Source organism: Candidatus Limimorpha avicola (assembly GCF_056978975.1).
The window spans coordinates 1-93,603 of record NZ_DBMCYK010000009.1; the positions used below are offsets into that span (position 1 = coordinate 1).

Here is a 93,603-nt window from a genome sequence, read left to right on the forward strand (position 1 = left end):
CGGAAACAGATAAAAAACTGGTACAGATAGCAAATACCTTTTGCAGTGAAAATTTCATAAACACCAAAACAAAAAATTTTCTTGGCGATAATTCCGGCACAGGGTGATTATAAAGACAAGATGCATGAAATGTTGAAAAAAACAGGAAATGTATCCTGAATGTATCCATAAATCGAAGATATGTATCCTAAATGTATCCATAAATCAGAAACGTGTATCCTGAATGTATCCTGTCATATAAATCAAACAAGTTTAGTGTTGGCTGAAAAAATGAATAAAATTTAATGGATTTTTTAAATTGGTATTATCCGATAAAAATATGAGAAATAAGAATCAAGGTGCGAAATATCATAAATAAATTCAAGCCATTGGATTAACATTGCATTACTGTCGGATGTGTTATAATAAATCATTGAATATCAATATAGAAACATAAAACATCTTACTGTTTGGTTTATTGGAATGTAAATCTGATTTTTAAAGTATGAAAATGGAACTTATAAGTTTTATAAGTCTTAATGAAAAAACATCTTATTTTCTTGACATGATGTAAAAATTGTATTAAAATTGCAAAGAAGAATAAATACCGAATCGCACATGAAAACTAAACGGAAATACATTCTGTAAAGTCTCCGCAATAAAAATTGTGTCGCCGTTTGTGGAGACGGTGACAAACAATAAGTGAAGCAAAAAGGCAACACAATGAAAACCAAAACCGTTTCACTAAAAAACATAGTGAAGGATTGAGAAACGGAATGACAAATATGAAATTATTGAAACTAAACAAATTGAACAAAATAAGCGAAGAACAAAAAATACCGTAATGTGGTGGAGATAGTGTTAACCCTGGATATTATGTTTGTGGCTGTTGCCATGCAGATTAAGGAGTTTCTGTTTTTCTACCTTCAGTCGAATAAATAACATTCTTAATTATTTACATATATGAGAAACATATTAATATTAGCAATTATACTGTTATGTTCTATAACGACATTCAGCCAGGAATATGTAGATCCGGAATATAACAAAGTTTTGGATACAAGTCGTTATGTCATTACTTATGAAGCAATTATGACACAAGATTCATTAAACCCAGATGAAAAAGAATATGACAGGATTATTTTAGAAATAGGCAACAATCTTTCAAGGTCGTATAGTTATCGTCTTTTTCAATATGACTCTCTTTGCAAAACTTATTTTGACAAAGGGAGAAATGAATACCCATCTCCGAGACTTCTAATCCTGCCGGTTGATGTTTACAAGTATTTCTTTGAAAATAAGATGGTTGTATTGCACAGAACACCGTTAATAGGACCTATTATACAATATAGTGAAGAAAAAAATCTGTTCAAGTGGGAAATGACCGATGAAAAGAAAGATATAATAGGTTTTGTATGTACCAAAGCCATCTGTGAATTTCGAGGCAGGAACTGGACAGTCTGGTTTACAACGGAATTGCCTGTTTCGGACGGACCTTGGAAATTCAACGGACTTCCCGGACTTATTCTTAAAGCCGAAGATGATAAAGGGCATTATTCTTTTGTTTGCATTGGAATAAACAACACGAAAAGCCCAATAGTCATTATGGATAAATATACATACGAGAAAGAATCCCGTAAAACAGTTATGGAATTTGAGCAATTATATTATGAAGCTCAATATGATTATTTTAGAAAAATTAATCCGGGATACCCACTCATGAGAAAAAATCCTAAGACAAAATCATTTGAAGAAGTTGTAGATTCAGAAAAAGGTCCTTCGAGTCCTTATAACCCTATAGAATTGGAATAATTATGCGACACCAACAATATCTGAATGCACAACAGATAAAATCTGCACTTGCCAATTCTCCGCAACTTACTTTTGAAGTTGCGGATGCCAGCAGTCCCAGATGTGAATATTGTTCCTGCGGCAGAACGTTTATCGACTATATGGCAACATTATGGGATTCCATAAACAGTCATTGGTAGAAATAACTTTTTAAATTTCATTGAAAATTCTATGTAATGAAATCAAAACTGATCTAATTATGAAGAGGCAATTCTTTCTTATATTATCACTGTTTTTAGCATCAAACTGTTTCTCTCAGACACGTGTTTCAGGTATTGTAAAAAACGAAAAGGGAGACCCGGTCTTCAACGCATCCGTAATTCTGATGCGGAGCACTGACAGCCTTACCGTTGCATTTGCCTTTACCGATGATGAAGGGTTTTACGAAATATTTACCAAATCCGAAGCGGAGAAAATGTTGCTCTCTGTTTATGGATTCAATGTCAAAAAACAGACGAAACTAATCGACAATGTCAGTCAAACCGTTGATTTTGTGGTTAAAGAAGAAGCAATACTTTTACAGGAAGTCAGCATTAAGTCAGAAAAGATATGGGAAAACAACGACACCATTTCATATCTCGTTTCGGCATTCCGCGATACCACCGATGTCGTCATCGCCGACGTCCTGAAAAAGATGCCCGGCATTGAAGTGGATGATGACGGCAAGATAGAATACAAGGGGAAGCCCATATCCAAGTTTTATATAGAAAACATGGACATGCTACAGGGACGTTACAACTTAGCGACACAAAATATATCGGCAACCGACGTTGCTACGGTGCAAGTACTTGAAAATCACCAGCCTGTCAAGGCATTGAGCAATATCGATATTGCTGATGATGCGGCAATAAACATCAAGTTGAAGCCGGGCTCAAAAGGTACTTTCGCCCTTACAGCCGACGTTGGAGTGGGATACGACGAGAACCTTCTTTGGGACGGCAAACTCGCCGGCATGTACTTCGGAAAACGACAACAATATCTGTCAACACTAAATGCCAACAACAGCGGCTACCGTCTCACCGACAACCGGAATATCACGGTGAGGCCTTTTGCCTCCATAATAAAACCGTCCATGCCGACAATAAACGAGAGAAGCCGTACCTTCAACAACTCGTATGGTTTTACTTTCAATACTTTACAGAAAATGAAAAACGATGCCGAGTTGTCGGTGAATGCCCTTTACGGCGGAGATGAGATAAAGAAATCGAGTTTCTCGCAGACCACATATTTCGTTCCGCAATCTGATTCCATCAATCTGTCGGAAGACATGAACTCCATGGAAATGACGCATAACTTCGAGGCAGGAATCAACTATGTCCTAAATAAGGAAAAGGATTATTTGGGAATAAATTTCTTGGCGGCAGGCAGCAACGTCAACGACAGCAGCAATATAATGCGTGATTATTTGGTACGACAGAATCAATCGTATCAGGCTATAAGCACGAAATTGGATTTGCGTTGGGTGAGAAGAAACAGGAATGACTCCGGAAAAGGTATCGAAATAGAATCCAAGAACTCATACGGAACGTTGCCTTATTCTTCGGGAGCAAGACCCGGCTCATTTCCCGACATCCTCAATGACAGTGTGAATTACGCCCTTACAAATCAGGATATCAATCTTACTTCTCTCAAGAGTTACAATGTATTAAGGTTTCTGTCGCTTTTCGTCTGGAAAAGATTCACCTTATTCCCGACTGCAACTTTCAGTCTTGAACGTCAGAGACTTGGAAGCACGCTTGACCTCACCGACAACGGCGGAAACACTTTCACTCTTGAAGAACCGCAATACGGCAACGACATCCTTTGGCTGAAATTACAGCCGGCTATAGGACTTACTTTCGATTATAGGAGTCTCAGGATAAAAAGCCAGCTGTATATTCCGGTACAGTTGCGATACATAGATTTCATCGACGATCGAAATGACAACTCATACAACAACATTAAAGTCCTGTCACAACCTTCTTTCTCGTTCAAGTATAAGATGAATCACCGTTTCGATATTTCTGTCAACAGCTTCATATACAATTCGACGCCTTCACTTCAGACACTTTACTCCGGTTATATCTTACGGGATTACAGGACATTGGCGCGTTATGACAGCCGTCTTGCCGACACATGGGGTAATTCTTCATCGCTGAAACTCACTTATGACAACATCTTCAAATATTTGGTTTGTGACGCCTCTGTCAACTACAACCGATACAAAAATGAAGTGATGTATGCACAGAATTTCGAAGGCGATATGTTAATAATCAACGCGGTGGAGAAAGAAAGCACCGGCGACTATCTTTCATTTTCGCTTTATGCGGGAAAAGGCTTCGAATGGCATAATCTCAATATCAACGCGAAATGCTCGTATGGCTATGGAAGGACGCCTCAACTTGTTGAAGATAAGGTGGCTACATATTTTAACAGAGGATGGAATGCCAATGTCACGGCGTCTTTAAGAATCACCGAGCGTATCATCTTTTCCAACAAAGGCAGCTGGAGCAGGATGATATCTAAGTTGGAAGGACAGACCTCGAATCAGAAACCCATCATCAGCTTCATCGACCAGGCTAATATTGATTTCATTCTGCCGTTTGGCATTTCTGTCGGTTCTTCATTGGAATATTATCATACCTCCGGAATGGGGAGACGTCAGGATTTCGGGCTTCTCGACTGTAACATATCATACACCTATAAGAGAGTCAGATTCATACTCGATTGTCAAAATATTCTCAATACCAAGAATTTTGTTTATTCTTATTATTCGGATATTTACGGTTATTATTCCGAATATTCAATACGTCCGAGGTCAGTCATGCTGACGGCTAAATTTAAGGTTTTGTAAAAATTGTGCCATATTTTTGAAATTATTGTTTTTAATGCAGATAAAATCAGATATGATATAGTGATTATTCAATAAACTAACCTGAAACATTCAGAAAAGAACTATTTTATCATTGATTTCCGATATTATGTCTTGAAAATTAAATTTATATGTCAGTAAATCATGCAGAAGGTATATATTATGATTTTATATTGATAATCAATAATTTATTATAATTTTTCGGATTCAAAAGACGTATTATGATATTGGTGTTTAGATTATTATTTTTTTTATAGATACAATGGAACAATTTTTACCTGACAGCAATGATATAAATTGAGATGAAAGGTATGTAATGTGCTGGTTGTAACAAGAGTTTTTAACATCATTTGGTATAATTTTTGATAATTTGATTATAGAGAAACATAATAAATAAGCGTGGAACTGAATGAGAAGTAATAGAAAATGTAATAATGATATAATTTGACTGATGATATTAAGTATATTCCGACTAATAAAGGATGCACAAGTGATAATTCATGTTCTATGGTTTGGTATTATCCATATACATGCCTTTGCGAAGTTAATTTCGCAGAAGCTATCACTTAAATTCCCATAATTATAAATGAAAGATTTCATGAAATCACTAAATAATATTTGATATGTACAAAATCCTGATTATTATATGGTTATTCCTCATGCCTTTTAGCTGTCTTTTCGGGCAGGCCGGACAAAAGTGGATGATGAACGTTCTTGTTTGCGACTCTTTACAGAATCCCATCCCTGACGTGGGAATCTATGATACAAAAGACAATATCCGCGGTGTCACAAACCGCAACGGTTTGGCTCAGGTTTATACCAAACAGGGCGAGAGACTCTATTTCAGCCACTTGGCGTATAACAAACAGCCTTTTCGCGTGGACAAGCGGAAAATGGTTGACATTGAAGACATGAAGAATTTTATTGTGGTGACGCTTAAAGCCAAAACGATTTATCTGCCGGATGTGGAGATAGTTGTGAACGCACCACATTTGGCATACGAAAATAAGATGGTTTGGGTTGTTGACTATCAAGTGCGCGAGGACGGAATCTATATGTTGACTTGCAACGGCATGAGATCCAGACTATTGCATCTCGACTTGAATCAAGACACCATCTCATATAAGTCTGTTCCCGTGAAGTTTCAGGAATTGTTCCAAGATGCTTTCGGAAATATTCATCTATTAAGTCAGGACTCTGTATATCAGGTGTATTGCGATGGAAATGAGATGCAATTGCTTTACGGAAACTCTAAAGAGACGTTTGAACAAAAACTGAAGCCTGTGGTAGCCGCGACGGACAGCATCTTGGTGATGGAAGCCAGAAGATATTATGGACAGGAGATAATTTTTCAAGCTGTAAAGCGCGAGGGTGGACAAAAGTTTGTGCTTGCCGATATCAGCGGAAAAACATTGGAGATGGCTAAAAACTGGGATATGGACAATTATCGTGCATCGTTGATGTACGACCCCAATAATCAGCAGGGATATAATATATATAGAGTGGATGCGAGTGGACAAACGGTGAGTAAATTTGATGATATACAAAAACGACTGATGCTCCAAGATGCTTACAGCCCGTTGATTTCTGTCGGAGATGAATTGTATTTGTTTAATTTCTTGAATGACGTGCTTTGTGTGTTTGACCATAACGGACAATTCCAATGTAAATATGACATTGATTTTCATAAGCAAGGCGGCGGTGATAAAAAGATGACTTTCGGCAACTCATGGGATGAGAATTTGATTGTTGACCCGAAGGAAAAGAAAGTTTATGCGCAGTATATCTCAGGCGGCATCGTCACCTTGAAGGAAATCGACTTGAACAGCGGCAGGGTGAAACGTGAAACCCGTCTCACCGACCATAGTTTTCCACAAAACATCCAAGTGTTTGATGGTGAAGTGTATTATCTCTATTTGGACGAACGAAAAGTAGTTGACAGGGATAGAAGAAGCCTTTATAAAATGATGTTGGAATGAAAACTGTGGAAAAATAATATATTTGTAAAAAAGAAATGTTTGAAGCAATTTTTCAGATACATGAAATATTACTATTAAATAAAATATCATGTTCATGGTTGTGACGCCATATTTTTATTATAAGAATTGTCATATCTTAAGTGCATAAAAAAAACAGACTGCCCGCTTTAAACCGAGACAGTCTGAAAAATAAAATAATGTATGAAAAAAATATATATTTATTCTATTAAAATAAAATGTTTTCAGATATTTTAGTTCTTAACGATCTTCTTAACGATAATATTGTTATTGTTACTTATTATTTTGACAAAATATAATCCTTCGGGCAATGCATCAATATTGATGTCTCCCGACTGTTCTTTTCTCAGCACACACTGTCCTACGGCATTGAATATTTCTATATTTCTAATATTATTACCTTTAACAGTTAAAATATTGTGTGCCGGATTGGGATATATCTCACAATTTGCAATGTCATTTTCGTTTATGCTGAAATAATTCTGATTCAGCAATACTTCAACATTTTGTGTTCCTGCTGTCGATGTAATCATAATGTTGGTAGCAGTATAATTTTTGGCAGGTAATATTGCCATCACTTCAAGTTCCAATGAGCTGTTTTGTTCCAATGTAATAGGTAATACTGTCTCAATTGGTTGATTATTGCAAGTAATGGTGAGATATTCGCCCATTGTTTCAGCTATGTCGTTGATTGTAACAGTATTGTAAGTTTCATTGGTTATGGTTAACGGCAGTGTATTGGTGTTATCGAAAATAAGAGAGTTGGGAGACAATGTCAGTAACTCATTGGTATGTTCTTCCATTGTGAAATGATGAGGTTCCAAAGCTCCGAAACTCGGCTGTGTATAACGGTGTCCGGATTCATCTTTTCCGAATACATAATAATCTATCTCTGATAGTCCTTGATAACCTTTGATATATCCGGTATATTCATTAGTACCGGTTTGAGTCATCAAGGCAGTCTGATATGGATTGCCGTCGATGCTATAATAGACCAAGAGGGAGTCTTCTATGAGAGGTTGTCCGCTGTAGGCAATGAATTTGCTCACTATGGCTATGGAATCCTGCCATTCTTGTTCTCCAAACACCACATCTCTGTGGTCTATGAAGAGCATGTCGAAGTCAGCGACACCGCGTGTACGACAATGCAAGGCATCGGTATTTTCCCATGATATCATGTAATCGTCGTTGGTGAATCCAATAACCTCGTAGCCTGGCATAGCTTCGCGATAAACGGCAAGGGCATTCTCATTATAAGTGGTGTTGGAACCTATGGGAACCAATACTTTATTATTCAAGATGAGACTGTTTGTATAAGGGGCGACAGTATAATTGCCGGGTACATCGACACGATAGACATTATAAGGATAACCCCATGAGCAGTTGGTAGTTGCGAAATAGTTGGCTACCTCTTCGTAATCATCATAACGTGGGTCGCTTTCCGGCACTCTTGCTATGAGTATCTTGTCCGGTGCGAGGAATTTGCCCCAACAGTCTATGTGTTTTATATAGTCTCCCAATGGGTCAATGGTGATATGGTAAGGGTCTATTCCGAGAAAGTCTCTCATCAGTTCTCTCACTGTCGTCTCGTTGGAGTTTTCATCAATGACGAGGTCTGTAGAAGCGCCTACACCTCTTCCGTCCTGCATCATGTTACCTCCCGTATGATATACGTTCATGCCGAACAATTCCACTCCCCAATAATCTGCCATTACTTCAGGAATGAGGTTGTCGTTAGGTCTCGGACGGTCGTATGGGAAATCCACCACGGCAGCTTCAAGGTCGTTGAAGATATACCATGGTCCGAAGTCTCTGATCCAATAAGAATCGGTTGTGGCATTGACAAATATGCAGTTATCCATGTTGACATTGTTCGCCGCATATTCTGCTTCTGCCTGTGATTGATAATAATTCGATACTATTGTTATAACTTTGCAGTCTTCCGACATCTCAGCAACTACTTCATAAGGTATTCCCAATGGATATCTTATCATTACAGCCTGCATTGGCTCGAACTCTGCCGGAAATCTGACTTCCCCGGTAGGTGGTTCTGTACTTACAAAATTAAGATTCCTGTTCAAAGGAGTGTTCATCTCTTCTTCTGAAAGATAATGCAATTTGCGCCAATCAGGTTTCTTGTCATCTTGTGCCTTGATGAGATTTAAAAATATAAGATTGATAATCAATGCAAAAAATAGTGTTTTTTTCATAAATAAAAAATTTTCGATTTGCAAAAATACCATTTTGTTTGATATTTACGTTAATTGTGATAAAAAATTGTGAAGTTTATTGTGCCGTTTCAAAGACGTCATTGCATTTTTTGTAATAGCGTTTATGTTGATATGATTGAATAATTTGTAACTTTGCAAGGTTAAAAATAAATTCTGAATTTTTGTTTACCTATGGTTTTTAAAAGAATACTGTTGTTTTTTCTTGTGCTGTCGTTTGTATCATGTTCTACGATAACGGAATTTGTGAATAAAAGTAAGAATAATAATGTAGAAGTGAAAAATGAGGTGACGGAAGATGTCATTTCAGATGAAGTGTTTGTTGTTGATAATGATGCTTTCATTGACACCTTGGATTATGATGACTATTATGAGTCGCAATTGACAGAATATGATTTTGATACCATTGAAGATGTTAATGAAGACAGCATTATGGTGATGATACAGGAACGTTTCGATGCTGAAAATTCTGGCGAGGCTATTGTGGAAGATGCCGATGTTATGATGGATATGATGGATACTCTCAATATTATTCCATATTTTGTAAAAAACAGTGTCGTAACTGAGAATGCTTACGGTTATGCTCCGAATTTTGTACCCACTTTTCCGGACAGCGTATATGCCAAACGTATTGATTATCTGAGAAGTCAAACGACAATAGATTTGGTTTTCAACAAACATGTAAAATCTTTTATCAATGTATATGCGGTTACAAAGAGGGATAAGACGGAGAGGATACTTGGTCTTGCCGATGTTTATTTCCCATTATTTGAGGAGACGTTGGATAAATACAACATGCCGTTGGAGTTGAAATATCTTGCAGTGGTAGAATCTGCATTGAATCCCACTGCCGGTTCACATGCCGGTGCCAAAGGGTTATGGCAGTTTATGTATAGCACCGGCAAAGTATATGGCTTGAATGTCACTTCTTTAGTCGATGATCGTTTCGACCCTCTAAAAGCTACTGATGCCGCTTGTCGTCATCTGTCAGACCTATATAATATCTTCGATGACTGGTTTCTTGCTTTGGCAGCATATAACTCCGGAACCGGTAATGTCAACAAGGCTATACGCCGCGCCGGTGGCATTAAAAACTACTGGGCTATATGGCCTTATCTCCCTCGTGAGACTCGAGGTTATGTTCCTGCTTTCATTGCAGTTAACTATATCATGAATTATTATCTCGAGCATAATATAAGTCCTCTCGACCCCGGCATTATCAAAACAGGAATAGATACCGTTACAGTACATCAGCCTCTTGCTTTTGACCAGCTTAATGAAATGCTTTCTATCCCTATGGGCGATATTAAATTTTTCAACCCTCAGTATAAAGCCGGCATTATACCGGCTACTGACAAGAACCCATGTATCCTTGTCCTGCCGGTGAAATATGTGGGCGATTATATAGATAATGAGAAACAACTTTATGAGTTCAAAACGAAGAAAGGCATAGATAAAGAGAAACTGCAGGAGGAAATGAAGAAGATAAGCGACAGGAGTGTCCATGTAGTGAAATCTGGAGAAAATCTTGGCTCCATAGCAAGAAGATACCGTGTCAGCGTGAAACAACTGCAGTCGTGGAATAACCTCAAAGGCACTACCATTTATCCCGGACAGAAACTGATAGTTTATAGTTCCGGCGCTCCTATGGCACAGGCCGGTAATTCCTCGCCGGTGTCACGCTCTACTACTCAGAAAATCCATACCGTGAAATCAGGCGAAAACCTCTCTGTGATAGCCCATAAATATAAATGTACCGTTACCAATTTGAAAGACTGGAACAATCTTCGTTCCAATACCATCAAGGTGGGGCAGAAACTGAAAGTTTATCCGCCAGCCGACGAGAATTCTTACAGTTCGACAACAAGAAATGGCGACTATGTGATACATACTGTGAAATCGGGCGAGAACCTCTCCGTGATAGCACAGAAATACAAATGTTCTATATCCGAATTGAAAGATTGGAATGACCTTCGTTCCAATACAATTAAGGTGGGGCAGAAACTCAAGGTTTATTCTGTTGCAAAAAGTTCTTCGGAACCTTCAACTACACAAAGCGGAGGCTATGTCATTTATACAGTCAAAGCCGGTGATAATTTGTGGGATATTGCCAAGAAATTCGACGGCGTCACAGTCGAGGGTTTGAAAAAACTTAATGACTTGAACTCTAAGGGCAGTATCAAAGTAGGACAAAAATTGAAAATTAAAAAAGCAAAATAATAGTATTGTTGTTATTTTATAAATGTTGTTATATGAGAAGATTAGGATATATAATACTTATAATGGCGTCAGTGCTGTTGTCATCTTGTTCCGATGGGATGGGTGACAGATTGCCACGCTCAGTAGGCGGTACCTCCGAGGTGCTTTTTATCACACAGAATAAGGAGCAATGGGAGGGTGCCATGGGGCAGGCAGTTCGCGATTTCTTTGAAAAAGAACAATATGGTCTGCCGCAACCGGAAAAAAATTTCGATGTGGTAAACCTCGAAGTATCTGCTTTCTCCGAAATGTTTCAGAAACACCGCAACCTCATAGTCGGTGCCATAAATAAAGACCTCGACAAGGTTCTCGTAGAGACACAGGATGATTGGAAGTCGGCACCACAATTTGTGATGAGAATAACAGCTCCCGATGTGGATTCTTGGGTCAAGGTGTTCAATATGCAGGCTGAGACGTTGAAAGAAAAATTCGACGAGAATGAGAGAGAACGTTTTATGACTTTTTTCCGTCCCAATGTATCCCCTGCTAACGCAAAAGCTGTCAACAATGCTTTCGGCATCTCCATGCTCGTTCCGGATGGCTTCTTCGTTGCTGTCAATAAAGACAAGTTTATGTGGCTGAGAAGAGAGACTGACGACATGAGCATGGGTCTTCTTATTTATGAGACTCCATACAGGGATACTTCAGACCTTAATCCTCAACATCTCGTGGCAGTCCGTGACTCAGTAGTGAAGAAATATGTTCCCGGTCCTCTCGACGGTACTTATATGACTACAGACAAAAAATATGTTTATCCTGTTTTCGAGGTGCTTCCGGATTTTCCGGCAGGCTATGCCGTGGAAATGCGCGGCTTGTGGAATGTCGTTGGCGACTTCATGGGAGGCCCTTTTGTCTCTTATACCATAGTCAATCCTGAACAGGACAGACTCTTGACAATAGAAGGCTTTGTATATTATCCCAATAAGGAGAAACGCGATGAGTTGCGTAAGTTGGAAAGTGTTATCTACAGCGCCAGATATCCGGATTCCGAAGTCCTCGATGATTCTGATAAAACGGTTGATGCAGATGATTCTAATCCTGATGTCAAAGATGATGACTTGCAGTGATGTCATGGTATGTCAAGTTGATGCTTTCATGCAGATATAATATGATTGTGTTTTGTGATAAAAATGTTTTTTCTTTGTTCTTAAATAATGTGATATGGAATTTTCGGAACTGATAAAGATAAGACAGAGCGACCGTAAATATGAAACGCGTCCTGTTGATAAGGAGTTGGTCATGAAGTGTATCGAGGCAGCACGTCTTGCTCCTTCGGCATGTAACTCGCAACCGTGGAAGTTTGTCGTTGTCGATGACCCGGTTTTACTTAAAGAGATGGCTGATGCTGCACAAGGCATGGGTATGAATAAATTCTCCCATGAGGCGCCTGTCATCGTTGCCGTGGTGCTCGAAAAGATGAATCTGTCAGCAAGTATCGGAAGCGTGATAAAAGACAAAGAATACTCTTTGCTCGATGTTGGTATTGCAGTGGAACATTTTTGTCTTCAAGCTGCCGATCTGGGTCTTGGCACTTGTATCATGGGCTGGTTTAATGAGAAAAAAGTACGGAAAATGCTCGGCATAGGCAGGAAAAGAGTGCCTTTGCTTCTAACTCTTGGTTACCCTGCCTCAGAAACACGTAACAAGATAAGAAAACCTGTTGAGGAAATGTGTAGTTGGAATAAATATTGATATTATATAATTGATAGTCAATATTGAATTGTATATTTTGAGTTGTACAAAAAGACCTGACTCTATTGATAGGTTCGGGTCTTTTTGTATTGGTTTAATGTATTGTGAAGATTTTGTATCCTATATATACAGCCGCCATGCACAACACAAGACTTAATGCTGAATAAAGTATGGAATATGTCATGTTGCCGCTGTCGGCAAGTAGATAATTTTCATTGGCAAAACTCGAAAATGTGGTGAATCCTCCACAAAAGCCTATGGCAAGGAAAGCCCTCATCTCTTCGTTCATAAAAGAATAACGCATGCCTGCCCCACATATCAACCCTATTAATAAACATCCTATGATATTGACAATCATAGTGCCGGTCGGAAAAATGCTTGGGAAAAACCTATATATCTCCCTGCTTAATAGATATCTTGTTATTCCTCCCAAACAACTTCCGCCTCCTACCAACAAAATAGTCTTTATCATAACCTAAAAATTCATGTTTGCAGTAATCTTATAACTGAAATTGTCTCCTGTCTTGTCATATCCATACGGCCCAAAACGGTAATATACTCCAAATCCCAATTTTATAAAATTGACATTCAATATTTTATCTATAATAAGTCCGCTTTCGTAATATCCCTTATCCATACTTTTGAAGATATCGTCATTTATGCCTGTATCTTCAGTCATATCACCCCATCCTATATTGGCAGCTATCGCCAATTCCGGTTGGAATTTCTTTATCTTCATGAAATTTCCGAAGTTATGAGTAAAGAACAGCAATGCAAATCTGTTGCATAAAAATTCGTCGGGTCTCATGGTGGAAAAACTCTCCGGTGCCATGATGTTGAATCCCGCACTCGTTCCGGCAATGTCGTAGTATTCAAACAATGGTGCGATGCCCCATGTCATGCCGCCTTGTATCGTCAACTCCGTCTTTCCCAACACCTTCGATTGCCATTTGCCTCTGAATTGCAACTGTACCTTGTCATAGTTGTATTCACTGCCCATGAAGCCTTTCAGTCCTTTGCTGTACATCAGCCATATCTCCGGCGATGCCTTGCCTTTTGCCTTTAACTGTTTGTTGCTGAATATCAAAACTTCTCCAAAGGCTATCCTTAGTTTCATATCGAGTCTCGCAATACGATAGGTTTTATTTATGTCTGTATTGTCATTAATTAATGAATATCCGCACCTTATTCGCCGGTCTCCTACATTCATTTTGACAAATCCTTTCATAAAATGAGTGATATATGTGGAAAACTCCGCATTTATTCCCGTGTTTAATGTGGTACTTTTTACGAAATAATCTTTAAAAGTAAGATTGTTTAATATTGAGAAGTTGTCATAAAACCCATATTCGCCAAAAGTGTTGAATCTGTGGTCGAATCCCAAGGTGAGTTTTGTGTCGTAAATAGGGATGATGCTGACATGTCCGTTGACACCGTAATTCATCTCTTTGGCACCGAACCAGTATCCGAAGTATGTGTCTAAACCAGCAATCCTGCTCAATTTGTTATTTGTGCCAAAACCTAAACCCAAATAGAGATTGTTGATGATGTCGTATCTTATGACATTGTCCAGTTTTATATTGAAGACGCCGATTGGTATGGATTGATTTTCTATTAGATTCATGGAGGTGTTAAGGATAAGGTCGAGATTTATCCTGTTTGACGTTAACAATGAATCGACGAATGTATAAGTGTTGTTGACTCTTTCGTTGATACTGTCGTTACGGTACAAAGCCCAGAACTCCATATCTTTGTCTCCTGCATCGGGAGATAATGTTATATTGTTGAAATCGAATATCTTATCGCTTATCTCGTTGTTGACTTTTATATCTTTCAGATAACTTTTTCCTATACCTGTCATGAGGATGGTATCGGTTATTGTTTCTTTGGTGACAGAATCATAATTCTGGACGGGTTCTTTTAAGAAAATAATATTGGTATTCAGTTGTTTTGGAAACCAGATACTGTCAGATACACGTTCATAAAGTTGTTGTATCCTGATATCAGCGACTATGTCTGTTTTTATTGGCGAAGCCTTTACGTTGGCAATTGCCCATCCTTTGGAATGTGTCGTTATTATACCTTGTAATCCATTGATGTTGGCATTTTTGCGTGTCTTGAACGAAATTAGGAACACAGTGTCGTTGTCTGTTTCCGGAATTACAGACTCCAAATTAAAGAAATATTTTTTCTTGCTGTCTTTGCTGATGGGATTGAGATAGTCGGTGCCGAAAATGTTGATGTTGTCTTCATAAAATGTAAGACTTTGAATATTGTCAACAAGATAGAAATACATTGGATTGTTTAATCCTGAGATGGTATTAGCCTTGATGATTTTCTTGTTTTTGTTGGGTTTCTTGTGATACTGTTCCGATACCGTTTCCATTACCATTATGTCATTGTTTTTCACCAATTCTTTTATATCAGCAGATATTTTGCTTAAATCAGTGGTGTCTATGGTGATTATGATACGGTCGTACATGGTATAGGAATATGATTCAAGACTGTTGATGTTGTTGCGTTTTCTGTTTTTCACCATGTTGTCTATGATGCGATGCGCAGGATTGTCTTCGGCATAAACTACCACCTCGTCAAGTTCTATGTCCGAGGGAGTCAGTTTTATGACTTTGGTCATGTTGAGTTCTTCTTTTGTCAGAGTCAGTTTCTGATAACCGACAAAAGAAAGTGTAATGCTTTGAATGTCTATGCTATTGCTAATGACAAACTTGCCGTCAATATCGGTGGTCGTGCCCAACTTGCCGTCATCGTTGTATGTAATGTTGACGAATGCTAACGCTTGTTTGTTTTTGCTGTCGATTACCGTTCCCTCATATTGATTTTTTTGTGCATACACTATGTTGATGCATAAAATAAAAATGAGAATGATGATGCCTTTAAATATGTTCATTTTATTTTAGCTTGGGATTGTTGTTATGTCTGTTGCTGTCTCTTGAAGTCTTCTTCTCGAGATTTTTTTCAAGAGCTTCAGTTAGGTTTATGCCTGTCTGGTTGGCAAGACATATCAAGACGAAAAGCACATCAGCCAGCTCATCGGCAAGGTCATGGCTCTTGTCGGATTCCTTGAAAGACTGTTCCCCGTAAACTCTTGCCATTATCCTTGCCACTTCACCGACTTCCTCCATCAGTAAAGCAGTGTTTGTCAGCTCATTGAAATATCTTACTCCTATTGTCTTGATCCAATTATCGACAATTTCCTGTGCTTCTTTGATAGTCATAACAATTGCAATAATTATTTATGCAAAGGTACACAATTTTTATTTTTTGCATGAAATAATGGTTTTTTTATAGAATTTAAAAAAATCTTTGCATCATTGCAACATTTTTAAGACTTTTATAGTCTAATGGCTGAAAATGATAAAAATTAAATGTTAAACTTAAAAATTTTATAAAAATGGGAAATGTAGTAGAAATAATTAGTGTTATAGCTGTTTTTGGTCTCCCGGCATTTATTGTGGCTATAATAATGAAAGTTAAGAACAATAAAATCAAAGCTCAGGAGAAGGTGTTGCTGAAATCGATTGAAATGGGTCAGCCTGTGAATATCGATATGTTTCTTGATGAACAGAATAGAAAATATGAAAAAGGTGGTCTGAAATTGACACTCTTGAGGAAAATACAGTCAGGTATAGCATGTTTTCTGATAGGTCTTTTGTTGCTTGTTTTATGTCTGATCGGTAAAGTTTCATTCAATGAAACAATTATTTTCATGTTGTCCTTTGTGTTCCTTTCTTTAGGCGTGGCTTTTATAGTCTCGTTCTTTATTGGAAGAAAGATGATGGCAAAAGAATTGGCTGAGAATGAGTTGGATACAAAAGAATTGGCAGAGAAACCGGAATGATTTTAAGATAACTGTTAAGTGACAAAGCAACATTTCATAGAGTTGATTACTGCTGAGCAAGGGAGGCTGCGAAGGTTCCTTTGCTCACTGTGTAATGGTGATATGTACAGAGCTGATGACATAGCACAGGAGGCTTTGCTCAAAGCATATATCTCTTTCGAGAAATTCGAGGGCAGAGCGGATTTCTCGACATGGCTGTTCCGTATCGCCCTGAATTGCTTTTACGACGATTCCAAAAGAAAAACATTACAGCTGTCGGATTCGCAGAATTTGTGCGACAGTGATGGCGATAATACGTATAACAGTGATTATGCTTTTGAATATCAGGAATTGTATGAGGCTTTGTCTGACCTTTCATTGGATGAACGTACTGTCATACTTTTGTTTTATATGGAAGATAAATCGATAAAAGACATATCTTCTATTATGAATATGCCTTCCGGTACAGTGAGGTCCCATCTGTCACGAGGGAGAAACCACCTGAGAAAATTTCTCGATAAAAAATTGTGATTATGACGAAAGAAAAGAATATTAAGAAGTTCATGGAGAGAAACAAAATGCCTCTTCCGCAGGAAAAGCCTTTTATGGACGATTTGCTGAAACAAATGTCATTGCTGCCGGTGCCGTCTGCCTTCGATACGGAAAAAGAGCATAATATACGTTGTGTGAATGCTTTTTTGAAGTTGATGAAACGTAACGCTGTCTTCGATACAGTATCGTCGGTGTTGTTACCTGTTATAATAGTGTTGTTGATAGGAATGATGTTTTTGTGGGCACTGCCTTCACTCTGTTCCGCTGTCATCGGCACTTATTTGGAACCTGTATGCTTTTTTGTTGAGAAGTATAAAATTATAATAATATCGGCTTTTGTTTCAATAACTTTGACTGTCAAGATAATGAGGACTTATCTCCCATAGTCGCTTGTGTGGATAATACGATTTTGTTGAACATGTTTTCAATATGAAAACGGTATTTTTTGATATTGTGGCAGTATAATATTTTTGTCATTTTGCCGAAGTTGTTTCTTTAAGCTGTATTTTTGCAAAAAAATAAAAACGTGAAGAATACATTTCCACTTGTGGCAAAGACTATGGCAGGCTTGGAACAAGTCCTTGCTGAAGAATTGGCTCAGCTCGGTGCCGAAAATATCAATGTCCTCAACCGTGCGGTAAGTTTCGAAGGAGACAAGGAGCTTATGTATCGTGCCAATTATTGTCTTCGTACTGCTTTACGTATTTTGAAACCCGTCAGCAATTTTGTCGCACGCGATGAACAGATGTTGTACGACAAAATATTTTCTGTCAAATGGCATGAGATATTCGATATCAGTGACACTTTTGCCGTAGATGCAGTGGTGAGCGGTAAATATTTCACACATTCTCAATATGCGGCGTTGAAAGTGAAAGATGCTGTCGCTGACGAGTTCCGCAGCCGTTTAGGTGCACGTCCTTCTGTGGATGTGGAAAATCCCAATTTCCGTATCAACATACATATAGAAAATGACAAGGTGACGTTGTCATACGACAGTTCTGGCGAGTCCCTGCATAAGAGAGGCTACCGTAAGGCTGTTGACAAAGCTCCTGTCAACGAGGTGCTTGCTGCCGGTCTTGTGAAACTTACCGGCTGGAAATATGACTGTAATTTTATTGATTGTATGTGCGGCTCAGGCACTATCCCAATAGAGGCTGCCATGCAGGCTCTCGCCATCCCGGCAGGTTATTTCCGTAAAAACTTCGGATTTCAATATTGGTCTGACTTCGATGAGAAACTATGGGAAAAGGTACAGTGCGAGGAAAATGACAAGATTAGAGACTTCGACTATTGCATTTATGCCTCCGACCATTCTTCAAAGGCTGTCAGTATAGCACGCTCCAACATACAAAATGCTCATCTGTCGCATGATATTATCCTTTCCAAATGCGATATGCAGGACGTGATGCCGCCGGAGTCTCCGGGCATTATGATTATCAACCCTCCTTATGGAGAACGCCTTGAAGAAGATGACATAGTGTCTCTCTACCGTATGATAGGTGATACCCTGAAGAAAAACTTTGCCGGATATCAGGCTTGGATCATCAGCAGCGACAAACGCCTCCTCAAACTTGTTGGACTGAAACCTTCTAAGAAAATAGAGGTGTATAATGGTCCTCTCGAATGCCGCTTCGTCAAATTTGAAGTGTTTAAAGGTACTTATAAAGATATGAAATCTTCTCAGTGACGATATGATTTTTTTCTCTTGTCTGTTTTTCATGTTTATTGAAATATCTGTTTTTGTTGTCTTTTGAATTGTTGATGTCGGCTATATTTTGTTTATCAAAAAATTACGACAGACTCTATAAGTCTATGACTTTTGTCATGTTGTTTTCTTTAGCTTCTGAAGGAATTATCTTGAAATTGAAAGATGTCAATACTAAAAATATTGTAAATTTGTGACATGAAAATGGTTGTTTATATTATGAGAATACACAAATTTATAAGCATTATTTGTATTGTTTTGATTTTTTTGACTTCTTGCGATGTTAATAGAAACAGAAGAGCTTTTAAAGTAATGACAAACTTTGCCGATAATGATACGGTATGTTTGGATATGGACCTTGATGATGTTGTTACTAATGGCATCATATTGCCTTCGGTAAGCCAAAGTAAAGATGGTATTGCTTTTAGTTTCAAGGCGAAAAAAGGAGAATATTATAAAATTTATTATCAGAATGAAAGTTATAAGTTTCCTGAAGATACTTTATTGAGCAGGGAAAATTTTTATGGCAGTTGGGAAGATGCAAGTATAGGATTTAAAAGAGTTGAAACCGACGGCATAGTGTCTGACGTTTTCAGAATTGTCGGAAATCCTCGTGACGAGAAAAAATTCTATGGCGCTGATGTTTCAAAGAATCCTTTCAGCAAGGAAGCTGTTGACAATGTTATCATGGCAATCCGAAATACTCCCGATTGGTATGCTTCTATTGTGAATAAGGCTGAAAATAATGGCTATTCAATCGACAAACAATTATATCTCGATGCTATATGGATTATTAATGATAAAAAGAATGCAGGAGATCATAATAACAGATGGAAAAGAAATCCAAGGGTCGGTTGCTATTCTTTCATGCTCGTGGTTTGCAATGAAAATGCGTTGAAAAATATTCCTGAATACATACAGTTTATCGGCAAAACGGATGATGCCGGCGATTTTGTGAATCCTTACAGCTTTTTTGCAAATAACAGTTTGGAAGGCGTTGAAGTGTTGAAAAGTGATAAAGTATTGAAAACACGCGCTGTCATTACTCCGGAGAATGGCATATTTCTTAATGAATTGACGATGACTTCCGATAATTATTTTATTGATACGACAGACAAGAACTGCGGTACATCGGATGAATTGTACGACAACGCTCTGTTCGAGCAGTTTTTCAGCTATATCAGCCGGCAATATACTCTGAGAAATATTCCTGTCATACAAGATGTGGTTTCTGATATTGACCCTTATACACGTGCCGATTATGATGCAAACAAAACCAAATTCGACAGTACACAATTACAGTATAATTACCCCGTTACAAGTACTTGTCCGTGCACTACTGTCAGGTTTGATGAAAACGACAACAGCATTGTTTTGATAAATCCAGGTAATGAAGATATTGATAATCTTAAAAAAGAATCGACGGGTATTAGGACAAGAATAGGATTTACCTATGGTAAATATCGTGGTAAAATCAAGTTCCCGGTAATGTTGAACAACGAAAATATCTGGAATGGATTGACGTACGCATTTTGGTTGATTTATCAGGATAATCATTCATGGAATAACAGAAGGTCGAGTAAAAGCGGATATATTGATAAAGGGGACGAGTCGTCTAATCCTGTAAGAAAACCGGATAATTTTTATTCTGAGATAGATATTGAAATTGTCAAAGCTTCGAAATATTGGCCTAAACAATATTATTATCAAGATGCTGAACAAGATAAAAAATTCGAAGATGCGACATTGAATGACGATGTCATGTTTTGTTGCACCAATTGGGATTTGGCATGTAAGGACCCGGAACAGTTTATGACCGGTATAAATGAAATAACATACGATGACTGTAATTTTGAGGCAATGCGCTGGTATGAGAATTATAAGGCATTGACGATAAAGTCTCCTGTCAGTAATGATGTTTTTAAGGAAGATTATTATTACTATGAAATAGAATGGAAACCCAATGAAATCATTTGGCGTATTGGACCATCTCCCGATAAAATGAAAATGGTGGGTTATATGAACGATAAAAATACCAACATACCTAATAATCAGATGTTATGTATAGTTACTCAAGAATATCATTATTCCGAATGGTGGCCTCCTGTTGTTTTTGAACAAGGTCTGATACCTTACAATAAAAACGATATAGAAGGTAAGGTTTATGAGATAGTGGTAGAGTAGTTGCTGATAATCGGATTGAAAGATTATCGATAATTGAAGATGTCGTTTCAAGGCATATAACGTATTTTTTGATTGTTTTTAAGATTCGGTTTGTTTTTAATATGTCAAGATAATTTGCATGAATTGTCAATTATTTCCTGTTTCAGATTTATAAATTTCGCAAATGTCATTAATGGTATCTTCTATTGAAGTGAATTTAAAATCTGTTTGTTTTGTTAGTTTTTCCGAACTGTAATAATTATGGTTTGTTGCAGCCCTTGCTGTTTCTTTGGTGATGACGGGTTTCGTGCCGGTCATTTTGCCGTAAATACGGCATAGTCTCCATGCAATCTCGCTCATGAAGCGGGTGGTATGAATATAAGGTGCTTTCACGTTGAGATGTTTTGCCATCATTGCAAACAGTTCTTTGTAACATAGTGATGCACCGTTCAGGATATAACGTTGACCGCAAACATGGTCGAAATATTTTTCATGCATCAATAATGTCATGGCGCGTGCTACATCTTTTACATCTACAAAGCCATTGACTCCGTTAGTGTAAAATGGAAGTCCTTTTGCGACGGTATGGAATAATTCCGAACTCCCTGAATGCCACGATCCTGCACCTAAAATAACGGAGGGATTGACAATTACTGTCTGGAGTCCTCTTCTATAAGCATTCCATACTTCCATCTCGCCATAATATTTTGAAACTGAATAAATACTGTTGTTTTCTGATTCTTCCCACATACAGTCTTCATTTATCCGATTATCTTTGTCGGCCCTCCCTAACGATGCAATGGAACTTACATGACAGAACTGTTTTACACCGCAATGCAGAGCTGCATTTACCATATTGGCAGTGCCTTCGACATTAATTTTCATAAGACTGTTCTTGTCGTTTGGATCAAAAGATACAACGGCAGCACAATGATATACTTTGTCAACATCATGCATCGCCTTTTTAAGTATTGCTATATCCATAACATCGCCTTCAGTCCATTTGATGCGTTTGAATTGTTGCTCCCGGTAGTTGCGTCTGAACAAAACTTTTTTCAATAGAGAAAAATCTGAAAAACTCCTGCATAATGCTTTTATTTCAACATCAGAATCCTGCAATAGTTCTGCAATGAGATGAGAACCGAGTAAACCGGTGGCGCCACTTACTAAAATCATTTTTGTAAATTTTAAGAAAACGAAATTATAAAAAAAACACATAGATTGACATCTGATTTATTATTATTATCTTTGCAATGTAAATGGGGTATCAAAATGAAAAATCGTAATGTTTTAATGTCTTTGTTGGATGGTCTTCGTCAATGGGTTAAGATAAACTTTCTATTGTTTACAATGACTTTCATCTTGCGATTGTTGTTTTTTTTCGTTCTTCTTATTTCAAACAACATAGAATGGTCGTCTTTTCCAATAGTGCTGTCCGGCGTGTATTTCGACCTTTTTTTGGTGATGAGAGTTACGGCTCTGCTTGTATTGCCGTTTCTGCTGTTGCATCTCTTACTTCCTAAGACAGCTTATATTATTGGTGTTGCATTTATTACTGTTTATTGTATCTTGTATGGCGGTCTTATTGGATACTACAACAATGTGATGCTCCCGTTAGATGAGGTTTTCTTTGTTTTTAAAGCCGGAGAGATGATAGATATAATTGTTTCATCGGTAAAGTTTTCAATATTGTCATTGTTGGGAGTCCTTGTCATGATAGCATTGTATGTATTGCTCCTTGTTTTTTGGAAAAGAAAGGTATTCATCGGTAATAAGACAGCAATACCTTATATGATTGTTTCAATCGTTTTTTCAGTTGCTTTCAATTACAAATCATTGACTAATAACGATACTCCATATAAATCATATTCTGATTTTTGTTTGGCATCCAATCAAATGGTATATACGTTGAATGCTTTTGATAATTATTTCAAAAATAACGAATCTAATGCTTTTGACAAATATTTTAAAGGTAAAAAATCTGTTGGAAAAAATGATTTGCAGCAATATGACTTTTATGACAAGGAGATTTTAAAAACTGCTAAGGATTATCATTTATTGTTTCCTGAATTTACATACGTTGACAGTCTTTATCCGTTCATGCGTGTATTCGATGACAAGGATGTTCTTGGAAGTTTCTTCAATATGACATCAGACGGGTTGCCTCCGAATTTTGTATTTGTAATCGTTGAAGGTATGGGTCAAAATCTTACGGATTTCAATCCAAAGATGTCTTATACACCTTTCATCGACAGTCTTTCATCTTGTGGATTGTATTGGCATAATTGTTTGGCGTTGGCAGAGAGAACTTTTGGCGCGTTGCCTAATATATTTTCTTCTACACCATACGATAAAACCGGTTTTGCAAGACCTTGGTTTCCCATACCGGACCATAATTCCCTCTTGAAAGATATGTCGAAAAACGGTTATTCCATATCTTATTATTATGGTGGCAATGCGGCTTTCGACGGTCAGGACGAGTATTTGTTAAATAATGGTGTGTCTTATATCATGCGGCCGTTGGATGATGAACTCGATTATGAGAATAAGGAAACCATGCAGAAAAATAATGCATGGGGCTTGTACGACGGAGATATGTTTAAATTGGCTGTGAATCACAAGGATTCTGTTGGGACCACCCGACCTTATACCGATATATATTTGACATTGACGACACACGAGCCGTTTGATTTTAAAGGTATTGAAGAATATGAAAAACGTGTTTTGCAGATGCTTGACAGTAATACCGAAGTGCCCGATAAGGAAAGGAAAAGAATCATAGACAATAAGAATGTTTATGCATGTTTCCTTTATTTGGACGACTGTGTAAGAATGTTGTTCGATTATTATAAACGACTCCCAGATTTTGAGAATACTGTTTTTGTCATCTTGGGTGACCATAGAATGGGACGTTTGTATGTCAATGCCAGTGAATTGCTGAAATACAATGTGCCGTTAATCATTTATTCGCCTTTGTTGAAATCGCCAAAGACTTTCGGAGGTGTTGTCACTCACCATGATATTACACCTTCCATAAACTCATATTTGAAAAATAATTATGATTACAGGATAGATTCTTTGTGTCATTGGCTCGGTACTTCTTTTGATACTTCGGCTGTTTTTTCATCGAAAGTAAAAGTGCCTTTCATGAGAAATAATCGCGAAGTTATAGAATATATGTATAATGACTTGTTTGTTGTAAGAAACAGGTTGTTTAGAGTGGGTCCTGATATGTATCCGACAGAAATCAGCGATTCCACATTATTGAATAAAATGCTGAAATACTTGTCGGATTATAAGAAAATAGACCATTATGTCACACAAAACGACTACCTTGTACCAAAACCGTTTGATGAAATGGATAATGTCGTTTCTTATAATTTTGAAATGAATAAGCCGACTCCAACTGAAGACAACCAGTTGTTGTATGGTCTGAAATTGAATACGGAAGATAATACTTTAGAAGTGGAATTGCATGACAACGAATATCTTCATGTCTTTTCGTCAATAATATTCGACAAGGACTATCAGAAAATTTATATCGATATGGTATGTGAATATAAAATGATGGATAAATCTAAAGTTGACGACTTCATCATTATATTTAAAATGAATAAAGGTAATGATCTTCTTATGTACAAGGGATATAATGTTAATGAGTTGACTTCAGATATCATTGATGACAAGGATGGTTTCAAGCGTCTTCGTGTCAAAACGACATGCTTCTTCCCGAAACCTGTTACAAAAGATGCTGTGATGAAAATGTATCTGTTGTTGAAAGAAAAGGATGCGACAATGAAGATAAAATATTTGGATATCAATATCGATGCCTTGCCTGTTGAATAGTTTTTTATTTATAATGATTTCCAACCTTTTGTACAGGTAATAATATCATTGATTGTTTTGGTGTCTTGTTGTTGAATGATGTTGCAATTTACAGATATATCAAGAGAAAAATTCTTGAAACAAGTTGTTTTCTTGATATGAAAATACTCATGTTGAGTGACATAAATAAATCCCATGTGTTGGACTTTTAGTTAAAAAGATATATCTTTGCATGAAAATTTATATTTAAGTCGATGAATAAAGATTTTGTAGAAGAACTGCGCTGGCGTGGAATGCTGCATAGTATGACTCCCGGCACTGAAGAACAACTGAGAAAAGAACTCACAACTGCATATTTGGGTATAGATCCTACAGCGGATTCTTTGCATATAGGTCATTTATGCGGTATCATGATGTTAAAACATTTTCAACATGCCGGACATAAACCTCTTGCTTTACTTGGAGGTGCTACCGGTATGATAGGAGACCCTTCGGGAAAATCTGCCGAACGTAATCTGTTGAATGATGAGACTTTGAATCATAATCAGGCTTGCATAAAGAAACAACTTTCTAAATTCTTGGATTTTGAAAGCGATGCTCCTAACAAGGCTGAGTTGGTGAACAATTACGACTGGATGAAAGATTATTCTTTCCTTAATTTCATACGTGACATAGGAAAGCATATCACCGTCAACTATATGATGGCAAAAGACAGTGTCAAGAAACGTTTCAGCGGAGAGGGCGAAGGCATGTCATTTACCGAATTCAGTTATCAGCTCGTTCAAGGCTACGATTTCTTGTATTTGTATCAGCATAAGGGTTGTAAACTACAGATGGGCGGTTCCGACCAATGGGGCAATATCACCACAGGTACCGAATTGATTCGTCGTAAGTTGGGTGCTGATGAAACAGCCTATGCTCTTACCTGTCCTTTGATTACAAAGTCTGATGGTGGTAAGTTCGGAAAGACAGAGAAAGGAAATATTTGGCTTGACCCGAAAAAGACTTCACCCTATGCATTCTATCAGTTCTGGATGAATTGTACCGACGAAGATGCTGCAAAATATATCAAGATTTTTACTATGTTGAGTAAGGAAGAGGTTGATGCTTTGATTGAACGTCATGCTGCAGAACCTCATCTTCGTGAATTGCAGCGTACTCTCGCAAGAGAACTTACTTTGGTGGTCCATTCAAAAGAAGATTTGGAAATGGCTGAAGAAGCTACACAGATTCTTTTCGGAAAAGGAACTGCAGATGCACTTCGTAAATTCGATGAGGCAACGTTGCTGAGCATTTTTGAAGGTGTCCCCAACTCTAATTTCAGTAGAGATACTTTGACTGCCGGCGTCGGAATAATCGACTTCCTCGTTCAGACTGAGGTGTTCATTTCCAAGGGTGAAGCTCGCAAAATGTTGCAAGGCAATGGCGTTTCTGTAAATAAAGAAAAAGTTGATGAAAATAAAACCCTCGGTAATGAGGACTTGTTGAATGATAAATATATTCTTGTTCAGAAAGGCAAGAAAAACTATTATCTGATAATTGTGAAATAAATCGTTGTTCCAAAATGTTTTGGATACTGTTATTCATAACAATCTTGATACTTGTTGTGGCTTTTGCTGCAATCGGTATCAAGATTTTGCTGAAGAAAGACGGTAAATTCGAAAGACATTGCTGCCATTCCGAGGATTCTTGTATTTGCGGTGGTAAAGGGGGAGTACACTGCAAACGAAAACAATAGTAAAGAAATGTTAAGGGTATATGATAATAAAAAAATTTACTCGCGACGATACCAATGTCATAAAAGGTGTCGCGATTTTGAGTATTATTCTGCATAATTTATTACATTGGATCTCACCTTCACCCGGTGAAAATGAATTTGATTTCTACAGAGACAGGGTGAATAATTTTATTGATGGAATAATAAACTGTCCTTTGGAATCCATCAATCTTATAATCAGTTATTTCGGTCATTATGGCGTGCAACTGTTTGTTTTTGTCAGCGGAATGGGGTTGGCATATTCAATGTGTAAAAAGCCTCGTACATGGGGCAATTTCATGATAGACCGCATAAAAAAACTATATCCTTTGCTGTTAACCGGGATTCTGTTTTTTGTTTTGGCAAAAGTGTTGATTTATAATGTGCTGCTAAGCAGTTACGATAACAGGGAAATTGGTCTGAAACTGTTGTTCCTGCATACTCTTTTCCCTGATTCCGGATTGAGTGTCAATGGTCCATGGTGGTTTTTTGCTTTGATAATACAGCTTTATGTTCTTTTCCCTTTTATGTTCGAGCTTATCCGTAAATATAACCTTAAGGCTCTGATATTGTTGTGCTTGTTCTCATATACATGTATTTACCTTTCTCAATATGTTGTAAACATTAATAAAAATGTGTATTTGTTGCAAAATGCTCCGGGACATATACCTGAGTTTGCCTTGGGTATATGGTTCGCTCTGAATAAGGATAGGAAAGTCAATAATATATTTGGATTCTTGGCTGTTATTGTTTTTGTTTTAGGCAATTTCTACAAAATGTTTTTCCCTTTCACATTTCTTTCTTTTACATTTATGATGGTATGGTTGTTTAATTCAGCATTGAAAAATGAAAACAGAAATGGTGTTGTCAAGCGTTTGTTCATATATTATGGCTCTATTTCGATGGTCGTTTTTGCAATACATGGATGTTTCAGAACGCCTTTCGTTGAGCTTGCAAATAATTTGGGTACTTTTGACGGAAAACTTTTGTCAGCATTTTTGTTTGTTGTCCTAATTACGTTATTGTCACTTCCCGCAGAAAAGATTTATTATTATCTTGTATCTCTATTCGATAAAATACATTTATTTATATCGAAAAGATTTGATAAACTTGATGTTAATAAAAAAGAGCGTTTGACACGTTTTTTCTCGCGTGCTGTTCAGTTTATGATAGTGTTGTTTTTTGCTTGTTATTTTTTCGACTTGTTTTATGTGCCAAAACATATAAGAGAGTCGCAGATGATTTATGAGCGTTTTTCTGACATTGACAATTCTGTTGACGAATGTTTTACCAATGTGAAAGTCGATATTGACGGAAATAAATATTTGGCGGTTGATTCTGACAATACTTATGTTTCTCTCATGCCTAATATCAAGATATACAACTCGGGTAATATAGAATCGAAAATCTCTTTCGATATAAGAATAGATAATAATATTTCGGAAGAAAATTTACCTCTTGTTGTTTTTCAATGCAGTGATGTGGACTTCTGGAAAGGAGAAACATTGAATTTTGTGGAATCTGATATTCCGGGATGGAAACGTGTTGAAATTTCGACGTCCTTGATATTTAACCGCAGTATTAAGAATAAGATATTGAAAGTATATATCTGGAACAAGGACAATATTCCATTTGATTACGACAATATAGATGTGATTCTGCATTATTAATGCACAATCATTTTCTCAAATCCTTCAGTCTGAAAAGTCTGTAATTGATTTTCATCGTCAAGATATATGAACAAGGCTTCCACGTCTTCATTTTTTAACAATTCGGAAGCTTTCTCCATTCCGGCTATCATACATATTGAAGCGAGGCAGTCCGCCCATGCTGCATTGTCGGCTATTATTGTTGCGCTAAGCAGGTTGTGTTCCACAGGCTGTCCGGTACGAGGGTCTATGCTGTGAGAATATCTTACATTATCTTTCTCAATGTACTTGCGGTAACTCCCGGATGTTACCACCGCCTTGTCTTTTAGTTCTATTTTCATTTGTATCACGCGTTCAGCATTTTTGTCCGGTGCCGGTTTTTCTATGCCTATTTTCCATGTCTCTCCATTCGGTTTTACTCCTTTAGCTGTTATTTCTCCTCCTATATCGACAAGATAGTTGTTGATACCTTGGCTGTAAAGATATTCTCCTATTATGTCTGCAGTATAACCTTGTGCTACAGCGTTGAAGTCTAACGACATGTTCTCATTGTCTTTTATCACTCGTCCTTCTTCTATCCTTATTTTTCTGTAATCCACCAATTCTAAGATGGAATCTATCATCTTGTCTGTCAATGCTATTTCTTTTTTATAATGAAATCCCCATGCCGAGACAAGAGGCGCTATGGTGGCATCAAACAGTCCGTCGGAAAATTCTGCTGCCTTGACAGCCCAGTTGAAGTTGTCGATAAAAATCTTATCCACTATGACATCCTTGTTTTCATTGACTTTACGTATTATGGAGTTCTCTTGCCATAAAGAAACAGAGTTTTCCACATCTTTTAATATGGAATCTATTTCATCGCTGAAATCACGTTCATCGTAATATATCACTGAATAATAGCTGCCTTGTGTCACTCCGGTATATTGTTTGCGCTCCGGAGCATTGCATGATGTTAATATCATCATCATTATCAAGATAGAAACTGTTTTTTTCATCATTTTGCATTTGTTTTTCAAAATTATATACTTTTTTTGAAGATAATGCAGTTTTAATGTTGTTATATGATGGAAATTTTAAAATTTTTCTTCTTTTAACCTTTTTTTAGTATCTTTGAAAATAAAATATTATGTCTATGAAAAGAGTTATATTATTGTTAATCAATATTTTAGTATTTGGGATGTGTTCTTTTTCCATTGAATTGCCCACTTATTCCGATGTGAATTATAAAGATAATGTAAAGACTGTATTGCTGCATCCTAAAGGAGACGCTTTTGCCAAACCTGTGATATTTATTAATGATATGACTGAAGCGCTGCACCTCGAATTCGATATTCTCGACTCTGAAGCACCTTATTTATATTATACTTTAATTCACTGTTCCAATGATTGGAGACCTACCGATTTGCCAATGAATGACTATATTAACGGATTCCCGTACGATGATGTGGATAATTATTCTTTCTCCTTGAATACCATGGTGGATTATGTGCATTATGAACTTGATTTTCCAAATGCTAATATGATGCCCAAAATATCAGGCAACTATCTGCTCGTTGTTTATGGTGAAGATCAGAATCTTGAAAACATATATTTCACAAGACGTTTTATGGTTTCTGAAGAAATTGCTGTCATTAAAGCCAACATTCCGCGTTATCCTTACGACCTTAATCTTGGCACTAACAAACAGCAGGTTAATCTGCAGGTTTCTTATCCTTCTTTGTTTAATTCACGCGCCAATGAATATTCCAATGTCACCATACAGCAGAATGGCAGATGGGATAATGCTGTTATAGGTCTTAAACCTACATACGTCTATCCTGAATATCTATCCTATGAGAATAACAAACTTACCGTTTTCGAGTCGGGTAATCAGTTTCGTCATCTTAATACAAGTAACCTCAATAACCGTCCGGAACAGACAGAAAGCGTAAGGCAAGGTGATTATTATTATATTGTCACTTTGTATCCTGACAAGAAAAGAAATCATCACACTTATTTCGATGAAGAAGACTTGTTCGGTGGTAAATATATCTATCTCGAACGGGAAGATAAAAACCCTTCTGTTGAAGCCGACTATGTCATGGTCGATTTTACCCTTGACTGGTATCCTGTCATGACTGACAGAGATGTATATGTCATGGGCGCCATCACGGATTGGAACTTCAACGAATCGAATAAAATGACTTACGACTACAATAAGAAGTGTTATAAGTTGAGTCTTCTTTTGAAGCAAGGATTTTATGATTTTATTTATGCCGTTCGCGATAAAGGCGCAAAAGTCGCTGATGTCGGTACTGTGGCGGGCGACTTCTGGGAGACACAAAATGAATATACTATTTATGTGTATCTCTTCGACCCTATGCTTAATTATGATAAACTTATAGGTGTGACAGTGATACGTTCCCACTGATATATATGCCGGAAAGAAAAACATATTTTGCGGAGGTGTTATTGCCTCTTCCGGTACAGTCGTCATTTACATACAGGCTGCCGTTGGAACTTAACGAAAGTGTTAAGATAGGCATGCGTGTAGTTGTTCCTTTCGGAAAGAAAAAATTGCTTTCCGGAATAGTATTGTCTCTTACTGAAACGGTGCCTTCTTTGCCTGATGTGAAATATGTCATTGGAGTATTGGATGATGTTCCTGTCGTCAACAATTTGCAGTTGGGATTGTGGCGTTGGATATCAGATTATTATATATGTCATCTCGGAGAGGTCATGCAGGCTGCCCTCCCTTCTGCTCTAAAATTGTCAAGCGAATCGAAAATTTCACTTCATGGTGACTTCGTTCCGGATATCGATATGTTGAGCGATTCTGAATACCTTGTTACTGAGGCTCTTATGGTAAAAGAGACCATTACCGTCAATGATGTCGCCAAGATAGTGGGATATAAAAAGGTGATGCCTCTTATCAACTCTATGATTGATAAACACTTGATAGTGATGGTGGAAGAATTGACTCCCAAATTTAAGGCTCGGTTGGAAAACTTTGTGAGACTTTCTGACACCTATAATAATGAAACTGCCATGCAGGAATTGATGAACAGTCTCTCGAAACGTGCATATAAACAACTTGAGTTGCTTCTTGCTTTCTTTGCCTTGCATGGTTCCGTTGATGTTGAAGTGCGTGTCCCGGATTTACTTAAAAAAGCCGGTACTGCCCAAAGTGTGTTGAAAACCATGCTCGACAAGGGCATATTCGTTTCTCTCCAAAAAAGAGTGAGCCGTCTTAAAGATGCCGATGCATCAAGTGAAGTGTCGTCTATTTCATTGACGCCTCTCCAGCAAAAGGCTTTTGACGAGATACATCAAGGCTTCAATGATGATAAACCTGTCTTGCTTCATGGTGTTACCTCATCTGGAAAGACGGAGATATATATCAAAATCATTGATGAATGTTTGAGACAGGGTCGTCAGGTGCTTTATTTGCTTCCGGAAATAGCTCTGACTGAACATATTATCAACAGACTGAAGAAATATTTCGGCAATAAGGTGGGAGTTTATCATTCACGATACAATGAAAACGAAAGGGTGGAGATTTGGCATCAGGTGCTTGACTTTGAAAGTAAACATGATTCTAAATACCAGATTGTCATAGGCTCTCGTTCTGCTGTATTTTTACCGTTTTCCAACATAGGTGTAGTGATAGTCGATGAGGAACATGATTCTTCATTCAAGCAGACAGACCCGGCTCCGCGTTATTCGGCTCGCGACCTTGCTATCGTTTTGGCAAAGTTCCATCATGCTAAAGTGTTGCTTGGTTCTGCCACTCCTTCTTTTGAGAGTTATTATAATGCCATGATTGATAAATACAGACTTGTATCATTGTTGCAACGTTATGGAGGCATTGAGATGCCTGAAATACTTGTTGACGACATGCGTGAAGAGAAACGTAGGAAGACTGTAATGGCAAGCTTCGGTTCCATGCTTGTCTCTGCCATGCAAGATGCTGTAGCCAAAGACAAACAAGTTATTTTATTTCGTAACAGACGGGGTTTTTCGCCTCGTATGGAATGTACCGTCTGCGGTTATGTACCGCAGTGTGTTAACTGTGATGTCAGTCTTACCTATCATAAGCAGCAAAATATAATGAAATGTCATTATTGCGGCTATGTGATGGATGTACCGGCAGTTTGTCCTTCCTGTCACAGTTCCAATTTTGTCATGAAAGGATTGGGTACTGAAAAGATAGAAGAAGATCTGTCTTCTGTTTTGCCGGACATATCGGTGGCACGCCTCGACCTCGATACTACACGTTCCAAAAATGGCTCTCATAATATACTTGAGAAGTTTCGTGATAACGAGACTAAAGTGCTTGTCGGTACTCAAATGGTAACCAAGGGTCTCGATTTCGACAATGTTAAACTTGTTGGTGTGATAGATGCGGACAGTATGCTGTCTTATCCCGACTTCCGTGCTTTTGAACGTGCTTTTCAACTGATGGAACAGGTCTGTGGAAGGGCGGGACGTAAAGGCGACAGAGGTAAAATGATAATTCAAACATATCAGCCTACTCATCCCGTAATACTCGACTTGCTTAATCACGACTTTATATCGTTTTTTATGAAACAGATGCCGGTGCGAAAACAATTCAACTATCCACCTTTCAGTCGTCTTGTCTTGCTGAAACTGAAATATCATAAAATGGATGTACTTAATAACGCATCGGATATACTTGCTGAACGAATGAGGCATATTTCAGGTTGTGAGGTGATAGGTCCGGAGTATCCTGTAGTGCCTCGAATAAAAAATATGTTCATAAAACAACTGTTGATAAAAATTGAACGTAATGCCAATCTGTTGCAAATAAAAGAGTCGATAAAACAGGCTGTAAGAGAAATTGCAGAAGATCCTTCCGGTAAATTGAAATCAGTAAATATAGTTGTGGATGTTGACCCGGCTTGATGTTTTGGTACGATTTTTGTTATTTTAAAAGTGGTTTATAAAAATTTTTATAATTACACTTTACAGGCATTGCACAGTATTGTGCATTGCCTTTTGATAACGGGCTGAAAATATATATTATGACAAGAATTTTGAAAAACTTTGTACTTACATTATTCTTATTTCTTACCACCATGGCTTTTGCTGAGGGAACTTCTGTTCCTTGTATTACCGGAAAAGTTATTGACAATGATACAGGACAACCTCTTGAATATGCCACTGTTAGACTGTTTACACAAGATTTAGTCTTTGTGAGTGGAGTAATAACAGATATGAAAGGTTCTTTTTCCATACAGGCTCCTCAAGGTAATTATATTGTCACAATTCAGTTTATGGGTTATGAGACTTTGAATGTCAATGTTAAAGTCTCAGGAAATGAATCTGAAGTTCAATTAGGCAGATTGTTACTGCGTCCTGATGTCGAACTTCTTGAAGAAGTAGAGGTGATAGCTGAAAGAAGTACCATGTCCATGACATTGGATAAAAGAGTTTTCAATGTGGGAAAAGATGTCAGCAGTACTGCCGGCAATGCTATTGAGGTACTTGAAAATATTCCTTCTGTGACTGTGGATGTTGAAGGTAATGTCAGCCTTCGTGGCGATGACGGAGTGCAGATTCTTGTAGATGGAAAAGAGTCCGGTCTTGTCGGCGTCAGTACTCAGGATGCCCTTCGCAGTCTTCAGGCTGATATGATAGAACGTATCGAGGTCGTCACCAATCCATCAGTGCGTTACGATGCTGAGGGTACTGCCGGCATAATAAATATAGTGCTTAAAAAAGACAAACGTACCGGTTTTAACGGCAGTGTTGACTTGCGTGGTGGCTTCCCTTTTGAATGGGGAGAGAAAATGCCTGAACCTTTCCCGTTTCAGGCCGGCGTAGGTACCAGTCTCAACTATAGACTAAGACGCTTTAATTTCTTTCTTAATTATAATTACAATTATAGAGACGATATAAGCGACGGTTATACCGAAACGGAATATTTTAATGGAGAGTCTATTTATGACCCTGATATTCAAAACCATGCCGATGCTACTGAGATAACGAAACAGACTACTGAACGTATAAGACACAGAGAAGGACATACCGTAAGAGGTGGTCTCGACTATTATATCTCCGACAATGATATTCTTTCATTCAGTGCCATGTATCGTAAATCTAAAGGCAGCGATAATCCCATAGTGACTTATAGAGATTTCTTTCCGTTGGAAAACAGTGACATATATACGGTACGTGCTGAAGATAACTATAATACACGACCTATGCAGGAATATACTTTGAGTTATGATAAATATTTCATTACCAAAGAAAATTCACTCAAGGCCTCTATTCGTTATTTCACTACCGAAGAAAATGAATGGTCCGATATAGAAGATTCTCAGTACAACTCATTATTTGATTACGAGAACAACAATCCTTTTGAACATGTCTTTCAGACTACCGATTCTAAAGAGTTACAGAGAAATTTACAAGGTACTGTTGACTTCGTCTATCATTTGGGACCTAATATTATAGAAGCCGGTGCCAAATATACCAACCGCTTTATCAATAACATTATGGAAGTTACCGAGAATGACATGATACTTGATGAATATACCCATGATTTCGATTATAATCAACAGGTTGCTGCCTTATATGCCATTTATGGGAGAGAGTTGGGATTGTTTTCGCTTCAAGCAGGGGCACGTTTGGAATATACTTATCTCGGTACGGAATTTCATAATACGGGAGAGTCTCATGAACAGAAATATCTCAATCTGTTTCCGAGTGCACACATTAATTATAATATAACAGAGAATGACCAGATGCAGGTGAGTTATACTCGTCGTATCCGCCGCCCGGGTTACTTCATGATAGCACCGTTCAGATCCTTTAATGATGACCGTAACATTAGATTGGGCAATCCTGCCATACGTCCTGTCTTTACCGACAGTTACGAATTGTCATATATCAAATATTGGGAGAAAGGCAATTTCAATCTTACGGGATATTACCGTCACAGTGTTGACGTATTCCGTAATTTTACTTTCGTGGAAGGTGATGTGTCATATAGTCGTCCGGAAAACTTTGGTCTCAGCGATGATTATGGTCTCGAGGTGGTAGGGTCTTTACAACTGTTTAAATGGTGGAATCTTAACGGCAATCTCAACTTTTTCAAGTCCGTAACTGTTGGAGACTACAATGACCGTCATTATCTTACTGATTCCTATAATCTTGGAGGTCGTATAGTGAGCAAGTTCAGCATTAACAAGATATGTGACATGCAAATCACCGGTCATTACAGAAGTCCTCATGACGAACCTCTAGGTTATCGTGAAGCTAATTATTGGGCGGATTTTGCAGCTTCTCGCGATGTGCTCAAAGGTAAAGGCACTGTCACACTTAACATACGTGACGTATTCGGTAGCCGCCAGCATGGAGGATATTCCTGGGGTGATGACTTCTGGCAATATTCGGAAAACTCTTGGAGCAAGACTACAGTGACATTGAATTTCAATTATCGTATCAATCAACAGTCAAACAACAGGAAAAAGAACATGAACACTCCTTCAGATGATTCTTACGACAATATGGAATACAGTATGTAATTTTTTATTGATAATGACAATATTATCTGTGATTTAATGTTTATTGAAAGGAGAGTAGTAGTAATGAGAGATGTGAAAAAAATGCAAATATTTAATTATTTGATTAAAAAATAAAAAAAACAGAGTATTTTTGTAGAAGAAAATGATGAAATGTTTAAAAAAAATGTCTATTTTGATTTCATGATAAGAAAATTGTGTTATCTTTGCAGACAGAATTAATAGTTTAACTTAAATAATCAACAATGAAAAAAGTTTTATTACTTTCAGCAGCCTTATTTTTGGGCTTGAGTTCTTTTGCACAAATGAGAACTACAAACAAGGAAGTGCTTGTTGGCAAAGCTGACTTGCGCAAGGTTATGCAAGGTAAGGAAATTTCAGCTTCAGCTCCATACAATTTCCAAGCCACAACTCCTATGACTTCTACACTTAATAGATGGGGGAACATGGAAGAGTTTCAAACAATGACAACATCTTACGACTTACAATCCAATGGTTATACTGCTAATCGTTTGGTCCAGTGGGCAGATGGTTCAATAGCAGCAAGTGCTACATTGTCATTGACATACGATGCAACTGCTTCAGACCGTGGTACAGGTTATAATATCACTCTTGGTGGAGATTTCGGTAATTGGGGTCCGGAACCTACAGTGAGAGTAGAAAGTGAAAAAACAGGTTGGCCTTCAATGGCCCAATATGGTGCTAACGGTGAAATCGTTGTATCACATACCGGTAATGGTTTGGTTTACTACATTAGAGAGACAAAAGGCGAAGGTGAATGGGTAAGAGGTGAAGTCCCGAATCCAAACGTCGGAGCTTCGGCACAGTTGTTGACATGGGCAAGAGTTATCACTTCCGGTCCTAATAAAGACATTATCCATATAGTTGCGGCAGATCAAGATGATGCAACTTATGATTCATACATTTATTATGCAAGATCTGAAGATGGCGGTGCTACATGGGATGTTGGTTATTTCCCGGGAATGGAAGGTGACGAAGCCGGTGTTTACAGCGCAGATTATTATGCTCTTGCATCCAAGGGTGATATAGTGGCTTGCTTGTTTACTGGTTCAGTAACAGGTAATACCTATATCATGAAATCAGAAGATAATGGTCTCACGTGGGAAAAGAAAATGATTTGGGAAAACCCATATTATGGTTTTGATTGGGAAACAGATCCTCAGTCTATCTTTACTGATACCTTATATGCTCCTGAGACCGGTGCTTTGACAATAGATAATCAGGGTGTTGTTCATGTGGCTTTGTCAGCTAAGGAATTTATTCATGATGAATTAGGAACATCATATAGTTTCTATTATGGCATGGCTGTTGATGGTATTATGTATTGGAATGATACTCAAGGCGTTATGGAATCTCCTGATGGTAATCCTCACCATGTTTTCAGACTTTGGTGGCCAAGTGAAGAAAGTGGTTATATAGTACACGGTGATAATGAGAATTTGTTCTGTGGATGGCTCCCTGCTGATGAAACTGGTAGCTATAGTGCATGGTCAAATGATGCATTCTTCTATTCAGACTATTATGGATATTTTTGTGGCTGCTCAGCTCTTCCGGCAATAGCTGTTGATGACAATGGTAATCTTGCTGTCGCTTATTCGGCTCCTAATATGACTCGTCTCTCTGGTGATGGCTACTATTTCAGAAACGTTTATGTAAGTTATAAATCATGTGATGAAGATGTATGGATGCTTTATGAAGATAATCTTATGGAAGACTTCATGCACTCTTTGTCAGAAGGTATAGGTGTTGTTGCTATTCCTCAAGCTAAAAATTTAGGTGAATTCGTTTTCGGTTACATGGAAGACGATTTCCCGGGCTTTGCAGTTGGCAACTATGCTTCACAAGCTCAATTTACAGACAATAAATTGCAAGTTGTAAGATTGGTTTCTGAATATACAAGTGTTTCTGAAGAAACAATCAATCCTTTGACAAGTGTTTATCCTAACCCTGCAACAGAAGTTATCTACGTCAATTCGGCAATGAATACCGATGCTGTAGTAACGTTCCATAACATCGCAGGTCAGGTTGTTAAGACTGTAAACAAATCTTTGACAACAGGTGAAAACGGTATCAGCGTTAACGATTTGTCAACAGGTGTTTATTTCTGCACAATCAATGCTAACGGATATAGCAAAACAACTAAAGTTATTGTTAAATAAGAGATGATTTCTTATGAAGAATAAAGAGGCGGATTTTGGTCCGCCTTTTATTTTGTCATTAGTTGACAAAATAAAAAAACGTCTTTACAGACGTTTTTTTATTCGTTAATATAAATAAGATGTTTCCCCTGTTAACAGTTCATGCCTCCGCAACAGTTTATCACCTGTCCTGTTACATAACGCGACAAATCGCTTGCGAGGAACAAAGCTACATCTGCCACATCGTCTGGTGTGCCGCCTCTCTTCAACGGAATCTTCTTGATCCAATCCTCTCTTGTCGCCTCGCTGAGTTGAGCTGTCATGTCCGTTACAATGAATCCGGGAGCTATGCAGTTGGCTCTAATTCCTCTTGCACCCATCTCTTGCGCTATGGATTTTGCCAACCCAATGAGCCCGGCCTTGGATGCTGAGTAGTTGCATTGTCCGGCATTGCCTGATACTCCAACCACTGACGACATGTTGATGATACTGCCTCCACGCTGACGTGCCATGACAGGTACTACTGCATGTATGAAGTTGAACGCAGACTTGAGATTCACGTTGATGACGTCATCCCATTGTTTCTCAGTCATTCTCAACATCAGGCCATCTCTTGTGATACCTGCATTGTTGACCAATATGTCAATGCGTCCGAAATCTTTCACTATCTGATCTACTGTCTCGTTTACATTGGCAAAGTTGGAAGCATCGGAAAAATAGCCTTTTACTTTCACGCCTAATGCCTCAATCTCGGCAGCCGTGTTTTTGATATTCTCTTCGTTTAAATCAGTGAATGCAATGTTACATCCTTCCTGTGCAAAATGTATTGCAATGGTCTTGCCTATTCCTCTTGCAGCTCCGGTGATGAGAGCCGTTTTGTTTTCTAACAATAATTTCATTTTTGTATGTGTTATGTCAGTGTGCCGTTTAGGCACACTGACTGTTTTACATCTTGTAATTGTTTATTTTGTCTTCTCCTATGGTTTCTACCAATGTCAATCTCTTGGCAACTTCTGCTTTCGCCATAGTGATCATGTTCTCGCATGATGTCTTGAAACAACGGCAGCGATTAGTGTCTTGCAACAGCAGATAAGACATTATTATGTAACCTGCTGTTTCTACGGCATTACGTGCGTTAAAATCGAACAGTTCTGCCGGATAACCGGGTGTCGTCATGATGGATGTAAGCTTGACATACTGTTCTTTGATTGCTCTTATGTCTTCAAGCATAGGTTTCAGTTCATCGTCTAACGGCATATTGTCATATTCTTCCATACGTTTAAGATAACTGCCGTTGCCGACGAATCTGATGGCTGCCACTACCTGTAACTGCGATGTGCCCTCGTAAATGGATAAGATACGTGCATCACGGTAAAGACGCTCGCATTTGTATTCTTTCATGAATCCTGATCCGCCGTGAATCTGTATGCAGTCGTAAGCCACCTGGTTTGCATATTCGCTTGAAAACAGTTTCAGCATAGGTGTCAGCATGTCAGCATTGCGTTGTGCCGTCTTCATGTCTGTTCTTTCCTCTGCTGTCAGAGTCCTCTCTTTGGAGATAGCGTTATATATCTTGGATAGGTCAACGAATCTTGTCGTCTCATAAAGCAAAGAACGAGCACCGTCTATTTTGGCTCTCATGTTGGATAACATCTCATAAACCTGAGGGAAACAGATGATGGCTTTGCCGAACTGCTCTCTTTGTTTTGCGTAATCAAGAGCTTCGCGGTATGCTGCTTCTGCAAGACCCACCGATTGTGCTCCAACACCAAGACGTGCACCGTTCATCAACGACATGACGTATTTTATCAGACCGAGTTTGCGTTCGCCTACCAACTCAGCCGGAGCATTGGTGAATACCAACTCAGCTGTAGGAGAGCCCTTTATGCCGAGTTTGTTTTCTATACGTCTGATGGTGACAGCCTTGGAAGTCCTGTCATATAAAAAATATGACAATCCGCGGCCGTCGGTGGAGCCTTCTTCTGAACGTGCAAGGACGAGTTTTATGTCTGCATCACCATTGGTGATGAAACGTTTCACACCATTGAGATACCAGCGACCGTCTTGTTCGTTGTATGTGGCTTTTAGACGTACCGACTGTAAATCAGAGCCTGCATCAGGTTCGGTAAGATCCATGGAACATGTGGCACCTTCGCTGATTCTCGGGAGATATTTGTCTTTTAATTCATCAGACCCAAATTCATATATTGTCTCAGCACAGTCTTGCAGTCCCCAGATGTTGGCAAATCCGGCATCGGCACGCGATACTATCTCGGCAGCCATCACGTATGGTACGTAGGGGAAGTTAAGACCTTTGTATTTGCGAGGCAATGACATGCCATACAATCCGGCTTGTGTCATGGCTTCGTGATTTTTCTGTGTCCCTTCTGCATAGACTATTGCATTGTCTATGATATGAGGACCTTCATGGTCAACGGATTCTGCATTGGCTTCTAATACTTCACCTGCCAATTCTCCGACAATCTCCAATACTTTGTCGTAATTGTCAATAGCGTCTTCAAAGTCAATAGGAGCAAGGGGATCCTGTCCTGCTTCACTGTATCCTTGTTCTTTAAGCCCGACAATCTTTTCCATCAAGGGGTGTGTCAGGTAAAATCTCAGTTTTTCATTATCTTGATAAAAATTCATGTCTTATTATTTAATGTTGGACTTATAACATTTTATCATTTTAGGAATAACTTCCATCACATCACCTGTTATGGTGTAGTCTGCTATCTCGTTGATAGGAGCTTTAGGGTCGGTATTGATGGATATTATCATTGAAGACTGGTCCATTCCGACACGATGTTGTACTGCACCGGATATGCCGCATGCAATATACAGTTTTGGACGGACGGTAAGACCTGTCTGCCCTATCTGGCGCTCACCTTCTGCAAAACCGGCATCGACAGCAGCACGTGTGGCTCCCACTTCTGCCCCAATGACATCGGCGAATTCATGCAACAAGGCGAAATTTTCTTTGTTTTTCATGCCATAACCGCCTGCCACTATTATTGAAGCACCTTTTAGATTGACTTTCCGTGACTCGATCTGACGGTTGAGCATTTCTATGCAGAAGTCGTTGTCACTGATGTATTTTTCAGCATCGAGGTGACGCACTGTGCCGCGACGGTTGTCGTATGTCTCTTTCTTCATTACACCTTCACGTACTGTTGCCATCTGAGGCTTGCTTTCAGGTGATACTATGGTGGCGATGATGTTGCCTCCGAAAGCAGGTCTTATTTGATACAATATGTTATTGTATGTCTTTCCTGTCTTGGCGTCAGTATGATCTCCTATCATGAGTTCGGTACAGTCAGCTGTCAGACCGCAACGAAGATATGAAGCAATGCGAGGTGCGAGGTCTCTTCCTATGGATGTAGCTCCGAACAACACTATGTCAGGTTGTTCTTCTTCAATGACTTTACTCACTATGTCGAAGTGAGGCAATGTCTGGTAAAACTCTAACTTCTTATGATTTACAATGCTTACAATATCGGCACCATGGGCATATAACACGTCTTCTACGTCTTTTATTCCGTTGCCAATGGCAAGAGCTTCAACCTGGCACGACAGGGTGTCGGCAAGTTTTCTTGCCTTGGAGCACAACTCAAGACTGACTTCAGCTATCTGTTTCTCTTCCGATATTTCGCAATATACTAATATATGATTCATAACGATTATTTTTTCACTTTTTATCTTCCGTTGTCATATCATTATATCAACAATATTTATCCTATGATATGTGATTTTATCAATTCTTTCATCAGGTTGTCAATATCGTTTTCATTATCGGTGAGAGTGATATTTTCTTTCTTGGAAAGAACGACATTTTCTATGTTCTTGACTTTTGTAGGTGAGCCGGCGAAGCCAAGTCTTGATGGGTTGGCGTTGATATCGTCGGCTGTCCATTCTTGTATTTTGGTTCTGATATTGTCAGGAAGGCTGTTGATATCGAAATTTCTTTCTTTAGCTTCCGAAGGAGAGCAAGCCTTTTTGTTGGATATCACGCGTACGGCATTACGTGGGCGGCAGTCGGCAGCGTTGCCGTGAACTGTCAATAACAGAGGGAAATGACCTCTTACTGTCTCGCATCCGTTGTCGAGACGACGTTTCACCACTATGCTGTCTTCTGTCACTTCTTCGAGAGTCTCACAATAAGTTATCTGAGGCATGTTCAGTTTCTCTGCTGTTTGAGGACCCACCTGTGCGGTATCTCCGTCTATTGCCTGGCGTCCTGAAAACACAAGTTTTATATTGTCGAATTTCTTGAGAGCAGTAGCTAAAGCGTATGAAGTGGCGAGGGTGTCGGAACCGGCGAATTTTCTGTCGCTTATGACTATGCCGTCGTCGGCACCACGGTACAATGACTCGCGTATGATGTCAGCCGCTCTGGTAGGTCCCATTGTCACTACTGTCACTTTAGCCCCATGGATACGGTCTTTCACTTTCAAAGCCATTTCCAAAGCCTTGAGGTCGTCCGGGTTGAAGATGGTTGGAAGAGCAGATCTATTGATGGTGCCGTCTTCTTTCATGGCATCCTTCTCCACGTTACGGGTGTCGGGAACCTGTTTTGCCAATACTAATATTTGAAATTTACTTGTTGTCATATCTTGTATCTTTAATTAACGCAAATGACAAGTCGCCTTTTACACAAAGTTTTCCTTTGACAGACAACGTGGCACTGCAAAAATAAATGTTGGCTTTATGAGCATCCAATTTTGCCTCTATTTCCACTGTGTCACCGGGGACTACTGAATTTTTGAATTTCACGTTGTCTATACCCCTGTATAAAGGGATATTGCCAATGAGGTCGTCCAACATCAGTAAGGCGCATGACTGTGCCATCATCTCACATAATATCACCCCGGGCACTATTGGGTCGTCAGGGAAGTGTCCCATTAGGAAATATTCATCTCCTGTAACATGGTATTTGGCATGAGCCACTTTTTGTTCATCTATCTCTATCTCATCTACGAGAAGCATAGGTTCACGGTGAGGGAGATATTTTTTTAATTCTTCTTTTGTCATGATATTCAGATTTTTCTTAATGCTACACAAGAGTTATGTCCGCCAAAGCCTAAAGATTCGGAGACAGCAATTGTCAAGTCGGCTTTCACGGCTTTGTTGGGGGTATAGTCAAGGTCACATTCCGGGTCAGGTTCATTGAGAGATATTGTTGGAGGCACAATTCCATTTTGAATGGCAAGTGCTGAAGCAATAATCTCTACTGCGCCGGTGGCTCCGAGAAGATGTCCTGTCATTGATTTTGTTGAGCTTATATGAGCCTTACGTGCTGCTTCTTCGCCTAAGGCTATTTTCAGAGCCTTGGTCTCTGATGAGTCGTTGAGGGGAGTTCCTGTACCGTGAGCGTTAACATATAGCACATCGTTTTCGTTGTAACCGGCTTCATCCAATGCCATCTTGATAGCTCTGGCAGCCTGAGTACCTTCAGGATGCGGAGCTGTCACATGATGAGCATCACAAGTGTTTCCATAGCCGCAAATTTCTGCATATATTGTAGCGTTACGAGACTTGGCATGTTCGTATTCTTCAAGCAACACAATACCTGCGCCTTCAGCTATCACAAAGCCCTGACGACGTTTGTCGAAAGGCAATGATGCTTCTTTGGGGTCTTCGGCTTTAGACAATGCCTTGCAGTTTGCAAAACCGGCTATACTTAATTGGTTTATGGCACATTCCGAACCTCCTGCTATTATTGCATCTGCATAACCGTGTTTTATGGCTCTGTAAGCCTCTCCTATGGCATGTGTTCCTGTAGCACAGGCTGTCACTATAGGGAGACAGGGACCACAGGCGTTGTAATGTATGGCGATATTGCCGGCAGCCATGTTAGATATCATGGATGGTATCATGTATGGCGATACCCATTTGGGACCTTCTTCAAAACATTTTCTGGTCTCTTTCAAGGTAGTATCAAAACCACCTATGCCTGAACCAACATAAACACCAAGTCTTTCAGGGTCGATGAAATCTACATTGTTAAACATCGCCTGGTTGGCAGCTGCGAGGGCATATACTGAAAACATGTCATTACGGCGTATGAAACCAGGGTCTATACCATATTTTGAGGGGTCGAAATCTTTTACTTCACCACCTATTTTAATAGGAAGATTGTCGGTATTTATTCTTTTGATAAAGTCTATACCGCATATTCCATTGATGAGACTGTTCCAAAATGTCTCTATGTCGTTACCTACGGGCGAGATAACGCCCATTCCAGTTATAACAATTCTTCTGTTTTCCATAATACTTGATTTACCATTTCATTATACATGCACCTGAAACAAAACCTGCGCCGAAAGCGCTAAGAGCAAGAGTGTCACCTTTTTTAATGGCATGACTTCTGTTCAATTCATCGAGCAATATTGGCAAACTTGCTGACGAAGTGTTGCCATATTTTTGTATGTTCATTGGGAATTTTTCTTCCGGTTGGTTGAGAAATTCTATCAATGAATTGATAATACGAACATTAGCCTGATGAATGATGTAAGTATTTATGTCATCTGGTTTGATATTGTTCTTGTTGAAAAGAAATGTCAAGTCGTTGACAGCGGCATGAACGGCGAATTTAAAAACTTCTTTACCGCGCATTACTAATGGCAATGACTCGTTTGAGTTAAAAGGACTATATTGCAACTCATTTTTTTGATATAACTTGTCCCAATCACAAGCGGCTGACAATTTAGTATCTATTATATTATCTCCTTCTGTCAAAACTGCTGCACCTGCACCGTCACCGAACAGCACACAAGTAGAACGGTCGTTCCAGCCCACCATACGGGTAGGTTCTTCAGCACTTACTATGAGCACATTTTTTACTTTGCCGCATTTGTAATAAGCTTCCGCTATGTCTAATCCGTAGATAAAACCTACACAAGCACCGTTGACATCCATGCAAGGACATGTGGCTCCAATGGCTCCTTGTATGATACAACTGAGAGCAGGGGTTACAAATTCATTAACTACGTTGGAGCAAATTATCAAATCCAAATTTTTGGCATCGACACCGGCGTTGTCGAGAGCTTTTCTGGCTGCTTCAATAGCCAAATCTTCCAAGTGTTCGTCTGAAATGACATGTCTCTCTTTAATACCTGTTCTTGTGGTGATCCATGCATCGCTGGTATCGACAATTTCAGAGAGCATATCATTAGTTACGATTTTTGCCGGAATTGCACTACCGGTTCCAATAATTTTCATGCGTAATTTTATTTATTAAAAAATTTTTGCAAAGATACCATTTTTGATGCTCGAATTTTGTGTTTTGTGGTGAAATTCAGTATTAATGTGGTGAAATTCGAAAAAAATGGCAAAAATCAGGCTTTTTTGTGGTGAAATTGTTATTTTTGCAGAGGAAAACGAAAAGAATAATAGATGAAAAATAAACGTAAAAGTGCAAAAGTGCCGGCATGTCTTCTTAAGACCAATAATCTTGTCGTGAGTCTGGTGTTTTCTGTTCTGTTTGCCCTCGTGTTCCTTGTGGTTTATTCTCCATTTTCTGAGACATATTGGCTTAGTAATGTTTTTACTCGTAATTTTGCTTTTACTTTGTTGTTTGTCTCTGTGTCTATCATAATACTTGTGGGAAGTCGTGTAGGCATGTTTTTCCTCAGTAAAAGAATGCGTGGCATGAGGTGGACAGATTATGTACTGTGGCTTTTCGGCGAGATATTTCTTATTGCTCTGTATTATTCTCTTTTATCTCTTAAGATGGATGAATACGATTTGTTGTCTTATCTGAGATTGCTCGGTCGTAGCATTATAGTGGCTCTTCTTGCACTCGGTATCCCCTATGTGATGTCGGCTCTCTGGTTTATTTTGGTGGATACAAGAAGAATAGCCGGAGCTACACTTTCGAACAGTAATGTGTCGCGTAACATTATCAATTTCTTCGATAATAACGGTAATCTTAAACTTTCGGTATCTCTCGACAGTCTGTATTATATCAAGGCTGAGGACAATAATGTCATAGTTTATTTTTCCAAAAATGGAAGCATCAGTAACTTTTCCATTCGTTGTAAGTTGCAAAACATTGAATACGAGATGAAAAATACACCGGTGAAACGCTGTCACAGGGCTTATATTGTCAATACTTTGAAAGTTAAAGTGTTGCGTAGCGAAGCTGATAATTTCTATATAGATTTCGATATTGACGGTTTGGAATCTATTCCGGTGTCGCGTACTTATAGCAATAACATAGTGAGAGAATTTTCCGGAGTGTGATTATTGTTTGATAAATGTCACTGTCATCTTACCAATGTCGGTTTTGATGATACTTGTGATGATACCGTCGGACAAAGTGCCTAATATATTGTCAGGTAATGAATTGTCGTTGTCATATATAGTTATTATACCATGTTTATCGATGATATAATGATAGTTGCCATTCATTTTGTTAAGTTTTATATTGACGATGCTGTCGTTCAAGAATGACAGAGTACTTTGCTGTTCCTGTTCCCCGAACTGTTTTATCATGGACGGGGTGTTTTTCTTCTCGTCGAAATAAAAACTGATGTTATCAACGACCCACAGTCCTTTAATGCTGTTTTTTTCTGTACATGAAAACATGAGACAGTAAAAAACGATAGTCGGAATAATGACAGATAATTTAATGAATTTCGACATGTTGCATTAAAATAGGAATAGTTACGGCGCTGTATGTGACTGTCGCCGTAACTATTTTATAATTAGAATATTCCTGGTATTCTGAACCATTCTCTTGCCTCAGCACAAGTCGTCTCCACTTCTTCTATGGTTTTAGGGATAGGACGACCCAGGACGCGGTTGCCGTCTTCTGTTATCAGCAAGTCGTCTTCAATACGTATTCCGCCGAAGTCTTTATAGGTTTCTACCTTGTCGTAGTTGATGAAGTCTTTATGTTTGTTCTCAGCTTTCCAGATGTCGATGAGAGTAGGCACGAAATAAATGCCCGGTTCATCGGTGACTACGAATCCTGGTTTAAGAGTCTTGCCGCAGCGTAAGTTGCTGAATCCCTGTTTTGTAGAACGAGGAGTAGTGGCGTCGTAACCTACATTGTTCTCGCCTAATCCTTCCATGTCGTGTACATCCATGCCGAGCATGTGTCCTAAACCGTGAGGCATAAACAGATAATGTGCTCCTTCCATGAGTGCGTCATCGATATTGCCTTTCATCAGACCAATGTCCTTGAGTCCTTCTATTATGGTACGTGCAGCGAGGGTATGCATCACCATATATTCCATATAAGGACGGGTGTTGCGTATAACTTCCATATTGGCTTTCAAGACTATCTCGTAAATTTCTCGCTGACGTCTGTCGAACTTGCCACCTACCGGTATGGTACGGGTGAAGTCCGAAGCATAGTAATTGCCGGTTTCGGCACCTGCATCGACGACCAGCATTCTTCCCTCTTTCAGAATATTATGATGTCCATGGTTGTGCAAAGTTTGTCCGTCAATACTCACAATATTGGGAAATGACACCATGCCGCCTCTTGCTATGGCAATGCCTTCTATGGTACCCGATATCTCCTGTTCTATGACACCGGGTTTACACATCTTCATCGCTGTGGTATGCATGTAATACGCTGTCAATGCTGCCTGTTCCATCTCTTCTATCTCAATACTGCTCTTTACCTGGCGCAATTTGACAACTTCTTCAATAAGATGTTGACTTACATATTGTTGCACTCCATCGGTAGTAGTGTCGAACCAATGACTTAATTTGATGAGCATGTCGCCGCGATAAGGAGGCAATATGTGAATGTTGCGTTTTTTTTCTATTGCACTTTGAAGATACTCAGGAAATCTGTTAATGTCACGGGTATCGGTTATGTCTGTCATGGCGCCTTGTTCAGGCAGTGTGGGCAGTGGTCCGCACCAGATGATGTCGTCAATAGTCACTTCTTGGCCGAACAAAATCTCTTCTCCACTTTCAAAGTCTATGACACCTACAAGGTCAGGATGGTCTAACCCGAAGAAATACGAGAAATTGCTGTCTTGACGATAATGATATGTGTTGTCGGGATAATTCATCGACGCCTCGTCGTTGGCGACGAAAAATGCCAGACCTTTTGTCATGGCTTTTTTCAAAGCTGCCCTACGACCGGCATATACTTCTTTTTCGAACATAATATGTGTTTTTTAGTTTTTTAGTTTTTTAACAAATATATATTATAACGTTGATAACATTCATTTAGTGTAACTAAAAACAAGTTGACAACGAAATGATTTCAAATAGTTTTACGATTTCTGCTGAATATTTTTGTTCATAGCATATTCTATTTCATCTACTTCTATAGGAAGACCTTCGAATAGGTTGACAGGTTGTCCCGATGTCACGAGCATGTCATTTTCTATGCGAATACCGATGTTTTCTTCACGTATGTAGATTCCCGGCTCGCAGGTGAGTATCATGCCTTCTTTAAAAGTGATGCTCTTGTTGACATTGTCATGGACATCTATGCCAATGTGATGTGAAATGCCATGCATAAGATATTTAGTATATAAAGGTTTGTCAGGGTCTTGACGTTTTACGTCGTCTGTCGTAAAGAGTCCGAGACCTATCATTTCCTGTTCCATGAGTTTGTATGTCGTAGTGTTTATGTCGTTGATGGTGTTGCCTATAACATAAAGAGGTTCTATTTGTTTCATGACACGCAATACAGCATCGTAACACTGTTTCTGGCGTGGAGTGAAATGTCCGTTTACGGGTATGGTACGACTGAGGTCTGAAGAATAATGGTTGTATTCACAACCTATGTCAAAGAGTACCAAGTCGTTGTCATTCAAAATGCTGTTGTTGCTTGAATAATGGAGACAACAGCCGTTTTTACCACCTGCCACTATTGGAGCGAAAGCATGACCCGAAGCATTGTTGCTTTTGAAGACATATTCAATTTCGGCTTGTATCTGGTATTCGTATTTTCCCGGTCGTACCGTGTCGAGACAACGACGAAACGCTTGTCCGGTGATGTCACATGCATGACGCGTTATGTCAAGTTCTTCTTTTGACTTCACAAGACGGAGTCTGTTGAGAATAGGGGCAGAACGTTCTATGTTGTGAAGTGGATATCTTCTTTTTATGTCTTCAGCGAAGCGCTGTTGTTTGGTAGCTACATCACATTGATAACGTGGGTATTCGTAGCTGTTGAGATATATTTTGTCACAATTGAAGACTATATCGTTAAGCACGTCATAGAAACTGTCGCTGTAAAGCACTGTTTTGACTCCGGAAATCTTTGACGCCTCAGCAGTATCGAGCATCTCTCCCTGCCAGATGACTTTGTTTTCGTTATATGTCTCAATGAATAATATTTCTTTTCTGTCAGGGTTGGGACTGTCAGGATAAAGGATGAGGAAAGCATTTTCGTGTTTTATTCCTGTAAGATAAAAGAAATCAGACTGTTGACGGAATGGAAAGAATTGGTCTCCATTGCGTGGCATAGGTTCATTGGCGCAAAAAACAGCTATGGATTTGCTTGCCATGAAATCTGAAAATGATTTTCTGTTCTTAACAAAAAGGCTGTTTGGAATGTTATTAAAGTCCATAATCAAGAGTTTTATTAGCGTTTTTATGAAATAGAGATAAAATTGCTAAATTTGCACCAAAGTTAAGATTAATTTATGAATATATAATTCAAAATGTTGTAACAATGAATAAAAAAAAATCTTTATCGTCTGTGACAAAGAAACTTATCATGGCAATAACGGGAGGTCTATTGGTCTTTTTTCTGTTGTTTCATGGTGCAATGAATGTAGTTTCAATAATATCTCCCGATGGATATGAAATGATATGCGAGTTTCTCGGAGCCAACTGGTATGCACTTGTAGCTACTGTGATATTGGCATTCATGGTAGTTTTACATTTTGTGTATGCTTTTGTGCTTTCTTATCAAAACTGGCGTGCAAGAGGCAAGCAACGTTATGCTGTAGTGGGACGTCAGAACGATGTGTCGTGGGCGGCGAAAAACATGTTGGTGATAGGTGTTATCGTGCTATGCGGCATTGTATTGCATCTCATGAATTTCTGGTATGACATGCAATGGGCTGAGATACAAGGTAAAGCGCCTGCATCGGGCATGGAGAAAATACGCAGCATCTTTTCGGAATCTTACTATAGCATAATATATCTGATATGGCTCGCCGCTCTGTGGTTTCATCTGTCGCATGGCATTTCAAGTGTGATGCAGTCTATAGGATGGAACAACAATGTGTGGCAACGCAGGATAGATATAATTGGTAGAATATTGGCGGCATTGATAGTGTTGATGTTTGTGTCAGTAGTGGTTTATTATTGGTTAATATATTGATTATGAACATATTAGATTCAAAAATCCCTTTAGGAGACATAAGAGAGAAGTGGAATTCTTATAAAGCAGGGCAGCAACTTGTAAATCCTGCCAATAAGCGTAAACTTGACATCATTGTGATAGGTACCGGACTTGCCGGAGCATCAGCGGCTGCTTCGTTGGGTGAGATGGGGTTCAATGTAAAAGTGTTCTGCATACAGGACAGCCCTCGGCGTGCCCATAGTATTGCGGCACAGGGCGGTATCAATGCGGCAAAGAACTATCCCAATGACGGCGACAGTATCTGGCGATTGTTTTATGATACTATAAAAGGTGGCGATTACAGGGCACGCGAAGCTAATGTATATCGTCTTGCCGAGTTGAGCAATAATATCATTGACCAATGTGTGGCGCAGGGCGTTCCTTTTGCGCGTGAATACAGCGGCATGCTTGCCAATCGTTCTTTCGGAGGCGCTCAGGTGTCGCGTACTTTCTATGCTCGCGGGCAGACCGGACAACAGTTGTTGCTCGGTGCTTACGGAGCCTTGAGTAAAGAAGTGGCAAGAGGTACGGTGCAGATGTTTACACGGCGTGAGATGATGGACATTGTAATAGTTGATGGCAGAGCACGAGGTGTGATAGTGCGTAATTTGGTAACAGGTGCTTTGGAACGTTATTCGGCTCATGCCGTGGTGTTAGCGTCAGGAGGCTATGGCAATGTGTTCTTCTTGTCAACAAATGCCATGTCTTCCAATGGTTCTGCTATATGGCATGCTTATAAGAAAGGCGCTTTTATGGCAAACCCGTGTTTTACTCAGATTCATCCTACCTGCATACCTGTGCACGGGGACTATCAGTCTAAACTGACATTGATGAGCGAAAGCCTGCGTAACGATGGCCGTATCTGGACACCTAAGGATAAAGATGTGGCAGAACGGTTGCGTAAAGGCTTGATGAAGGCTTCCGATATTGCTGAAGAGGACAGAGACTATTACCTTGAACGCCGTTATCCGGCTTTCGGCAATCTGGTGCCTCGCGATGTGGCATCGAGGGCTGCCAAAGAGCGTTGTGACGATGGGTTCGGCGTCAACAATACGGGCAGAGCGGTGTTCCTCGACTTTAAAGAGGCTATACAAAGACTTGGCAAACATAATGTTGAGGAACGTTACGGCAATTTGTTCGAGATGTATGAACGTATTGTGGATGAAAACCCGTATGACACTCCGATGATGATATATCCTGCTGTCCATTATACTATGGGTGGCTTGTGGGTTGACTATGAGTTGCAGACTACGGTGAAAGGTCTGTTCGCCGCCGGTGAAGCCAATTTCTCCGACCATGGTGCTAATCGTCTTGGTGCCTCCGCATTGATGCAGGGCTTGTCGGACGGTTATTTCATATTGCCTTATACTCTTCAGAATTATCTTGCAGACCAGATAAGGGAACCTGTTGTTCCTGTTTCTGACAATGCTTTCGTTGAAACAGAAAAAGAGGTGCAAAGGCATATTGACAACCTGCTGAATGTCAATGGCAAGACAACAGTGGATACAATACATAAACATCTTGGTAATATCATGTGGGAATATGTTGGTATGGCAAGAGAGAAACAAGGATTGATGAAAGCTGTGGATATGATAAGAGACTTAAGAGCCGAGTTTTGGCATGATGTCAGGGTGCCGCGTCGTGACGGGATGAATAATGAGTTGGAAAAAGCATTGAGAGTGGCAGATTTCCTTGAAATGGGTGAGTTGATAGCTCGCGACGCATTGATGCGGGAGGAGTCGTGCGGAGGGCATTTTAGAATTGAATATCAGACTGCTGACGGAGAGGCGCTGCGTAATGACAAGGACTTTTCTTTTGTTGCAGCATACGAATATAAGGGGAATGACAATGCCCCTGTCTTGCATAAGGAGGAACTTGAATTCGAAAATGTGGAGGTGAAACAACGCAATTATAAATAATGTTGTTTTTAATGTAGTCAAGGAATAATATTAAATGATATCGTATGAATTTCAAATTGAAAATATGGAGACAAGCTGATGCAAAGAGTAAGGGTAAGTTCGTTGATTATGAGCTTAATGACGTTCCTGCTGAGGCTTCTTTTTTGGAGATGTTGGATATCCTCAACGAGACATTGGTGAGAAAAGGGGAAGACCCTGTATCGTTTGATCATGACTGCAGAGAGGGTATATGCGGAGCCTGCGGGTTGTATATCAACGGGCATCCTCATGGTAATTTCAAGAATACTACCACATGTCAGTTGCACATGCGTAAATTCCGCGATGGAGAGACTATAACGATAGAACCATGGCGTGCCAAACCTTTTCCTGTCATAAAAGATCTCATGGTGGATCGTTCTGCTTTGGATGCCATAATACAGGCAGGAGGCTTCGTGTCGTGTCATACAGGCGGTGTTCCTGATGCCAATGCCATTTTGGTCAACAAGAAAGATGCAGACCTCGCCATGGATGCCGCATCATGTATAGGTTGTGGTGCTTGTGTGGCGACATGTAAGAATGCCAGTGCAATGCTTTTCGTGTCGGCTAAGGTGTCGCAGTTCGCCTTGTTGCCTCAAGGACAGGTGGAGGCTCGGGAGAGAGTGCAAAAAATGGTGCGTAAGATGGATGAGCTTGGCTTCGGCAACTGTTCCAACACTTATGCCTGTCAGGCAGAATGTCCTAAGAGTATTTCGGTTACCAACATCGCCAGAATGAACAGACAGTATCTATCGGCAAGATTGGCTGACCCTCTTCATGAAGATTGACATCACAGTTTGTAACCAACGGTGAACATGAAACAATAACGGTGTGCCTTGGTGAGATCGCCGGTGTCCATGTCGGATAATGTGCGGTAAAATTCTTCGGTTATTGCATCAAGTTCGGCATCTGTTATGTCAAGGTCCTGAAGTTCTGGAATGCTGCTGCTGTATTGATTGACAATACTGTTTATGATATTTGTGATATAAGGTTTGAAATGAGTTGTCATTTCGTTTTGATGAATCTTCAATCCATTGCCATTGAATAATTTGGATAATCCGTAATAACCGCTGATGTCGAAGATCCAATGTTTTACCTCAATTGATAAACCTAATTGGGTGCCTATATGTATTTTATTGAGGTCGAAATCGACAGTCTCACGGCCTAAGATGTTGGCAAAAGAGCCTTTCAATGAGGTTTTGTGACTTGCAAAGATGTCTGCAGCAACACCTCCATGTAAACCAAATATAACTTCATCATTTGTAAATTGATAACCTAACATTAAAGGAATATTGATTGTGTTGATTTTCAATTCGGCATTCAAGGTACCTAATCCCAATTGATTTATCAAGACATTGCTTAAATATGGAGCCAGACCGGCATATTGTTGATATTCTGTCATTGCTTGATATATGGCATCGTTGACAATGATTTTGGCGTCTTTGAGATATACCGAGGTGTCTATTGAAGCATCTCCGCAAACAGTAGTGTAGTTGATACCTGCTTGTATGTACAATTTGTCAGTAAAATACTGTCTGTCAAACATACCGACAATGAAACTGTTTTTCAATCCGGCTTTGATAGATGCATCTTCGTAATCAAAATGATTGATAACATATCCGGCTTTAATTCCCAAAGTATTTCTTTTCGGCTGTTCTTGAGCCATGCCCGGTAAGATTGACGACACCAACAATGTCGTCAGTATGATTTTTTTTAATAGGTGTTTCATCACAGGTTCTGTTATAAAATAAGAATCCATTGTCTTCAGTGACAATGGATTCTATAGTATTTTAAGAAAAAATAAAAATTCTTATAAGAATTTAAAACCTAATGTCACAGTAAACATGTTTTGTCTTGTTTTATCTATCGGGACATTTATTGGATCGCCGGTTGCGATATTATAAAGATTGAAATCGTCGCCAATGACATTTGACAATCCTAAACTGTAATTGATATCCAAAGTAAGTCTCCATAAATCTACACCTACATTGAATGCTGCACCCAAAGTGGTGTTTTTTACTTTGACATTATTGGCATTCACGCTTTCCGGGATATCGTTTTCATTGAATTCAGTATCTTGTTTAAGGGTAAAATAAATGACAGGTCCTATGTTGCCTCTTACTTTTATCAGTTTGCCGTCGATTTGATAACCCAAGAAGATAGGTAATGACATGTTGGTTTGGTTCAATGTTATACTTGGATTAACGGCAATGCCGGATTGGCTAAAAGTAGGGTCCACGTCGAAATTGAAGACTTTACCTGATTTATAGAATAAAAATTCGGGTTGAATTATGAAATTACTGATAGTGACACGGGCAAAAACGCCTCCGATGAAATTGTTTTTGAAACCTTTTTGAATATCAGCTTTTTTGTATGATAAGGATTGTGTCTGGTAACCTATTTTAGGACCTAAACAGAAATCGAATTGTGCCATGGCAACGTTTACCGAGAACAACACGGCAAGTAATAAGACAAGTTTTTTCATGATTCTTCAATTTAAAATTTTTACAAAGATACATTTTTTTTCAATTAAACAATATTTTTTACTTATAATTTGTATTTTTGTGAATCATAATATTACGATATGAAAAAGACTATTTATTTAAGTTTGTTTTTTATTTTGTTGACTTTGAGCGTCAAGGCTCAATATAAGCCGTTTCAGTTCGGTTTGAAAGTTTCTCCTGGCTTCAGTTGGATTAAAACTGACATGAAAGGATTGGATGGGGTATCTAATGAATTCAACCTGAATTGGGGGTTTGCAGGTAATTTTTATTTTGTAGAGAATTACGGTATCAGTACGGGTTTCGATATTATTTCTGTCAAGGGAAGTTATTTGTTTGACAGTAATCCAATGGAAGAACCGAGTGACGGGGAATGGAGAAATGACATAAATCTGAAATATGTCCAGATACCTATAGGGTTGAAGATGAGGACATCCAAGGTGGGAGATTTTAGAATCTTTGGTGAAGTGGCTTATGGTCTTGGTTTTTTGCTCAGTGATAAGACTACAACGTACAAAGATGATGTTGAATATGTCAATGATGTGAAATACAAGAATATTCGTAATGCTTTGATAGTAAAGTTGGGTCTGGAACTTATAGTGCTTAAATCGAGTTGTGTCACAGCAGCAGTATCTCTTAATGATAACTTTACCAATATTGTTGACGGAGGTTCCCTTAACCATAATATCAAAGGTAGCAGTATTAATTTCGAAATAGGTTTTATGTTTTAATTGTTATTATATGAAAGTGACATTAGCGCAATTGGACTATGTTGTCGGAGACATAGAAGGCAATAAGGAAAAGATTATCGCTGTAGCACAACAGTCGGCAGGTTCTTCTCTCGTGGTTTTTGCCGAGATGGCATTATGCGGATGCCCATCATACGGATTGTTGCAATATGATTGGTTTATAGATAAATGTGAGAAGGCACTTGATGAGATAGCATCACGTTGTGACAATATTCCTATTCTTGTCGGAGCTCCCATACGTAATAATAGCGGTAAGGGCAAACCTTTGTTTAATGCTGCAGTGTATATGTTTCAAGGACAACGTAAAGTGTTTAAAAAGAAACAGTTGGGTATTTCTGACAGGTATGAGGCTGAGTATTTCGAACCTTCTGACGAGAATGATATTTTAAAGGTAGGTTGTCATAAGTTCGCAATTACCATAGGTGATGATATGTGTAATAATAGCGGTGACGATATCCTTATTAGCAACAGGGTGGATGAGCTTATGCCTCAACAGCCTGATCTTATTGTCAATATTGCTGCTGACAGGTTCATTTGCCAACATGCGGAACAACGTCGTAATGTTTTGAGACAGACTGTATTAAAATATGAACGACCATTGATATATGTCAATCAGGTTGGAGCTTCCACGGATTATATCTATGATGGAGGTTCTATGGTGTTTGGTTATAATGCATACGTGGTGGATAGCCTGCCATTTTTCGAGACTGTGGTGAAGAATGTCCCAATGGAGTTGCTTATCAGTATGAAACGCTCTGACAATCAGGAAATACCATCAAAGTACGAGTCTTTGTACAATGCTTTGATACTTGGCATTCGTGATTTCTTTCAAAAACAGGGTTTCAGTAAGGCAGTTTTGGGATTGTCAGGTGGCATAGACTCAGCCTTAGTGATGACATTGGCAGCAGCAGCTTTAGGTAATGAAAATGTTACAGCGATATTGTTGCCTTCCGAATTTTCCACAGGTCATTCTGTGAGTGATGCAGAAGCTCTCGCAAAGAATCTTGGTTCACCTTATTATATAATACCAATAAAAGATTCGTTTCATACATTACAGGATACGTTGAGTCCTGTATTCAAAGGTCTTCCTTTTGATGTCACAGAAGAGAATCTGCAGGCAAGGATTAGAGCTGTCATTTTAATGGCATATTCCAACAAATTTGGCAATATATTATTGAATACCAGTAACAAAAGCGAGGCGGCTGTAGGTTATGGGACTTTGTATGGTGATATGTGCGGCAGTTTGTCGGTGATAGGTGACGTTTACAAGACTGATGTTTTTGGATTGTCTCGCTGGATAAATCGCGAAAGTGAGATAATACCGTGGCATACTATAGAAAAGGTCCCTTCTGCTGAGCTTCGTCCCGACCAGAAAGATACGGACAGCCTTCCGGATTATCCTGTGTTAGATGCCATACTTTATCAATATGTGGAATGTTCTCAAAGTCCTGATGCCATTGTAGCACAAGGATTTGATTCAGCTTTGGTGAATAAGGTGATCAGACTTGTCAATGCCAATGAGTTTAAACGCAAACAGGTTGCTCCTATATTGTCAGTATCGTATAAGCCTTTTTCAAGACGGCTGATGCCAATAGGAAGATTCGTCGTCTAATGGAATTTGCTTTTGATAAAATCAAGGGTTTGACTTTTAGAGGTTCAACCTTTTTTATTATGTCACATTAACAAAAATGGTTTTGTATTTTAGTTTGATATTAAAAAAGCGTGCCAAAATATATTATTGACACGCTTTTTTTAACAAAACTGATTTTTATATCTTGTCAACGCTGATATCAGCAGCATTGGTATCGATAGTATCAGCAGCATTGCTGTTGTCACAGCTCTTACGGATATCCAATTCATTTATGAGGTTCTGAGCATTTGCCAATTTATCTATAACAAACAGGACATAACGTATATCAACATTTATGGTACGTTGGAGTCTTGGTTCGAAATTGACATCGCCGCTCATGGCTTCCCAGTTGCCGTCGAAGGCTAGGCCCAACAATTCGCCTTTGCCATTCATGATAGGGCTGCCGGAGTTGCCGCCGGTGATATCGTTAGTAGAAAGGAAACATACGACGAGTTCGCCATTCTTGTCAGCATAACGACCAAAGTCTTTGTTTTCGATAAGTTCAAGCAGTTTGGCAGGAGCGTCGAACTCATAGTCTCCTGGTATATATTTCTCAAGTATGCCGTTGGCAGTACAGATGTAGTCATAAGAGACAGCATCTGCAGGTTGATAATCTTTAACAGAGCCGTAACTCATCCTCAATGTAGAGTTGGCATCCGGATAAAGGTGTTTGTCAGGTTGTGTCTCGGCATAATATTCACGAAGTCCTTTTACGAAAAGATGGTTTGTCTCGCTTATAGCCAACATGGCTGTCTGGTAAGGAGCAATATTGGTCATGATTTGTTCCTGCAATGCCATGAAAGTTTGGAAAGCAAGGTCTTTTTCCAATTTCTTGACATTGGGTTTTTCGATGAAAGCTTTCATGGATTCAGGGGTTGTAAATATTGAAGTTTCCAATATGGCATTGGCGAAGTCTTCTGCATTGCCGTATTTCTTTTTCATTGTCATCATGAAAGCCGGGAGTTCTTCATCGCTGAATTTAGACATATAAAGTTTTATCATCTCAACCAAAGTCTTGTCTTCTAAAGGTTTATATGTTTCAGCGAACAACTCGTCAACATCTATTTCTTTCAGTGCTTCAGCAGCAGCGGCTTTTTCTTCTTTGGAACTTTCTTTGTCGGAAGCTACTTTATAATAATCATAAAATACTGTCGATAATCCTATGGCACCGACCTGACCTATGAAATTAGGATAATAAACGTTTTTGGAAATGCTGTTGAGTATATCGAACATCTCCTTTTGAGTGTCAAGTATTTCACCGTATTCTTCCACGCGTTTTGGATCTGCATTAACCCATTCCATGAAACTGTTTTCAAGCTCTGTCTTGGTTTCTGCAACTTTGTTTTTACGTAACATGGTGATTTGTCCGATGAAGTTTTTCCATGTGTTGGCAAGGCCTGCTTTGTCATCAGCATACATGATGTTTACTGCGGGATCTTTCTGCATAAACTCATCCATTATGTCGGTTTGCATCTTGAATACGTCAACGACTATTGGATAGAAAGTATCTACGTTATAATCGATGCCATAGGAAGACATATAACGCTCAGTAGTGCCCGGGAATCCCCAAATCATGGTAAAGTCATCAGGTTGGACGCCGTCAATGCTAATAGGGAGATAGTGTTTTGGCCGGAGCGGTTTGTTGTCGGGTGAATATGGAGCAGGATTACCATCAGCATCGGCATAAACGCGGAAAATGGAGAAATCGCCGGTGTGACGTGGCCACATCCAGTTGTCGGTATCACCGCCGAACTTGCCTATTGAAGAAGGAGGTGTGCCTACAAGACGTACATCTGTAAATGTTTGATATATAAATAAATAGTATTCATTGCCTTCGAAAAATCCTTTTACTACAGGATTATACTTGCCATCTTCAGAGGCAGCTTCTTCTATTTCAGCTATTTTTTCTCTGATGGCTTTGGAACGATCTGTAAAACTCATGGTATCACTTACAACACTGAGCACTTCATCGGTTACATCTTCCATTCTGATGAGGAATGATGCCGACATGCCTTCAGCAGGAAGTTCTTCACTATAGTCTTTTGCCCAAAAGCCTTCTGTGAGATAGTCATGTTCTACAGTACTGAGTTTTTGAATATAACCGTATCCGCAGTGATGGTTGGTGAATAAAAGACCGTTTTGTGAAACTATTTCGCCTGTGCAGAAGAAACCACGCGGTTTGTCACCTTCGGAAAGACCGGCAATGGCATCTTTTAAACTGCTGCTGTTGATACTGTAAAGCTCTTCAGGAGTCAACTGAAGACCCATTTTTTGCATGTCAACATAATTCAAACGTTCGACGAACATAGGAAGCCACATTCCTTCGTCAGCACGTACTTTGCCCATCATACATAAAACAAAAAGGGCAATTAATAATGATACTTTTCTCATTTTATTAGATTTAAATTTAACGTTAATATTTCTTTGATAAAGAATTTTGAACTCTATCACAAATTGCATACCGAAATGTTAATTTCTTCAATAAAAATTATAAAAAAATCACTTCTCAAGTGTGCAATGAATGGATTGGCAAAAATACAAAAAATATTATAAATGAATTAAAAAAGTGGTTTCTTATTTTTTTAACTTATAAATAATGGAAAACAATTGATTAAAAAATTCAACGGCTTTGTCGGATGATGTTTATCATGGTGGCAAAGCCGTCTCTTGTCAGATTATGTATTTTCTATATATAATGTGTGTCTTATTTTAAATATTGGGGTCCCATCTCATAATAAATATCTTTTGGAATACCCATAGAATTGACTTTGTCAAGATCTTGTTGTAGTGTAGGTTTGATGATACCGTCAGTGGCGATCCATTCCTTAACGAAATCATAGTTGCCATCGCCTTGTGCCACGAGTATCTCGCCGCCGAGTTTTTCTACTGCGAGTTTCATCTTGTCAAAATCTATGGAATACAATCCTTCGGCATTGCGTGTGAAAGCTCCTTCTCTCTCTAAGAAGTTAAATGTCAACATATTGGCTTTGCCGTGAGCTGATGCTGCGCCGAAACGCACCGAACGGAAGATACCAGCCATGAATGTGGTGTAGTTTTCAAGTAAAGTTGAGTTGTTGTATTCTCCCATCTCATACAGTTTAGTGACGAGGAACAGTCCGAGAATGTCGGCTTTGGCTTCTTCTATGGCAGAATATTGTTCTTTAAGAGCATGACGTACAGTGCCTTTGCCGTCTAAGGTGTTTTTGATGCCGAGTCCGTGGGCTACTTCATGGAACATCACATTGGCAAAGAATGCATCGAAATTGACATTGTCGCGTGACTCCGGTGTCATAAGCACATTGGAGATTGGAACCAATATCTTATCGAATTTGGCTTGCATGGCATTTTTCAACTGTAATTTGCGCGTGCCTTTTTGAAGTTGTACCTTTTCGTCATTGGGAAGGTTGATGGCAATGGTCTTGCTTCCCATATTACAGTCTCCTCCGTAGAATACCACGTCATAGACGGCGAGGTCAGCATCGCTGCCGGGTTTTTCTTTCTTGTATTCTTCTTTTACAGGAAGTTTGGTTTGAAGCTCAGGCAAGAGTTCAGCATAATGTGAGAGTTTGCTGCTCCAGTCCTGGTCTTTGATAAGAATGAATGCCTCATGAGCAGCCTTGTATCCGAACAGAGCATCTACATAGTTTTCTATAGGACCTACCACAAAATCGACATTATTGTTGCGAACATCCATCCAAGCCATGTCGCTTTCGAAATATTCGTCGGTGAGCAGTGCATCGGCTCTCAGTTTAAGATAATTGGCAAATTCTTTGTCGCCGGCGAGTTCTGAAGCCTTCATCAGCAGATCTGCAGCCGTTTTTATTTGTTCTGAGTAAGCATCGTGATACCAAACAGTCTGTAAGTTTCCGTTATTGTCACGTCGTATTAAGGTGTAAAGACTTGTCTTGTCAGGGTTATCCCATTCTTCGAATTCTTCTATCGTCATGTCGGAAGGATAGAAATTGGCACCTGCAGGCATTGCCCCGTATCCGTCGATGAAACTTTTAAGACCGTCGAGTTGATCCCATGGTCCGTAATTTATTTCAGCAAAGATACGAGCATCTGGGTCTGTGATGCTGTTGAGAAATTCTTCCTTGTCACCACCGAAGTTTTGTGTCCAGAAGATGTCATCCATAATCTTGCCTGCTTCAAAAAGATAATCGAGCATCTTCTTCTCGTTGTCACTCAGATGGCTTATGTCGGAGGTCAAGGTGACTTTGGCATACTGATTAGCCATTTCCGCATAGTTTTTTCCGTCTTTTTGGGTGTCTTGTGTCTGTTTTTTTTGTGGTTCTCCACAACTTGTAATAACTGCTGCCATTGTTATTACCATTGCTATGTTTAATAATTTCATAATGTATATTTAATTAGTTAAAAAATCAGAATAAAGATATCAGCCATAAAATATCATTATAGAATTGTTTGAAATACATGACAAACGCATCGATGACGTTTATGGGAACCTTTTGAACGCTTCCCATGGAATATAATATTATTGAGATGTTGAAAATCACGAAAGTTATGATAAATACCACGGAACGGAAAATGCCGCATGTTTTCAGGTCTGTCTGGTCGAATCTGGTGTCTTTTTTCCAAACTTTCAGATAAAACATGAGAGTAATACCGATGATAACATCAATTATAGGCAGACATTCGTCTTTTATCATCAGTCTTATTAACAATAGAATATATGTCAAATATGGTAAGGTGTAAGGTGCGAGATAAAACAGTATGTTGGGATTTTTTGTTCCGATTGTAACAAAACCGAGGTTTGATTCGTCGGGAGCCATGCTGTCTTTTGATTTGGCATGAAATTCATATATCCTTCGTCTCAGGAAAAGACCTCCAACGAGCATGTGCGCCCCTTCATGCGACATGGTTTGTAAAATATCGAGATTTTTTCTGAAAAACAGTCTTTCAACTATGAAATATAGTAACAGACCTGCTGCAAGGAAAATATAACCGAAATAATCACCGGTTTTGCAGGAATTGAATACAAATTGTCCGCAACGAAACACCTCGAATATTGCAATCAGAGCAGTTAAAGTAAAAAATATTGATGAGATGATTTTCCAAAATGACTTCATGCCTGTAGTTTTAGTTAAGACACATTAAATTTTTACGGGTGTAAAGATAATAAAAAAATGATTCGCAAAATAAATATTTCAAACAAACAGTTCTGCTGCTATGCCGTCGGCAAATAACATCCCACGGTTTGATAATATAAAGGTACTGTTTTTTTTCTTAACCATGCCTGTATCTAAATGTTTTTTTATGAGTCGTTCAAAATGTGAGGCATATTCGTTGCCGAAAGAGTTCCGTATCTGTTCAGTGTCGCAGCCGAAAAATGTTCGCAGTGATGTCATGACATATTCGTTGTATCTGTCGTTAAGTGAGAGAGATTCTTTCTCGATAATGCTGTTGCTGACACCTGCTGTTTTAATATATTGTTTGATATTGGAAACGTTCCACTGTCGAGATATGCCGTTATAGGAATGAGCAGCGGCTCCCAACCCGAGATAGTTGCCTCCGGTCCAATAGATACTGTTGTGTTTGGAGTAATGTCCCGGCATGGCGAAGTTGGATATCTCGTAATGTATGAATCCTTGTTGTTCAGTGCGTTGTGTCAATATCTCATAGTGACGTATGCTTTCATCTTCGTTGACGGCTTTGGCAGTGCCTTTAGCAATACTCTGTCCTAAAACAGTATTGTTTTCTATGGTGAGGGCGTATGCCGACAAATGCTTCATTCCTGTAGAGAAGAAAATGTCGAGGTTTTTATTCCATTTCTCATCTGTAAGAGTAGGAATGCCGTATATAAGGTCGAGGGTGCTTTTGGAAAATCCAATGGCATTGATGTCGTCGATTACTTGTAAAGCGTGCTGCGAGTTGTGACGCCGGCATAGATATTTTAAATCATCATCGAAGAAACTCTGTATTCCTATGCTAATGCGGTTGATACCTGCCTCTTTGAAGTCTTTCAATGATGTCCTGTCGATGGTATCGGGATTGGCTTCGAGGGTTATCTCAGGTTCGCTGTCAATGTTGTAATTATCTTTCAATAACTTTAATATAGAATCTATCTGTTTGGCAGTCAGTAGAGAAGGAGTGCCTCCGCCGAAATATATTGTATGCACTTCTTCATCACCTATATAGGTGCGTCTCGACAAGGCTTCTCTTTTCAATGCATCTATGTATTCACTGCATTGCCGTTGATCTACGGAAGAGAAAAAACTGCAATATGCGCATTTGCTTTTGCAAAAAGGAATATGTATATAGATACCGGCCATGTTGCAAATATATTACATTTTGCTTTATGTCAAGTAAAAGACAGCCGGTTTGGGTTTCCGGCCATCTTTCGGAGTAGTAATGATATGAAAAGGGTATCTAAAAAAATGAAAAAGAATTTTATTTTATTTTCATTGATATAAACCAAAAGTATAAAATAATGTTCAAAAAGAAATGTTATTTTTTAAGATATAACAACAATATTGTTAAGAATTATTGCGTAACTTCGTCTCGCCAAAGTTTAGTCCGATGGATAATGTCAACAGTTATAATTATAATCTTGAATTGGTGAGATTTTATGTTGAAAACACCGATAGGAACATCTTTCTTACCGGTAAGGCAGGCACCGGCAAAACTACATTTTTGAGGGATCTTGCCGCTACCACGTTTAAACGTATGGTGATACTTGCACCTACGGGTGTGGCAGCCATCAATGCGGGAGGTATGACCATTCATTCGTTTTTTCAGATGCCTTTTGGTCCACAAATACCTGATGATGTCAGAGTTATTGACAGTGCGGATGTTGTGATCCCTTTTGCATCACGCAACATAAAGAAGATAAGAAAACAGAAAATGAAGTTGATACGCAGCCTTGACCTTATAGTCATCGATGAGATAAGCATGGTACGTTCTGATTTGCTCGATGCCGTGGATTCGGTGTTACGCGGTCTTCGTCATTCCGACAAACCTTTTGGAGGCGTACAGATGTTGATGATAGGCGATATTCACCAGTTGGCACCGGTTGCCAAACAGGAAGAATGGGAGCTGTTGAAACCTTATTATAAATCGGTTTATTTTTTCGATAGTCATGTGCTGCAAAAGTCTTCATATATCAGCGTTGAACTTGACCATGTTTATCGACAGGCTGACAAAGACTTCGTGGATTTACTCAATAAGGTGAGAGACAACAGGTTGGACTCGACGGGGTTGGCAATGCTTAACAAATGCTATCGTCCGGATTTTAAACCTGACGAAGAGGATGGTTATGTCACTTTGATGACACATAACAGTCAGGTCGATGATTTCAATGAAGACAAAATGGCATCTTTGGATACAAAAAAGAAGATATTTCATGCTGATATTAATGGGAATTTTCCGGAAAACTCATATCCTACTAAAGATGTACTCGTATTGAAAGTCAATGCACAGGTCATGTTCGTGAAAAATGACCCGTCTGTGGAAAAAGCATATTATAATGGCAAAATAGGCAAGGTGATGGATTTTGATGATGATAATGGTACTGTCATGGTGAGATGTAAAGACGAGATAGTAAAGGTGACTCCGGTAAAATGGGAAAACGTGGAATATGTCGTGAACGAGAAAACTGGCGAGATAGAGGAGAATGTCTTGGGGTCATTCCAACAGATACCTTTGAAATTGGCGTGGGCTATTACTATTCACAAAAGCCAGGGGCTTACTTTTGACAAACTTGTCATAGATGCTTCAAGGGCTTTTGCTCATGGACAGATATATGTGGCATTGAGCCGTTGTACTTCATTAGAGGGTCTCGTACTTCGTTCCAAGTTGACAAGTAGAACGTTGACACCGGACTACAATATCAGTAGTTTTCTTTGCGATATGGAAAAGAAAAACCCGGATGAGAACCAGATGCAGTCCGACAAGGAGAGATATGAATATTCTATGTTGATAGAATTGTTTGATTTTAAAGAACTTGATGAAAGACTTGCCAAACTCTTCAATGTGGTGTTCGAGAATAAGAATATTTTTGACAGAAAAGTAATAGAAAAAGGCTTTGAACTGAAAAGTGTTATTTATAACAATGTAGTAACAGTGGCACAGAGATTCAAAAAACAGATAGATGTCATGGTGGCGCAGCAGTCGGATGTTGAGAATAATGCTGTGTTGCAAGGACGTATAATAAAAGGATGCGAATATTTTAAAAAATCCATTGCTGTATTGGAAGATATCAGGACACTCGCGTTGGATACTGAGAATGTCGCTGTTAATAATGATATTCAGGAAGCATTGGTGGCTTTGTCGGAGGTGGTGTTTGTAAAAAACAGATGTCTCGATATCGCCGGCAAGGGCTTTGACGTGAAAGACTATCTGCGAGTGCGCAACAAGGCGCACGTCGATTTCGTGTTCAATAAGAAAGACTTGAAACGTCAGGAATTAAAGATGTCAAAGGAGGACAGATTGCTGTATAACACTTTGATGGATTGGAGAAAAGAAAAAGCTGATGATAATAATGTGACTCAGGTACAGATTCTTCCTAAAAAAGTTATTGAAGAAATAGTGAGAAATAAACCGGTAAATAGGAGTGACCTTAAACGTATAGCAAAACTCGGACTGACGAAGATAAAGAAATTCGGTGCCGAGATTATCAATATGGTGTTGTCTTCTCAGGGCTTTGATGTTGTAGAAGATAAGAAAAAAGATATAGACTCTGATATTTTGACAGATACCGAGAATAAGACTAAAGAATTGTTTGACAGAGGTTTAACAATAGAAGATGTAAGCAGAGAAAGGGGTATATCGAAAACTACTGTAGAGAATCATATATGTAAGATTATTCAGAAAGGATGTATGGATGTCCGTTCTTTCGTTACTGATGATAAGATAAAACTGATGAAAGAGTATTTTGTCGAATGTCGGGACCCTTCTCTCAGTGCAGCACGTGACGTCCTTGGAGAAGATTACAGTTATTTTGAATTAAAAGCAGTGTTGGCGGCATTGCGTGCCGGAAAAATAATCGATTATTAAACAGCTTATACGTGTAAATAAGGATGTTTTTGATATTGTTACAAAAAGTGTGTCTGAAAACACCTGTCTTCGACTGGCTTGCGAGGTTTTGGCTCCCTCGAAAAATCGTGGTACACGGGCAAGTATAAAGGAGAATGGAATTGACAAACTTATAATATCGAGGATAGTTCTATTATACTATGAATGTTTGACATACATCTGACCAAAGAGAAATTTAAACATAGAAGATAGACCTCATCGAGGGATTGTAATATTTTTATTAGTAATAATGTTGTTAGTAATAACAATATTTACTATCTTTGCATCAGAATAATAATTGAAGATGATGGAGAATAAGCCTTTTATATTCGGTGTGGCAACTTCGGGGGATAACTTTACTGATCGGGAGAAAGAGACGGAGCGTTTGTTGTTGAACTTCCGTTATGGCGTAAACACAGTACTGATTTCACCCCGTCGATGGGGTAAGACCTCATTGGTACAGAAAGTGTGTCGTTTGGCACAATCTGACAAATTGAAAGTTGTGTATCTTGATATTTTCTCCTGTCGTAGTGAGCAGGATTTTTATGATGCGTTTGCTGTTGCTGTTCTCAAACAAACATCTTCGAAATTGGATGAGTGGCTTGAAAATGTCAAGTTGTTTCTTTCGCGAATCACCCCTAAAATATCGATGGGTATAGACCCGATGAAGGATTTCTCCATATCGCTTGAAATGAATCCCAAAAGCAACGACATCGATGAAATTCTGCATCTGCCCGAGAAAATAGCTCAAAAGAAAGGTTGCAGTATCGTTGTTTGCATTGATGAGTTCCAACAGATTGCAGAGTTCAAGGATTCCAAAACCTTTCAGAAGCGCTTGCGCTCGGTTTGGCAGTTGCAGAAATCCGTGTCCTATTGCCTTTTCGGAAGCAAGAAACATCTGATGAACGAACTGTTCGAGAAAAAGAGTTATCCGTTTTATAAATTCGGAGATACAATTTATCTGTCAAAAATCGGGACACGAGATTGGATAGAGTATATTTGCAGACGGTTTGAAGTTACCGGCAAACAAATCCCGGAAGAGTTGGCCGAGAAGATATGCCAAAGAGTGGATAATCATTCTTCGTATGTGCAGCAGTTGGCATGGTTAGTATGGGTTCATACGGATAAAGTTGCAACAGAGCAGGATTTCGAGGCAGCCTATCAGGATATCATCGACCAGAACACTCCGTTATTTGAAAAGCAGACCGAGAGTCTGACAACATATCAGATGAATTTTCTGCGAGCTGTTATAGATGGAGTTCACAGCGAGTTTACTACACAGGAGGTTCTGCATAAATATCAGCTCGGTTCGTCAGCCAATGTCAGTATTTTAAAACGGGCTTTGGTCAAAAAAGAACTTATAGAGATCGAGAAATGTCAGGTGGTGATTCCAGACCCTGTCATGGTAGTGTGGCTGAAACGGGAATTAGAAAGATAACAAAGAGGGAAACGTGAACTATATGACTAATAATACATTTCAAGCTGATATTCGCGAAAACGAAATTCTTGAACGGTCATCCGAGCTGCTCTCGATGCTGCTGATGGATCGAACTTTAAGTACGGAAGACTGTCAAGTCAATATATTTTGGGCGACAAACAATTATGCCGAATTAGGTGTCGGATATCAGTATGGAGATCAAATAACAATAAATGCTATTACGGGTAAAAATGGAGAAATAATCAAGCCTCGTGCCGTCAAAAGTCGTGAAATGCAGCAACAGCGCAGTCGTGAAATGGCCGAAGTTTTCACTCCGTCATGGATCTGCAACAAGCAAAACAATCTTATTGACAATGCTTGGTTTGGACGGGAAAATGTATTTAATAGAGAGGTGGATAATCCTGACGGTTCACATTCGTGGATTCCATCAGAGGGAAAAATAGTATTTCCTGAAAATAAAACGTGGCATGATTACGTCAAAGAGAATCGCCTTGAAATCACCTGTGGAGAGGCTCCCTATCTGGTGAGCCGATATGATTCCGTAACCGGAGAGCCGATACCGATAGAACGAAGGATAGGATTGCTCGATAGAAAATTACGTATTGTCGGGGAAAATACGGAGACCACAAGCGAATGGCTAAAAGCTGCCCAATCGGCATATATGAGTGTTTACGGTTATGAATGGCAGGGAGACAACCTCGTTCTTGCCCGGGAGGCTCTTTTATATACCTTCATTGACTATTACAAAGCAAAGTTTGGCAAAATGCCGCAACTCAATTCGTTGCAATATATTGCTTCCATCATTTCATGGAACATTTGGCAGATGGACGGTTTGAAAGGGGTGATCCCGGGAAGCTGCCATAGCGTGCAACAAACAGTCCGGAATCTGTTTGATTCGAGCGTAACGGTTCAAGAATGTGAAGGTTGCCGGAAAGGCAATATTCACAAACATAATGGCACCTATTGCAAGATTAAAGATTGGAGCAGCAATAAAACGCTGACTTTTGTCTCACTGTTAAAGAAAGGGAAATAGTATGGCAGACGCAAATCTAAAAATAGATACAACACTTTTCGATGGTTTGATCGTAGGGCGGGTCGAGCCGCATATCTATGCATTCTCGACAGAAACGGTACCCAACTACTTGAAAGTCGGCGATACGACACGAGGCGTACTAATACGTTTAGACGAGTGGAAAAAAATATTCCCGAATCTGGTGCAGCAGTACGAGCATTCGGCACAGATAGATGAAGAGACTATTTTCCGTGATTTTGCTGTCCATGCCTTTTTGGAGCAAGAAAAAGGCAGGACCCGGTTATTGCCGGAAACGTTTGATCTGCCTTATTATTCAAAGGAGTTCTTTGAAGGGGCAACAACCGCGGATCTGGAAGAGGCCATATCGGACATATATCAAAGTGCACGGGAGAAAAACGGCAAATATCAGTTTTATTCTCCTGATCGCTTACCTCAAACATTTACCTACGAACGAACGGATAACTATCCTCCCCGAGCCAATCAGCAGCAGGTCATTGACAACTTCAGAAATGCCGTGGCTGCCGGACGCAACAACCTGTTGCTGTATGCCGTAATGCGGTTCGGCAAGTCTTTCACGGCCATGTGCTGCGCCAAAGAGATGGATGCCAAAATTGTGGTTATCGTTTCCGCTAAAGGCGATGTCATGGAGGAGTGGAAAAAGACGGTTGAGAGCCATGTTTACTTTGCCGAGTATAAATTCCTGAACAGCAAATCATTGCTAAGTGATGAAAGGGCTGTTTCAAACACTCTTGCAGCCGGTGGCAAGGTCGCGATTTGCCTGACATTACAAGACCTGCAGGGAGACGAGATCAAGGCAAAGCATAAAGAGGTTTTTGAACATCAGATTGATCTGCTGATTATTGATGAAACACATTACGGCGTCCGTGGCGCTTCCTACGGAAAGGTCCTGCGACAATACAACCTCAGCAAATCACAGATTGAGAAAGAACTGCAAAGTGTCGATGGCTTTGAAACGCTCGATCAGGTTGACGAGGCTGTCAAAGTCTTGAATGCGAAAATTCGCATACATCTTTCCGGAACGCCATACCGAATTTTGATGAGCGATGAATTCAAAAAGGAGGACATTATTGCCTTTGTCCAGTTTACGGACATTATCGACGCACAGAAACAGTGGGATGACGAGCATCTCAAAGAGGATGACTGCAACGAATGGGATAATCCTTATTATGGTTTCCCACAGATGATTCGCTTTGCGTTCAATCCGAATGCCTCTTCCGTGAAAAAGATGGAGGAATTGCGTAAAAAAGGAATTACCTACGCATTTTCCGAGTTGTTCCGGCCTCGCTCGATGACGCCTAAAGCAAACGGCAGCCATCGGCAATTTTTACACGAACCGGAGATCCTGGATTTGCTGGAGGTAATCGACGGTACAAAAGAGGATGAGAATCTGCTCGGCTTTCTCGATTACGACAAAATCAAGGAGAGTAAGATGTGCCGTCATATTGTTGTCGTGCTGCCTTTCCGTGCCTCATGCGACGCTATGGCCGCATTGATTCAACGCGAAAAGGACCGATTCAAAAATCTGCAGTACTACGACGTTATCAACATAGCAGGCTTTGACGAAGAGCATAAATATACGACTACGGATATTGTCAAAGGGAAGATCAAGGCTTGTGAAGAGGAGGGGCGCAAAACTCTGACGTTGACTGTTAACCGGATGCTGACCGGAACAACCGTTCCGCAATGGGACACGATGCTTTATCTCAAGGGAACAGCATCTCCACAGGAATACGATCAGGCTATATTCCGTTTGCAGAATCAATACATTACCACCTTCAAAGGCGAAAGCGGAAGAACTATCAAATACAACATGAAGCCGCAGACATTGTTGGTGGATTTCGATCCGAATCGCATGTTCCGGTTGCAGGAGCTGAAATCACAGTTCTATAATGTCAATACGGAGGTTCAGGGTAATGCGAGTTTGAGAGACCGCATCGCAAAAGAGTTGGCGATATCTCCTATCATCGTACTGAATAAACATAAGCTGCAGGAAGCGACTCCGACCAATATTACGGATGCGGTTCGTGAATATTCCCGAAACCGCAGCGTATTAGACGAGGCATCGGATATCCCGACCGACAGCATTCTGTTGGAAGACGCTGAGATTCTCCATGTTCTGCGGGGGATTGCTCCTGTCGATGCAAAGGGAGGGTTTATGACTAAACCAACAAAAGGGAAGGGCGATGATCTTGATATGCCTGACGCACCCGATACGCCGGAAGGGGCGGAAAACAGAGATGCAGAACCGACCGATCAACCCAATCAACAACCCGATCGGCCGAATTCGGCAGAGGAAGACGATAAACTCGACAAACGGCTCGCCGCCTATTATGCACGCATTCTCTTCTTTGCCTTTCTGACGGATTCAACTGTCAAATCGTTGGAGGAGGTGATTGCCGCGATTCCGGAGACGACGGATAACCGGAGAATCGCCAACCATCTCGGTCTGGACAGAAGGGTTCTGGAGGTAATCCAGGAGAAGAGCAATCCGTTTATTTTGCATGATCTCGACTATAAGATTGAAAATACCAACGATCTGATCCGCGATGCAGCTCTTCTTCCCATGGAGCGGGTAGAGATTGCCATGCGCAGGTTCGGACGTTTGTCCGATTCAGAGATAGTTACCCCTGCGAAGGTCGCCGACGAGATGGTAGCTATCCTGCCTTTTGAAGAGTTGAACGAGAAGGCGGATGCCAAATTCCTCGATATCGCCTCCAAAGAGGGAGAGTTTTCCGTTGCGTTGTATCGAAGATTCGGCGAGAAGGTAAAGCCAAGGTTATATGCAATTGCGACCTCGACCTTGGCCTACGAATTTACGCGTAAGGTTTACACCCTGCTCGGGATGCCGGTTGAAAACATATATGCCGATTTTACTTCATTTGATTTGATTGGCAAAAATAATAATGAGATAATAAAGCAATTAACAGATATGAAATTTGATGTCGTCGTTGGTAATCCTCCGTATCAAAGAAACGACGGAGGAGGAATGGGATCGAGTGCGCCTGCTATTTATAACTATTTTGTTGATGCTGCGCTTACTTTATCTCCCAAGTATATTTGCATCATTACTCCCTCACGTTGGTTTACTGGCGGCCGAGGATTAGAGGAATTTAGGGATAAAATGCTTAATGATAAACATATTCGAATTTTGCACGACTATCCAAACGCTTCAGAATGTTTCCCCGGAGTTGAAATTAAAGGAGGTGTGAGCTATTTCTTAAGAAATAATGATGAAGAGGGTTTATGCAACATAGTAACGCATAATGGAAATGATATTGGCGCTGTAGAGCGTCCAATGCGTGAGCAAAATTCAGAGATATTTATAAGAGATAGTAAGGTAATTGATATTTTACGAAAAATACAAAGTTTCAATGAGCGTAGTTTTTCAGATATAATTAGTACAAATGATCCATTTGGTTATGATATTAGGGAAAATAATAGTTATAAGCGAGTGAAACCGAATTTTGTACTAACTCCGTTTGATGGGAGTATTAAATTTTATTATAATGGATGGCGTAAATATGGAGTTGGTTATATAAGACGAGAAACAGTCAGAAAAAATGTAGCGTGGATAGATGACTATAAAATATTAATACCTAAAGCTTGGGGCATTGGAGACTGTAAAGTAGATTGGATTACACCATTTATTGTAGAACCAGGCTCTTGTTGCACAGAGACATACCTGGTTATAGGTCCATATGATAGTAGGCAAATTGCAGAACATGTTGTTTCTTATATGCAAACAAAATTATTCCATCTATTAGTTTCTATTATTAAAATAACTCAAAATGCGATGCAAAAAGCTTATTCATTTGTTCCAATACAAGATTTCTCAAAATCATGGACAGATGCAGAGCTCTATGCGAAATATGGTTTAACGGCCGAAGAGATTGACTTTATTGAGTCCATGATTAAACCCATGGAATAATAACAGAGTGAAATATGTATAGTTTTTCATTGATGTCCTGTAATAAATTGTTATATGGAATTTATATAAAAGATTATCATTTTAGATAAATTACTTTGAAATCTGACAAATTATTATAAACAGTAGTGTTTCAAAAAGTGTGTAATTGAGATTCATATTTCGACTGCAAATTTATACATTTTTTTAATTTGTCAAATAATTGTCAGAGCAGATCGCGCATGCCTGCCGAAGCGGGCTGCTCTGACAATAACTTTTTATTCCTCCCATCTGAATTTCTTATCTTCCATCTTGAACAATGGTATCTTGTATTCATAACTTCTTCTCGTCATCGCCACATGTCCCAACAACAATATCGTTGATTCCGGATTAGGTAACGCACCTCTCATTTTCGTTGTCCTTTTATAATTCCTGTTTAGTCTCTCTATTCAATTGGTCGTGTATATCATACTTCTTATTTTATAATGATAATCCAAATATGTGAAATAATAAACATTCCTCTCATTGTTCATCTTATTACCAAAAACAGGATAATATTCTTTCCATTTCTTACAGAACTCTTTCCATCTTTCCATTCCTGCTGCTTTCGTATCATTTTATCATCGCAGCTGAATACTTCCTTGAGGTCCATTGTCATCTCTGCCTTGTGCTTGGATTCTTCCTCCTGGTCTCTCAGTAATCCTAATATTACAGGATAAGATATTGTCACAAAAAGTAGAGACGTCATATGATGGTGTCTTTAATATTTTTGTAGTAGTGAAATTTATAAAAAAACAAAACATGAATTTTTCACAGGATAAAGATAAAAATTTGCTTTTTTTCTCACAAAATTACTATCTTTGTAAAATAATCATTAAAATATTATTCGCAATGTTGAAACTAAACAGAATTCATCATGTCGCTATTATATGTTCCGATTACAGGCGCAGTTTGGATTTTTATACTCGGATACTTGGGTTGACTGTAATTGCGGAACACTACAGAGCGGAAAGAGACTCTTATAAATGTGACCTTGCACTTGGTGGCGATTATATCATAGAGTTGTTTTCATATTCTTCCTTACAGCCTTGCATTGAAAATCCTGAGACTGAGACAACCGGGTTGACTCATTTGGCTTTTGAGATTGATGACATGACATCGGCGATGGCAGAACTTGACCGACAGCGGATTCCTCATGAGGAGATACGTATAGACAAATATACCGGAAAGCATTTTGTGTTTTTCCATGACCCTGACGGAATGCCTGTTGAGTTGTATGAGAAATAAATTTGCTGTTAAATGTAAAAAATAAGAATATGCGGAAGAATTTCGGACAGAAAAGTTGGCTTTATCCAATGCCGGTGCTCATAGTAGCGGCATACGACGAGTCGGGTCGCCCTAATGCCATGAATGCAGCATGGGGTGGTATGTTTACAGATGAGACTATTGGCATCTGTATGGCAGAAGAACATAAGACTACACAAAATATATTGAAAACCAAAGCTTTTACAGTGAGTGTAGGTACTGTCGATACAATGGTGGCATGCGACTGTGTCGGTATGGTATCTGGAAATAAAGAACAGGATAAATTTGCTATTGCAGGCTTGCATGCAACGCATTCTGAAATTGTTAATGCCCCTATTATAGATGAGATGCCCATGACATTGGAGTGCGAATTATTGAGTTATGATCCGGAAAGTTGTCATTTGGTAGGAAAAATAGTAAATATTTCCGTTGATGAAAGTGTACTTACCGATGGCAAGATAGACCCGGCTAAGTTACGTCCTATAACATACGACCCTGTGAATCATGATTATATTGAGCTTGGTATAAGGGTGGGCAAGGCTTTTTCAGATGGTAAAAGGTTGTTGAAGAAATAATGTCATGTCTGAAAATTTAGTAATTGCTGATGGCAGCAAGGCAGAGAAATACGCGTTGCTTTACAAACAAATAGTTTCACTTTTGGCAGGCGAGTCCGATACTGTAGCCAATATGGCAAATGTGGCTGCCATGATACATGCCACTTTCGGGTTCTGGTGGACCGGTTTTTACAGAGTCATGGGAGGAGAGTTGGTATTGGGACCTTTTCAAGGACCTTTGGCATGCAGCCGGATACGTTATGGGAGTGGGGTGTGCGGCACTGCATGGAAAAAACAGCAGACACAGATAGTTCCCGATGTGGAACAGTTTCCGGGACATATTGCCTGTAGCACCGCCTCACGAAGCGAGATAGTAGTCCCGGTTTGGCATGGTGGACAGATAACCGCTGTGCTTGACATTGACAGTGAACATTTTAATACTTTCGATGACGAAGATCGGATATGGCTTGAAAAGATTGTAGCATTGCTCTGACGGTCAGCTGTAGTTTATTTAATAGTAAGAAAGATTACATGTTGTTAAAACATGGTGATATTGTTATAGAATTAGCAAATGTGACCAAAAAGGTTGACATATATATTTTAGTTGTAAATTTTATTTCTTGAAAAACTTTTGTTGAGTAGTAATGAAGAGAACCCGTACAGCAACATAGAACTGTACGGGTTGGGTAATTGAAAAGGTTGATTACAGAAAAAATCTAAGTGTATGGATTATTCTTCTTCTGATTTCAAGGTTTGGTCACCGCCCAAGGCGTGATATAAGTTGATAACACTTTGAATCATTTCAAATTTGTCTTGTGCCTGTGCTGTTTGAGCTGAGAGCAAAGATTGTTGAGCTGTTAGTACATCCAAATAGGTGGTTGAGGTATGTTCCATTAGTTTTTCAGTTTTATTGACGGCAGTGATTAGCGATGACACCTGATGTGAACGCCATTCGCTTTTAGCCAAGGCTGTTTGATATTGTGTAAGTGCATTATTTACCTCAGCACCTGCATTTAGTATAGTTTGTTGGAAAAACAGTTGTGCTTCTTCCTGTTGAGTTTTTGCAATTTTAACTTTATTGATGTTGGAACGGGCGTTTAAAACAGGCATAAAAAGCGAACCTGCGGCAGATAGTAATAAACCTGCCGGATTTGCCACTGTAGAGCCGAGACTGTTAGTCCATCCTGCTGAACCACTGAGGTTTAATGCAGGATATAGGGCAGCACGGGATATGTTGACGGCATAATAGGCTTGTATCAATGATTCTTCTGCATAACGTACATCAGGACGATTGGACAACAGGTTGACAGGAAGTCCTGTTTTAAGTTCTTGAGGAAATTCGGTATTTGATAAAGTGCCACGCTCTATTGCATGAGGCGTTTCGCATAACAGTGTGGACAAAGTGTTTTCGACTTCGTTGATGGAACGTTTTAAGTCTTCGGCACTTGCCTTTACTTCATAATAAGCGCCTTCCATTTGAGCTACTCCTACTTCATTGGCAAGACCGGCATTTTTCATAGAGCGCATGACCTTGACGCTTTTATAAAATTTGTCTGTTGTCTCCAATGCAATGCGCAATTGTTCGTCGAGCATGAGTAAGGTATAATATTGTGTAGCAATCTCGGCAATAAGATTTGTTTGAACGGTCTGACAATAATCCAAACTTTGACGAAAGGAAGAATGTGTCATGCGTTTCGTGTTAGTAAGTTTGCCGAACAGGTCTAATTCCCAACTTGCTGTGACAGGAACGCTATATGTCCATGTACCGGAAACAGATTTGAAAACATTGTTTCCGGCTTCTGGACTGAAATTGAATATTGGAAGATATGCCAAACGTGCTGTTTGTAAATTTGTTCGAGCAGCTTCTACACGGAGTTCGGCACTTTGTATGTCAGTGTTGTTGTCTAAGCCTTTTTGTATTAAAACTTGCAACAGAGGGTCGGTAAAAAGTTCTTTCCAGCACATTGCAACAATGGATGTTGTATCAACAGTATGATATTTTTCACCGAACAATGAGTCGGTAACCAAGTTATCTGGACGTTCATATTTACGGTATATGCCACAACTGCTTGTCAGCAGAAGTAAAGCATTAAGCGTTATTATTATCAGTTTGTTCATTATTTTCATTATTTAATCGTTTTAAATCCTTGATTTCAGCTTCAATGGCCAAGTTTGTTCTTTCGTGTTCCATTGGACGGAAGCGTTCTTCAATCCATTGGAATACAACAAATAATGCTGGAACGAGGAATAATAATACTAAAGTCCCGACGAGCATGCCGCCTACCGCACCGGTTCCCAATGATGAGTTTCCATTGGCACCGACACCATTAGAGAACATTAACGGTATCATACCGAAAATCATGGTTAATGCAGTCATAAGTATAGGACGTAAACGGACCTTTGCGGCGGCGATGGCGGCCTGTGTCAGGCTCATTCCGGCTTTGCGGTGTTTGGTGGCATATTCGGTAATCAGAATAGCCGTTTTTGCCAGTAACCCGATTAACATGATGATGCCTGTTTGCAGGTAAATGTTGTTGTCTAATTCAAATAGTTTGGCAAACAGAAAGCTGCCCATAAGTCCGCAGGGTACGGAAATAATGACAGCAATCGGGATAAATATACTTTCGTAGAATGCGCACAGAATCAAATAAACAAGTACAATACAAATGACAAATATGATAATGGAACGATTTGTTGTATTGTTTTCTTCACGTGTGATGCCGGAAAACTCAAAATCATATCCTCTTGGTAACGTTTGTTCTGCTACTTCATGAATGGCTTTTATGGCATCACCTGAAGAATATCCATCGGCAGCAGAACCGTTTATGGCAATAGATGAATACATGTTGAATCTGTTGAGAGATTGTGGCTCGTAAACTTTGGTAAGTGTCAAAAAATAGTTTAATGGTGCCATTTCTCCGTTGTTCATGCGTACATAGGTGTTTTCCAATGTTTCAGGACTTATCCTGTATTTGGGGTCGGCTTGTATGGTTACACGATAAACATGAGAAAAACGGTTAATGTTGGAAACGTATTGTCCTCCATAATAGCCTGATAATGTTGATAATACAGTGGCAGGAGATACTCCGGCTCGTTTGCATTTTGCAGCATCGACATCAACCATGTATTGTGGATATTCAGGATTGAATGATGTGTATGCTACTTCAATCTCAGGACGTTCATTTAAAGTATTAATGAAATTTTGAGTAATATCGAAAAATTCATTTATATCACCATCGTTTTTATCTTGCAAGTGCATCTCGAATCCATTTGTCATGCCATAGCCAGTAATGACAGGAGGAGCAACAGGCATGATTTGAGCGTCTTTTATGTCGGCAGTACGTTCCCTGATTTCTGTAATAAGGGCATTTATCTTGTCGGATTGATCTTTACGATAATTCCAGTTTTTCAGACTTAATACCATCATTCCAAATGAACTTCCATTACCTGCAACAGTACCTGCACCGCTGACGATAGAACTTAGTTTTATTTGTTCCATATCTTCTATACGTTTGCTTACTTCGTTCATGATATTATCGGTGTTTTGTAGCGAACTTCCCGGTTTTGCTGTTACATTGACCATTATGGTTCCCATATCTTCGTCCGGTACAAATCCTGTTTTGGTAGTTGTCATGAATACAATGAGTAAGGTGATGCAAATGGCAATAATACTCCACATCGCCCATTTTTTACGGATAAAAAACAAAACACCGTATTTATAGTGATTGACGACAGCATTGAAAGAAGTCGTAAATGTTTTTCTGAAGCGAGTGGAGAAGTTGTTTATTTCATTTCCATTTTCATCAATATAAGGCTTCATCAATATGGCGCATAAAGCCGGTGAAAGTGTCAATGCATTAATTGCGGATATTCCTACTGCTACAGCCATGGTGATTCCGAATTGAGTATAGAAAATACCGGAAGTACCACCCATCATGGATACCGGAATAAATACTGCCATGAATACTAATGTAGAAGTAATGATGGCACCGGTGATGCCGCCCATGGCGTCATTTGTTGCCTGATATGAAGACTTGAAACCGATGTCGAATCTTGCTTGAACAGCTTCCACAACTACAATGGCATTATCGACGACTGTACCTATTGCCAGTACAAGTGCGAATAGTGTTAAAAGGTTAATGGTAAAACCGGCTAATGCCATAAAAGCAAATGTACCTATTAATGATACAATAATGGAAATGGACGGTATAAGAGTCGCCCGTATGTCTTGAAGAAAGAAATACACTACCAAAACTACCAATATGAATGCTGCAACTAATGATTTGAATACTTCCGCCATGGATGCGTATAGAAAATCATTTACACTCATTAAAGTATCGATTTCTATGTCGTCCGGGAGGTCCTTTTTTACTTCTTCCAATAAGTCGTCAATGGTATTCACTACTTCTGTGGCATTGGAGCCTGCAGTTTGGAATATCATAAACTGAATGCCGGGATGTCCGTTTATTTTAGATTCATAGTCGTAAGATTCTAATCCCAATTCTATCTTGGCTACATCTTTCAGACGCAGTATTTCACCGTCCGGCAGAGCACTTATTACAATCTCTCCAAATTCTTCCGGTGTAAGCTTTCTGCCTCGGTATTTCATTGTGTATTCGTATGTGGAAGATGAATTTGCTCCGAATGAACCGGTCGCTGATTCAATATTTTGCTCTGATAGCACATTGGTAATATCATCCGGAATTAGATTGTGCTGAGCCATTGCGCTCGGATTGAGCCATATTCGCATACTATATTGATTGGAATGCAACAATACATCACCGACACCTTTAATACGTTTTAACTGAGGTTCCAGATTTATTTTCATATAATTGGCTAAAAATTTAGTGTCATAAGTCCCATTAGGACTGTGCAGGGATACAATTTTCAGCATGCTGTTTTGACGTTTTAATACTGTAACACCTATACGAGTTACTTCTGCCGGAAGAGAACCTGCAGCCTGAGAGATACGGTTTTGTACGTTTACTGTAGCCATGTCAGGATCTGTTCCTTGTCTGAAATAAACGTTTATACTTATTGAACCTGAATTAGTAGATGTGGATTGCATGTAGTCCATGTTTTCTACTCCGTTAATAGATTCTTCCAAAGGTGCAATCACTGATTTTTGTATGGTTTCGGCACTTGCACCCGGATAGGAGGTCCTTACCAAGACGGTAGGTGGTGCAATGTCGGGATATTGTTCAATAGGAAGGGTTAATATGCCTATGATACCTGCCAATAAAAGTAATACTGATATTACACTCGAAAGTATAGGTCTTTCTATGAAAACTTTTAGATTCATATATTATTCCTCCTTTGTTTCGATGACAGTACCATCCTGTAACAGACCTACACCTTCGGCAACAATGACGTCACCTTCGTTAAGACCTGAGGTTACTATGTAGTGTTCGGCGTCATTTGTCAGTAAGACGTTTATGTTGCATGATGTCGCTATGCCGTCAATAACTTTATATACAAATATCATATCTTGTATTTCAAAAGTAGTATTACAAGGAATGACAATGCTGTTTGGATAATTTTGAGTCAAAACGACATTGCCGGATGCACCGCTGTGAAGTAGTCCTCCATTATTTGGAAATACAGCACGTACTGACACGCTGCCGGTGCTGGGATCTATTACACCACTGATGGTTTCAATATGACCTTCATCATGGTATATCGAACCGTTGTTGAGTTGTAACTTTACTTTTGGGAGACTTGTCAATACTTCTTTCATGGAACCATGTTCACTGCATAATTCGAGCAGTTTGTTTTCTGATAAGGAGAAATATACATACATTTCGGAATTGTCCGATACTGTTGTCAGCGGTTTAGGAAGCGTTGGTGAAACAAGTGCACCTTCGCGATATGGCAATGTGCCTATAACACCGTCTGCCGGACTTAATACCATGGTATATGTCATATCGTTTTTTGCAGTGACTTCCTGAGCTTGGGCTTGAGCTAATTGTGCTTTTGCAGTGAGTAAGTCGTTTTTACTTGTTTGCAGGTCAAATTGAGAAATAACACTGTCTGCATGTAATGCTTGTTTACTTTCATAAACCAATTGTGCCGTGGCAACAGCGGCTTCTGCAGCTTTTACATTGGCTTCAGCCATTTGTAATGCCGCTTTAAACGGAACTTGATCAATGATAAATAATGATTCTCCTTTTTTAACGCTTTGTCCTTCTTTTACACAGACATTGGAAATGGTACCCGAGACTTGAGGATAAATATCAATGTCTTGACGCCCTTGGATGGAAGCCGGATAACTGCTTGATATTTCAGCATCAGTGGTTTTAATGGTGATGACTTTATAAACCGGATTGTCAACTTCCTCAGGCACTTGCTCGCAACTGAAATTAAGCAAAATGCATATCAATACAATAGATAATTTGATAACTTTTCTTTTCATATTTATATATTTTCTTTTCAAATCATACTCCCTTGTTTTGTAATCGCAAAATTATATGTTATGGATGACCCGTATTTTTTCATTATATGATGTATTATTTTCAAAATCGGAACAATTTTTGCAAATAAACTTTTGAAACATTAATGCCGTGTGTAAAAATAATTTATTATGAAAAACAGTCTTATCCTTGGTAATCAGTCGTTTATTATTAGAGATATGGGGTCGGAGATGAATCGGAATCAACCGATAAAACTTCGTGGAGGTGCCATTATGTTATGCAAAAGTGGTCATGCTGAACTGATAGTCAATACAAAAAAATATAATATAAGTACTGGTTCGGAAGCTGTTTTGATGAGTGGAAGTTTTGTCTCTATTAATAATAATACGGAAGATTTTTCATGCACTATATTTTATTTTTCACAGAAGATGTTTTTTCAAGCAAGTTCAAAAATAAAATCTTTTTTGTTTCATCATATTGTTAATGTTCCTGTTTATCATTATCCTCCTGATGCTGTAAAAAGCATGGAACATTATTTCGTATTAATAAAAAGAATGGCTGCTGATACAGCAAACCGTTACAGAGATGTTATTGTCATGTATTTCTTGCGTATCATATTGCTTGATATTTATGACAAGATACAACGTGATTTGAGAGTGGAAGAGCATAGCCGTGGACATACGCACATTCAAGAGATTTTTAATAAATTTATGGATTTACTGATAACGTTCGGGGTGGAACATCATGACGTGAAGTTTTATGCCGACAATTTGTGTATAACAACGCGTTATTTGACTTATATCACAACGGAAATTGCGAATAAAAATCCAAAACAAATCATAGATTCTCATGTAATTCAGGAAATAAAAATCATGCTTACCTTTTCAGACATGACATTGCAACAAATAGCAGATTATTTTCATTTCCCGGACCATTCTTATCTCGGGCGCTATTTTAAACATCATACTAAATATACATTATCCGGCTATAGAGCAAAAATAATGGAAATGTAGTGTCAAAAATATAGACGTATGTCTATTTGAAATATTTGTCTTATTATTTTTTGTTTATAATCAACGAATTGACGAAATACAAATAGTCATATCATTCAAAAACCGGAGCAAGATATTTGGTTAAGAAATAACCGCCTACTACTAACCATACGAACAGAAAAGCGGCAAGTAAAAACGGTTTTGAACCTGCCTGTTTGAATTTCTGGATATTGGTTTCTGTGCCGAGTGCAGTCATTGCCATGGTGAGCATGAAAGTGTCGATATATTCTATTACTCCATTCAGTGGAATCTCTTTTACGTTGTCGGCTTTGAAGAGATACTGCAGCAAAGTGTTCAATATGATGATGCCTATGAAGCCGAAAGCAAACCATGGGATGGTGATTTTTCTTTTTTCTTTGGATGTGTTGTTTCCGTTTTGTTTGTCTCTTTTCAACACGAATCCCATGACGACCAAAACAGGAGCGAGCATCATGACGCGTATCATTTTCGTAATTGTCGCCGTACCTGCTATGCCGAGAGTATCGGTAGGGTCCATGGCGTTACCCGCACCGGCAACATGCGCCACTTCATGCAACGTACTTCCCGTATATATTGCTATCTCAGTATTATTGAGAGCGTCCAACATGCCGGTACGGTACATGACTGGATACAAGAACATGGACAGTGTCCCGAAAATAACTACCGTTGATACGGCAATGGCAGTCTTGTAACTTTCGCATTTGACGACAGGCTCGGCTCCCAATACGGCTGCAGCACCGCAAATGGCACTTCCCGTCGCCGTCATCAGTGCAGTGTCTCTGTCCATTTTCAACATCCGTCCAAACCATATTCCTAAAAAGATGGTACCTACAACTATAATGGTATCTATTATTATGGCAGGAAGTCCTACTGCAATTACCTGTGTCAGAGTGAGCCTGAACCCATATAACACAATGCCGGCACGTAATATCTGTTTGGAGCAGAATTTGATACCCGGTACCCATGTCTCCGGCAACTTGTTGCGCAGACTGTTGGCATACAACATTCCCAAAATGATACCTATAATTAATGGACTTAATGAAAGGTGCTTTATGAATGGTACATCTGCTAAATAAAATGCTGCAAATGAAAATAATCCTATCAACAATATGCCGTGAACAGTATTGGCTCGATTCCCTTTTTCAAACATAATGGTTCGTTTTAATATTAAATAATAAAAAAATAACTTATTAAGCCTGTAATGTGTATTTATAAACAGACTTGATGTTTTTTGCAAAAGCAATGCTTCTGAAGTTAATAAGTGTTATGATAAAACTGTTTTCTTATTAACTGTTACATCAAAGAACTGTCGCTTTTATTATCAACTTCCATACGGTTTCGACCGAAATTTTAATTTCGGATTCAACCGGTATGATCTTGCTTTTTTGTGCGGCAAATATAATGATTCTTGAAATTGAAACAACAAAAAAATGATACGGCATGCTTTTTATCGACATTCTATTACTGTCACAATAACAATTAACGTTGTATAAAATGCTTATAATAAAGATGATGTTAATGTAAGGTGCGGAATTTTTAGTTTAAAAAAATTGTAAGTATTCGATGTTTGGGTATGAGCATTGAAATTCCGAATATCGATTTGTTTTTCATTTTTTAGGAGGAAATAAGTAGGCGGATGTAAATATTAAAATGTCATCGAACGTGTAATGTAAGTTACGAATGTTTTGTAAACGATAATGACATCTCATGCATTTAAGTAAAGCTATTATTGATTTTCAGAATTTTGCAATATTTATTATCAAAACAATGTCAATAAAAACAAACAAAAAACGCCTCATTATGACATGAAGCGTTTTTCTGTGGTACCACCAGGAATCGAACCGGGGACACAAGGATTTTCAGTCCTTTGCTCTACCAACTGAGCTATGGTACCATCCATTTTTGCGCTGCAAAGATACTCCTTTTTTTTAATACCACAACAAAAAAATAATTTTTTTTGTATTTTTGTAAAAGTTTCACTCATAATCAATAATTTTGCATCCAAATTTTTAAATTAAGGTTATGAGTGTTGTTTTAACCGTAGATATTGGGAATACAAGGGCTAAATATGCTGTGTTCGATGGTGAAAAAATAGATGATACCGGTGTTTTTGACCCTGAAGGTGATGATTTGGCGGTATTGTTATCGCATTATCCCTTTATTAAGCGAGGTATAATTTCATCGGTTGGGGGTCATGTTGAGGAATGCCTTTCTCAATGTGGTTCACTCGAAATGGTGGTTTTGTCCGACAAGACTCGCCTTCCATTCAAGATATCTCTTCCAAATACTTCCCAGATTGGTGCCGACCGTCTTGCAGCCATGGCATCTGCCGCTTATTTCAAACCTTCCAAAAATGTTCTTGTCATTGACATTGGCACCTGTATAACTTACGATATACTCACTGATGACGGTTTTTATTATCCCGGACCTATTTCTCCCGGGATTAACCTTAGGTTTAAGTCCATGCACGAACATACTCGATTGCTTCCTCTTTGCAGTCCTACCAACAACGAGAAACATCTCATTTGCAAGACGACGCAGGAGTGCCTCGAGGCAGGCGTTATGTTGGGCGTCCAATATGAAATGGAACTTTTTATTGATTCTTATTCCAACATTTTCAATAATTTAGATGTTTTTTTGATAGGTGGAGACAATATTTTCTTTGAAAACAAGTTAAAAAATTGCATCTTTGCAGAATCAAATTTTATCTTCCATGGTTTAAGATATATACTTGATTATAATGAAAATCAATAAGTTACATAAGACACCATTTTTATTGGTTATTATTTTGTCAATTAATTTGTCCGTTTTGGGTCAGGCAGACATCAGTTCACCTTACTCTCGTTTCGGCTTGGGTATGATAAGCGATAATCCGGCAAATACCATGATGAAAGGTATGGGAGGATTGAGTAATGCCATTTTGGGAGGCAATATCTTAAACCCTGCCAATCCGGCTTCTTATGCTTTTATCGACTCATTGACGTTCTTGCTTGATGCCGGTTTTTATATTAAGATGGCTTCTTACAGAACAATGGAGATGTCTGAAAATGGTTCTAATGCCTCATTTGATTATGCAAGTATGGGTTTCGGAGTGACGAAATGGTGGAAAATGGGCATAGGAATTGCTCCTTATAGCAGTAGGGATTATAATGTAGTAGTGGATCTTTATAATCCGGGTTCATATAGCATCAATTTTACTGGTGACGGTGGTCTTAATCAGGCATTTTTCGCCAATGGATTCAGAATTACAAAGAATATTTCTGTGGGTGCCAAAGTGTCTTATGTTTTTGGTACTCTGTCAACGGAAACCATGATATATTATCCTGATTCAACGTACATGTTGAACGGTCGTCGTACCATAGATATGAAGGTCAGTGACTTTAAGTTTGATTATGGCATTATTTTTGTATTGCCAATGAAAAATGAATATTCATTGACTTTGGGACTTAACTATACGCAGGAAGCGAAAATAAATGGGAAAAGAGATATCTTTATTCGTTCCATGTTCAATGGGTTTGGCAACAGCGTGGAAAATCCGATAGATACATTGAAATATAGAAAGGATGAAAAGGTAAGTTTTAAACTGCCGCAAGGCATAGGTGCCGGTGTAGTATTGAAAAAAGGTGAACGTTGGATGTTGGGTGTAGATTTCAACTGGGATAATTGGAAAGGTTTTGAGGTAAATGCTGAGAATGATTCTTTGCAGAATTCTTGGAATATTGCAGTAGGAGGTCAATATAAACCTGAAACCACCTCGTTGTCGGGTTTTTTAAGGAAAATGACTTATCGTGCCGGCTTCCATTATGACCGCACATATTTTAATATATATGATCAATCTATCGATAAATTCGGCTTTACAATAGGATTGGGCATACCTTTCCCGCGTTCGTTGACATCGTTTAATGTTGCCTTGGAGTTCGGTAAAATGGGAACTATTGAACATGATCTCATCAGAGAGAATTATTTCAATATCTCTATTGGAATGTCGATACACGACAGATGGTTTGTAAAAAGAAAATATAAGTAAAACATCAATCAATTATAAAAATGAAATTCAGACAAATTGTACTATTAGGTTTAGCGTTGTGCTTTTCAGCACCGGTATTTGCACAAGATGAACAGTGTAATACGGATTTCTCTTTGTATAGAGAAGCATTTAAACAATGGGAAAATTCAACTCCCAAATATGACAGGAACAATATCAGTCCTGTAATGTTGAACTCATGGAGAAACGTTTTTCTCAATTGTCCTACATTGCGTCAGACAACTTTCATCGATGGTGTCAAGATTGTGATTAATGCCCTTATTCTTCCTACTAAAGATAAAGAATTAAGAAATAAATATGTTGACACACTTATCATGGTCTATGACAAACGTGCGGAATATTTTCCAACGACAGACAATGGCGCCAGTCAGTTGGGTAACATATCCGGCCGTAAGGGTATAGACCTTATGTCAATAGCTCCGGACCGTTATGAAGATGCGTACAATGCTCTTAAAAAAGCAATAGAATTGGATGGAGAGAAAAGTAATCCGGCTTTTATCAATGCTTATTTCGGCAGTGTCATCAATATGGTGAAAAATGATAAGCTTACTGAAGATGTCATTCTCGATGAATATGGCAGATTAATGGACCTTGTAGATGCCAATATCAAGGTCTATACCGATATGGGTAATGAAAAACAGCTTAATAACTATAAAGCTACCAAAGCAGATCTCGATGCTGCTGTCCAGCCTTTCGCCAACTGCGAAGACCTTATACGAATCTATCAGGCCAAGTTTGATGCAGCTCCTAACGATGTGGATTTGTTGAACAAGATCGCTGCCATACTTGAGAAAAAAGGCTGTGATGATTCACAATTGTATCTCGATGTGGCTATCAATCTTCACAAAATGGACCCTTCACCGGCTTCTGCTTATTTTATAGGTAAAAGATATCTTACTGACAAGGAATATGCCAAGGCAAAACCTTATTTTCTCGAAGCAACAAAATCGGAAAATGTGGATTGGGCTGCCAATTCATACAAATATCTTGCCCAAATAATGCTTATAGACAAGAATTATTCTCAGGGCCGTGAATATGCCAAAAAAGCTATTGCATTGAACAAAGCTGACGGAGAACCTTATATCATAATAGGTAACCTATATGCTGCAAGTGCCAAGGAATGTGGTTCAGGCGACTTCTATTCAAAAGTGGCTTTCTGGGCCGCTGTTGACCAGTTTAACAAGGCAAAGAGTATAGACCCGTCTATCAAAAGCAAGGCTGATGAACTTATAACATTGTATTCCCATTATTTCCCGAATGTTGAGACGATATTCTTCAATGGTTTTGAAGAAGGTCAACAATATACTGTGGAATGTTGGATTAATGAGACAACAACCGTAAGAGCTGTCAAATAATTGAAGGGATTATTTAAAATATTATTGGTAATCAACATCATAGCTAATATTGTTATGATGTTGTTTTCTTGTGAAAATTCGTTGGAAAAAGTTAAACAATTCATCGATATTGATACAATATCAGGCGTTATGGCATACGATGTTACTGTTTTGAGAAGCGACTCCGGTATGGTTGTGGCATCGTTGAAGGCTCCTGTCTTGCACTCTATTGAAAATGACAGTTCTGTTTTGGAATTTCCTAAGGGTTTTTTTGCTGAAATATTGGATGATACTGTAGTGACAGCAACGATAAGTGCCGACTATGGCGTGAATCGTGAAAAAGAAGAAATGCTCATTGCAAAAGGCAATGTGGTGGTGAAAAATATGGAAACACAAGAAATCCTGAATACTGAGACTTTGTTATGGAATCAAAAGACAAAGAAGATAAGTACTAAAAATATGGTTAAAATAACCTCGCCTGACAGAGTGGTGTTTGGAGACAGTCTTACTGCAGATGAGGATTTTTCTAAAAGAGTTATTCACGGTATCAGGGCAACCATTGAATTTGAAGATGAATAATAATACAATATGGTATGGATGACAGACTTACAGTATTGATATCGTTGATGGCTTCGGCGTTGTTCTCAGGTATGGAGATAGCATTCTTGAGTACTAACAGATTGCAATTGGAACTTGATGTTAAAAAGAACAGTTTTTCAGCTGTCTTGATAAATAGATTCGTTAAACATCAGTCACAGTTTATCGGCTGTCTGCTCTTGGGCAATAATATTGCCAATGTTATTTATGGCATAGCGATGGCAAGAATCTTGAGTCCTCAGATAATAAATATATTGCCGGATGTTATTACTAACGAGTTCACTATTTTGCTTTGCCAGACCATACTTTCTACGCTTCTTGTTTTGATAGTGGGAGAGTTTATGCCAAAAATATTGTTCCGTATCAATCCAAATAAATTGATGGATGTATTTGCTTTGCCGGCAATGATATTGTACGTCATTTTATATCCTTTGATAGTTATTTACATCGGGATTTCGGAATTTATAATAAAATATGTTTTCCGCATAAAAATAAGGCCTGAGGATTATAAACTCAATACTGTTGACCTTAATGATTATATTAAGGAATATGCCAATACTGAAGAGAAAAACGAAGACATACAGCAGGGTATAGAATTGTTCCAGAGAGCTATGGATTTTCCCAATGTCAAGTTGAGAGAATGTATGGTGCCCCGTACTGATATTGAGGCAATACGTTCCGACGATTCCATAGAAACAATAATAGCGAAGTTTGAGGAGACAAAACATTCCAAACTTCTTGTCTATGAAAATAATATTGACAATATCATAGGTTATGTGCATATCAATGATATTTTTGTGTCTCGCAATGACTTGATGAAAAAATTACGTCATATTGAATTTTATCCTGAGACATATTCCGCACAGGAATTGCTGAAACATTTGTCACAAACGCGTCAAAGTATTGCTATTGTAGTCGATGAGTTCGGAGGCACCTCCGGAGTTATTACCATAGAAGACCTTGTGGAAGAAATATTCGGCGAGATAGAAGATGAATATGACGATGATGATATGACAGAAAAAACAATAAATGACAAAGACCATGTTTTTTCTGCAAGAATGGAAATAGATTACCTTAATAAAACATATAAATTCAACTTTCCCGAATCTGATGATTATGAAACATTGGCAGGTTATATTCTTCATTATCATGGGAGCATACCGGAAATAGGTGAGGAAATACGTATCGGCAACTATGTTTTTAAAATTACAAAGGCAACAGAAACGAAACTTGAGGAAATTGAAGTTAAGAATAATCAATAAGTTACAACAATATCCCTTGTTTTTATTTTTAAATTAGATATTTTTTTGATAAAAATGTGGGATTATATCGAATGGTTTTGTAAATTTGCAGGCTTGAAAACTGTACTAAAAGAATAGAATAAAATTTTATAGATAGAATTATGGCAGCAATTGGAACAATTAGAAAACATTATGGTATCTTGATTGTCATCATAGGTATTGCTCTTGTCGCTTTTATTTTAGGTGACCTTTTCAAGAGTACCAACTCCAGACGTACAACTGATGTGGCAGTAGTTAATAATGAAAAAATCAGCCAGCAGGATTTTGCAAATTTGGTTGATGTGAATCTTGAAAACTACAAAAGAGCCAATGGTTCGATAAGTAACGAGGAGTCGGTGAGCATCCGTAATCAGGTGTTGGAACAGATGATTAGTGAGATTATTATGAATGAGGAATTTGAAAAGTTGGGAATTACTGTCTCTGCTGAAGAGCTTTATGATCAATTCCTTGGAAAGAATCCTAACCAGTATGTTGTTCAAAGTTTTTCTGATGCCAACGGTAACTTCAATAGAGATGCCTTGTCGCAATATCTTAACGATTTCCAGAATCTTAATGATGAGGCGAAAGTGGCTTGGCTCAATTTTGAAAGAGCTATAAAAGATGATAGAATAAACACCAAATATAATACTATACTTGAAAAAAGTTTCTATCTTCCGGAAAAATTGGCAGAACGTTATTATGAAAATAAAAACGATAAGAGAAGTGCTGAGGTCTATGCTGTACGTTATACTACAATACAGGACTCTTTGGTGTCTTTGACAGATTCCGACAAGAAAAAATTCTATGAAGAAAATAAAAAGAAATATGAAACAGATGCTATGCGTAGCATAGACTATGTGGTGTTTGAGGTGAATCCTTCGGAGACTGACAAACAGAATGCTAAAGAGTATGTTGAGGGTCTTATGACTGAACTTAAAAATACAACCAATGTTGCAAGTTTTGTCAATGCCAATTCCGACCGTCAATATGATAGCACATGGCTTTCGCGTAAAACTGTTCCTGTCGCTGTAGAAGCAGTGGTTTTTGATGACAACAATGAAGCCGGTTTCGTATATGGTCCTTACGAAGATAATGGCTATTATAACATACTTCGTATAGTTGACAAGAGTAACCGCTCCGATTCATTGATGGCATCTCATTTGTTGGTAAGTTATCAAGGTGCTTTCAGAAGTACTGAAACACGTACAAAAGAAGAGGCTAAGGCTCTTGCCGACAGTTTGTTTAAGGTCATAAATAAAAATCCTTCCAAATTGGAAGAACTTGCTAAAGACTTTTCCGATGACCCTACAGCTGTTACAAATAAAGGTGACCTCGGTTGGTTTTCCGATGGCATGATGGTGACTCCTTTCAATGAATTCGTGCAGAATAATAAGATTAATGCTGTCGGACTTGTGGAAACCGATTTCGGCTACCATATAGTGAAAGTGACTGACCGTACAGAAAAAACTCCAAAGGTTCGTCTCGCTATCATATCACATGAGATTTCTCCAAGTACGGCAACATATCAAAATGTTTTCGCCGAGGCTAACAGGTTGGTTACAGAAAACCAGACAATGGAACAGTTTAATACTGCCATTGAGGAACTCGGACTTAACAAACGTACATTCCCTTCATTGAGAGAGAATACTACACGTATCACAGGTATCAACAACCCTCGTGAGATAATACGTTGGGCTTTTAACAAAGATACCAAGGTCGGCGATATTTCTTCTATTTTCGACCTTGAAGATATGTATGTAATAGCAGTGTTGACAAAGTCTGTCGAAAAAGGTCTTCCGGATTACAACGACCTTATCGACCGTTATGAATTCATGATCAAGAAAACTAAAAAAGGAGAGATGCTCGCAGAAAAGGCTAAGGCTTATGGTACTGACTATCAGAAAATGATTGACGAACTCGGTGGTGAGAAGACTACCATTGACAATATTACGTTCGATGGTCGTGCTTTCGGCAACTTCGGTGTAGAGGATAAAATCATAGGTACAGTAACTGCTTTGACGGAAAAAGACGGCTTTGTGGGTCCGCTCCAAGGTGCTTCGGCTTTGTATGTGGTTAAAGTTGATTCTTATACTCCAGCAGAGAAAACTGATAATTATGATAATATCCTTAAGGAAAGAACTTCTTTGTATAAGAACTCCATCCTTAATGGCAGCCCTTACAGAGCACTTAGAGAAAATGCTAAGATAAAAGATAACAGCATATTGTTCTATTGATATTTTGAAAATAAATTTTGAAAAAACCACCTCTGAATCTGAAATTCAGAGGTGGTTTTTTATTGTCATATTTGTTGTTAAATCTGAATTATTGCCTCACTGAAGAGAACTTGTTAAATTTGCTGTTGTTGATTCGTTATCTGTCATTTTTAGTATATTTGTCAAATAAATATAAAATCACTGATTCTGTATGCTTATATCAGTAATTATTCCTGTTTATAAACCGAAAGATTGTTTTTGGGAGTGCTTGGATTCATTGTGTAATCAGAAATTTCCGAAAAATGATTTTGAGGTGATTTTGGTGTTGAATGGATGCAAAGAACCTTATTTTTCGTCTATTATTGATTATTTGAACATCCATGTTGATTTGCAGGTTAAACTTTTTCATACAAATGAAGCAAATGTATCCAATGCACGCAATATAGGTTTGGATAATGCGAATGGAGAATATATAACCTTTGTTGACAGTGATGATTATGTGTCTCCAATGTATCTAAAAGAATTATATGAGAATGTGGCACCGGATACTGTATCTATAAGTAACCTGTATATGTTTAATGACGGGGGTGGAATTCCTTATAAAGAGGAGACATGCGGAAGCAAAAGAGCATATAATAGGGGTGTCAATAATAATGTGACAGAATTGTCTTATAAAGTCGGATGTTGTTTTTGTTCAAGTTGGGGAAAGTTGATAAATAGGAGTATTATTGGAGACAGGCGTTATAATATCAATTTGAGTTATGGGGAAGATAGCGTCTTTATGTTTCTTGTTTCCAATAAGATTAAAAAAGTGTCTTTTACATCGTATGATGCAATTTATTATTATAGACGTCATGATGACAGTTTAAGCGGACGCGTGTCTTTGAAAGAAAGAATAAGTTCTCATGTAAAAATGGCATTATGTTATTCTAAGATTTATTTCAGGCAACCATTAAAATATAATTTTGTCTTTTTTGTGACACGACTTTTAGGTGGTATTTGAATATTTTGATAGTGTTTTATGGATTAATTGTAAGATGTCTGTTTTAAAAGTTGATGACAGTAACTTATCTTTAATAAAGTTAAAATTCTTTATCAATTGATAAGATATTTATTATCAAGGTTATATGTTAAGTTGGAAAAATGATGGTATTTTCAGCTTGTCAAATATTGGGATGAACCAATCTTATGCCTGTTTGGTAATCACGATAATGCACGCCTTGTTTATATCGACATGACACTCTTGCCTGCCGGTTGTCGTTGTTCCAGCTGCCTCCGCGAAACACTTTATATCCTTCTCCGTATTCTTCGCATATTGGGTCTGTCACGCTTTCTTCAGTGTAATCCATATACCAGTCCAGACACATTTCCCATACGTTGCCGCTCATGTCATATAATCCTAAGGCGTTAGGGCTTTTCGTTTTAACCTCTTTGGAAGAACTGGCATTACTTGTTGTCCAAGCTACGCTATTAATGTCATTGCTGCCTGAATATATGGTGTTTTGTGTTTCGACCCCACCTCTTGCTGCATATTCCCATTGGGCTTCTGTAGGAAGTGTAAAACTCAATCCTGTATATTCGTTTAACTTACTGATAAAATTCAATGCATCGTTATATGAGATGCGATATGCAGGATAGTTGTCACCTTTACCATAATGATCTTCCCACTGCATGTCGCTCTCATCATTTGGTGTCTCATTCATGACAGCTTTCCATAATCCTTGCGTCACTTCAATATTGCTTATGTAAAATCCACCAACACTTACTTCATGAACCGGTGTTTCGTAGGGTCCTGCATCGACATCATAGTTGAGACCGTCGATGCTGTCAGCCTGAGCTCCCATCAAAAAGGTGCCTCCTTGTACAAAAACCATGCTGTTGATGGCATCGCGAATCTCGCTCATCTGATTCTTACTGAAACGTCCGTTCCATTGCACTTCAAATCCATTGATGTATTCTGTCTCGTGGACGTTTTTCTTACAATTATACAACATAATGATGCAAAGACACAATATTATGCTATAAATGATAGAGTTTTTTATCATATATGATATCCTTTTCTTATTTGGCTGTAAAGATACGATAATATTTCATTTAAATGAAGTTTTTTTTTGATATTTTTTAAGAGGTAGAGTCAAACAGCAAGTGCAATATTACGAAATAAATTTGAAGAACTCCTTTTTTGGAGTGGAGAAGTTTAATTTTTCCCTTGGTCTTCGGTTAATTT

General features: G+C 38.8%; 69 protein-coding genes and 1 tRNA gene. 40 read left to right on the plus strand and 30 right to left on the minus strand.

Annotated features, from left to right (window positions below):
* Positions 1 to 942: 942 nt before the first annotated feature.
* The 4 genes from ACZOVS_RS05575 (at position 943) to ACZOVS_RS05590 (ending at position 6,660) form a co-directional block, all read left to right on the plus strand.
* Positions 943 to 1,791, plus strand: a complete 849-nt coding sequence (locus ACZOVS_RS05575) for a GLPGLI family protein (protein WP_483996246.1) — start codon at positions 943 to 945, stop codon at positions 1,789 to 1,791.
* A gap of 2 nt (positions 1,792 to 1,793) precedes the next feature.
* Positions 1,794 to 1,970, plus strand: coding sequence for a hypothetical protein (locus tag ACZOVS_RS05580; RefSeq protein WP_483996247.1), 177 nt, complete (start codon positions 1,794 to 1,796; stop codon positions 1,968 to 1,970).
* A 59-nt stretch (positions 1,971 to 2,029) separates the two neighbouring features.
* Complete coding sequence (locus tag ACZOVS_RS05585; RefSeq protein ID WP_483996248.1) at positions 2,030 to 4,663, plus strand: carboxypeptidase-like regulatory domain-containing protein; 2,634 nt, start codon at positions 2,030 to 2,032, stop codon at positions 4,661 to 4,663.
* A 641-nt stretch (positions 4,664 to 5,304) separates the two neighbouring features.
* Complete coding sequence (locus ACZOVS_RS05590; protein WP_483996249.1) at positions 5,305 to 6,660, plus strand: hypothetical protein; 1,356 nt, start codon at positions 5,305 to 5,307, stop codon at positions 6,658 to 6,660.
* Positions 6,661 to 6,911: 251 nt separating this feature from the next.
* Here the strand turns inward: ACZOVS_RS05590 and ACZOVS_RS05595 are convergent, their stop codons facing one another.
* Positions 6,912 to 8,888 carry an agmatine deiminase family protein gene (locus ACZOVS_RS05595; RefSeq protein ID WP_483996250.1) on the minus strand — a complete coding sequence of 659 codons (1,977 nt, stop codon included), beginning with the start codon at positions 8,886 to 8,888 and terminating at the stop codon, positions 6,912 to 6,914.
* A gap of 264 nt (positions 8,889 to 9,152) precedes the next feature.
* Between ACZOVS_RS05595 and ACZOVS_RS05600 the strand changes: the two genes are divergently transcribed.
* The 3 genes from ACZOVS_RS05600 (at position 9,153) to ACZOVS_RS05610 (ending at position 12,857) form a co-directional block, all read left to right on the plus strand.
* Positions 9,153 to 11,126 carry a LysM peptidoglycan-binding domain-containing protein gene (locus tag ACZOVS_RS05600; protein ID WP_483996251.1) on the plus strand — a complete coding sequence of 658 codons (1,974 nt, stop codon included), beginning with the start codon at positions 9,153 to 9,155 and terminating at the stop codon, positions 11,124 to 11,126.
* A gap of 32 nt (positions 11,127 to 11,158) precedes the next feature.
* Positions 11,159 to 12,232 (plus strand): DUF4837 family protein, encoded by a 1,074-nt coding sequence (locus tag ACZOVS_RS05605; RefSeq protein WP_483996252.1) that lies wholly within the window; start codon positions 11,159 to 11,161, stop codon positions 12,230 to 12,232.
* Between the two features lie 94 nt (positions 12,233 to 12,326).
* On the plus strand, positions 12,327 to 12,857 hold the full coding sequence (locus tag ACZOVS_RS05610; protein ID WP_483996253.1) for a nitroreductase family protein: 531 nt from the start codon (positions 12,327 to 12,329) through the stop codon (positions 12,855 to 12,857).
* 94 nt (positions 12,858 to 12,951) lie between these two features.
* Here ACZOVS_RS05610 and crcB read toward each other — a convergent pair whose 3' ends face one another.
* Genes crcB through ACZOVS_RS05625 form a run of 3 tightly spaced genes read right to left on the minus strand, consistent with a single transcriptional unit; the run spans position 12,952 to position 16,093 of the window.
* Complete coding sequence (crcB, locus tag ACZOVS_RS05615) at positions 12,952 to 13,329, minus strand: fluoride efflux transporter CrcB (protein WP_483996254.1); 378 nt, start codon at positions 13,327 to 13,329, stop codon at positions 12,952 to 12,954.
* Positions 13,330 to 13,332: 3 nt separating this feature from the next.
* Entirely contained in the window at positions 13,333 to 15,765 is a 2,433-nt protein-coding gene (locus tag ACZOVS_RS05620; protein WP_483996255.1) for a DUF5686 and carboxypeptidase-like regulatory domain-containing protein, read from the minus strand.
* Position 15,766: 1 nt separating this feature from the next.
* Complete coding sequence (locus tag ACZOVS_RS05625; RefSeq protein WP_483996256.1) at positions 15,767 to 16,093, minus strand: nucleotide pyrophosphohydrolase; 327 nt, start codon at positions 16,091 to 16,093, stop codon at positions 15,767 to 15,769.
* Positions 16,094 to 16,269: 176 nt separating this feature from the next.
* Here ACZOVS_RS05625 and ACZOVS_RS05630 point away from each other — a divergent pair, with 176 nt between their 5' ends.
* From ACZOVS_RS05630 to ACZOVS_RS05650, 5 genes are all read left to right on the plus strand, one after another.
* Complete coding sequence (locus tag ACZOVS_RS05630) at positions 16,270 to 16,716, plus strand: hypothetical protein (protein WP_483996257.1); 447 nt, start codon at positions 16,270 to 16,272, stop codon at positions 16,714 to 16,716.
* An 18-nt stretch (positions 16,717 to 16,734) separates the two neighbouring features.
* The gene (locus tag ACZOVS_RS05635) at positions 16,735 to 17,226 is read left to right on the plus strand and encodes an RNA polymerase sigma factor (RefSeq protein ID WP_483996258.1); all 492 of its coding nucleotides are present in this window, start codon (positions 16,735 to 16,737) and stop codon (positions 17,224 to 17,226) included.
* Between the two features lie 2 nt (positions 17,227 to 17,228).
* Entirely contained in the window at positions 17,229 to 17,633 is a 405-nt protein-coding gene (locus tag ACZOVS_RS05640; protein WP_483996259.1) for a hypothetical protein, read from the plus strand.
* Positions 17,634 to 17,773: 140 nt separating this feature from the next.
* Positions 17,774 to 18,934, plus strand: coding sequence for a THUMP domain-containing class I SAM-dependent RNA methyltransferase (locus tag ACZOVS_RS05645; RefSeq protein ID WP_483996260.1), 1,161 nt, complete (start codon positions 17,774 to 17,776; stop codon positions 18,932 to 18,934).
* A 330-nt stretch (positions 18,935 to 19,264) separates the two neighbouring features.
* Positions 19,265 to 21,136, plus strand: a complete 1,872-nt coding sequence (locus ACZOVS_RS05650) for a hypothetical protein (protein WP_483996261.1) — start codon at positions 19,265 to 19,267, stop codon at positions 21,134 to 21,136.
* A 126-nt stretch (positions 21,137 to 21,262) separates the two neighbouring features.
* Here ACZOVS_RS05650 and ACZOVS_RS05655 read toward each other — a convergent pair whose 3' ends face one another.
* On the minus strand, positions 21,263 to 22,291 hold the full coding sequence (locus ACZOVS_RS05655; RefSeq protein ID WP_483996262.1) for an NAD-dependent epimerase/dehydratase family protein: 1,029 nt from the start codon (positions 22,289 to 22,291) through the stop codon (positions 21,263 to 21,265).
* A gap of 96 nt (positions 22,292 to 22,387) precedes the next feature.
* On the opposite strand from ACZOVS_RS05655, the gene ACZOVS_RS05660 reads away from it, so the two are divergent.
* From ACZOVS_RS05660 to ACZOVS_RS05670, 3 genes are all read left to right on the plus strand, one after another.
* Entirely contained in the window at positions 22,388 to 24,961 is a 2,574-nt protein-coding gene (locus tag ACZOVS_RS05660; protein WP_483996263.1) for an LTA synthase family protein, read from the plus strand.
* Between the two features lie 233 nt (positions 24,962 to 25,194).
* Positions 25,195 to 26,490: a tyrosine--tRNA ligase gene (gene tyrS, locus ACZOVS_RS05665; RefSeq protein WP_483996264.1), complete on the plus strand. Its 1,296-nt coding sequence runs from the start codon at positions 25,195 to 25,197 to the stop codon at positions 26,488 to 26,490.
* A gap of 208 nt (positions 26,491 to 26,698) precedes the next feature.
* Positions 26,699 to 28,366, plus strand: coding sequence for an acyltransferase family protein (locus tag ACZOVS_RS05670; RefSeq protein ID WP_483996265.1), 1,668 nt, complete (start codon positions 26,699 to 26,701; stop codon positions 28,364 to 28,366).
* Here ACZOVS_RS05670 and ACZOVS_RS05675 read toward each other — a convergent pair.
* Positions 28,363 to 29,346 (minus strand): FAD:protein FMN transferase, encoded by a 984-nt coding sequence (locus ACZOVS_RS05675; protein ID WP_483996266.1) that lies wholly within the window; start codon positions 29,344 to 29,346, stop codon positions 28,363 to 28,365. The two genes, ACZOVS_RS05670 and ACZOVS_RS05675, sit on opposite strands and share 4 nt — an antisense overlap.
* A 134-nt stretch (positions 29,347 to 29,480) precedes the next feature.
* Here ACZOVS_RS05675 and ACZOVS_RS05680 point away from each other — a divergent pair, with 134 nt between their 5' ends.
* The 4 genes from ACZOVS_RS05680 to ACZOVS_RS05695 all read left to right on the plus strand — a co-directional run bounded on the left by ACZOVS_RS05680 (position 29,481) and on the right by ACZOVS_RS05695 (position 38,057).
* On the plus strand, positions 29,481 to 30,758 hold the full coding sequence (locus ACZOVS_RS05680; RefSeq protein ID WP_483996267.1) for a type IX secretion system plug protein: 1,278 nt from the start codon (positions 29,481 to 29,483) through the stop codon (positions 30,756 to 30,758).
* 5 nt (positions 30,759 to 30,763) lie between these two features.
* The gene (priA, locus tag ACZOVS_RS05685) at positions 30,764 to 33,253 is read left to right on the plus strand and encodes a replication restart helicase PriA (protein ID WP_483996268.1); all 2,490 of its coding nucleotides are present in this window, start codon (positions 30,764 to 30,766) and stop codon (positions 33,251 to 33,253) included.
* A 119-nt stretch (positions 33,254 to 33,372) separates the two neighbouring features.
* Positions 33,373 to 35,880: a TonB-dependent receptor domain-containing protein gene (locus ACZOVS_RS05690; RefSeq protein WP_483996269.1), complete on the plus strand. Its 2,508-nt coding sequence runs from the start codon at positions 33,373 to 33,375 to the stop codon at positions 35,878 to 35,880.
* 242 nt (positions 35,881 to 36,122) lie between these two features.
* On the plus strand, positions 36,123 to 38,057 hold the full coding sequence (locus ACZOVS_RS05695; protein WP_483996270.1) for a T9SS type A sorting domain-containing protein: 1,935 nt from the start codon (positions 36,123 to 36,125) through the stop codon (positions 38,055 to 38,057).
* Positions 38,058 to 38,188: 131 nt separating this feature from the next.
* Here ACZOVS_RS05695 and fabG read toward each other — a convergent pair whose 3' ends face one another.
* The 7 genes from fabG to ACZOVS_RS05730 are packed head-to-tail and all read right to left on the minus strand — an operon-like array spanning position 38,189 to position 45,257.
* Positions 38,189 to 38,935 carry a 3-oxoacyl-[acyl-carrier-protein] reductase gene (fabG, locus tag ACZOVS_RS05700; protein ID WP_483996271.1) on the minus strand — a complete coding sequence of 249 codons (747 nt, stop codon included), beginning with the start codon at positions 38,933 to 38,935 and terminating at the stop codon, positions 38,189 to 38,191.
* Between the two features lie 46 nt (positions 38,936 to 38,981).
* Positions 38,982 to 40,685 (minus strand): acyl-CoA dehydrogenase family protein, encoded by a 1,704-nt coding sequence (locus ACZOVS_RS05705; RefSeq protein WP_483996272.1) that lies wholly within the window; start codon positions 40,683 to 40,685, stop codon positions 38,982 to 38,984.
* A gap of 6 nt (positions 40,686 to 40,691) precedes the next feature.
* Positions 40,692 to 41,711, minus strand: coding sequence for an electron transfer flavoprotein subunit alpha/FixB family protein (locus ACZOVS_RS05710; RefSeq protein ID WP_483996273.1), 1,020 nt, complete (start codon positions 41,709 to 41,711; stop codon positions 40,692 to 40,694).
* A 56-nt stretch (positions 41,712 to 41,767) separates the two neighbouring features.
* Positions 41,768 to 42,646 carry an electron transfer flavoprotein subunit beta/FixA family protein gene (locus ACZOVS_RS05715; protein ID WP_483996274.1) on the minus strand — a complete coding sequence of 293 codons (879 nt, stop codon included), beginning with the start codon at positions 42,644 to 42,646 and terminating at the stop codon, positions 41,768 to 41,770.
* Positions 42,633 to 43,067: a 3-hydroxyacyl-ACP dehydratase FabZ gene (gene fabZ / locus ACZOVS_RS05720; protein ID WP_483996275.1), complete on the minus strand. Its 435-nt coding sequence runs from the start codon at positions 43,065 to 43,067 to the stop codon at positions 42,633 to 42,635. Before fabZ ends, ACZOVS_RS05715 begins: the two co-directional genes overlap by 14 nt.
* Before the next feature lie 5 nt (positions 43,068 to 43,072).
* The gene (gene fabF, locus ACZOVS_RS05725; RefSeq protein ID WP_483996276.1) at positions 43,073 to 44,305 is read right to left on the minus strand and encodes a beta-ketoacyl-ACP synthase II; all 1,233 of its coding nucleotides are present in this window, start codon (positions 44,303 to 44,305) and stop codon (positions 43,073 to 43,075) included.
* A gap of 10 nt (positions 44,306 to 44,315) precedes the next feature.
* Positions 44,316 to 45,257 carry a beta-ketoacyl-ACP synthase III gene (locus ACZOVS_RS05730; RefSeq protein ID WP_483996277.1) on the minus strand — a complete coding sequence of 314 codons (942 nt, stop codon included), beginning with the start codon at positions 45,255 to 45,257 and terminating at the stop codon, positions 44,316 to 44,318.
* A 174-nt stretch (positions 45,258 to 45,431) separates the two neighbouring features.
* On the opposite strand from ACZOVS_RS05730, the gene ACZOVS_RS05735 reads away from it, so the two are divergent.
* Positions 45,432 to 46,280 carry a LytTR family DNA-binding domain-containing protein gene (locus ACZOVS_RS05735; RefSeq protein ID WP_483996278.1) on the plus strand — a complete coding sequence of 283 codons (849 nt, stop codon included), beginning with the start codon at positions 45,432 to 45,434 and terminating at the stop codon, positions 46,278 to 46,280.
* Here the strand turns inward: ACZOVS_RS05735 and ACZOVS_RS05740 are convergent, their stop codons facing one another.
* From ACZOVS_RS05740 to ACZOVS_RS05750, 3 genes are all read right to left on the minus strand, one after another.
* The gene (locus ACZOVS_RS05740) at positions 46,281 to 46,625 is read right to left on the minus strand and encodes a hypothetical protein (protein WP_483996279.1); all 345 of its coding nucleotides are present in this window, start codon (positions 46,623 to 46,625) and stop codon (positions 46,281 to 46,283) included. It abuts the gene before it with no gap.
* A gap of 119 nt (positions 46,626 to 46,744) precedes the next feature.
* Positions 46,745 to 48,166 carry an aminopeptidase P family protein gene (locus ACZOVS_RS05745; protein ID WP_483996280.1) on the minus strand — a complete coding sequence of 474 codons (1,422 nt, stop codon included), beginning with the start codon at positions 48,164 to 48,166 and terminating at the stop codon, positions 46,745 to 46,747.
* 111 nt (positions 48,167 to 48,277) lie between these two features.
* Complete coding sequence (locus tag ACZOVS_RS05750; RefSeq protein ID WP_483996281.1) at positions 48,278 to 49,585, minus strand: aminopeptidase P N-terminal domain-containing protein; 1,308 nt, start codon at positions 49,583 to 49,585, stop codon at positions 48,278 to 48,280.
* Between the two features lie 104 nt (positions 49,586 to 49,689).
* Here ACZOVS_RS05750 and ACZOVS_RS05755 point away from each other — a divergent pair, with 104 nt between their 5' ends.
* Genes ACZOVS_RS05755 through ACZOVS_RS05765 form a run of 3 tightly spaced genes read left to right on the plus strand, consistent with a single transcriptional unit; the run spans position 49,690 to position 53,089 of the window.
* Entirely contained in the window at positions 49,690 to 50,346 is a 657-nt protein-coding gene (locus tag ACZOVS_RS05755) for a succinate dehydrogenase cytochrome b subunit (RefSeq protein ID WP_483996282.1), read from the plus strand.
* Positions 50,347 to 50,348: 2 nt separating this feature from the next.
* Positions 50,349 to 52,286 carry a fumarate reductase/succinate dehydrogenase flavoprotein subunit gene (locus ACZOVS_RS05760; protein WP_483996283.1) on the plus strand — a complete coding sequence of 646 codons (1,938 nt, stop codon included), beginning with the start codon at positions 50,349 to 50,351 and terminating at the stop codon, positions 52,284 to 52,286.
* A 44-nt stretch (positions 52,287 to 52,330) separates the two neighbouring features.
* On the plus strand, positions 52,331 to 53,089 hold the full coding sequence (locus ACZOVS_RS05765) for a succinate dehydrogenase/fumarate reductase iron-sulfur subunit (protein ID WP_483996284.1): 759 nt from the start codon (positions 52,331 to 52,333) through the stop codon (positions 53,087 to 53,089).
* Positions 53,090 to 53,091: 2 nt separating this feature from the next.
* Here the strand turns inward: ACZOVS_RS05765 and ACZOVS_RS05770 are convergent, their stop codons facing one another.
* Positions 53,092 to 54,030: a porin family protein gene (locus ACZOVS_RS05770; protein ID WP_483996285.1), complete on the minus strand. Its 939-nt coding sequence runs from the start codon at positions 54,028 to 54,030 to the stop codon at positions 53,092 to 53,094.
* A gap of 81 nt (positions 54,031 to 54,111) precedes the next feature.
* Entirely contained in the window at positions 54,112 to 54,786 is a 675-nt protein-coding gene (locus ACZOVS_RS05775) for an outer membrane beta-barrel protein (RefSeq protein ID WP_483996286.1), read from the minus strand.
* A 99-nt stretch (positions 54,787 to 54,885) separates the two neighbouring features.
* Here ACZOVS_RS05775 and ACZOVS_RS05780 point away from each other — a divergent pair, with 99 nt between their 5' ends.
* Both ACZOVS_RS05780 and ACZOVS_RS05785 read left to right on the plus strand, forming a co-directional pair.
* Complete coding sequence (locus tag ACZOVS_RS05780) at positions 54,886 to 55,533, plus strand: outer membrane beta-barrel protein (RefSeq protein ID WP_483996287.1); 648 nt, start codon at positions 54,886 to 54,888, stop codon at positions 55,531 to 55,533.
* A gap of 10 nt (positions 55,534 to 55,543) precedes the next feature.
* Entirely contained in the window at positions 55,544 to 57,163 is a 1,620-nt protein-coding gene (locus ACZOVS_RS05785) for an NAD+ synthase (RefSeq protein ID WP_483996288.1), read from the plus strand.
* 156 nt (positions 57,164 to 57,319) lie between these two features.
* Here the strand turns inward: ACZOVS_RS05785 and ACZOVS_RS05790 are convergent, their stop codons facing one another.
* The 4 genes from ACZOVS_RS05790 to hemW all read right to left on the minus strand — a co-directional run bounded on the left by ACZOVS_RS05790 (position 57,320) and on the right by hemW (position 63,471).
* On the minus strand, positions 57,320 to 59,572 hold the full coding sequence (locus tag ACZOVS_RS05790) for a S46 family peptidase (protein WP_483996289.1): 2,253 nt from the start codon (positions 59,570 to 59,572) through the stop codon (positions 57,320 to 57,322).
* A 313-nt stretch (positions 59,573 to 59,885) separates the two neighbouring features.
* A complete protein-coding gene (locus ACZOVS_RS05795) occupies positions 59,886 to 61,535 on the minus strand; it encodes a dipeptidyl-peptidase 3 family protein (protein ID WP_483996290.1) in 1,650 nt (549 codons plus the stop codon).
* A 25-nt stretch (positions 61,536 to 61,560) separates the two neighbouring features.
* Positions 61,561 to 62,268, minus strand: a complete 708-nt coding sequence (locus ACZOVS_RS05800; protein ID WP_483996291.1) for a hypothetical protein — start codon at positions 62,266 to 62,268, stop codon at positions 61,561 to 61,563.
* Positions 62,269 to 62,346: 78 nt separating this feature from the next.
* Complete coding sequence (gene hemW / locus ACZOVS_RS05805; protein ID WP_483996292.1) at positions 62,347 to 63,471, minus strand: radical SAM family heme chaperone HemW; 1,125 nt, start codon at positions 63,469 to 63,471, stop codon at positions 62,347 to 62,349.
* 247 nt (positions 63,472 to 63,718) lie between these two features.
* Between hemW and ACZOVS_RS05810 the strand changes: the two genes are divergently transcribed.
* The 4 genes from ACZOVS_RS05810 (at position 63,719) to ACZOVS_RS05825 (ending at position 72,631) form a co-directional block, all read left to right on the plus strand.
* Positions 63,719 to 66,193: a helix-turn-helix domain-containing protein gene (locus tag ACZOVS_RS05810; RefSeq protein WP_483996293.1), complete on the plus strand. Its 2,475-nt coding sequence runs from the start codon at positions 63,719 to 63,721 to the stop codon at positions 66,191 to 66,193.
* Between the two features lie 325 nt (positions 66,194 to 66,518).
* On the plus strand, positions 66,519 to 67,649 hold the full coding sequence (locus ACZOVS_RS05815; RefSeq protein WP_483996312.1) for an AAA family ATPase: 1,131 nt from the start codon (positions 66,519 to 66,521) through the stop codon (positions 67,647 to 67,649).
* Positions 67,650 to 67,671: 22 nt separating this feature from the next.
* Positions 67,672 to 68,682 carry a restriction endonuclease subunit M gene (locus tag ACZOVS_RS05820; RefSeq protein ID WP_483996294.1) on the plus strand — a complete coding sequence of 337 codons (1,011 nt, stop codon included), beginning with the start codon at positions 67,672 to 67,674 and terminating at the stop codon, positions 68,680 to 68,682.
* Position 68,683: 1 nt separating this feature from the next.
* Positions 68,684 to 72,631 carry an Eco57I restriction-modification methylase domain-containing protein gene (locus ACZOVS_RS05825; protein ID WP_483996295.1) on the plus strand — a complete coding sequence of 1,316 codons (3,948 nt, stop codon included), beginning with the start codon at positions 68,684 to 68,686 and terminating at the stop codon, positions 72,629 to 72,631.
* Positions 72,632 to 72,885: 254 nt separating this feature from the next.
* Here ACZOVS_RS05825 and ACZOVS_RS05830 read toward each other — a convergent pair whose 3' ends face one another.
* Complete coding sequence (locus ACZOVS_RS05830; protein WP_483996313.1) at positions 72,886 to 73,056, minus strand: transposase; 171 nt, start codon at positions 73,054 to 73,056, stop codon at positions 72,886 to 72,888.
* An 80-nt stretch (positions 73,057 to 73,136) separates the two neighbouring features.
* Positions 73,137 to 73,355 carry a hypothetical protein gene (locus ACZOVS_RS05835; RefSeq protein ID WP_483996296.1) on the minus strand — a complete coding sequence of 73 codons (219 nt, stop codon included), beginning with the start codon at positions 73,353 to 73,355 and terminating at the stop codon, positions 73,137 to 73,139.
* Positions 73,356 to 73,498: 143 nt separating this feature from the next.
* Here ACZOVS_RS05835 and gloA2 point away from each other — a divergent pair, with 143 nt between their 5' ends.
* The 3 genes from gloA2 to ACZOVS_RS05850 are packed head-to-tail and all read left to right on the plus strand — an operon-like array spanning position 73,499 to position 74,959.
* Positions 73,499 to 73,894, plus strand: a complete 396-nt coding sequence (gene gloA2, locus ACZOVS_RS05840) for an SMU1112c/YaeR family gloxylase I-like metalloprotein (RefSeq protein WP_483996297.1) — start codon at positions 73,499 to 73,501, stop codon at positions 73,892 to 73,894.
* Between the two features lie 29 nt (positions 73,895 to 73,923).
* Positions 73,924 to 74,487, plus strand: coding sequence for a flavin reductase family protein (locus tag ACZOVS_RS05845; protein WP_483996298.1), 564 nt, complete (start codon positions 73,924 to 73,926; stop codon positions 74,485 to 74,487).
* Positions 74,488 to 74,491: 4 nt separating this feature from the next.
* Positions 74,492 to 74,959 (plus strand): GAF domain-containing protein, encoded by a 468-nt coding sequence (locus tag ACZOVS_RS05850; RefSeq protein ID WP_483996299.1) that lies wholly within the window; start codon positions 74,492 to 74,494, stop codon positions 74,957 to 74,959.
* Between the two features lie 236 nt (positions 74,960 to 75,195).
* Here the strand turns inward: ACZOVS_RS05850 and ACZOVS_RS05855 are convergent, their stop codons facing one another.
* Genes ACZOVS_RS05855 through ACZOVS_RS05865 form a run of 3 tightly spaced genes read right to left on the minus strand, consistent with a single transcriptional unit; the run spans position 75,196 to position 80,878 of the window.
* The gene (locus ACZOVS_RS05855) at positions 75,196 to 76,584 is read right to left on the minus strand and encodes a TolC family protein (protein ID WP_483996300.1); all 1,389 of its coding nucleotides are present in this window, start codon (positions 76,582 to 76,584) and stop codon (positions 75,196 to 75,198) included.
* Complete coding sequence (locus ACZOVS_RS05860) at positions 76,556 to 79,768, minus strand: efflux RND transporter permease subunit (protein WP_483996301.1); 3,213 nt, start codon at positions 79,766 to 79,768, stop codon at positions 76,556 to 76,558. The genes ACZOVS_RS05855 and ACZOVS_RS05860 overlap by 29 nt, the downstream gene beginning before the upstream one ends.
* A 3-nt stretch (positions 79,769 to 79,771) precedes the next feature.
* Positions 79,772 to 80,878 (minus strand): efflux RND transporter periplasmic adaptor subunit, encoded by a 1,107-nt coding sequence (locus ACZOVS_RS05865; protein WP_483996302.1) that lies wholly within the window; start codon positions 80,876 to 80,878, stop codon positions 79,772 to 79,774.
* 168 nt (positions 80,879 to 81,046) lie between these two features.
* Between ACZOVS_RS05865 and ACZOVS_RS05870 the strand changes: the two genes are divergently transcribed.
* Entirely contained in the window at positions 81,047 to 81,889 is an 843-nt protein-coding gene (locus tag ACZOVS_RS05870; protein WP_321584793.1) for a helix-turn-helix domain-containing protein, read from the plus strand.
* Between the two features lie 91 nt (positions 81,890 to 81,980).
* On the opposite strand, the gene ACZOVS_RS05875 is transcribed toward ACZOVS_RS05870, so the two are convergent.
* Positions 81,981 to 83,057 carry a YeiH family protein gene (locus ACZOVS_RS05875; RefSeq protein ID WP_483996303.1) on the minus strand — a complete coding sequence of 359 codons (1,077 nt, stop codon included), beginning with the start codon at positions 83,055 to 83,057 and terminating at the stop codon, positions 81,981 to 81,983.
* 671 nt (positions 83,058 to 83,728) lie between these two features.
* Positions 83,729 to 83,801, minus strand: a tRNA-Phe gene (locus ACZOVS_RS05880).
* 128 nt (positions 83,802 to 83,929) lie between these two features.
* Here ACZOVS_RS05880 and ACZOVS_RS05885 point away from each other — a divergent pair.
* The 7 genes from ACZOVS_RS05885 to ACZOVS_RS05915 all read left to right on the plus strand — a co-directional run bounded on the left by ACZOVS_RS05885 (position 83,930) and on the right by ACZOVS_RS05915 (position 92,379).
* Positions 83,930 to 84,661, plus strand: a complete 732-nt coding sequence (locus ACZOVS_RS05885; RefSeq protein ID WP_483996304.1) for a type III pantothenate kinase — start codon at positions 83,930 to 83,932, stop codon at positions 84,659 to 84,661.
* The gene (gene bamG / locus ACZOVS_RS05890; protein ID WP_483996305.1) at positions 84,648 to 85,934 is read left to right on the plus strand and encodes a BamG family beta-barrel-assembly machinery protein; all 1,287 of its coding nucleotides are present in this window, start codon (positions 84,648 to 84,650) and stop codon (positions 85,932 to 85,934) included. Before ACZOVS_RS05885 ends, bamG begins: the two co-directional genes overlap by 14 nt.
* A 20-nt stretch (positions 85,935 to 85,954) precedes the next feature.
* Entirely contained in the window at positions 85,955 to 87,307 is a 1,353-nt protein-coding gene (locus ACZOVS_RS05895; RefSeq protein WP_483996306.1) for a tetratricopeptide repeat protein, read from the plus strand.
* Entirely contained in the window at positions 87,308 to 87,865 is a 558-nt protein-coding gene (gene lptC / locus ACZOVS_RS05900; RefSeq protein WP_483996307.1) for an LPS export ABC transporter periplasmic protein LptC, read from the plus strand. It begins immediately after the preceding gene.
* 14 nt (positions 87,866 to 87,879) lie between these two features.
* Positions 87,880 to 89,145, plus strand: a complete 1,266-nt coding sequence (locus ACZOVS_RS05905) for a hemolysin family protein (RefSeq protein WP_483996308.1) — start codon at positions 87,880 to 87,882, stop codon at positions 89,143 to 89,145.
* A gap of 140 nt (positions 89,146 to 89,285) precedes the next feature.
* A complete protein-coding gene (locus ACZOVS_RS05910) occupies positions 89,286 to 91,397 on the plus strand; it encodes a peptidylprolyl isomerase (protein ID WP_483996309.1) in 2,112 nt (703 codons plus the stop codon).
* Positions 91,398 to 91,587: 190 nt separating this feature from the next.
* Complete coding sequence (locus ACZOVS_RS05915) at positions 91,588 to 92,379, plus strand: glycosyltransferase family 2 protein (protein ID WP_483996310.1); 792 nt, start codon at positions 91,588 to 91,590, stop codon at positions 92,377 to 92,379.
* A 160-nt stretch (positions 92,380 to 92,539) separates the two neighbouring features.
* Here ACZOVS_RS05915 and ACZOVS_RS05920 read toward each other — a convergent pair whose 3' ends face one another.
* On the minus strand, positions 92,540 to 93,421 hold the full coding sequence (locus tag ACZOVS_RS05920) for a formylglycine-generating enzyme family protein (RefSeq protein ID WP_483996311.1): 882 nt from the start codon (positions 93,419 to 93,421) through the stop codon (positions 92,540 to 92,542).
* Positions 93,422 to 93,603: the final 182 nt, after the last annotated feature.

What these genes read in the sequence shown, in the direction of transcription:
- ACZOVS_RS05575 (WP_483996246.1), top strand. Translation starts at nt 943, where the DNA reads ATGAGAAACATATTAATATTAGCAATTATACTGTTATGTTCTATAACG.
- ACZOVS_RS05580 (WP_483996247.1), top strand. Translation starts at nt 1,794, where the DNA reads ATGCGACACCAACAATATCTGAATGCACAACAGATAAAATCTGCACTT.
- ACZOVS_RS05585 (WP_483996248.1), top strand. Translation starts at nt 2,030, where the DNA reads ATGAAGAGGCAATTCTTTCTTATATTATCACTGTTTTTAGCATCAAAC.
- ACZOVS_RS05590 (WP_483996249.1), top strand. Translation starts at nt 5,305, where the DNA reads ATGTACAAAATCCTGATTATTATATGGTTATTCCTCATGCCTTTTAGC.
- ACZOVS_RS05595 (WP_483996250.1), bottom strand. Translation starts at nt 8,888, where the DNA reads ATGAAAAAAACACTATTTTTTGCATTGATTATCAATCTTATATTTTTA.
- ACZOVS_RS05605 (WP_483996252.1), top strand. Translation starts at nt 11,159, where the DNA reads ATGAGAAGATTAGGATATATAATACTTATAATGGCGTCAGTGCTGTTG.
- ACZOVS_RS05610 (WP_483996253.1), top strand. Translation starts at nt 12,327, where the DNA reads ATGGAATTTTCGGAACTGATAAAGATAAGACAGAGCGACCGTAAATAT.
- crcB (WP_483996254.1), bottom strand. Translation starts at nt 13,329, where the DNA reads ATGATAAAGACTATTTTGTTGGTAGGAGGCGGAAGTTGTTTGGGAGGA.
- ACZOVS_RS05620 (WP_483996255.1), bottom strand. Translation starts at nt 15,765, where the DNA reads ATGAACATATTTAAAGGCATCATCATTCTCATTTTTATTTTATGCATC.
- ACZOVS_RS05625 (WP_483996256.1), bottom strand. Translation starts at nt 16,093, where the DNA reads ATGACTATCAAAGAAGCACAGGAAATTGTCGATAATTGGATCAAGACA.
- ACZOVS_RS05630 (WP_483996257.1), top strand. Translation starts at nt 16,270, where the DNA reads ATGGGAAATGTAGTAGAAATAATTAGTGTTATAGCTGTTTTTGGTCTC.
- ACZOVS_RS05640 (WP_483996259.1), top strand. Translation starts at nt 17,229, where the DNA reads ATGACGAAAGAAAAGAATATTAAGAAGTTCATGGAGAGAAACAAAATG.
- ACZOVS_RS05650 (WP_483996261.1), top strand. Translation starts at nt 19,265, where the DNA reads ATGACAAACTTTGCCGATAATGATACGGTATGTTTGGATATGGACCTT.
- ACZOVS_RS05655 (WP_483996262.1), bottom strand. Translation starts at nt 22,291, where the DNA reads ATGATTTTAGTAAGTGGCGCCACCGGTTTACTCGGTTCTCATCTCATT.
- ACZOVS_RS05660 (WP_483996263.1), top strand. Translation starts at nt 22,388, where the DNA reads ATGAAAAATCGTAATGTTTTAATGTCTTTGTTGGATGGTCTTCGTCAA.
- tyrS (WP_483996264.1), top strand. Translation starts at nt 25,195, where the DNA reads ATGAATAAAGATTTTGTAGAAGAACTGCGCTGGCGTGGAATGCTGCAT.
- ACZOVS_RS05670 (WP_483996265.1), top strand. Translation starts at nt 26,699, where the DNA reads ATGATAATAAAAAAATTTACTCGCGACGATACCAATGTCATAAAAGGT.
- ACZOVS_RS05675 (WP_483996266.1), bottom strand. Translation starts at nt 29,346, where the DNA reads ATGATGAAAAAAACAGTTTCTATCTTGATAATGATGATGATATTAACA.
- ACZOVS_RS05680 (WP_483996267.1), top strand. Translation starts at nt 29,481, where the DNA reads ATGAAAAGAGTTATATTATTGTTAATCAATATTTTAGTATTTGGGATG.
- priA (WP_483996268.1), top strand. Translation starts at nt 30,764, where the DNA reads ATGCCGGAAAGAAAAACATATTTTGCGGAGGTGTTATTGCCTCTTCCG.
- ACZOVS_RS05690 (WP_483996269.1), top strand. Translation starts at nt 33,373, where the DNA reads ATGACAAGAATTTTGAAAAACTTTGTACTTACATTATTCTTATTTCTT.
- ACZOVS_RS05695 (WP_483996270.1), top strand. Translation starts at nt 36,123, where the DNA reads ATGAAAAAAGTTTTATTACTTTCAGCAGCCTTATTTTTGGGCTTGAGT.
- fabG (WP_483996271.1), bottom strand. Translation starts at nt 38,935, where the DNA reads ATGAAATTATTGTTAGAAAACAAAACGGCTCTCATCACCGGAGCTGCA.
- ACZOVS_RS05705 (WP_483996272.1), bottom strand. Translation starts at nt 40,685, where the DNA reads ATGAATTTTTATCAAGATAATGAAAAACTGAGATTTTACCTGACACAC.
- ACZOVS_RS05710 (WP_483996273.1), bottom strand. Translation starts at nt 41,711, where the DNA reads ATGAATCATATATTAGTATATTGCGAAATATCGGAAGAGAAACAGATA.
- ACZOVS_RS05715 (WP_483996274.1), bottom strand. Translation starts at nt 42,646, where the DNA reads ATGACAACAAGTAAATTTCAAATATTAGTATTGGCAAAACAGGTTCCC.
- fabZ (WP_483996275.1), bottom strand. Translation starts at nt 43,067, where the DNA reads ATGACAAAAGAAGAATTAAAAAAATATCTCCCTCACCGTGAACCTATG.
- fabF (WP_483996276.1), bottom strand. Translation starts at nt 44,305, where the DNA reads ATGGAAAACAGAAGAATTGTTATAACTGGAATGGGCGTTATCTCGCCC.
- ACZOVS_RS05730 (WP_483996277.1), bottom strand. Translation starts at nt 45,257, where the DNA reads ATGAAAATTATTGGAACCGGTAGTGCAATTCCGGCAAAAATCGTAACT.
- ACZOVS_RS05735 (WP_483996278.1), top strand. Translation starts at nt 45,432, where the DNA reads ATGAAAAATAAACGTAAAAGTGCAAAAGTGCCGGCATGTCTTCTTAAG.
- ACZOVS_RS05740 (WP_483996279.1), bottom strand. Translation starts at nt 46,625, where the DNA reads ATGTTTTCATGTACAGAAAAAAACAGCATTAAAGGACTGTGGGTCGTT.
- ACZOVS_RS05745 (WP_483996280.1), bottom strand. Translation starts at nt 48,166, where the DNA reads ATGTTCGAAAAAGAAGTATATGCCGGTCGTAGGGCAGCTTTGAAAAAA.
- ACZOVS_RS05750 (WP_483996281.1), bottom strand. Translation starts at nt 49,585, where the DNA reads ATGGACTTTAATAACATTCCAAACAGCCTTTTTGTTAAGAACAGAAAA.
- ACZOVS_RS05755 (WP_483996282.1), top strand. Translation starts at nt 49,690, where the DNA reads ATGAATAAAAAAAAATCTTTATCGTCTGTGACAAAGAAACTTATCATG.
- ACZOVS_RS05760 (WP_483996283.1), top strand. Translation starts at nt 50,349, where the DNA reads ATGAACATATTAGATTCAAAAATCCCTTTAGGAGACATAAGAGAGAAG.
- ACZOVS_RS05765 (WP_483996284.1), top strand. Translation starts at nt 52,331, where the DNA reads ATGAATTTCAAATTGAAAATATGGAGACAAGCTGATGCAAAGAGTAAG.
- ACZOVS_RS05770 (WP_483996285.1), bottom strand. Translation starts at nt 54,030, where the DNA reads ATGAAACACCTATTAAAAAAAATCATACTGACGACATTGTTGGTGTCG.
- ACZOVS_RS05775 (WP_483996286.1), bottom strand. Translation starts at nt 54,786, where the DNA reads ATGAAAAAACTTGTCTTATTACTTGCCGTGTTGTTCTCGGTAAACGTT.
- ACZOVS_RS05780 (WP_483996287.1), top strand. Translation starts at nt 54,886, where the DNA reads ATGAAAAAGACTATTTATTTAAGTTTGTTTTTTATTTTGTTGACTTTG.
- ACZOVS_RS05785 (WP_483996288.1), top strand. Translation starts at nt 55,544, where the DNA reads ATGAAAGTGACATTAGCGCAATTGGACTATGTTGTCGGAGACATAGAA.
- ACZOVS_RS05790 (WP_483996289.1), bottom strand. Translation starts at nt 59,572, where the DNA reads ATGAGAAAAGTATCATTATTAATTGCCCTTTTTGTTTTATGTATGATG.
- ACZOVS_RS05795 (WP_483996290.1), bottom strand. Translation starts at nt 61,535, where the DNA reads ATGAAATTATTAAACATAGCAATGGTAATAACAATGGCAGCAGTTATT.
- ACZOVS_RS05800 (WP_483996291.1), bottom strand. Translation starts at nt 62,268, where the DNA reads ATGAAGTCATTTTGGAAAATCATCTCATCAATATTTTTTACTTTAACT.
- hemW (WP_483996292.1), bottom strand. Translation starts at nt 63,471, where the DNA reads ATGGCCGGTATCTATATACATATTCCTTTTTGCAAAAGCAAATGCGCA.
- ACZOVS_RS05810 (WP_483996293.1), top strand. Translation starts at nt 63,719, where the DNA reads ATGGATAATGTCAACAGTTATAATTATAATCTTGAATTGGTGAGATTT.
- ACZOVS_RS05815 (WP_483996312.1), top strand. Translation starts at nt 66,519, where the DNA reads ATGGAGAATAAGCCTTTTATATTCGGTGTGGCAACTTCGGGGGATAAC.
- ACZOVS_RS05820 (WP_483996294.1), top strand. Translation starts at nt 67,672, where the DNA reads ATGACTAATAATACATTTCAAGCTGATATTCGCGAAAACGAAATTCTT.
- ACZOVS_RS05825 (WP_483996295.1), top strand. Translation starts at nt 68,684, where the DNA reads ATGGCAGACGCAAATCTAAAAATAGATACAACACTTTTCGATGGTTTG.
- ACZOVS_RS05835 (WP_483996296.1), bottom strand. Translation starts at nt 73,355, where the DNA reads ATGACGTCTCTACTTTTTGTGACAATATCTTATCCTGTAATATTAGGA.
- gloA2 (WP_483996297.1), top strand. Translation starts at nt 73,499, where the DNA reads ATGTTGAAACTAAACAGAATTCATCATGTCGCTATTATATGTTCCGAT.
- ACZOVS_RS05845 (WP_483996298.1), top strand. Translation starts at nt 73,924, where the DNA reads ATGCGGAAGAATTTCGGACAGAAAAGTTGGCTTTATCCAATGCCGGTG.
- ACZOVS_RS05850 (WP_483996299.1), top strand. Translation starts at nt 74,492, where the DNA reads ATGTCTGAAAATTTAGTAATTGCTGATGGCAGCAAGGCAGAGAAATAC.
- ACZOVS_RS05855 (WP_483996300.1), bottom strand. Translation starts at nt 76,584, where the DNA reads ATGAACAAACTGATAATAATAACGCTTAATGCTTTACTTCTGCTGACA.
- ACZOVS_RS05860 (WP_483996301.1), bottom strand. Translation starts at nt 79,768, where the DNA reads ATGAATCTAAAAGTTTTCATAGAAAGACCTATACTTTCGAGTGTAATA.
- ACZOVS_RS05865 (WP_483996302.1), bottom strand. Translation starts at nt 80,878, where the DNA reads ATGAAAAGAAAAGTTATCAAATTATCTATTGTATTGATATGCATTTTG.
- ACZOVS_RS05870 (WP_321584793.1), top strand. Translation starts at nt 81,047, where the DNA reads ATGAAAAACAGTCTTATCCTTGGTAATCAGTCGTTTATTATTAGAGAT.
- ACZOVS_RS05875 (WP_483996303.1), bottom strand. Translation starts at nt 83,057, where the DNA reads ATGTTTGAAAAAGGGAATCGAGCCAATACTGTTCACGGCATATTGTTG.
- ACZOVS_RS05885 (WP_483996304.1), top strand. Translation starts at nt 83,930, where the DNA reads ATGAGTGTTGTTTTAACCGTAGATATTGGGAATACAAGGGCTAAATAT.
- bamG (WP_483996305.1), top strand. Translation starts at nt 84,648, where the DNA reads ATGAAAATCAATAAGTTACATAAGACACCATTTTTATTGGTTATTATT.
- ACZOVS_RS05895 (WP_483996306.1), top strand. Translation starts at nt 85,955, where the DNA reads ATGAAATTCAGACAAATTGTACTATTAGGTTTAGCGTTGTGCTTTTCA.
- ACZOVS_RS05905 (WP_483996308.1), top strand. Translation starts at nt 87,880, where the DNA reads ATGGATGACAGACTTACAGTATTGATATCGTTGATGGCTTCGGCGTTG.
- ACZOVS_RS05910 (WP_483996309.1), top strand. Translation starts at nt 89,286, where the DNA reads ATGGCAGCAATTGGAACAATTAGAAAACATTATGGTATCTTGATTGTC.
- ACZOVS_RS05915 (WP_483996310.1), top strand. Translation starts at nt 91,588, where the DNA reads ATGCTTATATCAGTAATTATTCCTGTTTATAAACCGAAAGATTGTTTT.
- ACZOVS_RS05920 (WP_483996311.1), bottom strand. Translation starts at nt 93,421, where the DNA reads ATGATAAAAAACTCTATCATTTATAGCATAATATTGTGTCTTTGCATC.